92 protein-coding genes and 6 pseudogenes (1 of these 98 running past the window's edge) are annotated in these 115,343 nt (G+C 68.9%); 30 read left to right on the top strand and 68 right to left on the bottom strand.

Annotated features, from left to right (window positions below):
* The 8 genes from ACH4S7_RS33560 to ACH4S7_RS33525 form a co-directional block, all read right to left on the bottom strand.
* Positions 1–78, bottom strand: partial view of an aldehyde dehydrogenase family protein gene (locus ACH4S7_RS33560; RefSeq protein WP_398525157.1) — the start only. It extends 1,323 nt beyond the left edge of the window; 78 of the gene's 1,401 nt are visible here — the first part of the coding sequence; it begins with the start codon at positions 76–78; the stop codon falls past the left edge of the window.
* On the bottom strand, positions 75–1,076 hold the full coding sequence (locus tag ACH4S7_RS33555) for a proline racemase family protein (RefSeq protein WP_398525156.1): 1,002 nt from the start codon (positions 1,074–1,076) through the stop codon (positions 75–77). The genes ACH4S7_RS33560 and ACH4S7_RS33555 overlap by 4 nt, the downstream gene beginning before the upstream one ends.
* 16 nt (positions 1,077–1,092) lie before the next feature.
* Positions 1,093–1,998 (bottom strand): dihydrodipicolinate synthase family protein, encoded by a 906-nt coding sequence (locus ACH4S7_RS33550; protein ID WP_398525155.1) that lies wholly within the window; start codon positions 1,996–1,998, stop codon positions 1,093–1,095.
* A gap of 307 nt (positions 1,999–2,305) precedes the next feature.
* Positions 2,306–3,796, bottom strand: coding sequence for an FAD-dependent oxidoreductase (locus ACH4S7_RS33545; protein ID WP_398525173.1), 1,491 nt, complete (start codon positions 3,794–3,796; stop codon positions 2,306–2,308).
* Positions 3,797–3,842: 46 nt separating this feature from the next.
* A complete protein-coding gene (locus tag ACH4S7_RS33540) occupies positions 3,843–4,163 on the bottom strand; it encodes a (2Fe-2S)-binding protein (protein ID WP_398525154.1) in 321 nt (106 codons plus the stop codon).
* On the bottom strand, positions 4,160–5,314 hold the full coding sequence (locus ACH4S7_RS33535) for an NAD(P)/FAD-dependent oxidoreductase (protein WP_398525153.1): 1,155 nt from the start codon (positions 5,312–5,314) through the stop codon (positions 4,160–4,162). Before ACH4S7_RS33535 ends, ACH4S7_RS33540 begins: the two co-directional genes overlap by 4 nt.
* A gap of 322 nt (positions 5,315–5,636) precedes the next feature.
* The gene (locus ACH4S7_RS33530) at positions 5,637–6,623 is read right to left on the bottom strand and encodes a hypothetical protein (protein ID WP_398525152.1); all 987 of its coding nucleotides are present in this window, start codon (positions 6,621–6,623) and stop codon (positions 5,637–5,639) included.
* A gap of 211 nt (positions 6,624–6,834) precedes the next feature.
* Positions 6,835–8,247: an aminopeptidase P family protein gene (locus ACH4S7_RS33525; protein WP_398525151.1), complete on the bottom strand. Its 1,413-nt coding sequence runs from the start codon at positions 8,245–8,247 to the stop codon at positions 6,835–6,837.
* Positions 8,248–8,461: 214 nt separating this feature from the next.
* Between ACH4S7_RS33525 and ACH4S7_RS33520 the strand changes: the two genes are divergently transcribed.
* From ACH4S7_RS33520 to ACH4S7_RS33510, 3 genes are all read left to right on the top strand, one after another.
* Complete coding sequence (locus tag ACH4S7_RS33520) at positions 8,462–9,445, top strand: helix-turn-helix domain-containing protein (RefSeq protein ID WP_398525150.1); 984 nt, start codon at positions 8,462–8,464, stop codon at positions 9,443–9,445.
* An 81-nt stretch (positions 9,446–9,526) separates the two neighbouring features.
* Entirely contained in the window at positions 9,527–9,793 is a 267-nt protein-coding gene (locus ACH4S7_RS33515; RefSeq protein ID WP_398525149.1) for a hypothetical protein, read from the top strand.
* Between the two features lie 689 nt (positions 9,794–10,482).
* The gene (locus ACH4S7_RS33510) at positions 10,483–11,481 is read left to right on the top strand and encodes a YncE family protein (RefSeq protein WP_398525148.1); all 999 of its coding nucleotides are present in this window, start codon (positions 10,483–10,485) and stop codon (positions 11,479–11,481) included.
* A gap of 140 nt (positions 11,482–11,621) precedes the next feature.
* Here the strand turns inward: ACH4S7_RS33510 and ACH4S7_RS33505 are convergent, their stop codons facing one another.
* From ACH4S7_RS33505 to ACH4S7_RS33475, 7 genes are all read right to left on the bottom strand, one after another.
* A complete protein-coding gene (locus tag ACH4S7_RS33505) occupies positions 11,622–12,401 on the bottom strand; it encodes an ABC transporter ATP-binding protein (RefSeq protein ID WP_398525147.1) in 780 nt (259 codons plus the stop codon).
* Entirely contained in the window at positions 12,398–13,198 is an 801-nt protein-coding gene (locus tag ACH4S7_RS33500; protein WP_398525146.1) for an ATP-binding cassette domain-containing protein, read from the bottom strand. The genes ACH4S7_RS33505 and ACH4S7_RS33500 overlap by 4 nt, the downstream gene beginning before the upstream one ends.
* The gene (locus ACH4S7_RS33495) at positions 13,195–14,103 is read right to left on the bottom strand and encodes an ABC transporter permease (RefSeq protein WP_398525145.1); all 909 of its coding nucleotides are present in this window, start codon (positions 14,101–14,103) and stop codon (positions 13,195–13,197) included. Before ACH4S7_RS33495 ends, ACH4S7_RS33500 begins: the two co-directional genes overlap by 4 nt.
* Positions 14,100–15,065: an ABC transporter permease gene (locus ACH4S7_RS33490; protein WP_398525144.1), complete on the bottom strand. Its 966-nt coding sequence runs from the start codon at positions 15,063–15,065 to the stop codon at positions 14,100–14,102. The genes ACH4S7_RS33495 and ACH4S7_RS33490 overlap by 4 nt, the downstream gene beginning before the upstream one ends.
* Entirely contained in the window at positions 15,065–16,579 is a 1,515-nt protein-coding gene (locus ACH4S7_RS33485) for an ABC transporter substrate-binding protein (RefSeq protein WP_398525143.1), read from the bottom strand. The genes ACH4S7_RS33490 and ACH4S7_RS33485 overlap by 1 nt, the downstream gene beginning before the upstream one ends.
* A 60-nt stretch (positions 16,580–16,639) precedes the next feature.
* Entirely contained in the window at positions 16,640–17,380 is a 741-nt protein-coding gene (locus tag ACH4S7_RS33480) for a DUF1684 domain-containing protein (RefSeq protein WP_398525142.1), read from the bottom strand.
* Positions 17,381–18,005: 625 nt separating this feature from the next.
* A complete protein-coding gene (locus tag ACH4S7_RS33475; protein WP_398525141.1) occupies positions 18,006–20,576 on the bottom strand; it encodes a fibronectin type III domain-containing protein in 2,571 nt (856 codons plus the stop codon).
* Between the two features lie 315 nt (positions 20,577–20,891).
* Between ACH4S7_RS33475 and ACH4S7_RS33470 the strand changes: the two are divergent.
* Together ACH4S7_RS33470 and ACH4S7_RS33465 are read left to right on the top strand one after the other, a co-directional pair.
* Positions 20,892–21,050, top strand: a pseudogene (locus ACH4S7_RS33470) (IS5/IS1182 family transposase); the annotation flags it as partial.
* A 363-nt stretch (positions 21,051–21,413) separates the two neighbouring features.
* Positions 21,414–22,736 (top strand): glycoside hydrolase family 18 protein, encoded by a 1,323-nt coding sequence (locus ACH4S7_RS33465; protein ID WP_398525140.1) that lies wholly within the window; start codon positions 21,414–21,416, stop codon positions 22,734–22,736.
* Between the two features lie 525 nt (positions 22,737–23,261).
* Here the strand turns inward: ACH4S7_RS33465 and ACH4S7_RS33460 are convergent.
* From ACH4S7_RS33460 to ACH4S7_RS33450, 3 genes are all read right to left on the bottom strand, one after another.
* Positions 23,262–24,257 carry a hypothetical protein gene (locus tag ACH4S7_RS33460; RefSeq protein WP_398525139.1) on the bottom strand — a complete coding sequence of 332 codons (996 nt, stop codon included), beginning with the start codon at positions 24,255–24,257 and terminating at the stop codon, positions 23,262–23,264.
* A 904-nt stretch (positions 24,258–25,161) separates the two neighbouring features.
* A complete protein-coding gene (locus ACH4S7_RS33455) occupies positions 25,162–25,479 on the bottom strand; it encodes a hypothetical protein (RefSeq protein ID WP_398525138.1) in 318 nt (105 codons plus the stop codon).
* Positions 25,480–25,556: 77 nt separating this feature from the next.
* Entirely contained in the window at positions 25,557–26,027 is a 471-nt protein-coding gene (locus tag ACH4S7_RS33450) for an ATP-binding protein (RefSeq protein ID WP_398525172.1), read from the bottom strand.
* Between the two features lie 951 nt (positions 26,028–26,978).
* Between ACH4S7_RS33450 and ACH4S7_RS33445 the strand changes: the two genes are divergently transcribed.
* Entirely contained in the window at positions 26,979–27,407 is a 429-nt protein-coding gene (locus ACH4S7_RS33445) for a transposase (protein WP_398525137.1), read from the top strand.
* Between the two features lie 34 nt (positions 27,408–27,441).
* On the opposite strand, the gene ACH4S7_RS33440 is transcribed toward ACH4S7_RS33445, so the two are convergent.
* The 4 genes from ACH4S7_RS33440 to ACH4S7_RS33425 all read right to left on the bottom strand — a co-directional run bounded on the left by ACH4S7_RS33440 (position 27,442) and on the right by ACH4S7_RS33425 (position 35,566).
* Entirely contained in the window at positions 27,442–28,254 is an 813-nt protein-coding gene (locus ACH4S7_RS33440) for a hypothetical protein (RefSeq protein WP_398525136.1), read from the bottom strand.
* 1 nt (position 28,255) lies between these two features.
* Positions 28,256–32,659 (bottom strand): AAA domain-containing protein, encoded by a 4,404-nt coding sequence (locus tag ACH4S7_RS33435; protein ID WP_398525135.1) that lies wholly within the window; start codon positions 32,657–32,659, stop codon positions 28,256–28,258.
* A gap of 385 nt (positions 32,660–33,044) precedes the next feature.
* Positions 33,045–33,716: a PIN domain-containing protein gene (locus tag ACH4S7_RS33430; protein WP_398525134.1), complete on the bottom strand. Its 672-nt coding sequence runs from the start codon at positions 33,714–33,716 to the stop codon at positions 33,045–33,047.
* 413 nt (positions 33,717–34,129) lie between these two features.
* Positions 34,130–35,566, bottom strand: a complete 1,437-nt coding sequence (locus ACH4S7_RS33425) for a dihydrolipoyl dehydrogenase family protein (protein ID WP_398525133.1) — start codon at positions 35,564–35,566, stop codon at positions 34,130–34,132.
* Between the two features lie 118 nt (positions 35,567–35,684).
* On the opposite strand from ACH4S7_RS33425, the gene trxA reads away from it, so the two are divergent.
* Positions 35,685–36,080: a thioredoxin gene (trxA, locus tag ACH4S7_RS33420; protein ID WP_398525132.1), complete on the top strand. Its 396-nt coding sequence runs from the start codon at positions 35,685–35,687 to the stop codon at positions 36,078–36,080.
* 2 nt (positions 36,081–36,082) lie between these two features.
* Here the strand turns inward: trxA and ACH4S7_RS33415 are convergent, their stop codons facing one another.
* Both ACH4S7_RS33415 and ACH4S7_RS33410 read right to left on the bottom strand, forming a co-directional pair.
* Positions 36,083–36,406, bottom strand: a complete 324-nt coding sequence (locus ACH4S7_RS33415; RefSeq protein WP_398525131.1) for a hypothetical protein — start codon at positions 36,404–36,406, stop codon at positions 36,083–36,085.
* Positions 36,407–36,631: 225 nt separating this feature from the next.
* Positions 36,632–37,654 (bottom strand): LacI family DNA-binding transcriptional regulator, encoded by a 1,023-nt coding sequence (locus ACH4S7_RS33410; protein ID WP_398525130.1) that lies wholly within the window; start codon positions 37,652–37,654, stop codon positions 36,632–36,634.
* A gap of 130 nt (positions 37,655–37,784) precedes the next feature.
* On the opposite strand from ACH4S7_RS33410, the gene ACH4S7_RS33405 reads away from it, so the two are divergent.
* The 6 genes and pseudogenes from ACH4S7_RS33405 (at position 37,785) to egtD (ending at position 44,018) form a co-directional block, all read left to right on the top strand.
* Positions 37,785–38,483, top strand: a complete 699-nt coding sequence (locus ACH4S7_RS33405; RefSeq protein ID WP_398525129.1) for an alpha/beta fold hydrolase — start codon at positions 37,785–37,787, stop codon at positions 38,481–38,483.
* A 42-nt stretch (positions 38,484–38,525) separates the two neighbouring features.
* Positions 38,526–38,993, top strand: coding sequence for a type II toxin-antitoxin system PemK/MazF family toxin (locus ACH4S7_RS33400; protein WP_398525128.1), 468 nt, complete (start codon positions 38,526–38,528; stop codon positions 38,991–38,993).
* Between the two features lie 429 nt (positions 38,994–39,422).
* Positions 39,423–40,685 (top strand): annotated as a pseudogene (egtA, locus tag ACH4S7_RS33395) (ergothioneine biosynthesis glutamate--cysteine ligase EgtA); the annotation flags it as partial.
* A gap of 287 nt (positions 40,686–40,972) precedes the next feature.
* Positions 40,973–42,301 (top strand): ergothioneine biosynthesis protein EgtB, encoded by a 1,329-nt coding sequence (gene egtB / locus ACH4S7_RS33390; RefSeq protein ID WP_398525127.1) that lies wholly within the window; start codon positions 40,973–40,975, stop codon positions 42,299–42,301.
* Complete coding sequence (gene egtC, locus ACH4S7_RS33385) at positions 42,301–43,056, top strand: ergothioneine biosynthesis protein EgtC (protein WP_398525126.1); 756 nt, start codon at positions 42,301–42,303, stop codon at positions 43,054–43,056. The genes egtB and egtC overlap by 1 nt, the downstream gene beginning before the upstream one ends.
* On the top strand, positions 43,053–44,018 hold the full coding sequence (gene egtD / locus ACH4S7_RS33380; RefSeq protein WP_398525125.1) for an L-histidine N(alpha)-methyltransferase: 966 nt from the start codon (positions 43,053–43,055) through the stop codon (positions 44,016–44,018). Before egtC ends, egtD begins: the two co-directional genes overlap by 4 nt.
* A 221-nt stretch (positions 44,019–44,239) precedes the next feature.
* On the opposite strand, the gene ACH4S7_RS33375 is transcribed toward egtD, so the two are convergent.
* A complete protein-coding gene (locus ACH4S7_RS33375) occupies positions 44,240–45,499 on the bottom strand; it encodes an extracellular solute-binding protein (RefSeq protein ID WP_398525124.1) in 1,260 nt (419 codons plus the stop codon).
* 194 nt (positions 45,500–45,693) lie between these two features.
* Here ACH4S7_RS33375 and ACH4S7_RS33370 point away from each other — a divergent pair, with 194 nt between their 5' ends.
* On the top strand, positions 45,694–45,909 hold the full coding sequence (locus tag ACH4S7_RS33370; RefSeq protein WP_398525123.1) for a dodecin: 216 nt from the start codon (positions 45,694–45,696) through the stop codon (positions 45,907–45,909).
* Positions 45,910–46,051: 142 nt separating this feature from the next.
* Here ACH4S7_RS33370 and ACH4S7_RS33365 read toward each other — a convergent pair whose 3' ends face one another.
* A complete protein-coding gene (locus ACH4S7_RS33365) occupies positions 46,052–46,546 on the bottom strand; it encodes a hypothetical protein (RefSeq protein ID WP_398525122.1) in 495 nt (164 codons plus the stop codon).
* 59 nt (positions 46,547–46,605) lie between these two features.
* Here ACH4S7_RS33365 and ACH4S7_RS33360 point away from each other — a divergent pair, with 59 nt between their 5' ends.
* Both ACH4S7_RS33360 and ACH4S7_RS33355 read left to right on the top strand, forming a co-directional pair.
* Positions 46,606–47,646 (top strand): MsnO8 family LLM class oxidoreductase, encoded by a 1,041-nt coding sequence (locus ACH4S7_RS33360; RefSeq protein WP_398525171.1) that lies wholly within the window; start codon positions 46,606–46,608, stop codon positions 47,644–47,646.
* Between the two features lie 304 nt (positions 47,647–47,950).
* Positions 47,951–50,290, top strand: coding sequence for an ATP-binding cassette domain-containing protein (locus ACH4S7_RS33355; protein WP_398525121.1), 2,340 nt, complete (start codon positions 47,951–47,953; stop codon positions 50,288–50,290).
* A gap of 66 nt (positions 50,291–50,356) precedes the next feature.
* Here ACH4S7_RS33355 and ACH4S7_RS33350 read toward each other — a convergent pair whose 3' ends face one another.
* Genes ACH4S7_RS33350 through ACH4S7_RS33340 form a run of 3 tightly spaced genes read right to left on the bottom strand, consistent with a single transcriptional unit; the run spans position 50,357 to position 53,767 of the window.
* Positions 50,357–51,103 (bottom strand): succinate dehydrogenase/fumarate reductase iron-sulfur subunit, encoded by a 747-nt coding sequence (locus ACH4S7_RS33350; RefSeq protein WP_398525120.1) that lies wholly within the window; start codon positions 51,101–51,103, stop codon positions 50,357–50,359.
* Positions 51,100–53,046: a fumarate reductase/succinate dehydrogenase flavoprotein subunit gene (locus ACH4S7_RS33345; protein ID WP_398525119.1), complete on the bottom strand. Its 1,947-nt coding sequence runs from the start codon at positions 53,044–53,046 to the stop codon at positions 51,100–51,102. Before ACH4S7_RS33345 ends, ACH4S7_RS33350 begins: the two co-directional genes overlap by 4 nt.
* Position 53,047: 1 nt before the next feature.
* Positions 53,048–53,767, bottom strand: a complete 720-nt coding sequence (locus ACH4S7_RS33340; RefSeq protein WP_398525118.1) for a succinate dehydrogenase cytochrome b subunit — start codon at positions 53,765–53,767, stop codon at positions 53,048–53,050.
* A 94-nt stretch (positions 53,768–53,861) separates the two neighbouring features.
* Here ACH4S7_RS33340 and ACH4S7_RS33335 point away from each other — a divergent pair, with 94 nt between their 5' ends.
* On the top strand, positions 53,862–54,752 hold the full coding sequence (locus ACH4S7_RS33335) for a LysR family transcriptional regulator (protein WP_398525117.1): 891 nt from the start codon (positions 53,862–53,864) through the stop codon (positions 54,750–54,752).
* A 386-nt stretch (positions 54,753–55,138) separates the two neighbouring features.
* Here the strand turns inward: ACH4S7_RS33335 and ACH4S7_RS33330 are convergent, their stop codons facing one another.
* The 3 genes from ACH4S7_RS33330 to ACH4S7_RS33320 all read right to left on the bottom strand — a co-directional run bounded on the left by ACH4S7_RS33330 (position 55,139) and on the right by ACH4S7_RS33320 (position 59,310).
* Positions 55,139–57,310 carry a putative bifunctional diguanylate cyclase/phosphodiesterase gene (locus tag ACH4S7_RS33330; RefSeq protein WP_398525170.1) on the bottom strand — a complete coding sequence of 724 codons (2,172 nt, stop codon included), beginning with the start codon at positions 57,308–57,310 and terminating at the stop codon, positions 55,139–55,141.
* Positions 57,310–58,122, bottom strand: coding sequence for an SAM-dependent methyltransferase (locus ACH4S7_RS33325; protein ID WP_398525116.1), 813 nt, complete (start codon positions 58,120–58,122; stop codon positions 57,310–57,312). Before ACH4S7_RS33325 ends, ACH4S7_RS33330 begins: the two co-directional genes overlap by 1 nt.
* 219 nt (positions 58,123–58,341) lie before the next feature.
* Complete coding sequence (locus ACH4S7_RS33320) at positions 58,342–59,310, bottom strand: SCO0930 family lipoprotein (protein ID WP_398525115.1); 969 nt, start codon at positions 59,308–59,310, stop codon at positions 58,342–58,344.
* A 304-nt stretch (positions 59,311–59,614) separates the two neighbouring features.
* Between ACH4S7_RS33320 and ACH4S7_RS33315 the strand changes: the two genes are divergently transcribed.
* Positions 59,615–60,256, top strand: a complete 642-nt coding sequence (locus tag ACH4S7_RS33315) for a hypothetical protein (RefSeq protein ID WP_398525114.1) — start codon at positions 59,615–59,617, stop codon at positions 60,254–60,256.
* 101 nt (positions 60,257–60,357) lie between these two features.
* Here the strand turns inward: ACH4S7_RS33315 and ACH4S7_RS33310 are convergent, their stop codons facing one another.
* Positions 60,358–60,987: a hypothetical protein gene (locus ACH4S7_RS33310; protein WP_398525113.1), complete on the bottom strand. Its 630-nt coding sequence runs from the start codon at positions 60,985–60,987 to the stop codon at positions 60,358–60,360.
* 330 nt (positions 60,988–61,317) lie between these two features.
* Here ACH4S7_RS33310 and ACH4S7_RS33305 point away from each other — a divergent pair, with 330 nt between their 5' ends.
* Positions 61,318–61,971 carry a class F sortase gene (locus ACH4S7_RS33305; RefSeq protein WP_398525112.1) on the top strand — a complete coding sequence of 218 codons (654 nt, stop codon included), beginning with the start codon at positions 61,318–61,320 and terminating at the stop codon, positions 61,969–61,971.
* 52 nt (positions 61,972–62,023) lie between these two features.
* On the opposite strand, the gene ACH4S7_RS33300 is transcribed toward ACH4S7_RS33305, so the two are convergent.
* The gene (locus tag ACH4S7_RS33300; RefSeq protein WP_398525111.1) at positions 62,024–62,917 is read right to left on the bottom strand and encodes a polysaccharide deacetylase family protein; all 894 of its coding nucleotides are present in this window, start codon (positions 62,915–62,917) and stop codon (positions 62,024–62,026) included.
* A gap of 304 nt (positions 62,918–63,221) precedes the next feature.
* Entirely contained in the window at positions 63,222–64,403 is a 1,182-nt protein-coding gene (locus tag ACH4S7_RS33295) for a CapA family protein (RefSeq protein WP_398525110.1), read from the bottom strand.
* Positions 64,404–64,727: 324 nt separating this feature from the next.
* Here ACH4S7_RS33295 and ACH4S7_RS33290 point away from each other — a divergent pair, with 324 nt between their 5' ends.
* Positions 64,728–65,258 (top strand): sigma-70 family RNA polymerase sigma factor, encoded by a 531-nt coding sequence (locus ACH4S7_RS33290; RefSeq protein ID WP_398525109.1) that lies wholly within the window; start codon positions 64,728–64,730, stop codon positions 65,256–65,258.
* Positions 65,259–65,457: 199 nt separating this feature from the next.
* Complete coding sequence (locus ACH4S7_RS33285; protein ID WP_398525108.1) at positions 65,458–65,976, top strand: hypothetical protein; 519 nt, start codon at positions 65,458–65,460, stop codon at positions 65,974–65,976.
* A 111-nt stretch (positions 65,977–66,087) separates the two neighbouring features.
* On the opposite strand, the gene ACH4S7_RS33280 is transcribed toward ACH4S7_RS33285, so the two are convergent.
* From ACH4S7_RS33280 to ACH4S7_RS33245, 8 genes are all read right to left on the bottom strand, one after another.
* On the bottom strand, positions 66,088–67,317 hold the full coding sequence (locus ACH4S7_RS33280; protein ID WP_398525107.1) for a sensor histidine kinase: 1,230 nt from the start codon (positions 67,315–67,317) through the stop codon (positions 66,088–66,090).
* Positions 67,314–69,047 carry a cation acetate symporter gene (locus ACH4S7_RS33275; protein ID WP_398525106.1) on the bottom strand — a complete coding sequence of 578 codons (1,734 nt, stop codon included), beginning with the start codon at positions 69,045–69,047 and terminating at the stop codon, positions 67,314–67,316. The genes ACH4S7_RS33280 and ACH4S7_RS33275 overlap by 4 nt, the downstream gene beginning before the upstream one ends.
* A gap of 50 nt (positions 69,048–69,097) precedes the next feature.
* Positions 69,098–69,475 carry a hypothetical protein gene (locus ACH4S7_RS33270; protein ID WP_398525105.1) on the bottom strand — a complete coding sequence of 126 codons (378 nt, stop codon included), beginning with the start codon at positions 69,473–69,475 and terminating at the stop codon, positions 69,098–69,100.
* Positions 69,476–69,600: 125 nt separating this feature from the next.
* Positions 69,601–70,377 carry a LytR/AlgR family response regulator transcription factor gene (locus ACH4S7_RS33265; RefSeq protein WP_398525104.1) on the bottom strand — a complete coding sequence of 259 codons (777 nt, stop codon included), beginning with the start codon at positions 70,375–70,377 and terminating at the stop codon, positions 69,601–69,603.
* 66 nt (positions 70,378–70,443) lie between these two features.
* Positions 70,444–71,376, bottom strand: a complete 933-nt coding sequence (locus tag ACH4S7_RS33260; protein WP_398525103.1) for an Fpg/Nei family DNA glycosylase — start codon at positions 71,374–71,376, stop codon at positions 70,444–70,446.
* 210 nt (positions 71,377–71,586) lie between these two features.
* Complete coding sequence (locus tag ACH4S7_RS33255; RefSeq protein WP_398525102.1) at positions 71,587–72,984, bottom strand: wax ester/triacylglycerol synthase family O-acyltransferase; 1,398 nt, start codon at positions 72,982–72,984, stop codon at positions 71,587–71,589.
* Between the two features lie 58 nt (positions 72,985–73,042).
* Positions 73,043–75,124 carry a SpoIIE family protein phosphatase gene (locus tag ACH4S7_RS33250; RefSeq protein WP_398525101.1) on the bottom strand — a complete coding sequence of 694 codons (2,082 nt, stop codon included), beginning with the start codon at positions 75,122–75,124 and terminating at the stop codon, positions 73,043–73,045.
* 54 nt (positions 75,125–75,178) lie between these two features.
* Positions 75,179–76,228: a DUF6777 domain-containing protein gene (locus ACH4S7_RS33245; RefSeq protein ID WP_398525100.1), complete on the bottom strand. Its 1,050-nt coding sequence runs from the start codon at positions 76,226–76,228 to the stop codon at positions 75,179–75,181.
* Between the two features lie 291 nt (positions 76,229–76,519).
* Here ACH4S7_RS33245 and ACH4S7_RS33240 point away from each other — a divergent pair, with 291 nt between their 5' ends.
* Positions 76,520–77,158: a DUF1990 family protein gene (locus tag ACH4S7_RS33240; RefSeq protein ID WP_398525099.1), complete on the top strand. Its 639-nt coding sequence runs from the start codon at positions 76,520–76,522 to the stop codon at positions 77,156–77,158.
* Complete coding sequence (locus ACH4S7_RS33235) at positions 77,136–78,548, top strand: lipase maturation factor family protein (protein WP_398525098.1); 1,413 nt, start codon at positions 77,136–77,138, stop codon at positions 78,546–78,548. The genes ACH4S7_RS33240 and ACH4S7_RS33235 overlap by 23 nt, the downstream gene beginning before the upstream one ends.
* A 97-nt stretch (positions 78,549–78,645) precedes the next feature.
* Here ACH4S7_RS33235 and ACH4S7_RS33230 read toward each other — a convergent pair whose 3' ends face one another.
* The 3 genes from ACH4S7_RS33230 to ACH4S7_RS33220 form a co-directional block, all read right to left on the bottom strand.
* A complete protein-coding gene (locus ACH4S7_RS33230) occupies positions 78,646–78,819 on the bottom strand; it encodes a hypothetical protein (protein WP_398525097.1) in 174 nt (57 codons plus the stop codon).
* Between the two features lie 304 nt (positions 78,820–79,123).
* On the bottom strand, positions 79,124–80,587 hold the full coding sequence (locus ACH4S7_RS33225) for an SDR family NAD(P)-dependent oxidoreductase (RefSeq protein ID WP_398525096.1): 1,464 nt from the start codon (positions 80,585–80,587) through the stop codon (positions 79,124–79,126).
* Between the two features lie 231 nt (positions 80,588–80,818).
* The gene (locus tag ACH4S7_RS33220; protein ID WP_398525095.1) at positions 80,819–81,517 is read right to left on the bottom strand and encodes a (2Fe-2S)-binding protein; all 699 of its coding nucleotides are present in this window, start codon (positions 81,515–81,517) and stop codon (positions 80,819–80,821) included.
* 209 nt (positions 81,518–81,726) lie between these two features.
* Here ACH4S7_RS33220 and ACH4S7_RS33215 point away from each other — a divergent pair, with 209 nt between their 5' ends.
* Positions 81,727–82,872 carry a DMT family transporter gene (locus ACH4S7_RS33215; RefSeq protein ID WP_398525094.1) on the top strand — a complete coding sequence of 382 codons (1,146 nt, stop codon included), beginning with the start codon at positions 81,727–81,729 and terminating at the stop codon, positions 82,870–82,872.
* Here the strand turns inward: ACH4S7_RS33215 and ACH4S7_RS33210 are convergent.
* Positions 82,774–84,066 (bottom strand): transglycosylase family protein, encoded by a 1,293-nt coding sequence (locus ACH4S7_RS33210; RefSeq protein WP_398525093.1) that lies wholly within the window; start codon positions 84,064–84,066, stop codon positions 82,774–82,776. The two genes, ACH4S7_RS33215 and ACH4S7_RS33210, sit on opposite strands and share 99 nt — an antisense overlap.
* Positions 84,067–84,416: 350 nt before the next feature.
* On the opposite strand from ACH4S7_RS33210, the gene ACH4S7_RS33205 reads away from it, so the two are divergent.
* Both ACH4S7_RS33205 and gndA read left to right on the top strand, forming a co-directional pair.
* Positions 84,417–85,640 (top strand): GDSL-type esterase/lipase family protein, encoded by a 1,224-nt coding sequence (locus tag ACH4S7_RS33205; protein ID WP_398525092.1) that lies wholly within the window; start codon positions 84,417–84,419, stop codon positions 85,638–85,640.
* A 261-nt stretch (positions 85,641–85,901) separates the two neighbouring features.
* On the top strand, positions 85,902–87,344 hold the full coding sequence (gene gndA, locus ACH4S7_RS33200; RefSeq protein ID WP_398525091.1) for an NADP-dependent phosphogluconate dehydrogenase: 1,443 nt from the start codon (positions 85,902–85,904) through the stop codon (positions 87,342–87,344).
* 407 nt (positions 87,345–87,751) lie between these two features.
* On the opposite strand, the gene ACH4S7_RS33195 is transcribed toward gndA, so the two are convergent.
* The 7 genes and pseudogenes from ACH4S7_RS33195 to ACH4S7_RS33165 form a co-directional block, all read right to left on the bottom strand.
* Positions 87,752–88,396, bottom strand: a complete 645-nt coding sequence (locus tag ACH4S7_RS33195; protein ID WP_398525090.1) for an aspartate/glutamate racemase family protein — start codon at positions 88,394–88,396, stop codon at positions 87,752–87,754.
* Positions 88,397–88,436: 40 nt separating this feature from the next.
* Positions 88,437–88,790: a GNAT family N-acetyltransferase gene (locus ACH4S7_RS33190; protein WP_398525089.1), complete on the bottom strand. Its 354-nt coding sequence runs from the start codon at positions 88,788–88,790 to the stop codon at positions 88,437–88,439.
* Positions 88,791–88,853: 63 nt separating this feature from the next.
* Positions 88,854–89,270, bottom strand: a complete 417-nt coding sequence (panD, locus tag ACH4S7_RS33185; protein ID WP_398525088.1) for an aspartate 1-decarboxylase — start codon at positions 89,268–89,270, stop codon at positions 88,854–88,856.
* Positions 89,271–89,597: 327 nt separating this feature from the next.
* Positions 89,598–90,078, bottom strand: a pseudogene (locus tag ACH4S7_RS33180) (transposase); the annotation flags it as partial.
* A gap of 177 nt (positions 90,079–90,255) precedes the next feature.
* Positions 90,256–91,122: an ABC transporter permease gene (locus ACH4S7_RS33175; protein ID WP_398525087.1), complete on the bottom strand. Its 867-nt coding sequence runs from the start codon at positions 91,120–91,122 to the stop codon at positions 90,256–90,258.
* A gap of 2 nt (positions 91,123–91,124) precedes the next feature.
* Positions 91,125–91,904 (bottom strand): ABC transporter permease, encoded by a 780-nt coding sequence (locus ACH4S7_RS33170; RefSeq protein ID WP_398525086.1) that lies wholly within the window; start codon positions 91,902–91,904, stop codon positions 91,125–91,127.
* A gap of 41 nt (positions 91,905–91,945) precedes the next feature.
* Positions 91,946–92,965 (bottom strand): ATP-binding cassette domain-containing protein, encoded by a 1,020-nt coding sequence (locus ACH4S7_RS33165; protein WP_398525085.1) that lies wholly within the window; start codon positions 92,963–92,965, stop codon positions 91,946–91,948.
* 100 nt (positions 92,966–93,065) lie between these two features.
* Between ACH4S7_RS33165 and ACH4S7_RS33160 the strand changes: the two are divergent.
* A pseudogene (locus ACH4S7_RS33160) lies at positions 93,066–93,546 on the top strand (IS5 family transposase); the annotation flags it as partial.
* A gap of 264 nt (positions 93,547–93,810) precedes the next feature.
* The gene (locus ACH4S7_RS33155) at positions 93,811–94,725 is read left to right on the top strand and encodes an aldo/keto reductase (protein WP_398525084.1); all 915 of its coding nucleotides are present in this window, start codon (positions 93,811–93,813) and stop codon (positions 94,723–94,725) included.
* Positions 94,726–95,254: 529 nt separating this feature from the next.
* Here the strand turns inward: ACH4S7_RS33155 and ACH4S7_RS33150 are convergent.
* Positions 95,255–95,443: pseudogene (locus tag ACH4S7_RS33150) on the bottom strand (IS5/IS1182 family transposase); the annotation flags it as partial.
* Between the two features lie 325 nt (positions 95,444–95,768).
* Here ACH4S7_RS33150 and ACH4S7_RS33145 point away from each other — a divergent pair.
* Both ACH4S7_RS33145 and ACH4S7_RS33140 read left to right on the top strand, forming a co-directional pair.
* Entirely contained in the window at positions 95,769–96,851 is a 1,083-nt protein-coding gene (locus ACH4S7_RS33145) for a LacI family DNA-binding transcriptional regulator (protein WP_398525083.1), read from the top strand.
* Positions 96,852–96,910: 59 nt separating this feature from the next.
* A complete protein-coding gene (locus ACH4S7_RS33140; protein WP_398525082.1) occupies positions 96,911–98,275 on the top strand; it encodes a glucoamylase family protein in 1,365 nt (454 codons plus the stop codon).
* 616 nt (positions 98,276–98,891) lie between these two features.
* Here the strand turns inward: ACH4S7_RS33140 and ACH4S7_RS33135 are convergent.
* From ACH4S7_RS33135 to ACH4S7_RS33075, 13 genes and pseudogenes are all read right to left on the bottom strand, one after another.
* Entirely contained in the window at positions 98,892–99,206 is a 315-nt protein-coding gene (locus ACH4S7_RS33135; protein WP_398525081.1) for a hypothetical protein, read from the bottom strand.
* Between the two features lie 177 nt (positions 99,207–99,383).
* Positions 99,384–100,985 carry a hypothetical protein gene (locus ACH4S7_RS33130; RefSeq protein WP_398525080.1) on the bottom strand — a complete coding sequence of 534 codons (1,602 nt, stop codon included), beginning with the start codon at positions 100,983–100,985 and terminating at the stop codon, positions 99,384–99,386.
* A gap of 350 nt (positions 100,986–101,335) precedes the next feature.
* Entirely contained in the window at positions 101,336–102,034 is a 699-nt protein-coding gene (locus ACH4S7_RS33125) for an LmbU family transcriptional regulator (RefSeq protein ID WP_398525079.1), read from the bottom strand.
* Positions 102,035–103,453: 1,419 nt separating this feature from the next.
* Positions 103,454–105,247: a glycosyltransferase gene (locus tag ACH4S7_RS33120; protein ID WP_398525078.1), complete on the bottom strand. Its 1,794-nt coding sequence runs from the start codon at positions 105,245–105,247 to the stop codon at positions 103,454–103,456.
* 146 nt (positions 105,248–105,393) lie between these two features.
* Positions 105,394–105,897 carry an AAA family ATPase gene (locus ACH4S7_RS33115; RefSeq protein ID WP_398525077.1) on the bottom strand — a complete coding sequence of 168 codons (504 nt, stop codon included), beginning with the start codon at positions 105,895–105,897 and terminating at the stop codon, positions 105,394–105,396.
* 598 nt (positions 105,898–106,495) lie between these two features.
* A complete protein-coding gene (locus ACH4S7_RS33110) occupies positions 106,496–108,010 on the bottom strand; it encodes a carbamoyltransferase C-terminal domain-containing protein (protein WP_398525076.1) in 1,515 nt (504 codons plus the stop codon).
* Between the two features lie 52 nt (positions 108,011–108,062).
* Positions 108,063–109,610, bottom strand: coding sequence for a glycosyltransferase (locus ACH4S7_RS33105; RefSeq protein ID WP_398525075.1), 1,548 nt, complete (start codon positions 109,608–109,610; stop codon positions 108,063–108,065).
* Positions 109,580–109,915, bottom strand: coding sequence for a hypothetical protein (locus ACH4S7_RS33100; protein WP_398525074.1), 336 nt, complete (start codon positions 109,913–109,915; stop codon positions 109,580–109,582). The genes ACH4S7_RS33105 and ACH4S7_RS33100 overlap by 31 nt, the downstream gene beginning before the upstream one ends.
* Before the next feature lie 258 nt (positions 109,916–110,173).
* On the bottom strand, positions 110,174–111,121 hold the full coding sequence (locus ACH4S7_RS33095) for an ornithine carbamoyltransferase (RefSeq protein WP_398525073.1): 948 nt from the start codon (positions 111,119–111,121) through the stop codon (positions 110,174–110,176).
* Between the two features lie 35 nt (positions 111,122–111,156).
* A complete protein-coding gene (locus tag ACH4S7_RS33090; RefSeq protein WP_398525072.1) occupies positions 111,157–112,293 on the bottom strand; it encodes an inosamine-phosphate amidinotransferase 1 in 1,137 nt (378 codons plus the stop codon).
* Positions 112,294–112,409: 116 nt separating this feature from the next.
* Complete coding sequence (locus tag ACH4S7_RS33085) at positions 112,410–113,378, bottom strand: TauD/TfdA family dioxygenase (RefSeq protein ID WP_398525169.1); 969 nt, start codon at positions 113,376–113,378, stop codon at positions 112,410–112,412.
* A 1,173-nt stretch (positions 113,379–114,551) separates the two neighbouring features.
* The gene (locus ACH4S7_RS33080) at positions 114,552–114,728 is read right to left on the bottom strand and encodes a hypothetical protein (RefSeq protein WP_398525168.1); all 177 of its coding nucleotides are present in this window, start codon (positions 114,726–114,728) and stop codon (positions 114,552–114,554) included.
* A gap of 200 nt (positions 114,729–114,928) precedes the next feature.
* Positions 114,929–115,186: pseudogene (locus ACH4S7_RS33075) on the bottom strand (transposase); the annotation flags it as partial.
* Between the last annotated feature and the right edge of the window lie 157 nt (positions 115,187–115,343).

Here is a 115,343-nt window from a genome sequence, read left to right as displayed (position 1 = left end):
GACGACGACATCGCCGGGGTCGGTCGGGTTGCGGGAGACGACGGAACGGGACTCGGTGGTGGTCTTCGCACTGGTCACAGCAGGAATCCTCCGGGGAACGGGTCGGTCGGGTCGAGGAAGTACTGAGCGGTGCCGGTGATCCAGGCACGTCCGGTGACGGCCGGGATCACCGCCGTACGGCCGCCGACCGTCGTCTCCCCGATCAGACGGCCGGTGAACTCCGTACCGATGAAGGACTCATTGACCAGGTCCTGGCCGATGGGCAGTTGGCCACGGGCGTGCAGCTGCGCCATCCGGGCGGAGGTCCCGGTTCCACACGGGGAGCGGTCGAACCAGCCGGGGTGGATGGCCATCGCGTGCCGGGAGCGGCGGGCGTCCGAACCGGGCGCGGCGAAGTAGACGTGTTTGAGGCCGCCGATTGCGGCGTCCTCGGGGTGGACCGGCCGGTCGGTGGCGTTGACCGCGTCCATCAGGGCGAGGCCGACGGCGAGGATGTCGTCCTTGCGGGCCCGGTCGAAGGGCAGATCGACGGCGTCGAGCGACAGGATCGCGTAGAAGTTGCCGCCGTAGGCGAGGTCGTAGACGAGGGTCCCGTGGCCGGGAACCTCGATCTCGCGGTCGAGTCCGGCCGCGAAGGACGGCACATTGGTCAGGGTGACGGCCACGGCGGCTCCGTCCTCGACCCGGACGTCGGCGGTGACCAGGCCGGCCGGGGTGTCGAGCCGGATGGTCGTCACGGGCTCGCGCACCTCGACCATGCCGGTCTCGACGAGGACGGTGGCGACGCCCATCGTGCCGTGGCCACACATCGGAAGGTGGCCGGAGACCTCTATATAGAGCACACCGAAGTCGGCGTCGGGCCGGGTCGGCGGCTGGAGTATCGCGCCGCTCATGGCGGCGTGGCCACGCGGCTCGTACATCAGCAGGGTGCGGATGTCGTCCCGGTGCTCGGCGAAGTGCAGCCGGCGTTCGGCCATCGTGGCGCCGGGGATGGTGCCGACGCCTCCGGTGATGACCCGGGTGGGCATTCCCTCGGTGTGGGAATCGACGGCGTGGAAGACATGGCGGGTGCGCATGGGCCTGTTCCCCCGTTCAGTGGTGGCCGTCGGCGAGCAGCTTCTCGGTGAGCGAGCGGATGGCGTCCGCCTGGTCGGCGGGCAGCGGGAAACGCGGCGGCCGGGTGGGGCCGCCGTGGAGTCCGGCGACGTCCATGGAGACTTTGATGGCCTGGACGAACTCGGGCCTGGAGTCCCAGCGCAGCAGGGGGTGCAGTTCGCGGTAGAGGGGCAGTGCGGTGTTGAGGTCGTGGTCGACGGCGGCCCGGTAGAGGGCGACGGACGCCTCCGGGACGGTGTTCGGGAAGCCCGCGATCCAGCCGACGGCCCCGGCGAGAGCGAGTTCCAGGAGGACGTCGTCCGCGCCGATCAACAGGTCCAGCTCCGGGACGAGTTCGGCGATCTCGTAGGCGCGGCGGACGTCGCCGGTGAACTCCTTGACCGCGACGACGCTGCCGTCGTGGTACAGATCGGCGAGCAGCCGGGGCGTGAGGTCCACCTTGGTGTCGAAGGGGTTGTTGTAGGCCACGACGGGGACTCCGGTCCGGGCGACCTCGGCGTAGTGGGCACGGACCGACGCCGCGTCGGCGGGGTACGCGTTGGGCGGCAGCAGCAGCACGGAGCCGGCACCCAGCTCCGCGGCCCGGTCGGCCCAGCGACAGGACTCGGCGCTGCCGTAGGCGGAGACACCGGGCATGACCCGGTCGCCGCCGGCGACATCCACGGCGGTACGGACGACCTGTGCGCGCTCCGCGTCGGTGAGCGTCTGGTACTCGCCGAGCGACCCGTTGGGTACGACACCGTCGCAGCCCGCCTCGAGCAGACGCGCCACCTGGGCGGCGTAGGCGTCGTGGTCGACGGAGAGGTCGTCGCGGAACGGGAGGGTGGTCGCGACCATGATTCCGCGCCAGGGACGGGTTCGGGTGGTGACGGTGGTGGTCATGGGGACTCCTTCGGGTGGGTGGGGTGCTCCGTCGGGTGGGGTGTCTGCTCCGTGAGGTGGGAGGTGCGGTGCTCCGTCGTCGGGCGGGGGTCCGTCAGCCGTCAGGTGTGGTGGGGACGTTCCGTCGGACGGGGTCCGTCAGGTGGGGTGGTGCCGTTCCGGTAGGCGGGTCCGTCAACCGTGAGGTGCGGTGGCGGTGCTCGGTCAGGCGGTCAGGCGGTCAGGCGGTCAGGCGGTCAGGCGAGGCTGGTCGTCAGGCGGGGTTGGTCGTCAGGCGAGGCGGCGATGCTTCGTCAGGCCAGATCGGTCAGGTGCGGTGGCGGCGTTCCGGTGGGTCAGCCAGTGCGCCGAGGGTGAGGGGGCAGGCGACGGGACGCCGGTCGGCCGGGGGTTCTGGATCCCCCGCCAGACGGGCGACGGCCGGCCCGCACACCCGGCCCTGACACCAGCCCATACCGGCGCGGGTGAGGAGTTTGACGCTGCGCGTATCGCGGGCCCCGAGATCGGTGACAGCGTGCTGGATCCGCTCCGCGCTGACCTCCTCGCAGCGGCAGACCTCGGTGTCGGGCCGCAGCCAGCCGGTCCACCCGGGGCGGGGTGCGTGGGCGGCGGCCATGGTCTCGGCGAAGCGGCGCAACCGGTCGCGCCCGCGGCCTCCCGATCCTCGCCGGCCCGCCATGTCGTGGGCGGCCAACTCCCCCTCGATGAAGGCGAGTCGGGCGCCGCCCACTCCCCCGGTCTCGCCGGCCGACCAGACACCGGGGACCGAGGTCCGCTGTGCACCGTCGACCAGGAGGGCGTGGGTCCCATCGGGGGTGCGCCGGGTGGCACACCCCAGCGCGGTGGCCAGCTCCAGCTGAGGTAGGAGCCCGTGCCCGACGGCGAGCGCGTCGCAGGGGATACGGACCCCGGTGCCGGGCAGGGGCCGCCAGTCCCGGTCCAGCCGGGTCACGGTGACGGCCTCGACCCGATCGGTGCCGTGCGCTGCGGTGACCGCGCTGCGGGCGCGGACGCGGATACGGTGCCGGACGAGAGCGGCGGCGTGGGCGGCGCCCTCGACGAGTTTCGCGGGATTCAGGGCGAGGACGCCCGGGTCTCGGGCGTAGGCCGCGTACCCGCTCGCCTCGACGACGGTCGGCACAGTGGCTCCCGCGTCCGCCAGCGACGCGGCGACGGCGAGCAGCAGGGGCCCGCTTCCGGCGACGACCACGCGCCGGCCGGGCAGCACGAGACCGGCCTTGAGCATGGCCTGCGCGCCGCCGGCGCCCACGACTCCGGGAAGTGTCCACCCGGGGAAGGGGAGTTGACGTTCGTACGCTCCGGTCGCGAGGAGGATGCGCCGGGCGCGGAGGGTCACCCGGCCGAGCCCGCCGTCGGGGCCGGTGACTGCGTGGACGGCCCATAGGCACCCGCCGCCGCCCTCACCTCCACCCTCACCTCCACCTCCACCTCCGCCTTCGCCTTCGCGGGAGACGGTCCACACATGGTGTTCGGCGAGGTGGCACACCCGGCGGGCGGCGATGTGGGTGTCCAGCAGTGCCGCGCGCCGGGCGAAGGCGGGCCACGCGTGGTGGTGGGCGCCGGGGCGGGCGGCGCGGAGTTCCGGTACGGGATGTCGGTAGAACTGGCCACCCGGCCGGGCCCCGGAGTCCACCAGGGCGACGGTGAGTCCGAGTCCGGCCGCGGTGACCGTGGCAGCGAGCCCGGCAGGACCGGCGCCGATAACGGCCACGTCGTACGGGCCGTCCGGTACGTCCAGCACATCCGGTGCCTCCGGGTCCCTGGACGGACCCGGCAGGCCGGACGGGTCAGCCGGGCCGAACGGGTCGGGCAGGTCGGACTGTTCAGACGGCGAGTTCGGCACGGCCATGTCCTTCCTGGGTGGTGATCGCGTCACCGGGCCGGGCCGGTACGAGACAGGCACGACGGTTGGGCTCTCCATTGACCGTGACGACACAGTCGAAGCAGGATCCGATTCCGCAGAACGCGCCACGCGGCTTGCCCGAATGCCTGGTGGTCCGCCAGGAGAGCACACCGTCGGCCCACAGGGCGGCGGCGACGGACTGGCCCGGCATGGCGGACAACGGGCGCCCGTCGAACGTGATCTCGAACGCCGGGTGCGGCCGGGAGTGGACCGGGCCGGACGGCGAATGACGATGCGTCATGGGTGATTCCTTTCCGTGGGACCGAACCGCTCGGGCCGGAACGGCGTCGGGTCCAGCGGGGCCCGCGCCCCCGTCAGCGCCGCTGCGATCAGCCGCCCGGTGGCCGGTGCCAGCCCGATGCCGGCTCCCTCGTGCCCGACCGCGTGCAACAGTCCCGGCGCTCGCGGGTCGGGCCCGATCGCCGGCAGGTGGTCCGGCAGGTAGGGCCGGAACCCGTGGTAGGCGCGCAGGACGCGCACCTCACGCAGGACCGGGAACAGCTCCGCCGCCTGGACCGCCAGTTCGCGCAGCACATCGACCGACAGCGTGCGGTCGAACCCCACCCGCTCCCTGCTGGCGCCGATCAGTACCGGCCCGCCTGGAGTTCCCTCCACCACCGCCGAGGTCTGGAGGGCGGCCGAGCCGCTCGCCACGTCGGCGACGTAGTCGGCCGCGTACACCTTGCGCCGCACCACTCTCGGCAAAGCCTCCGTGACCAGCACGAATCCACGCCTGGGAAGAACCGGCAGGGTCACTCCGGCCAGCTCGGCGAGCGCACCGCCCCAGGTACCCGCCGCGTTGACGACCGCGGGGGCCAGCAGGTCACCGCGCGGGGTCCTGACGCCGCGTACCGATCCGTCAGGAGCGGTGAGGACTGCCGTGACCTCCTCCCCCAGCAGCAATGCGGCGCCTGAGGCGCGCAGCAAGTGAGCTGCGGCCAGGGCGGGTTGGACCTGAGCGTCCTGGGGGTAGTGAACGCCGCCCGCCAGGCCGGGGGCGAGATGGGGCTCGATGTCCTGGAGACGGGAGACGTCCTCGTGCAGGACGCCCGACGCCGACTGCCCGGCCGCGAAGGCCCGCAGCGCGGTCAGGCGCGCCTCGTCGGACGCGACGACAAGGCCGCCCTTCGCCTCGTACTCGATCTCCGGGGCGAGTTCGGCGGTGAGTTCGCGCCAGAGTCGGGTGGACAGGAGTGCCAGGTCGAGTTCGGGACCTGGTTCCTTGTCGGAGACGAGCAGGTTCCCCTCTCCGGCACCGGTGGTGCCACCCGCGACGGGGCCACGATCGACCACGGCGACGGAGAGCCCGGACCGGGAGGCGTAGTAGGCACAGGCGGCACCGACCACTCCGGCCCCGACGACGACAACATCCCAAGGGTGTCTCTTGAGCACCGCAGTAATATGTCACACGCCACAGAGGCTGCCAAGGGATCGCGCACACGGCATCCCGATCCCACGCCACGGTCGAACCGGGCGCCGCATCCACGCCCCGAGCACCCTGGATCGACCCGCTATCGTCATGTCATGACCCTGACAACAAGTGCGCGATTGCGGCACCACCTCGGCGCAGTACCGAAAGCCGTCGTCCGTGCGATCCATGACGCGAACAGCCGCGCCCCCTCAACGCTCCCGCGCGACATCGCGTGACGAACGCTCGACGGACAAGCGCTCGGGGAATCGTCGGGGGGACGTGGGGGGGGCGACGGACGAACTCTCAACTGAGAACGTGCGACCAGAAGCGGGCCTTGTAGAACTTCGCGCCGCTGCGCACCGAATCAGCACGCCCGGAGAAGCCAATCGTATCGCTCCACCACTCATTGGCGTCCGGGGCGTCCTGCCAGAATCCCGTCCCGTCGGGCAGTCTGCTGTAGGACTTGGTGAACAGCCAGTCGTGGATCCTGGTGGGCGGGGCGAAGCTCCATGTGCCGGTCGTGGTGTCGCGCAGGAGAGTGGTCTCCCATATTCCGCGACCGGGGTTACTGCTATCCCCGCCCACGGTGTAGAAGATCTTGTCGGACGCATAGTCGGGCTGGACATCGTGGCCCACGCCGGTCAATGCCAGCGATGCCGCCAGCGACAGGCCGACGATGATGCCACTGCCGTTCGTCACCAGGCGGTAGGCGCGGAGTTCGTCCTTCCCGGTCGCCACCAGCAGTTCGTTGGCATCGTCCCACCACACCCCGTGTGCGCCGGGGAAACCGACGCTGATGCTGTCGGCGAACGAGGTGGGCGGCGTGCCGCCGAGCGTGCTCGGCACGAAGACGTTGATGCCGCCGCCGTTCTGCCAGTCATTCTTGGTGGTGCCGAAGACCCGGGCCCTGGAAGACGCGGTGACAACCGCACCGTGCCCCTTGATCCGCTCTATCGAATGGGGATTTCCCGGAACGACCACGGACCAGACGATCGACTTATCGCTCTCCCGGATCATTGCCGCACGGCCGCCGAGGTCCGAAGTGCCCGACGAGGTGCAGGCCAACACATCGTCCCACTTGGCGGTGGTGCGGCGTTTGACGTCGGACAGGCGGTACCACGACGAGGTATTGGCATTCGAGGGAGCGGTCCAGTACCAGTCGGGTGTCCCGTTCCAATTCGTCGTGCCGTTGCTGAAGCGCTGAATCTGATTGGCGGCCTGCTCGACGGTCACGATCAGGTAGTTCGTGGCGGCGGCGGCCGGCCGGGCCGTGGCCGCGCCTCCCGCCACCACGACTCCTGAGGCCATCGCGCCCCGCAGCAGCGTCCTTCTCCGCACCGTCCTGACCTCCGGATCTTCGAAACTGGAGGACACACCGTGCCACGAGCCGCCCCGAAGCGACAGACCCACCCCTGAGTCCCGGGGCGGAGGGGTGCCGGCCGGCACCCCTCCGCCCCGGGGACCCCGGCACATCAGGCCCCTGGGCGACTCTCCGCCGCGCTCAGCCCGCGAACCGGGCCATCCACGCCTCGACCTCATCCGCCGACCTCGGCAGGCCCGCCGACAGGTTCTCGTGACCGTCGTCGGTGACGACCAGGTCGTCCTCGATCCTGACGCCGATGCCACGCCACTCCTCGGGCACGGTGACGTCGTCGGGCTGGAAGTACAGACCGGGCTCGACGGTGAGCACCATGCCCGGCTCCAGCACGCCGTCCACGTACTCCTCGTTCCGTGCCTGCGCGCAGTCATGGACGTCCAGACCGAGCATGTGCCCGGTGCCGGCCATGGTGAAGCGGCGCTGGAGGCCGAGTTCGTACGCGCGGTCGGCCGGGCCTTCGATGAAGCCCCACTCGACCAGGGTGGCCGCCAGATGGCGCTGGCACGCCTCGTGGAAGTCGCGGTACGCGGCGCCCGGCCTGACGGCGGCCATACCGGCCTCCTGGGACTCGTACACCGCGTCGTAGACCGTGCGCTGCAGGGGTGTGAAGGTGCCACTGATCGGCAGCGTCCGCGTGACGTCGGCGGTGTAGAGGGTGTTCGTCTCCACTCCGGCGTCGAGCAGGAGCAGATCGCCCGGGCGCACCGGTCCGTCGTTGTCCGTCCAGTGCATGATCGTGGCGTGCTCACCAGCGGCGCAGATCGAACCGTAGCCGACCGAGTTGCCCTCCAGCCGGGCGCGGCGGTAGAAGGTGCCCTCGATCCACCGCTCGGACGACGCGACCGCCCGGGACAGCTCACCGATCACATCGGTGAATCCGCGCACGGTAGAGTCCACGGCCTTGCGCAGCTCGGCGATCTCCCAGTCGTCCTTGACGAGGCGGAGATCGCTGAGCGCCTCTTCCAGTTCCTCGTCGCGCTCCTCCTCGGTGGTGACGGCGGCCTCCAGGGCCGGGTCGACACCGCGGACGATCCGGGTCGGGACACCGGAGGCGGCGGCGAGGTCGGTGGCCGCGGTGCGGACATCGCGACAGGGCAGACCGAGCACCAGCTCCGCCTCGGCGAGGGAGCGGCGGCGGCCCATCCACAGTTCCGCTGTGGGGCCGATCCAGAATTCGTTGTCGTCCCTGCTGTCCCGCGGCAGCTGGTAGCAGTAGGCGTCATGGCCGCCGTCCGCGCGGGGTTCGAGGACGAGGGCGCCGTCCCGGGCCTGGTCCCCGGTCATGTGCACATAGCCCGAATGCGGGCGGAACGGGTAGCAGTCGTCGTTCGAGCGGACTTTGAGGTTTCCCGAGGGGATCACGAGACGCTCGCCCGGGAAGCGGGCGGAGAGCCCGGCGCGGCGGCGGGCCGCGTACGGCGCCTGCTCGTCGAGTCCCAGGTCGTGCCGCTCGGTATCGGCCCAGCCCGTCCGCATCAGGGCGGACAGTTCGTCGGAGATCCCTGAGTAGAGACCGTTCTTTCGGCCTTTCGCCACGTCGTACACCTTCCCCTGGGTGGGTTCGTCACCGGCGGGGGGACGGTACGAGCCGCATGGACCGGCTTTCTCCCCGGACGGCTCGGACTCCCTCGCCGCCGCCGGTCATCCGGCGGCCTTCGGACGGTATAGGCCACCGCCGCCGCTCGGTGCCGGACAGCGCCACTGGCACAGATCTGCCACCGCTGGGCCGGAGCCGTCGATAATGAGGTCTATGACGAACGCGAAGCTCGGCGAGGCCCTCCGCCTTCTGGGGCTCGACCAGGCGGCGGCCCAGGTGTACCTGACCCTGCTCGAACTGGCGCCCACCTCGCTGAGCACGATCGCGGCCACGGCCGGCGTGGACGGCACGGATCTCAGCACGGCGTACGGCGCACTGGTCGACGCAGGTCTGGCCAGTGCCGCCGAGGAGGACGGTGACGTGGTGGCCCCGGTTCCCCCCACCGCCGGTCTGGAGATCCTCGCCCGGCACCGGGCGGCCGAGGTCGAGGAGTCGCGTATCGCCGTGGGGGGCGCGTTCGAGTCGTTCCGGCGACAGCGGCTCGCCGCGTACAACGACCATCTCGTCGAGGTCGTCACCGGGGACACCATCGGCCCGAGGATCCGCCAGGCGTGGGCGAGTGCCCGCGAGCAGATCCGACAGTTCGAGTCACCGCCGTACTTTCCCCTGTCCGGCGCCACGGACGACGCGCTGGCCACGCTCGCTCGCGGTGTGACGCAACGGGTCGTGTACTCACGGGAGTCGCTGGAGCATCCGGGCCATCTCAGGGACGTCATCGAACCGTGTGTCAGGGCCGGCGAACAGGCCAGGGTGTTGCCGTCGGTGCCGGTCAAGCTGGTGATCATCGACGAGGCGTACGCGCTCGTCTCGTTGTCGATCAAGGAGGCCGATGTGCACAACACCATGCTGGTCGTGCAGCCGTGCGGCCTGCTCTCCGCGCTCATGGCACTGTTCGAACAGTCCTGGCAGAACGCGCTGCCCTTCCAGGGCCGCACCACCCGTCCGGGCGGCCTGCCACCCGCCGACCGCCGCCTGCTGTGGCTCCTCGCGGGCGGCGCGAGCGACGACGTCATCGCCCGCGAGATGGGAATCAGTCGCCGCACGCTGTTCCGGCGGCTACAGGTCCTGATGGCCCGGCTGGGTGCCGCGAACCGCTTCCAGATGGCCTTGCAGGCGCAGCGCAACGGCTGGCTCTGACCGGCTCCCCACCGTACGGATCACCCGCTCGCGATCGGGCGGCGGGCGCCCCTGGAGGGCTCTGCCACGACGCTAGGCTGCGTGGCGACCAACAAGGGTCGTACGACAAGAGGTATGCCGATGCTCGGTGTGGTCATGCTGGTGGCGTTTGTCGTTGTCGTCATCGGAGCGGCCTATGCGCTGTCCAACTGGCGCCCCTCCCCCCGCTGGGCCAACCGGCGTGGCCGCAACTGCCCGAACTGCGGCGGCTTCCGGGTGCGGACGGTGGTCAGTGAGACCAGGCTGAACGGAATGCTGGAGTGCCGTGCGTGCAACCGGGTGTGGGAACCGACCGACCACCAGACCTAGGTCGTGTCTTCAAAGTCCCGTCTGTCTGCCGTGCCCTGGCACGCACCCTCGCCGCGTTGTCGTCAGTCGCCAACGCTCCGCGTTGACTCCCTCCTCCGCCTTGCGATCGCACGCACCAGACCCCGCCAGCCCCGCCCTCCGGGCGGACGACGCTACTTTGAAGACACTCCCTAGGGCGCCTCTGACGAATCCCGTCCGGTGCGCAACGCCCTTCGTCAGACACGGCCCCGGTGGAGCGGATGGCGGCCCGGTCCCGGTGGGTCAGCGGCGTCCCCTCCGAAAGCACGGCGGCCCCCTCGGCGGGCGCGACCATCCCGGCCCGCTGCCACGGGTCCCGCGGGGCCCACGGCAGGAAGGTGGGTACTGATGTTGACGATTCCGCCCCGGCGCGCCGCATGGCGGTGCCATGCTGAACGCGCTGATGCGGGGGCTTGTGCCGCGTCGGCTGTCGGGCATGTTCAGACCGTTGCGGAGCCGTCCCGGGGCGCTGATCAGGTCGGGGCCGTGTGGCCACATCCTGGTCGTCAGCCGTCGCGGTCCGGTCCGTGGCTGTTGGCCGCCCCGCCACGGTTTCCCGAGGGGCTGGCCGGTCCCCGCCGTCGCGGCGCGGATCAGGGAAGGGGAACACCATCATCATGTCTTTACGCTCCGCCATACGCCCGGTGCCGCGTGTCGGGTCGCACCGGCGGTTGACCGCGTTACTGGCCGCTGGTGCGCTGCTCGGCTCCGGGTTCGTCGCGGTGGCCGTTCCGGCCGCGACCGCCGCCCCGGTGCGCGCGGCGGCCCCGGTCGCCCCGGTGGCGTACATCGCCAACAGCGAGTCGGACAATGTCTCGGTCGTGGACACGGCCACCGACGCGGTGACCGCGACCGTCCCCGTCGGCGACGTGCCATCGGGAGTGGCGGTGACCCCCGACGGCGGCAGGGCCTATGTCACCAACCGCGGCGCCGGTTCGGTGTCGGTGATCGACACCGCCAGCAACACCGTCACCGCCACCGTCCCCGTCGGCGACGGCCCGTTCGGCGTGGCGGTGACCCCCACGGGCGGCAGTGTCTACGTCACCAACTTCCTGTCGGGCTCGGTTTCGGTGATCGACACCGCGACGAACACCGTCACCGCCACCGTCCCGGTCGGCTCACTGCCGAACAGCGCCACGGCCGCCCCCGGCGGGGACCGTGTCTACGTCAGCAGCGGCGCCGCGGTTTCGGTGATCGACACCGCCAGCAACACCGTCACCGCCACCGTCCCGGTCGGCAGTGGACCGTACGCCGTCGCGTTCGCCCCGGCCGCCGCGGCCTCCGCGGACATCGACGTCGATGTCACCGCCCGGCCGAGCGTGGGCATCCTGGTCCCCTATCTCACCTACACCTTGACCGCCCGTGACCTGGGCCCGAGCGCGGTCACCACGGCCACCGTCACCGCGACCCTGCCGCCGGGCGCCACCGCCACCGGCCTGTCGCCCGGATGCACCACCACGACCGGAACCGTCACCTGCGTCTACGGCGCCATCGCGACGGGAGCCAGCGCGAGCAAGACGTTCCGGGTACCCCTGCACCTGCTGTCCCTCGGCACCGTGAAGGTCATCGGCACCCGGACCGCCTCCTCACCCGCCGACCCCAACCCGGCCAACGACAGCGCCTCCGCCACCTGCACCGTCGTCTCCATCCTCCTGGCCACCTGCACCTGACCGTCCCGCCCCCCGGCCGGCAGCCCGAACCCCCGGCCGGGGGGTACCACCCGCAGATCTCACGGATCCCACGCCCGGTCAGGCGGCGAGCCCATGCGGCGCCACACCCACCGCGGCGGCATCGCGTCAGGGCACCACCCCTACGCCGGCAGGCGCGGGACGCTCGACATCAGGCGCTGCGTGTACGGGTGCTCCGGCGCGCCCAGTACCCGGTCGGTCGCCCCGTCCTCCACCACGCGCCCCTTCTCCAGCACCGCCGTACGGTCGCACAGCGACGCCACCACCGACAGGTCGTGAGAGACCATCACCAGCGTCAGGCCGCGTTCCTCCCGCAGTTCGTGGAGGAGGTCCACGACCCTGACCCGGGTGGTGACGTCCAGCGCGCTGACGGGCTCGTCGGCGAGGAGCACCCGCGGATCGCACACCGTCGCGCGGGCGATCGCGATCCGCTGCCGCTGACCGCCGGAGAACTCGTGCGGGTAGCGGTCGGCCGCGTCCGCCGGCAGGCCGACGGCGGCGAGCGCGGCGGCCACCTTGGACGCCGCCGTACGACGGTCGTCCAGGCCGAGGGAGCGCAGCGGCTCGGCCACGGTGTACCCGATGCGCCGGCGCGGGTCGAGCGAGGAGTACGGATCCTGGAAGACGCACTGCACGCCGCGCCGGAAGCGCCGCATCAGCTCGCGGTCACGCAGCCGCAGCTCGGCCCCGTCGAAGCGGATCGTGCCCGTGGTGGGCCGGGCGAGCCCGAGCAGCAGCCTGAGCAGCGTGGTCTTGCCCGTGCCCGACTCGCCCACCAGCGCGAGGCTCTCCCCGGCGGCGACGGCGAGGTGGATATCGCTCAGGACGGGCGCGGTGCCGCCCCGGTACGCGTAGGAGACGCCGTCCAGCTCCAGCACCGGCACGGTCCTGGTGGGTGTCATCGCGTCCTCCGTCGGTCCAGGGCGTGCTCCAGTCGGCGTGCGCTGTCCACCAGGGCCGCGGTGTACGGGTCGCGGGGTGCGTGCACCACGTCGCGCACGGGCCCTTCCTCGACCGCCCGGCCGTCCTTGAGGACGATGACCCGCTCCGAGGTCCGCGCCACCACCGCGAGGTCGTGGCTGATGAACAGCAGCGCCATCGCCCGCTCCCGTACCAGTGCGTCGAGCAGGTCGAGCAGGTCGGACTGGACGGTGACGTCGAGCGCGGTCGTCGGCTCGTCGGCGATCAGCAGCCGGGGCTCGCAGGCCAGGGCCATCGCGAGAGCGACCCGCTGCCGCTGACCGCCGGAGATCTCGTGCGGGAAGGAGCGGGCCAGCCGTTCGGGTTCGGGCAGCCGGACCTGTTGGAGGGCTTCGACGACGGCGTGGCGCAGCGCGGTGCCCTTCAGACCACGGTGGCGGGCGAGCGGCCCGGCGATCTGTCGGCCGACGCGCATCAGCGGGTCGAGCGCGGTCAGGGGTTCCTGGAAGACGATCGCGGCCTGTCGTCCCCGGACCGCGGTGAGCTGCTTCTCGGTGGCGCCCACGACCTGGGTGCCGGCCAGTTCGACGCTGCCGGTGGCGGTCATCCCCTCGGGCAGCAGTCCGAGGGCGGCGAGCGAGGTCAGTGACTTGCCCGACCCCGACTCGCCGATCAGGCCGAGGCGTTCGCCCGGGGCGACGCTCAGGGACAGGTGGTCCACGAGGGTGCGCCCGTCGGCGGTGCGGACGACCAGGTCGCGGATGGCGAGGATGCTCATGCGGGCCTCTCGCGGGTGGTCGGGTCGAGGGTGTCGCGCAGCCCGTCGGCGATCAGGTTGACGCCGATGACGAGGATCACCAGGAGGATCCCGGGGGCGAGCGCACCGATCGGGGCGGTGGTGAAGGTGGCCTGGGCCTCCAGCAGCAGTCGGCCCCAGGAGGCGTTGGGTGGCGGCGCGCCGAGCCCGAGGTAGGACAGGCCCGCTTCGGCGAGCACCGCCAGCCCGAACTGGAGCGCCAGGTTGACGGCGAGGGTGGGCCAGATGTTGGGCAGGACATGGCCGGCCACGATCCGCCCCCAGGAGGTGCCGGAGGTGCGGGCGGCGGTGATGTAGTCCTGCGCCAGGACCCTTTTGACCAGGATGCGCACGATCCGTGCGACGACCGCGCTCTGCGCCAGGCCGATGGCGAGGACCGCCGAGCCGAGGGTGCCGGAGCGGGCGGCCACGACGAGCATCGCGAGCAGCAGGGTCGGGAAGGCGATCAGGATGTCGAGGAAGACGGAGAGGGTGTCGTCCAGCCACCCTTGCGCGAAGGCGGCGAGCAGGCCGAGCGCCAGCCCGAGGGTGCCGGCGATCAGGACGGAGCCGAGTCCGGCCTGGAAGGCGATCGTGGCGCCGTTCATCACCTGGGTCAGCAGGTCCCGGCCGAGCTTGTCGGTCCCGAGGAGGTGGTCCCCGTCGGGCCCGGCGAGCCGGCCACCGGAGGTGTCGTCGGTGGCGTACGGGAGCCAGAAGAGGGCGACGAGGGCGAGCAGCGCGATCGAGCCGGCCAGTGCGCAGCCGACGATCAGGGTGTACGAGCGCCGGGCGGTGCGGCGCTCCGTCCCCGCCTCGGGGCGCCCCGGCCCGGTCGCGTTCTGCGGCTGGGCGGCGCTCGTGGCCACGGGTTCGATGAACGTCATCGGGGGCCTCCCGACAGTCCGGCGCGCAGGCGCGGGTCGACGATCCGTTGGACGAGGTCCGCGGCGAAGCCGATCAGCAGGACCGCGAGGGTGGACACGAACAGCACGCCCTGGATGACGGGGTAGTCGTGCTGGGTGATGCCGGTGGTGAGCAGGGAGCCGAGCCCCGGCAGGGCGAAGACGGACTCCACGACGACCGCGCCGAGCAGGGTGGAGGCCAGCTCGATGCCGAGGACGGAGATGACCGGTACGGAGCCGTTGCGCAGCCCGTGCCGCCACATCGCGCCGCGGAAGGAGGACCCCAGGGCGCGTGCGGTGCGCAGGTGGTCGCTGTCGAGGACGTCGAGGGTGGCGGAGCGCACGTACCGGATCAGGGAGGCGCTCATCACCAGGGCGATGGTGATCACCGGGAGGACGAGCGAGCGGACCGCTTCGCCGGGCTGGGCCCAGCCGTCGGGCGGGAAGCCGCCGGCGGGGAACCAGCGGGCGTTCACCGCGAGGACCACGATCAGGATCATGCCCAGCCAGAACACCGGGATGGCGATGCCGAGCTGGGAGACGCCGTTGAGCAGGGCGCCGTACCAGGTGCGGCGCTTGTGGGCGGCGAGGAAGCCGGCCGGTACGGCGATCAGCACGGCCAGCACGAACGCGGCGAGGGTGAGCGGCAGGGTGACCCTGAGCCGGGTGGTGACCTCGGGCCCCACCGGCAGCGAGCTGACGAAGGAGGTGCCGAGGTCACCGCGGACCAACTGGCCGATCCAGTGGACGAACTGCTCCGGCAGGGGACGGTCCGAGCCGATCGACGTGCGGGCGGCGGCGATCTGCTCGTCGGTGGCTCCGACGGCGGTCAGCGCGTTGGCCGGGTCGCCGGGGAGCATCCGCAGCAGGACGAAGAGCACCACGCTCGCCAGCGCCAGCGAGACCAGCAGGAAGACGAAGCGCCGCAGGACGTAGTGCGCCATCAGCCCTTCTTGATGTCGTAGGCGTAGAACTGCGAGTTCAGGCCGTTGAGGGGGTAGCCGGAGAGCCGGGTGCTGGCCACCACGATCTGCGGGTAGAGGTAGAGCCAGTCACTGGCCGCGTCTTCGGCGGTCTTGCGGTTGACCTTCTTCAGCAGCTCGGTCTGCTCGGCGGCGGTGGAGGACTGTTCGGCCTGCTCGACCCAGGCGGTGACCTGCCGGTTGTCGTAGCCCCAGTAGAAGTCCGGGTTTCCGTACCAGACCAGGTCACGGTCGTTGACGTGCTCCTGGAGCGTGGCCTGGAAGTTCCGGTTCTTGTAGACCTTGGTGTACCACTCGTCCGAGGTGATCGTGTTGATCTTGACGGTGATGCCGACCTTGGCGAGCTGGGAGGTGATGAAGGTGGCGGCCGTGGGGTGCGGGTCGTAGTTGGGGGTGTCCAGGGTGAGGCTGAAGCCCTTGGGGTATCCGGCTTCGGCCAGCAGCTTCTTGGCGCGCTCGGGGTCGTGGGCATCGATCGCGGTGAGGTCCTCGTACCACGGGTCGGTGGGCGGGACCATGGAGCCGATCAGCTTGCCGTGGCCGCCCCAGACGGACTCCAGCAGCTTCTTGTCGTCGATGGCGAAGGAGACCGCCTGGCGGACCCGGACGTCGTCGAAGGGCTTGGCCTTGTCGTTGAAGGCGAGCAGCAGCTTGGTGGTGGAGTTGCCCTCGGTGACCTTGTAGCCGGGGTTGTTCTTGAACTGGTCGAGGGCGTCGGGCGACTGCTCGCTGGTGACCACGTCGACGGCGTTGGTCAGCAGGGCGTTGTTGAGCGCGGTCGCGTCCTTGAAGTAGCGGAAGACGACCTTCTTGTTGGCCGCCGCATCGCTCCAGTAGTCGCCGAAGCGGTCCAGGCTCAGGGTGGAGCCGCGGCTCCACCGGTCGAGACGGTAGGGACCGGTACCGTCCTCGCGCTGCTTGAGGTCCTTCGCCTCGGAGTTGACGATCCACACATAGGTGAGGTTGTAGACGAAGGAGATCGACTTCTGGGAGAGCGTGACGGTGACGGTGCGCGGGTCGGGGGTGGCGATCGTCTTCACCACGGAGAGGTTCTTCTTCCGCGCCGACTGGGAGTCGGGGGCGAGCACCCGCTCCAGGCTGTGCTTGACGTCCTGGCTGGTGACCGCCTTGCCGCTGTGGAAGGAGACGCCGTCACGGAGGGTGAAGGTGTAGGTCAGGCCGTCGGAGCTGACCCGGTGGGACTCGGCGAGGAGCGGTTCGACCTTGCCGCCGTCGGTGAGCTTGAACAGCCCTTCGTAGACGTTGCCGTGGAGGGCTTCGGTGACGCCCTGCCCGCCGCCGCCGGTGTTGTCGAGGTTCTGCGGCTCGAAGAGGGAACCGATGTTGACGGTGGCGTTCGGGTCGTGCTTGCCGCCGGAGTTGGTGCCGGTGGAGCCGCCGGCGCAGGCGGTGAGGGTGAGGGCGAGGACCGCGGCGGTCACGACGGAGACGGCTGAGGACGTGCGAAGGCTCATGGCGTTCATGACAGAGAGTGGGCTTTCGTGCTGCGGCTACCGAGGGTGCCGGAGGTGGGATCAGGACTGTGCGGGGACGCCGCCGCGGAAGACGGGACGCTTCTCACCGGCCGCGACGGGCAGGTGGAAACGGTTCTGCCGCGGCGGCATCGGACAGTTGTACTGATCGGAGAAGCCGCACGGCGGCACGAAGGCCCGGTTGAAGTCGAGGCGGACGGTTTCCTGGCCGGTGCGGGTCACGAAGAGGAAGCGACCGGCGCCGTAGGTGGTCCGTCCGTTGGTGGGGTCGCCGAAGACCAGCAGCAGCACGCCGTCGTCGTCGAAGGCGCTGAGGGTGTAGTCGCGGCCGTCGACAGTCAGCCGGATGTCGCCGGGAACGACCAGGTCGCGGGTGCCGCCGTTGTCCCGGATGTGCTCGAAGGCGATCTTCCGGGCTCCGGTGACAGGGGTGTACGTGCCGTCCAGCACCCACGCCGGGTCATAGGGGAAGACCTCGGTGCGCTCGAAGGCGCGGATCGCGGGGGCGTCGGCGTCCCAGAAGCGCAGCCCGTGCTCCGGCTCGCCGGTGACGAGGTCGGTGCGCTCGACGGTGGTGACCGTGACGGTCGCCGGCTGCCCGGCCCGCTCGGCCACCGGGTCGGGGGACTGCCCCGCGGGGAGCCACCGGGTCTCGACCAGGGCGAGGTTCCCGGTCGCGGAGGTGACCGCGCGCCGCCGCTCGGCACACCACGCATCCCACTCCCCCACGGGATCGGGGGTCGGGAACACGGCAGCGGCAGGGTGGGACACGGCAGCACTCATTCACGTAGAAGTTCGATGGAATCACGCCCAAACGCCACACAGCGTGAGGTTCGACTCAAAGCTTGATCTTTATCTTCCATAAGTCGGACTAATGTCAAGGTGGTGACAGATGGCGAGACAGGACGTGAGACGGCGCACGGGCCGGTACGGGTCACCAGCGGCGCACCGGAACACACCGACCCGCCACCCAACGCCCGCTGGCCGGACGCTACTTAGGGTGAGGTCGGCTTCAGTGAAGCCGGCGATCACGACCCGTGCTCCCGCCTGTCTCTGAGACCGTCGCCACACTGTGCGCGGCTCCCGGCCGCCCCGGGTCCGCCACCTGCCGGTGCGATGCCGGCTCGCCCGTGGCGCACCGGCTCGCCCAGGGCCGGCAGGGGGGCCACGCCGCCGACCGGGGCCTCGGCCCAGTGGGGAGGACCCGCCCCTGCGGATACGGGCGCGGAGCCGGGGACGGACGGGGCCCAGGACCGTGCCGCCCGAGCGCGGGACCCGTCCGTCCCGGGCCACCGCGGCGGGCCGCATCCGCTGGGGCCTCATGGGCACCACGGGCGGTACCCCCCCGGGCGGACGGAGTCGTCTCCGTCCGCCCGGGGCCACCCGCGGTCGGTGGCTGTCCGGCCGGTCAGTAGTCTTCGGGCGGGGCGACGAGGTCGGGGCCGGGTGGGCCGGTGCCGACGTCGTTCTCGGCGATGACCCGGAAGCGTCCTCCGTCGGCCCGGAGACTCCGCTCCGCGCCGGGGAGCGTGGCAGTGGTGTCGTAGGAGTAGACGATCGAGTCGTCGGGGTCCACCCCGGGCACATCGGCGACGAGGCTGTAGACGACGCGGCCCGCGTTGCCGTCGTTCTCCGGTGGGTCCCAGGTGAACACGGCGTCGCCGTGGCGGTAGTCGAGGGTGAGGCCACGAGGGGCGGAGGGGACGGTGGAGCCCGTCTGGACGAACGCCTGGGCACTGGTCCCGGCGCAGTTCGAGGTGAGCGCCTGAGTGGCGATGATCTTGGCGAGGGCGGGGCCCGTGCCGGAGGCCGTGTATGTGTAGACGCCGTCCCCGGTGATGGTGCCGGGGCTGCCCTCGGCCAGGCTCCAGAACACCGGTCCTTCGCACCAGTTCCTGCGGCTCACCGCGAAGGCGGTGCTCCCGCTCGCGGGCAGCACGCGCGTCGGATTCTCGATGTAGATGCCGGCCAGGGGGCCTTCGGCGCTCCACACGGTGCGGGAGAAGTCGGCGACGGGCACGGCGTACTCCAGGTTGAGTTTCTTGATCCCGCCGGTGACCTCCACCCGGACGCCCGCGTCGAGATGTGCCCAGGGGTTCTCGGTCGGTGCGGTGACGAACCTCAGGTACGGGACGAACTGCAGACCGGGTCCGATCGCCCCGTACAGCTCGAAGCTGATCGCAGAGGGGAGGTCCAGCTGTGCCGTGACGCCGGGCGACAGACGGTCGGCGGTGAGGTCCGCCACCGGGTCGGTGGTGGTGCTCCGGCCGCTCCAGCCGTCCTGGAGGGTGAAGTCGGCGACGCCACCGATGTGCTGCTCGTAGGTGGCGGTGGCGACCAGCTCCAGGGATCCGGAGACGGACAGCTGGGCGCTGAGGGTGAGGGTGGGGACGATGACGACGGGGACCGGGCCGACCGGGACCGTGATGGCCGCGAGGGGCAACGAGGCGAGGGTGACAGCCTGACTGGTGCCGCCGACGGTGCCGGCGACCGTGGCGGTGACGGACGCCTTGACGTCCACGTCGGCGGCGAAGGTCACATCGGTGACTTCTCCGATGTCCTCCCCGGTGTCCGGGTCGGTCTCCCCGGTCGTCCTGACGACGAGGTCCCAGTGCGGATCGAGGGTGACGGTGCCGCTGATGTTGGTGGACAGACCGGCGAACTCCCGGGTGTTGTCCCCGGGTCTGATCGTCAGCCCGAAGGCCAGATCATTGCCGACGGTGACCGGCTCGGCCCGTACTCCCGGGTGCAGATAGCCCGGCTCCGCTCCCTCGTTGGTCAGCTCCCCGGCCGCCGACACCTGGGCGTCGGTCAGGACCCGCGACAGGTCGGCGTCGGCGGTCGCCACCACCAGGGCCGTGCCCTGACGCCGTACCCCGTTCACCGTGCGCAACAGGCCGTCGGGTGCCTGCGGGCTGGTGTCCGCGACCACGATCTGCCCCGCGCGCAGGCCGAGCAGTTGCCGGGTGGGGTTGGTGAACCGCAGCTCGCCGAGTTCCTTCCCGGTGAGGGTGGCCATCGAGGCGGCGGAGAGGACGACGGTACGGGCGGCGACGTCGACGCGGGGGGCGACGGCTTCCTCCGTCCGGGCGGCGGGCCCGGTGCCGACGGCGTTCGCGGCGGCCACGGACACGGTGTACTCCTCGTCCGGACTGAGTCCGTCGATCACCGCTTCGGTGATCGCGGCAGCCGTACGGACGGTGGTGCCCCCGGCCGTGACGCGGTAGCCGGTCACCGGGGAGCCGCCGTCGTCCGCGGGAGCGGTCCAGGTCACCCGCAAGGCGCTGTCCCGGCCGCCGTCCGGGCTCGCGGAGACGTCGATGGGCGCGGCGGGCACGGTGTCGGGCCGGGGACGGACCCTGCTCTGCTCGGCCGGAGTGCCTGGCCCTGCCTTGTTCACGGCCCGTACGGCGACGGTGTACGCGGTGCCGTTGGCCAGCCCTGCCAGCGCCGCCGAAGCCGTGTCCGGGCCGACGGTGACCCGATGGCCACCCGGGGTGGCCGTGACGGTGAACGCGGTGATCGGAGCGCCGCCGTCGTCGGGAGCGGTCCACTCGACCTCCACCGCCCGGTTCCGCGCGTGCACCGCGCCCAGCACCGGCTCCCCCGGCGCTCTGGCCGGCCGGGGCGTGGCCTGCTCGGACGGATCCGAGAGCAGGGCGCGGCCCCGGCTGACCTCCTGACGGACCGTGAAACGGTACGCCGTCCCGTTGGTCAGCCCTGTGACCCGGGCCGTCCGGGCGCCGGCGGGCACCCGGACGGACGTGCCGCCTGGCGAGGCGGCTACCAGGAAACCCGTGATGACCGGATCGGTGTCCGCCACAAAACTCACGTCGGCCGCGCTGTCCCGCGGGAAGACCTGGGTGACCAACGGCGGCTGGAGCGGAGCGGCGGCCAGGGCACCAGCGGGCCCCGGGGCGACGAGCGCCCCCAGCAGCAGCGCGAGAACGAGCAGAGGGCGGGGGAATCGGCAGCGCATGGCCACTCCTCGCGTCAAGCCGCCTGATGTCGGCTCATAGAGGACCACGGTAGGAAGCTGTCGGCGGGACAGCGGTCGGCTCGGCGGGCAAACCCCCCGAAAGTGCTCCCATCGGAACAGCCGTTTGGCCGGTGGTCACCAGGCGGCGCGGCCCCGCTGGGGAGAGTTGCCCGACGGGAGAGTCACGGAGCCGGCGCGGCGCGACGGCGCATGACGGGCAGGGTGGCGCCCGCGTCGCCGAGTTCGCGGCCCGGTTCCCCCCATGGCACCGATGACGGGGAGGAAACCCACCCCCACCGAGAGTGCGACGGCGATGGCGGCCTGACCAGCGGGATCCACCTGGCGTGCGACGGGCAGGGCCGCCCACTCGCCTCCGTCGTCACGGGCGGAAACACCAACGGCCGCACCCGGTTCACCGCCGCACTGGAAGCGATCCGGGCGCCCAGGATCGAACCGGGGCGACCCCGCACCCGGCTTTTTGACGTGGGCGCGACATTTGATGACAGAACCCAGGCCCGAGCCCCCGTACTTCGAGGGCATGGCCAAGGCCCCGAGTCCGGCGAACGACATCTCCGACGCCCGCGTGCCGGCCAAGCCAGGCGACTCGGTCACCACCGCCCAGCGACTGCGCCGCCAGGGACAACGCGCCGCCCGGCGTGAAGGCCGCCATCGCCGGCATTCCGCAGTATGCGCTACGTCGCTGACACCTCATCAGTTCTCAAGATAGTCGGGCCACTTCGTGTGGTCCGGCCTCTTGTGTGCACCCCCCGGCATGGACTAGACCTCTTCTCGCGATTGGTACAGACCATCTGACCCCGCTCAGACAAGGCCACCAGTATGTTGAGACGCACCTCCGCGTTCCTGGCGACGGTTCTGCTCGCCTCGCTCGTCGCGGTCCCCGCGACCGCTCACGCCGATGAAGACGACAGCCGCCGGCTGCCCGGCCACCGTGTGGCCTACTTCACCGCATGGAGCGTCTACGGCGGCTTCTCCGCCAAGAAGGTCCAGGACTCGGGCCAGGCGGCGAAGCTGACCGTGATCAACTATGCCTTCGGCAACATCTCCCCCGAGGGCACCTGCTTCGAGGACAACCTGGCCGACCAGGCCGATGCCTGGGCCGACTACCAGCGCCCGATCGGCGCGGCCGACTCGGTGGACGGCGTCGCCGACACCTGGGACCAGCCACTGAAAGGCAGCTTCAACCAGCTACGGAAGCTGAAGGCGAAGAACCCCCACCTGAAGGCCGTCATCTCAATCGGCGGCTGGGGCTGGTCCAAGTACTTCTCGGACGTGGCCGCCACTGACGCCGCGCGCAAGAAGTTCGTGGCCTCCTGCGTCGACCTCTACATCAAGGGCAACCTGCCGCAGCTGGGTTCGTTGGAAGGCGGCCCGGGCAGCGGCGCGGGCGTCTTCGACGGCATCGACCTTGACTGGGAGCACCCGGGCGGCGACGGTCTGCCGGACAACTCGGTGCGCCCCGAGGACGGCCGCAACTTCACCCTGCTGCTGGCCGAGTTCCGGCGGCAGCTGGACGCGCTGGGCGACAGCAAGCGAAAGCGCCACCTGCTGACGGCGGCCGTCGCCGCCAACACCGACGTCGCGGACCGGCTGGAGCTGCGGAAGGTCGCCCGCCAGGTGGACTTCCTGAACCTGATGACCTACACCATGCACGGCTCCTGGGAGCCGCAGGGCCCGACCAACCACCAGGCGAACCTCTACACCGACCCGGCCGACCCCTCCGGAATCGGCTACAGCTACAGCGCGGACCGGGTGGTGCGGCACTACCTGGCCGGCGGTCTGCCGGCCCGTAAGGCGGTGCTCGGGGTGCCGTCCTGGGGCTACGGCTGGACGGGAGTGCCCGCCGGGACGAAGAACGGTCTCTACCAGCCCGCCACCGGCATGTCCCCGCGCGGCGGCGGCCAGCTGCCGTACAAGGCCATCAAGGACCTGCCGGGCGCTGTGCACACCGACCGCAAGCACGGCGCGGCCTGGAAGTACGACGGCACCGAGTTCTGGACGTACGACACCCCGGCCACCGCCGCCCAGAAGGCCCGCTACACCCAGCGGAACGGTCTCGGCGGCGTGATGGTCTGGTCCCTGGACGGGGATGACGCCCAGGGCTCGCTGATCGCTGCGCTGGATCGCGGTCTGCGACGCTGACCCGGGGCTGCGACCCGGTGGCGGACGGGGCGACCCAGGCCGCCACCGGGTGCGGCGGCCGAACACGCGGACTCCCCGCACATCGCACCTGCCGCACCACCAGCAACGCTCTGATTCTCACCGACCCGCGGCGACCGTGTACCGGCGAACGGGACGACGTTGAGGGGTCGGTGACCTACCTGACTCGGTATCGCTTCAACGGGGGTTCCTAACCCCGATACGACTCCAGCAGCCGCCGTAAAGGGCATACCGTAGCTGCCCTCAGCTCCCGTATTGCTGTCCGATCTTCGGGCCGCCAGGCGGCAACCACCAGAACCCAATGTTGAGGTTGCCGACGTTGGTATCCGCCAACCTCCGCAAGGGCGACCCCAGGCGCTGGGCCGCTCCGGGATGGCAAAGCACGCCAGTCCAGCCGTGGCCGTCACCTTGCGGGGTGACCACCACGGCTGAACTATCCGCTCGGCATGTGATGGCGGGCCTCTCCAGCTCATCACGCCGACATCACGGCTTCTTTGCCGACCCGGATCACGAGTCATAGCGTTCAGTCACCACCATCGCTGTCCCTGCGAGTACCACTCCCGCAGGCGCCTCAGCCCACTCGGCGAGCAGCAACGGCTTCCGGTCCACGGACTTCAGCAAGTGAGCGATCTCCTCGGCGGTTGGCGCGACCGGAAGGGCGCAGCCGACCACGAGGTGGCCTGTCGCGCTGGTGTGGTCCCCGGGCTCCTCCTCGGGATCGTCCGGCACCCAACGGCCGACCTCGATCTCCCACGAAGCCTCGTTGTCGCCTGGTTCCGGCGCTTCGATCGTCAGGTAGAAGCCGTCGGAGTCGTACGGCTCCGCGAAGAGGCGACAGCTGGGGTCGTCGAGTGAAGCCCACACGCCGCCACCCTGGGAGTGCGCGGTGACCAGCACCCGGAGGGCGGCGACCGCCTTCTCCCGCTCCTCCGAGGTGAATCCCGACTCACGTCGGTCGAGCTGCTCACGCGTCTCGTCGCTCAGGGTGTCCAGCCCGTCGTCATACTTCACGAAGGGATGCCCGAAATCCCAGCAGCGCTCGGTCTCCGGCTCCTCCTTCGAGGAAGTTCCCGAGAAGTCCGCGAGTCCTGTCTGCAACCCGCCCTTCTCTTCCTCCAGTTCGGATTGGATCGCCCTACTGACCGTTTCAGGAAGAGCCACCACGGCACTTTCCAGGTCGGCGAGTGCCTGGTGAAGCCGTAGGCAGACGTACTCGTACCACAGACTGTGGGCACCGCCGAGAAGAGCGGTGCGGGCGGCAGGGTCGGTCAGCGCGGGCAGGTGCGTGCGCGGGTAGTAGCCCACACGCCGTTCCCGGCGGTCGTGGATGCTGACAGGGACGGTGGCGAAGGCGGAGATCCGATTGAGGGCGTCGACGACCGGAACTGCGAGGCGAGGCTCGGCAAGACTCGTGACGGTCTTGGACACGACGCCGTCCGGACCCTGGTAGGTCGCCAGGATCTGGGTCTTTCCACGAGTGGCGTGCTGAGAGTAGATGGTCAAGGAAACGCCTTTCGGCTGCCCGGCACACGACGGCCGGACAGAACAGGTGCACAGGAAGCGGGAGGGAGGTGGTGGCGAGGGCGCTTTCCGACGCTCCGTACCTCAAGACGACCGGAGGTGGCCCAGGTACCGTCCCGGGCTCCATTCCTGCCCGCAGGTTAGACGCATCCCCTGCACGCCGCAAGCAGGTGTTCTCCCTCCTCGGGTACAAGTACGGATAGCTGAAAAAAACGTGCCACAAGCGGACTTAAGGATACTGGCTGCGGATTGAGACGGGTGTGTCGGCAGAGACTCGCGGCGGACGGCTCGGCGGCGGCACTACCAACCTCATCAGCAGCCGAATCGAGTTGCGTGGGCAGATCTGCCAGCCGAACAAACCTGTCAAGGGTTGCGTTGGCCTGAAGCCAAAACGATTCACCCGGGCCTGCGAACATGGTCCCGGCTTGAGCAGGCAGGTGACTGCACCGCTACGCCTAGCTCCTCCGCACTCCGTTCAAGGTCATCACGACCGCCGCCAACGTCAACGACGTCACCCAGATCCTTGCCTCAGTCGACGGCATCCCGCCCGTGCGGTCGGCCCCGCCGCAGGCCCGACGCCCTGCTCGGCGACGAGGGCTACGACTCCAACGCCTACTGCGCCGAGCGGCGTCAACGGCGGATCCTGGCCGTCATCCCGCGCAAGGGATCACCGAACATCAAAGGCATGGGCAAGCTCCGCTACATGGTGGAGCAGACCTTCGCCGTTCAAACGCCTCGCCGTCCGCTGGGAACGCCGCACCGAACTCCACGACGCCTTCGTCGACCTCGCCCGCAGCCTCATCCGCTGGAGACGCCTCAAGAAGGCCCCCTCCTGACCGCGCCCCAAACAATCACGCGCAGCGCAGCACCTCAGGAAGCCCTAAGGCTACTGGTGCGGCACGTGCCTGGTTCCAGTCGGCTCTGCAGTATTCGCCCGGGCTGCTGTGAGGCAGAGCCGTTCCTCGACTCCTCCTTCGACGACCTTGACCAGCAGCGTGCTCGCGTCATAGAAGCGCAGGGTGAAGTACGGATCGAGTTGCATCAGGAAGTCGAAGCTCTCCCTGTCCTCCGCAGCTTCGAGGGTCGCCTCGCACGTCCAGTCGTCTCCGGCTGTACGGACCACGATCCGCACACGAAGTCTTCCAAGACACGCCGCCCGGTTGGCCCACCACTCAAGCGTCGCGGCGTCCTGGTAGCTGTCCACAGTTCAAGTATCGCAATCGAGCAGGCAGTCGTGTCAGCGACGCAGAACCTCAGGTCACAAAATCGCGTTACGAGCTCTCAGATGACATCTGCGGTGACCCTGTAGCAACCAGAGACACGGCGGATGACGACTCGACGGGCAAGTTTACTGACCAGGTAAACTCCCCGCCCATTCTCGGACTCCCTGTCTAAGGGTTTCAGCTCTGGAACACCAACCGATCCGCCTTGGTCCGTGACAGACAGAGTGACGCCCCAGCGCGACACCGTCAGCGCTAGATGGAAAACGCCGGAGCCCTTACCGCTGGCGGTGTGACGGAGTGCGTTCGCGCATAGCTCCGCCACAATCGACACAGCGTCATCCAGGAACGGTGCATCTCCTAGCGCTTCCCCCGTCCAATGGCGAGCTCGGACGACCTGCTCGAGGGTGCCTGGAAAGGTGCAGCACCAGGCCCGAGCAGCAAGCACCTCCCCGTAAGCCCCTCTGAATCTAATCTTCTGGCCACCTGAAACGATTCCTTCCCCAGCACATCGGAACGCATCTCCCGACATTCGAATGGACAAGAGATGCAACAAAAATCTCAGAGCTCTCACATTTCCCCTCAGGAAAGCGAAATACACTGCCGGGATGACGGATTCATTTCATTCGGACTCAACTCAACCTCTACCCAGAGCGGGCTTCATTTGCTAGCGTGCCGTCCACTGCCGAAGGGCAGCGATCCCCGCCCGAGCGGGGTTGGCCCTCGATCCAGGTGTGCCGACCGTACCGAGCCGTCATCCTTCCCCGCACAAGCGGGGCTCCAATCCATGGAGCCATCCACCACATGCACTTAGCCCCTGCGACACCTCCAGTAAGTGGCCTGAACCCAACCAGAAGACACTGGCCAGGAAGGCTCGGCACGATCGTGCCCAGCTGTATCGCGAGAAGTAGTGCATTTCTCGCGATACAGCTGGGCACGACCTACAACCGCACTCACCTGTATCGGTTCCAAACCTCGCTTCCGCTTCCGTTCAAGCTGCGGAGCCATAGCTCGCCAAAGACAAGCAGGGGACACGGGCCCATCGATGTGTCTAACCGCATTCACGAGGCCGTCAACCACTGGGCCATCCAAGACGATCTCCCGCCTGGATGCTCTCCGCCTGCGCCATGCCGGACACGGGAACCGGGGTGTCCCCGGCCCGGATCGACACGCGCGGATTCTCAAGCGCTCTTTCGAAAACCGGAAGCCCAACCGTCCAGCCCTACGGCCGCCGCCTTCGACAGGCTCCAGGCCATGACCACCCGGGCGAAGAACGCCCGGACGGCTACTCCGGCGGCTGGCCGCGCGTAAGCGGGCAGCAGGGACGAACAGGGCCACGCAAGCCCGATCGGACGCGGGCCCTGCTGCACCCACGAGCTACGACTGCCTCGCCGAGAACGACCGGACGTCCCACCCGGGGCAGGTCAGCCAGGGCTGGCACGGCCCCTACCCGACCTCCTCGCCCACCGCGGCCCCGCTGATCGTGGCACGGTTCACCAAGAGCCAGTGCCACCCCTGCCCGGCCCACGCACAGTGCACCACCTCCCGCGCAAACCACCGCACCATGGGCTTTCCCCTACGCGAACTACGCGACCTGCAACTCCGCATCCGTGCCGAGCAACAGACACCCGAGTGGAAGACCCGCTACACGGTCCGCTCCGGAGTCGAGGGCACCGTCAACGGATTCGCCCACGGAATCGGCATGCGCTACTGCCGCTACCGAGTCCAGGAAAAGGTCCACATCCAGCACGTCCTGGCCGAGCCATCGCCATCGTCATCAACATCGAGCGCCTCAGCGGTCTCTCACCGACCGAAGAAGTGCGCTCTCCCCGCCGACCGACCGCCTTCCAGACCTACCTTGATCAGCACGAGATCCCCCCGGCTGAAGTCCTGGCGAACCCTGGGCACCTGACCTCGGCAACTCCAAGATCCCCCACAGAGTCAAGCTAGAGGCGACTGGCCGCCAGGTCATTGAGGACGGCGTTCACGGTGGACCAACACAGGTCGGCTGTGTCGAAGTCCGCGCTGTGCTTGGCTCGCTTCTCGGCGAGCGGGTGAACCAGATTGCGGTAGGTTCGCAAAAGTTCCGAAGCCATTTTTGCGTCTTGGTCGATCCACCCATTCACGTGGGCGTGCTGAACAAGATCCTGCATGCCAGCCGCGCGCAACGGCTTGGAAAGCGGCGTGCCAGCATGCCTGACTTCGGCTGCGTGTACAAGTACGCCCTCGAGGAGGCTGCCGAGCATAATGACCGCAGAGGTGTAAGCGCCGTTTTCCTGACATGTGTGCGCCTCGTCCAGACGTAGCTGGACGGCACGGGCCAAGTCGGGATCAGCGACGATATCGGTGATCGTGACCTTGAGTTCGACGCGCTGTGGCCGGGGTAGGTTGTCAGGGTCGTATTCAACGAGGTTGGGTCGCCCGTTGCGGTAGTCGACGCGTAGGCATTCGAGGGCCAGGACTTCCTGGAGTCGTTCGATGACAGGTGTGTATTCACTGGGTTGTTGTTGGTACTCGCGCCGGTCGGCCAGACGCAGTACGACACGTTCGATGTCTCCGGCGTCGTCTTCCTTACGTTCGCGTAGGAGGTCCAGAAGCCATGGGTGTCGTGGGCTGCCGTCGTGATCGGGAACGTCGTCCCAGCCGGCCCGGCGGAGGAAGGGCGCCAGCTCCCAGCCACCGCGGCGTTTCATGCCTGCCTCATCACCGCTGATCATGGCGGCCAGTTCTTCGAGAGTGCTGTCGTCGAAATCTTCCATGTCAGGCTGCCTCGCTGTCGTCGTCCAGTTCACCGTCATAGGGATCCGCGTCTTCCTCTACAGGCTCGGCTTCAGCCAGTCCGACCGGTGCCCATGCCGCTCGAGGTTCTGCGCCATCCGTGAATGTGTCTGATGTGGTACGCGGGTGGATGCCCAGGTCTGTCAAGCGTTTCCACAGAGGGGCCAGGGCATCTTCCGGCGAGAGAGCAAAGGCGCTGCTGCGTACGCGCCAAAAGGTCCAGCCGGCGCGGCGCAGTTCTCGTTCCCGCTCCGCATCGTCGTGGATCTGTTGCCTCGTGGAGTGGTGGGGACTTCCGTCACACTCCACGGCGAGACGTCCGTGGCCCCCGGTGACGACAAGGTCGATGCGCTTGCCGTTGACTTCCCATTGCGGCACTACGTCGTAGCCACGTTCCTTGATGCGTAGGTAGACGCGTTGCTCAAAGAGCGAGTCGAAGGGGGCGCATAGCTGGTCTGGGGTGACGTTGGCCGGCTGACGGGCGTGAGTATAGGGCGGGGGCGGGTTTTGCATGTAGGTGAGCAGGGAACGACGCAGGTCTTTGCTGCTCAGTTGGTCGACGGTCATCGAGTGGAAGAGCCACATCTGGTCGCGAGCTCGGCTGGCTGCGACATTGAAGCGCCGTTCATGGCTGCGACCAGTTGCCGCGATGACGTTGGCGCCGTCCACGACCATGGAGAGCAGGATGACGTCGCGTTGATCGCCTTGGAATTCCTCAGGAGTACCGACCAGGATGTTGTGGCGCTCGCGAGCGGGCATGTCGATGCGCAGGTCGACGAGGTCTTGTACGAGCCGGGTCTGGGCACCTTGGCGCAAAATGATGACGCCTATGCTGCGGTCGGCATAGGTCGGGTCTTGCGTGAGGCGGCAGAGCTGGTAAACGACTGCTTCTGCTTCGGGGCGGTTGATCAGCTTGTCTCTGCGTCCTTCACAGTGGCCTTCTGGTACGTGGACGACTTTAAGCGGGGGGAGCCGGTCCGAGCCGTGCTGACGCAGCAGGATGAGCTCGTTGTCGGGGTAGAATTGCATGGAGGACCACTTGATAATCTCGGGCATGCAGCGAAAGTGTTCGGTGAGACGGACCACTTCGGTGAAGCGCGAGGAAAGCAGCTCGTACAGGTTGGATTTTGGGTCGAAGCCCTCGCGCTGCCAGGGTTCAAGTGCAACCATGCGTTCATCGAAAATTTGAGTGATCCGGTCGTGCTTGCTGCCTGTGTAGTAGGGCGCGCACTGGCGGTCGTCCCCGACGACAATGATCCGCGGGGCGAGCCACAGCAGCAGAAGGCCGTTCAGACCAACCTGGCTAGCTTCGTCGACGATCACAACATCGAAGGAGTCTGGTTCCGGACTGATCGTCTCGGCTACCTGCCTGAGTGGCATGATCCATGCGGGGACCGCGCCCTGAGCTGTCTGCATGGCTGAGCGCGCGTGTCGTTGGTGGCGTTTTCCGTAGTCCGTTGTCCCTTGGCCGGCATTGGCTATGGCGCTGGCGTAAGCGGCCAGGGCTTGTTTGTGTTTCGTGGTCATGCGGCTCACGCAGTGCAGGGCCGCTCGGTCGCACACGAGGCTTGCTACCAGGTCGTGGAGCCTGCCTTCGATCTGCGCCAGCTCCCCTTCAAGCTGCTCTTCACGGCCGGGGAGGAGAACGGTGTCGAGGAAGTCCTGTGCTTGCCGCCAAGCCCACGCGTGGGGGAAAGCAGCGAATCGGTCACGCCAGTGCCCTGGGAGGGGGTCGGAGGCGAAGACCTGTGCCAACTCAGTGTGGGCTTCGCTCAGGCGCTGGAACAGTTTCCCTGTCTCTCGACGGTCCGCTTCACGCTGGTACGCCAGCGTCAGTGCTTGCAGTGCGTTGGCATAGGCCTGGGCGTCGCGGGCAGCTACGGCATCAGCTGCCTGGCGAAGCTCCTGAACGCCTTGAGATTGTGGCTGAGGAAGGCTGGTGAGAAGCTCATTGAGCTGGCGGCCTGCTGCTTTGACCCGTAGCAAATTCCGCGCCTGTGCGGTGGCTCGTCGGACGTTCTGCCACTGATCAATTGTGGTGACAGGTACTGGGATACCGTTGGTGAGCAGCCTCGTGTGGACTTGGCGGATTGCCGCGACGCAGCAGTCGATGGCCTGCAGCAAGGAGGCCCTGTCCAGGAGTTCGGAGAACTGTAACTCTGGTGTATTCTTCTCGACTTCCCATCCGACTCCTGCCCAGCGGCTGCGCAAAGTACGGATATGGGAGCGCATCTCCAGATGGCTCACCACCGCGGTGACTTGCTCTCGGTTGGCGGGTGCCATGCCTTCGACTCTGCATTGTTCGAGTAGGATCCGGGCTTGTTTGAGAACAGCTGGCCGGGGCCATCGTTTTTTCAGTTGACCGTTTTCCAGGAGGTACTTCTCAACGTCTCGGCTGCTTACCAGTAGTTCTCGTTCTTCGCCTTCGGGTAGCTGGGGCACTTCCACATTTAGGAAGGAGGCGTTCGCGATCTCTTGTTGGGTCTTTTGGGCTCGCTGTGAGGCGTTGCGGATGCTGTCCCACATCTGTTGCGAGCGTCGTGCGATGCCGTCCTCAAGCGCGCGAGTGGGCCAGGTCTTCCCTTGCCACGCTGCAGGGTCTGCGGACAGCCCCAGGCCCTGAAGGGCCTGCTGGGCTTGCTCCAGTAGGCCTTCCGTCACCGCAAGCTCCACGTCACCGTGTTCGGCCAGGGCTTGGGCTAGTGGCGTTACGGGCTCCGATCCGAGGGCTTTGTTAGCTGCCTCTATGTCCCTGATGCGGCCTGAGACGTCTTCGGGGTCGGGCAAGGTAGCTGGATCGGGGCAGTACTGAATTTGAGCATCGAGGATTTCTGGGCCGTGCTGGGTCACCAGCAGCCATAGCCGCTGAGCCTCTTCAGTATCCAAAGGTGGCAGCTGCCCTGGCTGTGCAGGCAGCGGCGGCAGCCACTGGTAGTCAGCATTGCCCCGCTCGGCTGCCTGCACAATCTCGTCGAGGCGGCCGCGGTATCCCAGTGCGATCTCGGGATGCTCATACCACTCGACTTCCCGTACCGCTCTCAGGCGTTCTCGCAGCTTGGCCCGTTCAGCCAAAAGTTGGTGCCGTTGAGCCTGCTGGGTCTCAATGCGCTGCTGAAGCCGCTCAGTGTTCGTGGTCGCGCTCAGGTGGGCCAGCGCTCCGAGCGACTGGCGCAGATCGGAGCTGCCGCCCTGCCACTGATCGCGCTGGAGCACGCACATGCTGCGCAGGTTGGGCGGCAGATGGTCGATCAGTACCTTGAGAGCCTGTCCCTTTTCGCTGGTGACCAAGACTCTCTTGCCATCCGCGAGGAGCGCCGCGATGAGATTGCTGATCGTGTGGGTCTTTCCGGTGCCTGGAGGGCCTTGGACTACCACGCTGGTGTCATGCTGCAGTCTGTCCAGCACGTCCATCTGGGCCGCATTGGTGAGCATGGGGAACAACGGTTCCGGGCCCAGTGCCGGAGGGACGGGACCCTTACTACTCCCCCAGGCGGTGCGTTGCTTGGGTTCGAGGTCGTACAGCAGCTGCGCCAGTCCCAAGGGTGCCTGCGCTCCGGGATGCTTCAAGACTCGCGCGATACTTTCGAAGAAGCCAAGTACCGAGCGCTGGCCATGTTCGCGCAGGATGATCGCCGGCGCATGATGCAGTGACCGTGTCTGCGGGTCGGCGGTGAGGTCAGGGTGCCCGCTGCCGGAGTCAAACGGAAGTGTTCGCTCGACACCGAAGGCACGCTGGGCCCATGAGCGCACGGCCTCTGACGCCCGGTCTGACAAAGGGTGGAAGGCGGCTTCCTCCACCTCAGAGCGTACGACTCCCAGCAGTTCCGAGGTGTAGCCATCGGACTCGCTGAGAAACTCGGCATCCTCCAGGCGACCTGACTGACCCGGCACCAAAGACACCGTGACGTTGACCGAGTTTGGATCAACCGTAAGGGTGACAGGAACCGTCACAATGTGCCTGCGCACCCGAGCCGAAGCTCGTTCGGCTCCTACTTGCAGGAGGCCTACGGCCAGGACGGTTTCGAAGGAGTCACCGTCCTGCTGGATCTTCTTGGCAATCCGATACAGCTGCTGGTGCAGACGGCGGTGCGATGCAGCAGCTAGCTCTTCCTGCGCCCACCGTTTCCATCGGCCGGCCCAGCCCTCGTATGCCTTACGCACATCTGAGCTGCCGACATCCAATGCCTTCGGATCCTCGGCCTCGTCAGCGAAGGCGTCTGTCTGTTCACTGAACATTGCCGTGTCGTCGAGCAGCTCGGGAGGCTCCGCGGCGGCGGCCGCGGCGGCCTCGACCGATACGCGTCCCTGCAGAACCGCCGGCAACCGGGGCGCGCCCAGGGGTGGACGGTGCTTCACCACCATGATGCGGGAGTCAGCGTCCTTCACGCGCCGGACGAGTCCCTCTGGAACATCTGCAAGCCACACTATTTCGGGGTACTTGCTGCAGTTCCTGACAGGCCGGTGGGCGCCTCGCACCAGCTCCTGAAGACAGTCGACCAACACGCGCGTGTCATGGACAGCCTTGGGATCGCTGCCATCGCGTACTGCCGGGCGTACCATCACATCCCCCAAACGCCCGCCACCGTGGCAAGCCTTCCAGAGTCCATGAGCGCTACGAGTTAGGCAATGTGGCAGACCTCAGCCACGACGTTTTCCAGACAGGCAGCGGATCACTGCCCGACGCGGTTGGCCACGCCTGATGTAGCAGGGCGGGCGGCTACCACAGGAGCACGCCGAGCACGAACGCGAGAATTCACCCTGGCCTCCAGGGTCACCCCTTCTCCGGCTCCGGGCCCGTACCCGCATCCGTCCGCAGCTTCATCACTGGCAAGTTCGCCCACTTCGCCCGCATCGACATTCCCGTGTCATACGTGACCAAATGCACCGACCCGGCCGCGATCGTGTGTACGGCAAGGGCCCGGTCCACGATCTCGTCGTCCTCGTCCGGCAGCCGCACATGTCCCGGGTTGTCGAAGAGCACCTCGACCTTCACCCGTCCCAAGCGCTCATTGCCATCCAGGAGCCGGTCCAGCACCGCAAGGCTGTACCCGGCCCGCCACCGGACCTGCTTGTCCCTCGACTCCTTCAGCCGGTCAAGCTCGTCGACAACCACCATCGGCACCGTCACCCGAACCGCTTCAGCTCCAGCGCCCGCAAGCATAAAGAAGTCAGTGTCCTCCAGCTTCGTCTCATGCTTGATGAACACACTGGTGTCGAGCACAAGCACGGAAGTCATAGCTGGCCAACGCTGCATCTGCCCCTGGAAAGCGTCCACCGCCGCGTCCAGAGCAACTACGCGCTCCCTAACCTCGTTGGCAAGGAACCCGTTCACCAACCGCTGCTGGTCACTGCCTGCTAGATGCCCCACACCATCCAACAGGGACTGGTACATCCGAGTCCTGATCAGACGATCGATGTCGCTCGCACTGATCTGGTCGCCCAATAGGCGCAGGGAATCGTTGGCCCACTCCAGGTAAGCCAGGAGACGGCCCTAGGCCGAGCTGTGGTGCTGCGAGTCCAGGTTTCCCATAGCAACAGAGACGGATCGCAGAGCGCTGAGCACGTTGTCCCGGTGGGTTCCGGGTATCGGGGTGACGATCATCAGCGGATGATGTCAGGCCGACCCCTGCGCTGCAGGACTTTACGGGTACCCCAACCCGACACCAGGAGCATAGAACCGCTTTCCGGCTGTACGTGTGCTCCCAGTTGTCTACGTTGCTGACCCTCGACTCAGCCAACATCGACAACTGCTGCGGCCGGTCTCCGCAACGTGAAGATCCTCTACTCCGAGCCCATGCCACTCTGGACACTCAAGAGCCCGACCCGACGACCGCAGTACGGCTTTAACGGCGGCTCCTACCCCCGATACTCCTCCAGCAGCCGCAGCCAGATCTCACTGATCGTCGGATACGCGGGCACCGCGTGCCAGAGGCGTTCGATCGGGACCTCGCCGACGACCGCGATGGTCGCCGAGTGGAGCATCTCGCCGACCCCCGGGCCGACGAAGGTGACGCCGAGGAGGATCTCGCGGTCCAGGTCCACGATCATCCGGGCGCGGCCCCGGTATCCGTCGGCGTAGAGGCCCGCGCCCGCCACCGAGGCGATGTCGTAGTCAACGGCCCGGACGCGGTGGCCCGCGGCCTCGGCCTCCGCGAGGGAGAGGCCGACGGCCGCGGCCTCCGGGTCGGTGAAGACGACCTGGGGGACGGCCGCGTGGTCGGCGGTCGCGGCGTGGGCGCCCCAGCGGTCGGTCTCCAACAGCGGGACGCCCTGGGCGCGTGCCGCAATGGCCGCTGCCGCGATCCGGGCCTGGTACTTGCCCTGGTGGGTGAGGAGGGCGCGGTGGTTCACATCGCCGACCCCGTAGAGCCAGCCGTGGCCCTCGACCCGGCAACTGTCGTCGACGGGCAGCCAGGAGCCGGGCTCCAGGCCCACCGTCTCCAGGCCGATGCCCTCGGTGCGGGGGGCCCGGCCAGTGGCGAAGAGGACCTCGTCGGCCTCGATCCGTTCGCCGTCGTCGAGCACCACGGTGACCGGTCCGGTGCCCCCGTCGCGCTCCACCGCGGCCACGGAAGTGTTCTGGCGGATCACGGCCCCGGCCTCGGTCAGGGCGTCGGCGACCTGTTCGCCGACGAACGGCTCCATCCGGGGGAGCAGTCCCGCGTTCCCGCGCACGAGCAGGGTGACCTGGGAGCCGAGCGCCCGCCAGGCGGTGGCCATCTCGACGCCGACCACTCCCCCGCCGACGACCACGAGCCGGCCCGGCACCCGCTGGGCGCTGGTGGCCTCCCGGCTGGTCCAGGGCTTCGCGTCGGCCAGCCCCGGCAGCTCGGGCAGGACCGCGCGGCTACCGGTGCACACGGCCACGGCGTGTCGTGCGGTGAGCACATGGCGTGTGCCGTCGGGGCCGTCGACCACGACCTTCCGCGGGCCGTCGAGTCTGCCCCGGCCCCGGTAGAGGTCGGCGCCGGTCGACTCCAGCCAGGAGACCTGGCCGTCGTCCTTCCAATGGGAGGTGTAGTCGTCCCGGTGGGCCAGTACGGCCTCGGCGTCGAGCGGTCCCTGGACCGACTGGCGCAGGCCGGGGGTTCGGCGGGCGTCCGCGCGGGCGATCACCGGGCGCAGTAGCGCCTTGCTGGGCATGCACGCCCAGTACGAGCATTCCCCACCGACCAGTTCACTTTCGACGACCGCGGTACTCAGGCCCAGGGACCGCAGGCGGTCCGCCACGTTCTCCCCGGTCGGGCCGGCGCCCAGCACCACGACGTCGTACTCCACAGCAGCTTCCGTCATAGGGACAGTCTGGTCCCGGGTGTGCCTCCTGGCCACACGGGCAGGGGGAGGAATAGCGACGCCCCGGACACGGTTGTGCGGGGCGAGTCCACCGGACATCAGGGAGAGGTAACACGTCATGAGCACTGTTGAGCTCACCAAGGAGAACTTCGATCAGGTCGTTTCCGACAACGACTTCGTACTGATCGATTTCTGGGCGTCGTGGTGCGGCCCCTGCAGGCAGTTCGCCCCCGTCTACGAGGGAGCCGCCGAGCGCCACCCCGACCTCGTCTTCGCGAAGGTCGACACGGAGGCCCAGCAGGAGCTCGCTTCGGCGTTCGAGATCCAGTCCATCCCCACGCTGATGATCGTCCGTGAGAACGTGGCGGTCTTCGCGCAGCCGGGCGCACTGCCCGAGGCCGCGCTGGAGGATGTGATCGGCCAGGCCCGTGCGCTGGACATGGACGAGGTACGCAACTCGATCAAGGCGGCCGAGGCCGCTGCGGCCCAGGGTGAGGGCCCAGCACAGCCCTGATCTCATACGACCGGCCCGGTGCCCCTGCCTCCGTGCGGGGGCACGGCCGTGTCGGCGATCCGTACGGTGAGGCCGTAGTCCAGTTCGGCACCGTCCACGAGCAGTGCCTCGACCGTGCGGGTCTCGGGGTCGATGTCGGCGACCATGCCCGCGCCCGCGTAACGCGGGTAGCCGGAGGCCCCGGTCTCACCCGTGGCCGCCACCACGGCGGAGCGGATCGCGGCCCGTGTCGGCGACGGCAGGGTGTCCTCGCCCTCGACGTGCTCGGGCACCAGCAGGATCTCGAAGCGCTCCGGGGCGGTGTCCGTGTGTCTGTTGCGGCTCATGTCAGCGACGCTAGGCAGGCTCCGCCCCGCCCGCATCCCAGGAGCGCGGTGACTCTTGATCATCGGAGCTGCTCTTGATCGTCGGAGCTGATGAGGTGCGCGGGGCCCGCGCGGCGGCAGTCGTCAATGCGGGAGGGGAGCGGGGGAAGCCGAGCGCCCCGTACGGGCCAGGAGGGGGCCGGCAGGACCCGTGGGCAGGCATCGCAGCCCCTGGCTCGCGCGGAATCAGCTTGATTCGCGGGGGATCGCCCTGACACCCATCAGCTCGTGCGTCTCCGGCGCACCGTCCGGATCCCGCACCGCGCGGTCCACAAGGTCGGCGAGGCGTCGTCCGGTCACCATATCGACACGCACCGTGCTCAGCCGGGGCCTGAGCAGTCTGCCCAGCAACAGGTCGTCCGCCCCGATCACCGCGGTCTCGCCCGGCACGTCGACGCCCCGGTCCTGCAGGGCGCGCATCAGCAGCATGGCGTAGTCGTCGTTGTAGGCGTAGACGGCGTCGAGGCCGAGCCCCCGCCAGCGCGCGGCGACGGCCGCCGCCGCCTCCTCGTCGTACGACAGCGGTAGGGGTTCGATCCGCGCACCGGTGCCGGCCGCGGCCCGTCGGGCGCCTTCGATGCGGGCCTCGGACAGCAGGTCCGGTCCGGCCTCGCGGGGCATGACGACCCCGATGGCGCGCCGGCCGCGCTCGATCAGGTGGGTGACGGCGCAGCTCCCGACCGCGCGCTGGTCCATGACCAGGGAGTGCGCGCCTTCCACCGGCCGGGGAGCGAGGGTGATGACGGCTCGGGCGCCGGAGCGTTTGAGTACGGCGACGCCGTGCGGGCTGAGCCCGGCGACGCCGAGCGAGACGACCGCCACGGGGCGCAGCTCGGCCCAGGCGCGGGCCGCGTCGTCGCCGCCGAGGCCGAGGCTGCCGTACTGCACGACGGTGTAGTCGAGTCCGCGCAGCGCCCGCTGGAGTTCGTTGAGGAACCGCTGGTGGAGTGGGCCGGCCGGGAAGGCGGCCGTGGGCAACAGGACCATCCGGGTGTGCCCGGCCCGCAGACTGCGGGCCGCGGCGTGGGGCACGTACCCCAGTTCCTCGGCTGCCTCCCGGACCCGGCGGCGGGTGGGCTCGCTGATCCGCACCGACGAGGTGTTGTTGAGGACGTACGAGACGGTGGCCCGGGAAACCCCCGCCAATCGGGCGACATCGGCACTCGTGGGAACGGAGCGCGCTGCGGACTGCTTGGGTGGCTGGCTCATCGCCCGGCGATCCTGCCAGAGCGCCCCCGGGCGCCGGCCGTCGAATGGCCGGATCCGCACACCCCCTGTCCGGGCGATCTTCACCGCGTCATGCTGGTGCGGACAGCCATCCGTACCGAAAGGCATCGACGTGCGGCTTCACACCACCACCTGGGGCGCGGGCGACCGCCTCGCACTCCTGGTCCACGGCATCATGGCCGACCACCGCACCTGGCGGCGAGTGGGCCCCGCGCTCGCCGAGCGGGGTTACCGGGTGCTCGCCGTCGACCTGCGCGGTCACGGCGCGAGCGGCCGGGCCGACTCCTATGCGACGCGCTCGTACGCCGACGATCTGGTGGAGACCCTGCCGGGCGGCGCCGAGGTGGCGATCGGTCACTCGCTCGGCGCGCTGACGCTCTCCCTGGCGGTACGGGAACTGGCACCCCGGCGCGCGGTGTACGCGGATCCGGTCTGGTACCTGCCGGACGGTGCCGCCGGCTATCGGCCCGAACTGTTCACCCGGGCGAAGAGGTTCACCCGGGAGCAGATCCGGACGGCCAATCCCGGCTGGGACGAAGTCGATGTGGACATCGAAGTGGAGTCCGTCGCGGCGTGGGACGAGGCGACGGCCCATGGGCTGATGGACATCACCGGGAAGGACCTGCTGCCGGCAGGTCCTGTGGTGCCGTCGCTGGTGCCGATCGCCGATCCGAGCTCCTTGGTCCCGCAGAAGCGGGCCGCGCTGCTCAGCGAGCGCGGATTCGAGGTCCGTAAGGTCACGGGCGCCGGGCACACCATCCACCGCGATGACTTCGACGGATTCATGGCGTCCCTGGAGGGCTGGATCTGAGCCGTAGCGGCGCTTCGGGCCGGTGCGTTCTACCGTGGAACGGTGACGACCTCCCCCGGCGCGTCAGGCGCCGCCGACGACTTCGAGCAGCCCGGCCGTACGGGACCGACGGCCACCACCGACGCCGATGCCTCGACCGTGGGGGCGGTCCGCACCTCGTACGCCCCCGACCGTGACGGCGCTCCCGATCCGGGCGAGATCGTCTGGACCTCGGTGCCGTTCGAGGAGAACGACGGGCGGAGCAAGGACCGGCCGGTGCTGATCGTCGCCCGGGAGGCGGCGGGCACCCTGCTGGCGGTGCGCCTCTCCAGCAAACGTCATGATCTGGACCGTGACTGGGTGCCGATCGGGGCCGGGGAGTGGGACCGGGAGGGACGGGCGTCCTGGGTCGACCTGGACCGGGTGCTGCGGGTGCACGAGGCGGGGATGCGGCGGGAGGCGTGCGCGCTGGACCGGGCCCGCTTCGACGTGGTCGTCGGGCGACTGCGGGAACGGTACGGCTGGAGCTGAGGCGGTACGGCAGGAACCGAGGCGGTACGGCTGGAGCTGAGGCGGTACGGCTCGCCGAGCCGTCGACCGCGACCGCACCGCACCGCACCGGCGCCGTACCGCCCACCGAGCAAAAGACCTCGTGGAAGACCCCGCGGGGGCCACGGACAGGCCCCCCCGGCGGGCGGCACCCGAACGGTCGACCGCTCCCCCGGTGACCTGTCCGTGGCCCCCCGCCGGCTGAGAAGAAACCTCCTGGGCGGCCGGGGAACACACCGCCCGCGTGCGCTCACGCACGCACAGCCGGTGACCTGCGGCGGGCGACCGGTGCGCCGGGGGACGCCCAGGCCGGGCCGGGGGTGCCGCGCCCCGGGGCACTCTTGTGCGAACCCGCGAGGGTGGCTTTAGGTTGGCAGAGTGCCTTCAACAGGCATGGGACAGGAGCCGATCATGTGTCCACCTGATGCCGGCGAGTACGACCGGCCCATCAAGGAAGCGGAGGCGGAGGACCTCCTGCGCTGTATCTGCTTCAAGAACGGCCCGCCCCGCACCCTGGGCGTGGAGTTGGAATGGCTCGTCCACGAACAGCGCGACCCGGAGCGCCCCGTCCCGGCCGACCGTCTCACGGCCGCCCACCACCAGGTGCGTTCCCTGCCTCTGAAGTCGGCTCTGACCTTCGAGCCCGGTGGCCAGTTGGAGCTCAGCTCGCTCCCCGCCACCTCTCTGATGGAGTGTGTGGACTCCGTCTCGGCCGATCTGGAAGCCGTGCGCACCGCGCTCCGGCCGACCGGTCTCACCCTCACCGGACTGGGGCTCGACCCCTGGCAGCCGCCCCGCAGGGTGCTCCACGAACCCCGCTACGACGCCATGGAGGCGTATCTGGACCGGACCGGGCCGTCCGGTCGGGCCATGATGTGCAGTTCCGCCTCGGTCCAGGTCTGTCTGGACGCCGGTGTCGAGGAGCCGGGGCCGTTGGGGTACGGCCGGCGCTGGCAGCTCGCCCATCTGCTGGGCGCGGTGCTGACCGCCGCCTTCGCCAACTCCCCCGCCCGGTCCGGCCGCTGGACCGGTTGGCGTTCGACCCGGCAGGCGGTCTGGGCCGATCTGGACGCCGTACGGCCGGTCTCACCACCCCTGGACCGGGAGCCCCGCGCGGCCTGGACGGCGCACGCCCTGGACGCGCCGGTGATGTGTGTGCGGATGGACGACGAGCCGTGGATACGGCCCGAGGCGCTCTCCTTCCGTGCCTGGCTGCGCTCCGGCGCCCCGCGCCCGCCGACCCGGCGGGATCTCGACTACCACCTGACCACCCTCTTCCCGCCCGTACGGCCACGCGGCCACCTCGAACTGCGCATGATCGACGCGCAGCCGGGCGAGCACGGCTGGGTGGTGCCGCTCGCGGTCACCGCCGCACTCTTCGACGATCCCGAGGCGGCGGAGACGGTCTACCGGACGGTCAAACCCCTAGCGGAGTACGCGGGTTCGCTGCCCGCGCCGACCAATCCGCTCTGGGTCGGCGCGGCCCGGTGGGGTCTGGCCGATCCGGAGCTGCACGCGGCGGCCGTGAGCTGTTTCTCCCTCGCCCTGGAGGCGCTGCCCCGCATAGGCGCGTCCGCCGAGGTGTGCGCGGCCGTGGCCGGCTTCACCGAACGCCATGTGCTGCCGGGGCGTTGCCCCGCCGACGATCTGCGCCTGCCGTCGCTGGGGCGGAATCCCGGCGCGCTCGGGCAGTCCCCGGGGATACGGGGGCCGGGGGTACGAGGGCCAGGTTCCGGCGTACGGAGGCGAGGACACGGCTCCGGCCCGCTGGAGTCCTTGACGGGCCCGTGGGACGGGCGGGCCGGCACGGGCACCCGGGATCCCGGCGTACGCGGACCGGATCCGGCCGCCCATGGACGGAGCCGGAGCCCGGACGGGCCGGCGCGTCGTACGAACACCTCCGACGAGGTCCGGGACCGATCCGGGAACGCGTCGGGTGACCTCGGGAAGGAGTCGGGCTCATGACCGAGGACCTCCGGCTGCGCGCCCTGGAAGCGCTGATCGCCGCACGGGCCCGTACCGAGACGCTCACTGACTGCGTCGACGACCACGAGCTGACCGCCCAGCACTCACCGCTGATGTCCCCGCTCGTCTGGGACCTGGCGCACATCGGCAATCAGGAGGAGCAGTGGCTACTGCGCACGGTCGGCGGGCGGGCGGCCCTGCGACCGGAGATCGACTCCGTCTACGACGCCTTCGAGCATCCACGCGCCGCGCGCCCCTCGCTGCCCCTGCTCGCCCCGGCCGAGGCACGGGGGTACGCGTCCGACGTGCGCGGCCGGGTCCTGGACATCCTCGACACCACCGCGCTGGAGGGCGACCCGCTGGTCGACGCGGCCTTCGCCTTCGGCATGATCGCCCAGCACGAGCAGCAGCACGACGAGACGATGCTCATCACCCACCAGCTCCGCGGCGGACCGGCCGCGCTGACCGCACCGGAGCCCCCGGGGGACGGCGACCGGGACCTGCCGGCCGATGTGCTCGTCCCCGGCGGCCCCTTCACCATGGGGACATCGGCCGAACCGTGGGCACTGGACAATGAACGGCCCGCGCACCAGCGGACCCTCGCGGCGTTCCGTATCGACACCACGCCGGTGACCTGCGGCGCCTATCTCGCCTTCATCGAGGACGGCGGCTACCGGGACCCCCGCTGGTGGGCGCCCGAAGGGTTCGAACAGCTCACCCAGCACGCCATCACCGCGCCGCTGTTCTGGCGGCGGGAGGGCGGGCAGTGGCTGCGCCGCCGCTTCGGGGTGACGGAGCCGGTGCCGGCCGACGAGCCGGTCCTCCATGTGAGCTGGTACGAGGCGGACGCCTACGCCCGGTGGGCGGGACGGCGGCTGCCCACGGAGGCCGAGTGGGAGAAGGCGGCCCGCCACGATCCGGCCGCGGACCGCTCCCGCCGCTTCCCCTGGGGCGACGCCGACCCCACCCCCGTACACGCCAATCTCGGACAGCGCCACCTACGGCCCGCCGCGGCCGGCAGCTATCCGGACGGCGAGTCCGCGTACGGGGTCCGGCAACTGATCGGCGATGTCTGGGAGTGGACGTCCAGCGACTTCCTGCCCTATCCGGGCTTCGTCGCCTTTCCGTACCGCGAATACTCGGAGGTGTTCTTCGGTCCCGCGCACAAGGTGCTGCGCGGCGGGTCGTTCGGCGTCGGTACGGTCGCCGTCCGGGGCACCTTCCGCAACTGGGACCTGCCGGTGCGGCGGCAGATCTTCGCCGGGTTCCGTACCGCGCGGGACGCCGCGCCACAGGAAGTCCCGCCACGGGGAGGTGCGGCCTGATGTGCCGGCACATCGCTTCCATCGGTGCGCCGATCCCGCTCGGTGAGCTGCTGGTGGCCCCGGCGCACGGGCTGTTCCGGCAGTCCTGGGCACCGCGCCGGCAGCGCAACGGGACGGTCAACGCGGACGGATTCGGAGTCGGCTGGTACGCCGACGGCGATCCGGTGCCCGCGCGCTACCGGCGCGCGGGCCCCATCTGGGCCGATCTCTCCTTCGCCGATCTCGCGCGGGTGGTGCGCGCCGGGGCGTTCCTGGCCGCGGTGCGCGACGCCACCGTGGCGGGCGCCGACGGCGAGGCGGCGGCGGCGCCGTTCGCCTCCGGCCCCTGGCTCTTCAGCCACAACGGCGCCGCGGGCGGCTGGCCCGGCTCGCTCGCGCCACTCGCCCGGACGCTGCCCACGGCGGAGCTCCTCTCCCTGGAGGCGCGCTGTGACTCGGCGTTGCTGTGGGCGCTGGTGCTGCGCCGGCTGCGCGACGGCGACGAACTGGGCCAGGCGCTCGGCGACACGGTCCGCGAGGCGGCGTCGGCGGCCCCGGACTCCCGGTTCAACTTCCTGCTCACCGACGGTCTGGCCATCGCGGCGACCGCCTGGGGCGACTCCCTGTGGTGGCTCGCCGACCCCGGCCGCCGGGTGGTCGTGGCCTCGGAGCCGTACGACGATGATCCCCGCTGGTGCGAGGTGCCGGACCGGACCCTGTTGATCGCCACCCGTACCGATGTTCTCCTCTCCCCGCTCAAGGAGTCCCCCGCGTGAGCCCGTTCCTGCTGACCCGCACCCTGCCCGAGGACACCGCCGGTGCCGACCTGCGCGCCGATGTGCTGGCCGGACTGACCCGTACGGCCAAGGAACTGCCGCCCAAATGGTTCTACGACGCCAGGGGCAGCGAGCTGTTCGAGGAGATCACCCGACTGCCGGACTACTACCCCACCCGCGCCGAGCGGGAAATCCTGATCGCCCGCGCGCCCGACATCGCCGCCGCGACCGGGGCGCGCACCCTGGTGGAGCTGGGTTCGGGCTCCTCCGAGAAGACCCGGCACCTATTGGACGCACTGCCCGCGCTGCACAGCTATGTGCCGGTCGATGTGAGTGAGAGCGCGCTGACGGGCGCGGCGGAGGCGCTGTTGGCGGAGCGTCCCGGGCTGCATGTGCACGCACTGATCGCCGATTTCACCCGGGGTCTCGCCCTGCCGGGGTCGCCGGGGCCGCGGCTGGTCGCGTTCCTCGGCGGCACCATCGGCAATCTGCTGCCCGCCGAGCGGGCGCTCTTCCTGCGCTCGGTCCGGGCCCTGCTGGAACCCGGCGACGCGCTGCTATTGGGGACGGATCTGGTGAAGAACGAGGAGGTGCTGGTGCGGGCGTACGACGATGCGACGGGGGTGACGGCCGCGTTCAACAAGAACGTGCTCAACGTCCTGGCCCGGGAGCTGGACGCGGATGTCGACCCCGCCGACTTCGACCATGTGGCGCTGTGGGATCCGGAGCGGGAGTGGATCGAGATGCGGTTGCGGGCCCGTTCCGCGCTGACCGTGAAGATCCCGGAGCTGGATCTGGTGGTGCCCTTCGAGGAGGGCGAGGAGTTGCGGACGGAGGTGTCGGCGAAGTTCCGTCGGGAGGGGGTGCGGGGGGAGCTGGCCGACGCCGGTCTTGACCTGACCGAATGGTGGACGGACGCGGCGGGCCGGTTCGCGCTCTCGCTGGCGACTGTCGGGCCCTGACCGCCGGAGCGGTGCGGCCCGGCCGCTGACGGCCGGACGTGCACATGAGGGCGGCCCGTCCCCGGGAGATCCGGGGACGGGCCGCCCGGTGCGCGGCTCGCTCAGAGGGGATGGGGCGCAGCGGATCGGATCGGGGCGGATCCGCTGCGGTCCGCCGGTCCCGTGCCACCCGATCTGATCTGATCTGATCTGACCCGTCGCCAGCAGGATCGGCCCGGGGCTCAGCCCGGGGCGAGGATCGAGGTGATGCTCTCCGACGCCTGCCGTGCGGCGCGCGCGGCCTCGCCGCCCTGGAGGACGATCGTCATGAAGGGCTTGATCGGGTTGTCGACCTCGACATTGGCCCACTTGGGAGAGTTCGGGGTCGCCCTGCTCCCCTTGGCCGCCGCGCCCTTCGCCATCGCCGAGGTGCCCTCGCGCCCCTGGATGACGCTGGTGAGGGTCTTCTTGTTGGGCACGTAGTCCATCGTCCGGGCCAGGTCCGTCTGCCAACGCTCGCTCGCGAGCGCCTTGACGACCTCGACGGCGGCACCGCGCTGGGCCGCCTTCGTCGGAATGATCAGGTCCGAGCCACCGGTGAAGACCGCGCCGGGCTTGTTCTCCGACTTGCCCGGTATCGGGAAGTAGCCGAGCTTGCCCTTGAGCTTCGGGTTGGCCTCCTCGATGACGCCCGCGGCGCCGGGCTTGTCGATGAGCTGGGCGACATTGCCCTTGGCGAAGACGTTCGCCTGCGGCGGCGTCCGCTCGTCGCCGTTCTTCGGGCCCTTGCCGAGCGCCTGGATCTCCTTGTAGAAGTCCAGGCCGCGCAGGGCGGCCTTGGTGTGCAGCGTGCCCTCCCAGGCACCGCCGCGCTCGACGGCGAGTTCGCCGCCCTCTTCCCATATGAAGCCCGCCAGCGTGTACCAGTCCTGACCGGCGAGGTAGATGCCCTGGTTACCGCCGTCGTTGAGCTTCTCAGTGGTCTCCAGCCACTCCTCCCGGGACTTGGGGGGCTTGACTCCGGCGGCCTCGAAGAGGTCCTTGTTGTAGATGACGACGCGGTTGGCGGCGTACCACGGAATGCCGTACTGCGAGCCGTTGATGTTGCCCGGCTGGGCGAGACCCTCCAGCCAGTCCTCGCTGCCGAGGTCCCGTACGGACTCCAGGGTGAGGTCCATCAGGGCGTCGCTCTCGGCGTACTGGGCGACCTGTGTGTTGCCGACCTCGATGATGTCGGGCGTCTCCTCCGTGCCCTCCAGGGCGGCGTTGACCTTCTTGCCGATGCCGGTCCACTCCTGGAAGGTCACCTCCAGCTTCACGGAGGGGTGGTCCTTCTCGTACTGCTGGGTGAAGCGCTTGAGGAAGTCGTCGGAGACGCTGTCCTTCATCAGCCAGATCCGGAGGGTCGTGGTGTCGGACCCAGAGCCCGGCATGAGGCCGCAGCCGGTGAGCGCGAAGGCGCACACCAGTGCGACGAACGGGGGGAGAGGGCGGATATTCACAGCGTTCACCTTCGAGGGCATGGAAACGTGTACCCGATGGGGGGAAGCGCGCTCCAGGCTCGCACGGGTTGGCTGGATTTTGGTATGTACCAAACTGCCGGTCAAGCCCTGGTAATCGCCGCCTCGCGCACCGCCTCCTGGTGGGGCACGGTGGAGAGCATGTGGAGAGAGTGTAGCGAGAGGAGTTCGACCACATGTCCAATCACACTTATCGGGTCACCGAGATCGTCGGCACCTCCACCGATGGAGTTGATCAAGCCATTCGAAATGGCATCAGCAGAGCGAGCCAGAAGCTGAGGGGTCTTGACTGGTTCGAGGTGACCCAGGTGCGTGGCCAGATCACCGATGGAGCGGTCGAGCACTACCAGGTGGGGCTGAAGGTCGGCTTCCGCCTGGAGGACGGCGACTGACCCCGCCGCGCGGCCCCCGGCCGGGGAAACCACCGGGCGGGGGCGGGGGGCCGCGCGGGCCGGTCGGCCTTACCGGGACCGGAATTCAGGGTTCCGGAGACGGCTCGGAACCCCCGCGGCCGGGGGGTCTGGTCAGCGGTTCTCAGGTACGGCCGTCCCGCTCCTGCGCCTCCTTCATCGCCTCGGTCGCGGCCTCCGCCGCCCAGGTCGCCCGGACGACCCGGAAGCCCGCCCGCCGCGCCTCCGCACAGACCAGTTCGTCGTCGTCCACCAGCATCCGGATCTCCCGGTCCCGGTTCAGCCGGCGCAGAACCTCCAGTTTCGTGATGCGGGCGGGCCGGCGATCGGCGTTCCGTCGCATGAACAACTTCCCCTCGGGAAGACCCTGCCCGGCGAGCCACTCGACGGTGTCCTGCCGACAGCGTTCGGGCCTTCCTGTGAGATAGACGACTTCGCACTCCCCCGCCGCCTCCCGGCAGAGCGCCACCCCCTTCGGCAGCGGCGGGTCGTGGGGCGCGGCGTCGAAGAACGCCTCCCAGTCACGCGGCCGGCGCTCCAAGAAACCCTGGCGGTGCGCGGAGTCGGCGAGCGTTCCATCGAGGTCGAAGACGGCCATCGGCCTGCTGTTCGAAGTCACATGCTCAGCCTAGGGAGTGTGTTCGGGAATCGTGGCGCGGCGTGCGTGTTGATCCAGGTGTGACCTCCGTACTCGCGGCGACGCCGCTGTCCGTGCTCGACCGCTCCCGCATCCGCGAGGGGCAGGACGCGGCGACCAGCCTGCGCGACACGGTTCGGTTCGCCCAGCAGGTGGAGGCGCTGGGGTACCACCGCTTCTGGGTCGCCGAGCACCACGGGGTGCCGGGGGTGGCGGGCTCGGCGCCGACCGTGCTGGCGGCAGCCGTAGCCGCCGCGACCTCGGTGATCAGGGTGGGCACGGGCGGGGTGATGCTCCCCAACCACCGGCCGCTGGTGGTGGCCGAGCAGTTCGGGGTGCTCGAATCGCTCCACCCCGGCCGGATCGACATGGGCATCGGGCGTTCGGTGGGCTTCACGGACGGGGTGCGCCGGGCGCTGGGCCGGGAGGAGAACGGCGCGGAGGACTTCGCGGGGCTGCTGGCGGAGCTGCTGGAGTGGTTCTCGGGCGGCGGGACCGCGTACCCGGGAGTACGGGCCCGACCCGCCGATGGGCTACGGGTCCCCCCGTACGTCCTGGCCACCGGCGAGGGCGCGGCTGTCGCGGCGGCGGCCGGTGTGCCGCTGGTCATCGGCGCCTTCCGGGGCCACGACCGGATGCTGGCGGCCATCGACGGCTACCGGAGCGCGTTCCGGCCCTCACGGTGGTCCGACCGGCCGTATGTGATCTTCTCGGGCACCGTCGCGGTCGCGGCCACGGAGGAGGCGGCGCACCGGCTGCTGATACCCGAGGCATGGTCGATGGCGTACTCCCGGACGCACGGCGACTTTCCCCCGCTGGCGTCGCCCGAGCGGATCGAGGGGCTGACGATGACGGCCCGGGAGCGGGAGTTCTACGAGGCGGGGCTGCGCGGCCACATCGCGGGGACGGAAGAGGGGGTGGCGCGGGCCCTGGCGGCGGTGATCGCGGACACCGGGGCGGATGAGGTGCTGGTCACGACCAGCACCTACGACCGAGCGGCGCTGCTGGACTCGTACGGGAGGCTCGCGGGGCTCGCCGGGCTCGGACCGACGGCGGGGCCCGGGGCGGGCCGGCGCGGCTGAGGGTGGCGAGCCCCCGGGCACCGGGATTCCGGTCGTCCGACGCCTTGCACCAGCCCGACCGAGGCTGTCGCGGCCCGGTCGTCCGGCGCCCTGACCACCGGGTCCGAGCGCCGCCACGCCCGGTCGTCCGACGGCTTGGACCACCGGGTCCGAGCCGTCACCACCTGGTCGTCCGACAGCCTGAAGCACCGGGTCCGAGCCGTCACCGCCCGGTCGTCCGACAGCCTGAAGCAGCGGGTCCGGGACGGCGCCAAGAGACCTCCGCCGCGCCCCTGACCAGGGTCGACACCTAGAATCAGGCAATATGCACAGCCCTCACGACCGCTTCGTCCGCGTACGGGACGCCCGGGAGCACAATCTCCGCGGTGTCGATGTCGACATCCCGCGCGACGCCCTGGTCGTCTTCACCGGTGTCTCGGGATCGGGCAAGTCCTCGCTCGCCTTCGGCACCATCTACGCCGAGGCCCAGCGGCGCTACTTCGAATCGGTCGCCCCCTACGCCCGGCGGCTGATCCACCAGGTGGGCGCGCCGAAGGTCGGGGAGATCTCCGGGCTGCCGCCCGCGGTCTCGCTGGAGCAGCGCCGGTCGTCCCCCACCTCGCGCTCCTCGGTCGGCACCGTCACCACGCTCTCCAACTCCCTGCGGATGCTGTACTCCCGGGCCGGCGACTACCCCGCGGGCGCTGACCGGCTGGACTCGGACGCCTTCTCGCCGAACACGGCGGCCGGTGCCTGCCCCGAGTGCCACGGTCTGGGCCGCGTCCACCACACCACCGAGGAGCTGCTCGTCCCCGACCCCTCGCTGTCGATCCGGGAGGGCGCCGTCGCCGCCTGGCCGGGCGCGTGGCAGGGCAAGAATCTGCGCGATGTGCTGGACGCGCTGGGACACGACGTCGACCGGCCGTGGCGCGAGCTGGCGCCCGAGGACCGGGAGTGGATCCTCTTCACCGACGAACAGCCGGTGGTGACCGTCCATCCGGTACGGGACGCGGGCCGCATCCAGCGCCCGTACCAGGGCACCTACATGAGCGCCCGGCGCTATGTGCTGCACACCTTCGCCGACTCCCGGAGCACCGCGCTCCGGGCCCGTGCGGAGCGCTTCCTGACGAGCGCGCCCTGCCCGCTCTGTGCGGGCGGCAGGCTGCGGCCGGAGTCGCTGGCGGTGACCTTCGCGGGCCGGACGATCGCGGAGCTGGCCGCGCTGCCGCTCACCGCGCTCGCCGAGGTGCTCCGCTCCGCCGACGGCGATGGGACCACCCGGGTGCTGACGGCCGATCTGCTGGCCCGGATCGCCACCGTCACCGAACTCGGACTCGGCTATCTCGCCCTGGACCGTGCCGCGCCCACGCTCTCCAACGGCGAGTTGCAACGGTTGCGACTGGCGACCCAGCTCAGGTCCGGGCTCTTCGGTGTGGTGTACGTCCTGGACGAGCCGTCGGCGGGGCTGCACCCCGCCGATACCGAGGCGCTGCTGGTGGTCCTGGAGCGGCTGAAGGCGGCCGGCAATTCGGTGTTCGTGGTGGAGCACATGCTGGATGTGGTGCGGGACGCGGACTGGATCGTCGATGTGGGACCCCTGGCGGGTGAGCACGGCGGCCGGGTGCTGCACAGCGGTCCGGTCGCGGAGCTGGCCGGGGTGGTGGAGTCGGCGACCCGCCGTTTCCTCTTCGACCGCGCGCCGGTACGGGCCGGGGCGGTGCGGGAACCCGCCGGCTGGCTGGGGGTCGGTCCGGTCACCCGGCACAATCTGCGGGAGGTGACGGCCCGGTTGCCGCTCGGGGTGCTGACCGCCGTCACCGGCGTCTCGGGGTCCGGCAAGTCGACCCTGATCGGGGAGATCACGGCCGGGCTGCCGGGGGTGGGACGGCTGGTGACCGTGGACCAGAAGCCCATCGGCCGGACGCCCCGGTCCAATCTCGCGACGTACACGGGTCTCTTCGACGTGGTACGGAAGCTCTTCACCGCCACCGATGAGGCGCGGGCCCGTGGCTACCGGGCGGGCAGGTTCTCCTTCAATGTGGCGGGCGGACGGTGCGAGACCTGTCAGGGCGAGGGTTTCGTCTCGGTGGAGCTGCTCTTCCTGCCCAGTACGTACGCGCCCTGCCCGGACTGTCACGGCGCCCGCTACAACCCCGAGACGCTGGGCGTACGGTACGCGGGGCGGCACATCGCCGAGGTGTTGGATCTGACGGTCGAGGCGGCGGCGGAGTTCTTCGCGGATGTGCCGGCCGCGTCCCGGAGCCTGGGCGCACTGCTCGACGTGGGGCTCGAGTATCTGCGGCTGGGACAGCCGGCGACCGAGCTGTCGGGCGGTGAGGCGCAGCGGATCAAGCTGGCGACCGAGTTGCAGCGGCTGCGCCGCGACCACACCCTCTACGTCCTGGACGAGCCGACGACCGGTCTGCACCCCGCCGATGTGGAGGTGTTGGTCCGCCAGTTGCACGGGCTGGTCGACGCGGGGCATTCGGTGGTGGTCGTGGAGCACGACATGGATGTGGTCGCGGGCGCGGACTGGGTGATCGACCTCGGCCCTGGCGGGGGCGACGAGGGCGGTCGGATCGTGGCGGCCGGCCCCCCGGCCGAGGTGGCGTCGGCGGCCGGGAGCCGTACTTCGCCCTATCTGGCGCGGCGGCTGGGCGGCTGAGGCGTTTCTCAGGGCAGGTCTGACGGTGGCCCCCGGCTCGGTGGCCACCGTCAGGGCGTCCGCGGGTCAGCGCCTGGACTTGCGGTTCGCCCGCAGCCACTCCTTGTTCATGGCCGCGATCGACGGCAGCGGAATGCCCTTGGGGCAGGCCGTGGCGCACTCGCCGGTCAGGGTGCAGCCGCCGAACCCCTCGTCGTCCATCGTCGCCACCATGTCGAGCACCCGGGTCTCCCGCTCGGGCGCGCCCTGCGGCAGCACATTGAGGTGGTTGATCTTCGCCGAGGTGAAGAGCATCGCCGAGCCGTTGGGGCAGGCCGCGACACAGGCCCCGCAGCCGATGCACTCGGCGTGCTCGAACGCGAAGTCGGCGTCCGGCTTCGGGACGGGGGTGGCGTGGGCCTCGGGCGCGGCGCCGGTGGGGACGCTGACGTAACCGCCGGCCTGGATGATCCGGTCGAAGGCGGAGCGGTCGACCACCAAGTCCTTGATCACTGGGAAGGCGGCGGCCCGCCAGGGCTCGACGTCGATGGTGTCGCCGTCCTGGAAGGAGCGCATGTGGAGCTGGCAGGTGGTGGTGCGCTCGGGTCCGTGCGCGTCGCCGTTGATGACCAGACTGCACGCGCCACAGATGCCCTCGCGGCAGTCGTGGTCGAAGGCGACCGGGTCCTCACCGCGGAGGGTGAGTTCCTCGTTGAGGGTGTCGAGCATCTCCAGGAACGACATGTCCCCGGAGATGTCGTCGACCTCGTAGATCGCCATCGCGCCGGGCGCGTCGGCGTCGCGCTGACGCCAGACGCGGAGGTTGAGCTTCATGCGTAGCTCCGCTGGGTGGGGTGGACGTACTCGAAGACCAGGTCTTCCTTGTGCAGGACGGGCGCCTCGCCGGTCCCGGTGAACTGCCAGGCGGCGGCGTAGCCGAATTCCTCGTCCCGGCGGGCGGCCTCGCCATCGGGGGTCTGCGACTCCTCACGGAAGTGGCCGCCGCAGGACTCGGCGCGGTGCAGTGCGTCCAGGCACATCAGCTCGGCGAGTTCCAGATAGTCCACGATCCGGTTGGCCCGCTCCAGCGACTGGTTGAACTCCTCGCCGGTGCCGGGGACCTTGATCCGCCGCCAGAACTCCTCCCGGATCTGCGGAATCCGGTCGAGGGCCTTGCGCAGGCCCGCCTCGGTGCGGGCCATACCGCAGTACTCCCACATCAGCTCGCCCAGCTCCCGGTGGAAGGAGTCCGGGGTGCGGTCGCCGTCGACGGCGAGCAGCAGCCTGAGCCGGTCCTCGGTCTCGGCGAGCACCTCGGCGACCTCCGGGTGGGAGGCGTCGGGGCGGTCGGCCAGCGGGGCGCGGGCCAGATAGTCGTTGATCGTGGACGGCAGGACGAAGTAGCCGTCGCCGAGGCCCTGCATCAGGGCCGATGCGCCGAGCCGGTTGGCCCCGTGGTCGGAGAAGTTGGCCTCGCCGATGGCGAAGAGGCCGGGGATGCTGGTCTGGAGGTCGTAGTCGACCCAGAGTCCACCCATCGTGTAGTGCACGGCGGGGTAGATCCGCATCGGGACCTCGTACGGGTTCTCCGCGGTGATCCGCTCGTACATGTCGAAGAGGTTGCCGTACTTCTCCTCGACCTTCGCCCGGCCCATCCGCCCGATCGCGTCGGCGAAGTCGAGGTAGACGCCCTGGCCGCCGGGGCCGACGCCGCGGCCCTCGTCGCAGACGTTCTTCGCCGCGCGGGAGGCGATGTCACGCGGGACGAGATTGCCGAAGGCCGGGTAGATCCGCTCCAGGTAGTAGTCGCGCTCGTCCTCGGGGATCTCGTTCGCGGGTCGCTGGTCGCCCTGGGCCTTCGGCACCCAGATCCGGCCGTCGTTGCGCAGCGACTCGCTCATCAGCGTCAGCTTGGACTGATGGTCACCGGTGCGCGGGATGCAGGTGGGGTGGATCTGGGTGAAGCAGGGGTTGGCGAAGTGGGCGCCCCGGCGGTGGGCGCGCCAGACGGCGGTGGCGTTGGAGTTCATGGCGTTGGTCGACAGGTAGAAGACATTGCCGTAGCCGCCGCTCGCCAGGACGACCGCGTCGGCGAAGTGACTGGAGATCTCGCCGGTGATCAGGTCCCGGGCGACGATGCCGCGGGCCCGGCCGTCGACGACGATCAGGTCGAGCATCTCGGTGCGGGCGTGCAGGGTGACCGTGCCCGCGGCGATCTGCCGGGAGAGCGCCTGGTAGGCGCCGAGGAGGAGTTGCTGACCGGTCTGGCCCCGGGCGTAGAAGGTGCGGGAGACCTGGACGCCGCCGAAGGAGCGGGTGTCCAGGAGTCCGCCGTACTCGCGGGCGAACGGGACGCCCTGGGCCACGCACTGGTCGATGATCTCGACGGAGATCTGTGCCAGTCGGTGCACATTGGACTCGCGGGCGCGGAAGTCGCCGCCCTTGACGGTGTCGTAGAAGAGGCGGTGCACGGAGTCGCCGTCGTTGCGGTAGTTCTTGGCGGCGTTGATGCCGCCCTGGGCGGCGATGGAGTGGGCGCGGCGGGGCGAGTCCTGGTAGCAGAACTGCTCGACGTGGTACCCCTGTTCACCGAGGGTGGCACCGGCCGCGCCACCGGCGAGACCGGTGCCGACGACGATGACGGTGTGCTTGCGGCGGTTGGCGGGGTTGACCAGCTTCGCCTCGAAGCGGCGGCGGTCCCAGCGTTCGGCGATCGGCCCGTCGGGGGCCTTGGTGTCGGAGATCGGCGCACCGGTCTCGTAGTCGGAGAAACTCATCTCAGCTCACCACTCCGATCATGACGGCGACGGGTACCGCGATGAAGCCCGCGGTCAGCACCAGCGCGAGCCCGTTGGCGACGGCCTTGAGGGCGCGGTCGCGGCCGGCGTTGCCGACGCCGAGCGTCTGGGCTGCGCTCCAGAAGCCGTGCCGGATGTGGAGGCCGACGGCGAGCATCGCGGTGATGTAGATGACGTTGCCGTACCAGGTGGAGAAGGTGGCGACGACGTTCTCGTACGGGCGTCCCGGCTGTGCGTTCTCGTTCACGGTCAGCGTCGTCAGGTCGAGGATGTGCCAGACGATGAAGAGGGCGACGATGATGCCGCCCCAGCGCATGGTGCGGGTCGCGTAGCTCGACCGCTTCCGCTTGTGCGCGTACGGGGTCGGGCGCGCCTTGATGTCGCGCCGGCTGAGCTGGTACGCGGCGACGGCGTGCAGGATGACGGCGGCGAGCAGCACGAACCGGACGATCCACAGGGCCCACTCCTGGTGCAGGACGGGGGCGCCCATGGTGCGCAGCCAGTGGCCGTACTCGTTGAACTCCGCCGGGCCGAAGAAGACCTTGAGGTTGCCCATCACATGGGCGACGAGGTAGCCGAGCATGAGCAGCCCGCTGACGGCCATCACCGTCTTCTTGCCGACCGTCGATCCCCAGAAGGTGCGCTTGGGCGACGATTTTCGATCCGCCGGTCGGTGCCGCGTCCGTGTTGCCAGAGCCATGTCAGGAACCGTAGGCGTGGAGGGCTCCAGAGGTCCAAGACATGATCTGGCTGATCTCCATAGGCTCTGCCTATCGTGGACCTATGCTGGAGGGATGCAGTTCCAGCAACTCCTCTACTTCGTGGCCGTCGCCGAGACCCGACACTTCACCCACGCCGCCGAGCGGGTCCATGTCTCACAGCCGTCGCTCTCCCAGCAGATCAAGAGCCTGGAGAGCGAGCTGGGGGCGGAGCTCTTCAGCCGGGCCCGCGGCAATATCGCCCTCACCGAGGCGGGCGAGGCGCTGCTGCCGCTGGCCCGGCGCATCCTCGCCGACGCCGACACCGCACGGCACGAGGTGCAGGAGCTGGCTCAGCTCCGGCGCGGCCGGGTGCGGCTGGGCGCGACACCGAGTGTCTGCACCGGGCTGCTGCCTGAGGTGCTGCGGGTCTTCCACGACCGGCACCCCGGCATCCAGCTCCTGATCGAGGAGGGCGGCTCGCACGATCTCGTACGGGGTCTGGCGCGCGGCGCGCTGGATCTGGCCCTGGTCGTGCTGCCACTACCGCCCGCGTCGCCGGCGCTCACCACGGTGGAGCTGCTGCGGGAGGACCTCGTGGTGGTCTCCGCGACCTCGGCGAAGGCGCCGCGCCGGCCGATGCGGATCGCCGACCTTCGCGATCAGCCGCTGGTGATGTTCCGGCACGGGTACGACCTGCGGGAGCTGACCGTCGCGGCCTGCCGGGCGGAGGGCTTCGAACCGGGCTTCACCGTGGAGGGCGGCGAGATGGACGCGGTGCTCGGCTTCGTCCGGGCGGGCCTGGGGGTGGCCGTCGTACCGAGCATGGTGGCCGGCCGGGCGGGTCCGGGCTTCCGGGTCACCCCGCTGGCCCGGCCGGGGCTGCGGCGCACGATCGCCCTGGCCCACCGGAGCGATGTGGCTCCGCCGAGGGCGGCGCGTGAGTTGCAGCGGGTGCTGTTGGGGGCGGGGGCGGGGGCGGGGTGACGGCCCGGCTCCACGGGGTGGAGGGTCCGTCCTCAATCGCCGGACGGGCTGAATTGCAGCTCCCCCGGCCACCTCCAGACAAGCTGAATCAGCCCCGCTGGGGGTCCCCCCCCCCGGAGGGGCTGAACTTCAGCTACCCCCGGCTACCTCCGGGAGGTCGCCCGGACGGGAGAACTTCAGCCCCTCCGGCGATTGAGGAGCGGGGTACGGGGCGGAGCCCCGCGAGGGGCCGGGACACACCGGTGACCAGGCGACGAGCAAGCCGCTCCGACCGAGGGACCCGCCCAATCCAGCCCCCTGAGCACAAGGGTCCGTCCTCAAACTCCCCCAGCTACCGCTGGGAGGTGCCCCCAGACGGGCTGAATGCCAGCACCCCCGGCCGGAGGTCAGATCGCGTCCGCCAGGGAGAGGGCGTGGAGCTGTTCCGGAGGGCCGGGGCGGGCGTAGTACCAGCCCTGGGCCGTGTCGCAGCCCAGCTCACGGAGGCGCTCCGCCTGGGCGCCCGTCTCGACGCCCTCCACCGTGACCGCCAACTCCAGGCTGTGGGCCAGCGAGACGATGCCCTCCACGATCTTCAGGTCCACCGGGTCCACGGGCAGCTGCTGCATCCCCTGGGTGAAGGAGCGGTCCAGTTTGAGGACGCTCACCGGCAGCCGGCGCAGGTTCGCCAGGTTGGAGTAGCCCGTACCGAAGTCGTCCAGCGCGATGTCCACGCCCATCTCCGCGAGCTGCCGCAGCGGCTTCAGCAGCCCCTCGTCCGCTCCGATCAGCGCCGACTCGGTGACCTCCAGGCAGAGCGCGCCCGGTTCGAGCCCGGAGCGCTCCAGGACGGCGATCGTGTCGGTGACCAGGCCCGGGTGGTGGAGCTGGGTCGGCGAGAGGTTCACATTGATCCGCAGCGGCCCGCCGTCGGCGTGGCGCTCCTGCCAGTACCTGGCCTGGCGCACGGCCTCCTGGAGCACCCAGCGGCCCAGCGGCACGATCAGGCCGGTGTGCTCGGCGAGCGGGATGAACTGGTCCGGCCCGAGCACGCCGTGCTGCGGATGGCACCAGCGCACGAGTGCCTCCGCGCCGTGCACGCTGCCGTCACCCATGTGCACCAGCGGCTGGTACTCGATGAAGAACTCGCCGCGCTCCAGCGCCGCCGGCAGCGCGGTCGTCAGTCCGTGGCGGGTGATGGCACGGGCGTCCAGCTCGGGGTCGGCGAGTTCGTAGCGGTTACCGCCCGCCGACTTGGCCCGGTACATGGTGATGTCGGCGCTGCGCAGCACCTCCGCGGTGGTGCGTTCGCCCGACGGACCCTCGACGATCCCGATCGAGCCGCGGACGGTGAACTCCCGTCCGTCCACCCGGATCGGCACGGCGAGCGCCGCGAGGACCCGGGCGGCGAGTTCGTCGACCTCGTGCTGGGTGTCGGGTCCGGTGGTCAGCGCCACGAACTCGTCGCCGCCGAGCCGGGCCACCATCTCGCCGGGCGCGGTGGCGCAGCTCTGCAGCCGGTCCGCGACCTCGACCAGCAGCCGGTCGCCGGTGGCGTGCCCGAGGCTGTCGTTGATGGCCTTGAATCCGTCGAGGTCGAGGTAGCAGAGCCCGAAACGGGAGCCCTCACTGCCCGCGAGCGCCTTCTCCAGCCGCTCGAAGAACAGCGTCCGGTTCGGCAGTCCGGTGAGGGCGTCGTGGGTGGCCTCGTACCGCAGCCGCAGATTGAGCAGCCGGCGTTCCGTGGTGTCCTCCAGCAGGGCGAGCTGGTACTGCGGCCGGCCCTCCGGGTCCCGCAGCAGGGAGACCGTCAGATTGGTCCACAGCACGGTGCCGTCATGCCGGAAGAACGGCTTCTCCACCCGGAAGTGCTCGCGTTCGCCCCGGATCAGCTCCCGGTAGAGCTGCCAGATGTGCGGCCGGTCCTCCGGATGGGACCATTCGCTGACCTTCTTGCTCCGGACGTGCTGTTCCAGGCCGCCGAACATCCGGGTGAGGGTCTCGTTGACCTCCAGCACATTGCCGTCGAGGTCGGCGATCCAGATGCCGATCGCGGCTCCCTCGAACACCGCCCGCAGCCGGGTCTCGGTGGCGTGCAGGGCGCTGACGGCGTCGCTGCGGGCCTCCAGCGAGGAGCGCGCGATGGCCTCCTGCTCGGTGAGGGTGCGTTCCCGCAGCCCCTGGGCGTACCCCGCGGCTATCGCGTGCTGGAGCCGGGCGCAGCGGGCGCGACTCTCCTCGGCGCTCTGCTCCCCCGGCTCACCGGGATCGCCGCAGTAGAGCACCAGGTAGGCGTCGATGACACCGAGGGTGCGGCTGAGGGCCTCGGGGTCGGTGCAGTGCGCGTCGACGAGGGCGGCGCCGATGCGCTGGACCGTCGGTGGGTCGAAGGACCGCGCGTGCAGCGAGTCGCTCAACCGCCGTGCCAGCGGCAGCAGGCGTTCCTCGACCTCGGGGCGGGTGAGCGAGGTGGCCGTCACGGGAAAGACGGCACGGCTCCAGATGGTCGCGAACCGGCGGAGCCGGTCCTCAAGGCCATCGGGGTTCGCCGTGGAGTCCACCGACTGAGAGGGCGCCATCACGCCGTGCGCCCCACCCCGGCGAGGCCCGCGAAGGCATACGGGTCCACCTGCTCGGCTGGGGTGTCGGGCCGCCAGAGCGGCATGGACACCAGACCGGGCTCGACCATCTCGTACCCCTCGAAGAACTTAGCTATGTGCTCATGTGAACGTATGGACACAGGAACGCGGATGCCCCGGTAGACGTCGGCTGCGGCGTCCACCCGCTCCTGCGGCACCGGCACTCCCTCGTACGCGGCGTGGGTGATGACCACGAGGCTGCCGGGCGCCAGGGCGTCCCGAAGCTGGGCCAACGCACCGTACGGATCGTCGGTGTCGTCGACGAAGTGGAGCACAGCAAGCAGGAGAAGCGCCACCGGCCGCTGGAGGTCGAGCAGTTCGCCGACCTCGGGGCTGTCCAGGATCTGCCGGGGTTTACGCAGGTCGGCGGCGACGACGGCGGCCCGGGGGTCATTCTCGACCGCGGTGCGGCCGTGGGCGACAGCGACCGGATCGTGGTCGGCGTGGACGACGGTGGCCTCCGCGCACGCCGTGCGCGCCACCTCGCGGACGCTGCCGTGGCCGGGGATTCCGGCGCCGATGTCGAGGAACTGGGTGATTCCTTCGCCCACGGCGTAGGTCACGGCGCGGCGCATGAACGCCCGATGGGTCTGTGCGATCTTCGGCAGGCCCGGCAGGAACTCCATCGCCGCGCGGGCGGCCTCTCGGTCGGCGTGGAAGTTATACGAACCGCCCAGGTAGTAATCGTGCATACGGGACACACTCGGCATCGATATATCGATGCCGGGCGGGGCCCAGGCGGGACGCTCCATCGATGTCTCCAACCAAGTCGCCGCGGTAAGCCCGGCCAGGGGTCGGCCAGTGTTCGAGCCGAGGCTACTGATCGCCCGCCAATTGGGCGAGCCCAAACGGAAATTCGCGGTCCGTTCTTGGTCACACGACGGCCGTACGAAGAGCGGTCCGCCCGCACGCGGGGGGCGTGCGGGCGGACCGGGCGAGCCGGAGGCTCGCGGCCTGCGGCCGGGAGCGCCCTACTGCGCGGCCGCGGGCGCTCCGACCGCCTTTCCGTTCGGGGTCACGGCGAACCAAGTGCCACCGACACCTTGTCCATTGGTGTCACCGGCCTTGGTGTCGCCCCCGAAGGTATAGAGCGGCCAGCAGTCGATGGTCTGCTGCTTGATTCCGTCGGGGCGGCTGAAGGTGACGAAGCCCTTCTTCAGGATTCCCTTGGTGTCGTTCTTGGCGACAGGGGCGACAACCGGCCACTTTGTCAGGCATTCGCCGACACAGGCCGTCTTCATCGGCCAAGCGGAGTCCTTGAGGAAGCGATAGACCGTCATTCCGTTCTTGTCGACGACGATCTCGCCGAGTTCGGCGTCCCGGCGGGTGGAGAGACCCGCGGGCGCCGCGGCCACGGCACCGGCACCGCTGCCGTAGACGTCCGTTCCCGGGTCCGCGCCGCCGGGGGCACCGCCCTGGGCCTTCTTGCCGTCGGGGGCGGCGGCGAACCAGGTCCCGCCGACGCCCTGCCCCTTGGTGTCGCCGGGCCTGGTGTCCTTGGCGAAGCGGTACATCGGCCAGCCCGCGATGGTGAGCTGCTTGGTGCCGTCGGCCCGGGTGACCTCGCCGAGCAGCGCGGCGTCGATGCCGGGCGCGACCGTGGCACCACGGGCGGCGACGATCGGCCATGCCTTCGCGCAGTCGCCTATGCAATTCGATTTCGAGGGTGCGGCGGTGTCGTTGTCGAAGCGGTAGAGCGTGAAGCCCGCGCCGTCGGTGACGACCTCGCCGAGTCCCCCGGCATCGCGGACGGTGAGCCGGCCGGCCGGGGTGGCCGCCGCTCCCTGTGCGTCGGCGCCGCCGGACTGTGCGGTGGCGGCGACGCCGGCCGCCCTGCTGTCGGCGGTCGTCTCCTCGCCCTTCTCCTGACCGCACGCCGTCGTCAGCACGAGTACGGCCGCCGCGGTCACCGCGAGCGAGGCGTTCCGCCTGGTGTTCATGTCCACTCCAGTTGTCCAGTGAGCCCGTCACGGCGTCCGGGTGCGCCGTTCATGGCCTAGGTACGGAGCAGAGGTGGCGATCCGTTCAACGCCGGGCGGAAAATTCTTGGGACGCCCTCCGGAACCCCGCGGGTGGCGACACGCGGGAGGTGTCCACCGCCCGGAGTACATCGCTGACCCATTCGCCCGACACGGTTCGCGGGCGAGGAGGGTCCCTCATAGCGTTTCGGACACCGAGGGGCTTTCTCCGCCTTCTGTGGAAAATGGTTCCGCTGCGGCTCCTCGGGGACCCGGAGGAATCACCATGCGCGCGATACGTGCCGCATCGGCCGCCCTGCTGGGAGTGGCCGCTCTCGCCCTGGCCGCCGCCACCGCCCCCACCGCGGGCGCCGCCGACACCAGGGCGACGCCCCTCTTCACCGCCACCCCGTCGACCGTCGCTCCCGGCGGCCGGGTCACCCTCGCCGCCAACGGCTGCCCCGGCACGGCGACCGCGTCGTCGGCGGTCTTCGACGCGGTGACCATCCGGCCTGGCACCTCCATGGTGGCCACGGTGGCCTCCGACGCGCGCGCGGGGGCCGAGTACTCGGTCCAGTTCACCTGTGGCAGCACCCGTGGGACGTTCAACCTCGCCATCGCGGGCGGCGGTACGACGCCCACGGTCAGTTCCACCGCGGCCGCCCGTCCCAGCGCCACCACCACACCGCGCTCGACCACCACTCCCCGGGCCACCCTGACCCCCACGGCCACCGCCACCACCCCCCGGGCGAGTACCAACGCCTCCGCCAGTACCAGCGCGACACCCCAGGGAGTCCGGGGCGGACTCGGCGGCAGCGTCGGCGAACTGAACGGCACGGAGACCGCGATCGGCGCGGCGATGGTGCTGACGGCGACGACCGCGACCGTCCTCCTCGTACGCCGGCGGGTGGACAGCCGTCGACACTGATCCACCCCACCTGCGCCGCCGCCCCGAACCGCCCGTCGCCCCGAGTCCCGGCCTGGACTCGGGGCGACGGGCGTTCCCGGTCGCCCGGGAGTTCCGTACCGTCAGACGCGCCCGACCGTACGGCGGCGGCGGGCGACGAAGAAGGTGCCGCCGATCGCCGCGACCGCGACCAGGCCGGCGCCGACGCTCATCTCGGCCGAGCTGGGACCGATCGAACCGCCGAGACCGCCGAGCGCGCCCCGACCGGAGAGGACCGTGAAGCCCGCGGTCGCCACCGACGGGTTGGCGAGGCAGCGGACGGCCAGGTTGTAGTGACCGGGCGAGACGTGGTCGTGGATCCGGGCGGTGGCGGTGGAGGTCTCCCCCCGGTTGTCGCCCCGCCCGTCGCCCCGCCCATCGCCCCGTCCGTCGCCCCGTCCGTCGCCGGCGTTGTCACCGCGGTTGTTCCCCCGTCCGTCGACGCGGTTGTCGCCCCGGTTGTCCCCCCGCCCGTCACCGCGGGTCTCGGGGAGCCTGATGTGCGGGAAGGCGTTGGACGTGACCGTGCCACCGCGGTCGCAGCCATGGACGGTGATCGTCAGGATGCCGCCCTGATGGACGGCGTGTGGGTGGACGGATACATGGATGGGGCCGTTGTCCTGGCTGTCGCCGCCCGCGGCGGCCAGCGGGGCCGAGACCCCAACGGCCACGCACGCGGCCGCGGCCACTGCGAGAGCGCGTGAAGCACGCATCGTGAACCTCCAGCGGAAGACGCACCGAAGCGGCGCTCCGGGAGTTCGACGAGTACGCCTTCCATGACGAACCCTCACCGTGGCGGACATGGCGCGCATTTCGGAACCGGGTCGCTGATCCGGCGACACACCGACGACACGCCGGGATCTCCTGACGGAGCCGCAGGTCACGGAGTGTCAGAGGTCCGTTCGGCCCGATGACACGGATGGGTCACCCCGACTGGCCGCCGCCACCCGTTCGCCCTTCCCTCCTCGCCGCCGTCGCCACGGTCACCTAGCGTGCCCATAGGCGCCTGAAAAATATGACGAAATCATGAAACAAGGAGAATCATGGGCGACGAGTACAACGGCTCGGAGTCGCGGAGATACTCGCCCTGGGGCGTACTGGCCCTGGTCATGCTCACCGGGATCGCGCTGATGAAGAACGGCGTCGATGTCGCCCTCGGCCCGCCACAGCCGGCCGCCGCCGCCGCGATCAGCCGGCCGGAAGGGGAGACCTTCGCCCCCCTCGTACCCCCGAAGTCCCTGCCGTTCGCCCCCGCCGAACGCGTACGCATTCCCTCCCTCGGGGTCAACGCCCCGGTCATGAACGTCGATCTCGACCCCGCCGGCTGGATCGAGGCTCCGCCGGCCCAGGACCCCAATGTCGCCGGCTGGTACCAGAACGGTGTCGCCCCCGGTCAGCGCGGCACCGCGATCATCGTCGGCCATGTCGACAATCGCTCCGGGCCGGCCGTCTTCTACCGGCTGGGCACCGTCCGCAAGGGACAGCGGGTCGAGGTGCCCCGGCTGGACGGGAAGACGGCGGTCTTCGAGGTGTACGGGGTCGAGGTGTACGCCAAGGAGAACATCCCCGCCGCCCAGGTGTACGGGGACACGGGCCATGCCGAGCTACGCGTGATCACCTGCGGCGGCGGATACTCGAAGGCCCACGGCTACGACGCCAATGTGGTGGTCTTCGCCCGGATGGTCGCCTCCCGCTGACGATCCGTCCGGCCAGCCGGGCGCTGAGGGGCCCTCCGGCACGGAGGGCCCCTCAGCGGCGCGGGACGGTGATGCGGTACTCGTCCTCCAGCAGCCTGGGCAGATAGTGGCGGAGCGCGGCGACGCTCTGCGAACGGTCGCCGCCCGCGTCGTGCGAGAGCACCACGACCCCGGGTCCGGCACCGTCCAGCACCCGGCTGACGATCGTCCCCGTGCCCGGCTCGGTCCAGTCGAGGGTGTCGACCGTCCAGGCCAGCGGCTCCATGCCCAGCTCCGCGCCGATCTCGAACGAGTGCCTGTTCCAGGCGCCGAACGGCGCCCGGTACCAGAGCGGCGGCAGCCCCAGGACCTCTTCGATCACCTCGCTCGTCCGCCCGAGTTCGGCACGGATGCCGGACGGCGGAAGTTTGGTGATCAGCGGATGGGACCAGGAGTGGTTGCCGATCACATGGCCGTCGTCGGCCATCTCCCGGAGCAGATCGCGGTTGGTGGCGACCATCTCCCCGCAGACGAAGAACATGGCGCGCACGTCGTACCGCCGCAGGGTGCGCAGAATGCCCGGGGTGTACCGGGGGTCGGGACCGTCGTCGAAGGTCAGCACCATGGTGCGACCGGCCTCCGGCAGCCGGAGAAAGGGATGGCTGCGCACCGGTGGCAGCGACCGCGGCCGGGTGGGCGCGTACTCCGTCATCGGCCGCAGCCGGTAGGCGGACGCCTGCATGGGTGCGGCCCGCACGAGCTGGGGCGCGCCACCGGGGCCCAGCGCGCCGCCGGGAGGGCCACCGGGCCCGGCGGCGGTCGGAGGGGCGGAACCGGCACCGGACGGCGCGGCGGCCTCGGGCCCCGCCCCCTCCGCGACGAGCAGGCCCGCCGTGGCCGCCGCACCGAGACAGGCGACGACCCGGAACACCGACCGCCGACTGGGCGGCGTTTGATCCTTCTGCATGACCAACTGCTCGCACGGCGCCGCCACCGACTACTTGATCAACACGCCGATCACCCCGCCGCACCGGGGGAAAGCACCCGATGGGAGCAGTCGCACACGCCATCGAACAGTTGGGGACGACCCGTGACGGCTGCGGACGAACGGTACGGATGAGGACGATCAGGTATGACTGTAGACGGGTAGGGGCGGATGGGGATGAACTGGGTTCTCGCCTCCCGTGCCGTCGCCGAGCCGTCGCCGAGCCGTCCGCCGAGGGGCACCCGACGAAGCCGCCCGACACCGCCCGACGCCGGGGGGTGATGTCTCAGCGGCCCATGGTGAGCCCGTCCTTCGCCGCGCCCCGGCTGACGACGCTCGCGCTGATCGACTCCAGCGTCTCGCGGTAGTCGTCCCGGTCGCCCTCGGCGGCCAGCGCGGCGGGCAGATTGACGACCCGTCCGGTCCCGGTGTCCATCCACTGCGGAATGAACTCCGCCTTCGTCACCCGCCACCGCTGCCCGGGGGCGGCGGGCGGAGCGAAGGTGAAACGGCCGATGGAGCCCTGGTTGCCACGGGCGTCCCAGCGGCCCGAGTAGTCGAACATCGGCCCGGAGATCTGGTCACCCATGCCGTAGACGACCCAGGTGCCGTTGACCTTCTCGTACGGCTGCGGCACATGAGCGTGTGTACCGAGAATGAGATCGACGTCCGGACGGCCCCCGGTGGTGGATGCGGTGAGCGACGCGGCCAGGGCGAGCTGCTGCTCATCGGGCTCGGTCTGCCACTCCGTACCCCAGTGCAGGCTGAGGACCACCACGTCGGCGCCGGCCTTCCGGGCGGCGCGCGCGTCGGCGATGATCCTGCGCTCGTCCAGGGGACTGACCGCCCAGGGCCGCCCCTCGGGGAGCGGGTGGTCGTTGGTGCCGTAGGTGTAGGCGAGCTGGGCGACCTCGGCACCGCCCGATGTGAGCCGGGCGGGGGTGCTCGCCTCGGTGGCGGTACGGGCGGAGCCGGAGTGCCGGATGCCCGCCGTGTCCAGTGCGTCCAGGGTGCGCCGGATCCCTTCGGCGCCGTCGTCCAGGGAGTGGTTCGACGCGGTGGAACAGGCGTCGTAGCCCGTGGCGGCCAGCCCCTTCGCGATCTGCGGCGGCGACTTGAAGGCGGGGTACCCGCTGTAGTCGCCGTCCTCGCCGTACACGGTCTCCATATGGCAGATCGCCAGATCGGCGGAGGCGACGACCGACCGCACGCCCGCGAGCATCGGCCGGAAGTCATAGGTGCCGTCGGTGGCGTCCTGCCCGGCCTGCCGGATGACCGAATCGTGTGGCAGGACATCCCCGCTGGCGACGAGGGTGAAGCCACGCGGCCGGTCGGGGGCGGGTGCCGGTGGCCCGGACCGCTGACCGGCTGCCGGGCGGCCGTCCCCCGATGGCCCGGCGCAGGCGGCGCCGACGCCGAGCAGAACGGCGGCGGCCACCACCGCCGTGTGTCGCGTGCGCCGTCTCATGGGCGCCTCCCAACCCGTGCGAAACAGAATTAATATGACAATCTGAATGCACAGGTCGGACCCCGGCTCCGTCAAGCGCCCCGCCGCACGGGTCACTGAAACGGACCCCATCAGTCCATTTCCATCGCTCGCCGGCCCGACTTCCCGGCCCGACTTCCCGGCGTCCGAATCCGGCCACCCGCTCATCGCACCACTCGCCGCTCCGAGCGACCGCTCACCGCAGCGACCACCCACGCCGACTGTTCCTCCGCGCCCCGATGCGTTCGGATACGCCTCACATCAGTGAGGGACCGACAGCAACCACCATGCGAAGGGGTGCCGGCCATGGCGACGGCGACCGTGACCGCTTCCAACACCACCGCCGACGAACGGCTCATCATGGATCTGCAACGCGACCACGGCCCCGCGCTGCTCAGCTTTCTGCGCGGGCTCACCCACGGCGACCAACAGCGGGCCGAAGACCTGGTGCAGGAGACGCTGGTACGGGCCTGGCAGCACCCGGAGGCGTTCGACGGCCCCTACGAATCAATGCGGCCCTGGCTCTTCACGGTGGGCCGCCGCCTCGCGATCGACGCCCGCCGGTGCCGGCTCGCCCGGCCGGTCGAGATCGGCGACGGGGCGCTGGCCACCACCCCCGACCCGGCCGACCTCACCGAGGCCGCCGCAGCCAGCCTCGACATCCGCGCCGCCATCGGAGCACTGAACCCCGGGCACCGGGCCGTACTGGAACGGATCTACTTCCAAGGACTGAGCGTCAACGAGGCGGCCCACTCCCTGGGCATCCCCCCGGGGACCGTCAAATCCCGCTCGCACTACGCGCTACGCGCCCTCGCCCACTCCCTCCCCGGCTATTAGTTTCTGGGGCGCGACCGTTCGCTGAAACCAACCTCAACAACACCACCCATATGCCCTTCTCCCTCACGGCACACCACCCGGGCGAGAGTATGCGAAACGTCACAAAGCAGTTGCGTAAAGATGCGCACCCAGCCGCGTCCATCGGTGGAGGCTCAACTCGGGTTCGGCATTCGACGTCGTCCGGAAGAAGGTGGGAAGGGTGCACCCTGAGAGCACAAACGGCACCAGTGGAAGCGCGCGGGCGATCCCCATGGCGTGGCTCTGCGCCGAGTACATCGCGGACGAAATACTCCGTGGCGGCGCCCTCGTGGAGGCCGGTTCGCTGGAGTACCGGGCGGGCCGGGAGACGCTGGCCCTGACCGTCCACCTCTGTGACACCACCGACGACGTGGTGAGCGCGCGGGCGATGTGCCGGATGGAGGAGTGGCTGCGGCTCACGTCGTACGGCCATCCCTGGTACGAGTGGGTCGTGGAGCGGCTCGCCGCCCGTACCGAGTGCGAGCGGTCGCTCGGCCGCCCCGATCCGGATCTCGCGCTGGCGCGGGACGCCTGGCGGTGGCTGGGTCGGACGGAACTGCTCGCGACCGATCTCGCCGATATCGAACCCTGGCACCTGGCGGACCCGGCCGAACCGTATGTCGACGAGCGGGAACAGGTCTGGACACCGGCCTGGCAGCTGGGACTGCCGCTGAGCCATCTGGCCGTCCATCTCTTCTGACGGCGGGCCCCCGACCGGCCCCCGCTGCCGCTGCCGCTGCCGAGCGGTCGGTCCCGGAGCGCCCGTCGGACGCGACGGCACCTCCCCGGAGGGCTCGTCCCCATGCCCTCATCAGAGGCCGGGGGTGGGGGCGTGCCGACCGGTCGACGAGTGCACTCCCGGGCGGTACTTGGGAATCCGAATGGTGATCTTCATCCCGGCGCCGACGCCCGTCTCGATCACCAGCCCGTGGTCGTCCCCGTACACCTGACGCAGCCGGTCGTCCACATTCGACAGCCCGATGCCCATCGACCCGCTCCGCTCCCCCGCCAGGATCCGCCGCAGTACCGCCGGGTCCATGCCCACCCCGTCGTCCTCGATCGTCACCATGGCCTCGGCCCCGGCGTCCTGGGCCACGATGACGACCCGGCGTTCGTCCGGCGAGTCCTCCAGGCCGTGTTTGACGGCGTTCTCGACCAGCGGTTGCAGACAGAGGAACGGCAGTGCCACTGGTAGCACCTCCGGCGCTATCCGGAGGGTGACCTTGAGTCGGTCGCCGAAACGGGCTCCGGCGAGCGCCAGGTACTGCTCGATGGAGCGCAGTTCGTCGGCGAGCGTGGTGAAATCGCCGTGGCGGCGGAAGGAGTAGCGGGTGAAGTCGGCGAACTCCAGCAGCAGTTCCCGCGCCCGCTCCGGATCGGTGCGGACGAACGAGGCGATGGCCGCCAGGGAGTTGAAGATGAAATGCGGTGAGATCTGGGCGCGCAGGGCCCGGATCTCGGCCTCGATCAGCCGGGTGCGCGAGCGGTCGAGTTCGGCGAGTTCGAGCTGTACGGAGACCCAGCGGGCGACCTCCGTCGCCGCCCGGACCAGGACGGCCGACTCCCGCGAACCGTAGGCGACGAGCGCACCGAGCACCCCTTCCTCGCCGGTGAGCGGCGCGATCACGGCCCAGCGCAGCGGGCACTCCGGGTCGTCGCAGGTGGTCTCGACGCTCTGGCCGCGCCCGGTTTCCAGCATGTCGGCGACCCGGGCCATCACCCGCCGCTCATGGTGGCCCATGCCGGGTCCGTCCCAGGCGAGGACCGTCTCCCGGTCGGTGAGGCAGAGCGCCTCGGTGCCGAGCAGGGGGCGCAGCCGGCGCGCGGCCTTGCGCGCGGTGTCCGGGGTGAGGCCGGCCCGCAGCGGTGGGGCGGCGAGGGATGCGGTGTGCAGGGTGTGGAAGGTGGCGCGTTCGACGGGTGTGCCGAGGTCGAGATCGCGCCCCGCGCCGCGCCGCTCGATCGCCCGGCCGATGACGACGCCCGCGATGAGGAGAAGCGTCGCGGCCGCGGCCAGTGCGGCGATTGCGGTGCCCGTCATCGTTCCACCCCGGTCGGCCCGGTTCCGGCGGCGAGGTCCTCGGGCAGGTGTAGCCGGGCGAGGATCGCAGGGGTGCCGGGAGGCAGTCGGCGCTGGGTGGCCAGCGACACGAGCACCATGGTGAGGAAGCCGAGGGGGACCGACCAGACGGCCGGCCAGGCCATCAGGGTGTGCCCCCAGCCCTCGGGGGCCAGCCCCGCGCGGGTCGCCATGACGGCGGTGAGCGCGGCCCCGCCGCCGATGAGGAGTCCGGCCGCCGCGCCCGGGGGTGTGAGCCGTCGCCACCAGATGCCGAGGACGAGGAGGGGGCAGAAGGAGGACGCCGAGACGGCGAACGCGAGCCCGACCGCGTCGGCCACCGGCACGTCGGTGGCGACCACGCTGACCGCGAGCGGGACCGCCATGGCGAGCAGGGTGGCGAGCCGGAAGTGCCGTACGCCGCGCCGGGGCAGGACGTCCTGCGAGATCACTCCGGCGACGGAGAGGGTCAGCCCGGACGCCGTGGACAGGAAGGCGGCGAACGCCCCGCCGGCGAGCAGCGCGCCCAGCAGGTCCCCGGCCACCCCGCCGATCATCCGCTCCGGCAGTACCAGGACGGCGGCGTCCGCGGCGCCGGTCAGGGCGAGTTCGGGCGCGTATATCCGGCCGAGCGCGCCGTAGACGGGCGGTAGCAGATAGAACACGCCGACCATGCCGAGCACGATCAGGGTGGTGCGGCGGGCTGCCCGGCCGTCGGGGCTGGTGTAGAAGCGGACGGCGACGTGCGGCAGGCCCATGGTGCCGAGGAAGGTGGCGAGGACGAGTCCGTAGGTGGCGTAGAGGTGGTGACCGTCGTGACCGCCGGACAGGGGCTGCGACCAGCTCGTCGGATCGGCGCCGGAGCTGGCGCGCGCCGGGACGCCCGCCCCTTCGGGGAGACCGAGGCTGGTGCCCCGCTCGACGTGGTGGGCGCCCTCGTCGAGGGTGAGCGTGCGGTTCTCGTGGGCGGTGCCGTCGACGGTGCCGCTGACGGTGACGGTGAGCGGGCGGGCCAGTTCGATCCGTACGGTCTCGTCGATCCGGACGACGGTGTGTTCCCGCAGGAGCGCCGGGGCGTCGAAGCGTGCGCGGGGCGCGTCGTCGGCGTACCAGGCGGCGACCAGGAAGAACGCGGGCACCAGGAGGGCGGTCAGCTTGAGCCAGTACTGGAACGCCTGGACGAAGGTGATGCTGCGCATCCCGCCCGCCGCGACCGCACCGGCGACGACGAGGGCGACGACCAGTCCGCCGACCCAGTCGTCCGCGCCGGTGAGGATCTCCAGGGTCAGGCCCGCGCCCTGGAGCTGGGGCAGTAGGTAGAGCCAGCCGATGCCGACGACGAAGAGGCTGGCGATGCGGCGGACCGCCGCGGACTCCAGCCGGGCCTCGGCGAAGTCGGAGAGGGTGTACGCGCCCGAGCGGCGCAGCGGGGCGGCGACCAGGACCAGGAGGACGAGATAGCCGGCCGTGTAGCCGACGGGGTACCAGAGCATGTCCGGGCCCTGGAGGAGAACCAGACCCGCGATGCCGAGGAAGGAGGCGGCGGAGAGGTACTCACCGCTGATGGCGGCGGCGTTGAGGCCGGGGTCGACCGTGCGGGAGGCGACGTAGAAGTCGGAGGTGGTCCGGGATATGCGCAGTCCGAGGCCGCCGATGAGCACCGTGGCGAGCACGACGACGGTGACGGCGGTCACCGCGTACGTCTGGTTCACCGGCGGTCACCGGGGGGCCAGGCAGCCGGGAGGGGCGCGGGGAGCACCGTTCAGCGGCCTTCGACGAGTCGGATGAAGTCCCGTTCGTTGCGTTCGGCGCTGCGTACGTACCAGCGGGCGATCAGCCACAGCACGGGGTGGGCGGCGACGCCCAGGGTGGCCGCGACGACGAGGGGCGGTACGGGTGCGCCGCCGACGGCGCCGGGGAGCGCGAACAGCAGCGGCAGCGTGCCCACCAGCAGGGCGAGCGCTCCGAGCGCGCGGAGGGCGGAGCGCAGTTGGCTGCGCATCAGGGAGCGTACGTAGGTGGTGCCGAGGGTGGTCTGTTCGCTGATCTCGGACCGTGCGTGGGCGGGGCCGGGCCCCCGGCGGGCGGCGCGCGGCACCCCGGTGACCACCTCGCGGCGGGGGCGTTCCTCTGCGGGCATCGGTGTCCGCTCCAGCGTCTGTCGTACGAATCTCTTGAGCGGTGAGGAGTCTACGCAGCGACGATTACCGACGGTAGGTCCACAGCGGAATGCGAGACGCGGGGGGCGGCCGGCGTGGCAGGTGGTCAGCCCCTGGGGTGCCGCATCAGCAGTTCCCGTAGCTGCCGGGCGTGCCGGCGACTGACGGCCAGTTCCGCGGTCCCCACCCGGACGGTGGTCGCCCCCGCGTCCAGGCGCAGTTCGTCGATCCGGCCGAGGGCGACGAGATGGCTGCGGTGGATGCGGACGAACCCGCGCGCGGCCCAGCGCTCCTCCAAAGTAGAGAGCGGGATGCGGACCAGATGGCTGCCGCTCTCGGTGTGCAGTCGGGCGTAGTCGCCCTGGGCCTCGACATAGGCGATGTCGTCGATCGGTACGAAGCGGGTGACGCCGCCGAGTTCCACGGAAACCTGCTCGGAACCGGCCGCGGGGTGCGCGCCGGTCACCGCGGGTGACTCCGGCGTTCGGGGGGCGCCGGCCAGGTCGCGGACCCGGCGGACGGCCTCCGCGAGCCGTTCCCGGCGTACCGGTTTGAGCACGTAGTCCACGGCCTTGAGGTCGAACGCCTGGACGGCGAAGCCCTCGTGGGCGGTGACGAAGACGATCAGCGGCGGCTGGGCGAACCGGGCGAGCAGCCGGGCGACGTCGAGTCCGGTGAGCCCGGCCATGTGGATGTCGAGGAAGACGACGTCGATCCCGCCGTCGCCGCCGGGGGGCGCGTCCAGGGCGCGGCTGATGCGGCGCAGTGCGTCGGCGGCGTCGGTGGCCCCTTCGGCGCTGGTGATCCGGGAGTCCGAGCGCAGCAGATAGAGCAGTTCCTCAAGCGCCGGTTTCTCGTCGTCGACGGCCAGTACGCGCACCATGCGGGGGAGTCTAGGGCGTGTCCGGCGTCATGACAGCGCTCCGTCCCCGGGAGGCCGACCGGGCGATCACTTCAGCAGTCGGGAGAGCCGTCGGTCGGCGAGCGGTTTGCCACCGGTCTGGCAGGTGGGGCAGTACTGGAGGGAGGAGTCGCTGAACGAGACCTCGCGGATGGTGTCACCACAGACCGGGCAGGGTTCGCCGGTGCGGCCGTGGACCCGTAGACCGCTCTTCTTCTCCGCCTTCAGCCGGCCGGCCGCGACACCGCGCGAACGCTCGACCGCGTCTTCGAGGGTGGTGCGCAGGGCGTCGTAGAGACCGCCGATCTCCGCGTCGTCGAGATTCTGTACGGGTTTGAACGGGGACATCTTCGCGGCGTGCAGGATCTCGTCGCTGTAGGCGTTGCCGATGCCCGCGATCAGGCCCTGGTCGCGCAGGGCGCCCTTGATCTGCCGTCGTTCACCGGCGAGCAGTGCGGCGAAGGCGGCGCGGTCGAACTCCTCGGCCAGCGGGTCGGCGCCGAGGCGGGCGATGCCGGGGACCTCGGCGACGTCCCGGACGAGATGGACGGCGAGGCGTTTGGTGGTACCCGCTTCGGTGAGGTCGAAGCCGCCGCCCGGGGCGAGCACGGTCCGTAGGGCGAGCGGGCCCTTGCCGGGACGCGGGGGTGTCGCCGGGAACTCGTCCTGCCAGCGGAGCCAGCCCGCGCGGGCGAGATGGACGGCGAGGTGGAGGCGGCCGGGGCCGGCCGCCCGGCCGGTCTGCGCCGCGTCGGCCGGTACCAGGCCCGATACCGGTGCCGAAGCCGGGGCCAGCTCGATGTCCAGCCATTTGCCGTACCGGTTCACCGCGGTGACCCCGGCGCCCTCGACGGCAGTGAGAGGAGGGTCGTACGTCTTGAGGACATTGATGGTCAGGGGCAGGACACGGGCGATCTCCTGTCCCACCAGATGGCCGACGAGAAACTCTCTCAGCGATTCCACTTCGGGCAGTTCCGGCATGTCTCCAGGGTGCCGCAGCGCCGACCCCGCCGCAGGTCCACGGCGTACGTCCCCGGGTGGATCCGGCCCGTCCGGGGGCGCCTCCCAGCGGTAGCCGGCCGAGTTCGCGGACGGCCCCCGGCCCCCGGGCGGTGTCGTGGGGAGCGGCTTCACTCCAGGGCCCGTCCAGGGCACCGGCCCTCGTGCCCGGGGGCCGCGCCGGCCGGCGGCTCAGCCGGTCACGGTCAGCAGCTCCGCCAGCTCCTCCCCCAGGCTCCAGGCCAGCCGGTCCAGGTCGGGTAGTGCCTTGCCGTCCGCGACCAGGCCGATGTGCACCCGGCCACCGTGGCTCGTCAGCGCGATCGACAGCGACTGTCCCCGGGCCAGGGGTGCCATCGGGTAGATCGCCCGCAGCGGACGGCCGCCCAGCGAGAGGGCGGCGCGCGGCAGCGGGACGCTGGTCACCAGGACGTCGAAGAGCAGCCGCGCCGCGCCCCCGGCCAGTGGTGCGCCGAAGCGGTGTGCCAGGGAGGGGAGTTGGTCGGCCAGTACGGCGACGGCCCCCGCACCGCGCAACGGGCCGGCCGCCTTGTTGCGCTCCATCGCCGTACGGACGGCGTCGAGCCGGGCGCGCGGGTCCGGTTCGGCGACGGGGAGTTCGAGCAGATAGGCGGAGAGCCGGTTGCCGGGTCCCGGCGGGGAACCGGGCCGGTGGCGGGAGACCGGGACGAGGGCGCGCGGTCCGGTGGCGGGCAGCCGTTCGCCGCGTTCCGCCGCCCATCGGCGCAGCGCGCCCGCGACGACCGCGAGCAGGACGTCGTTGGCGGTGCCGCCCACCACCGCCCGGACGCGGCGCACTTCCGCCAGGTCGAGCACGGCGGTACCGAGGCGCCGGGTGCCGCTGGGCCCGGCCGCGAGGGCGGGCAGCCCCCGGGCGTCGAGGCGGCTGGCCCGTACGACGGAGGCTCCGACGCCGACCGCACGCCCCAGATCATCGATACGGTCCCGGGCGAAGCCGAGCACACCGCGCGGATCGGCGGGCCGGGCGGGCGCGCGCCGGGCGCGGGCCCCGAGGGGGTCGGCGATCTCGTCGAAGATCCCGGCGCCGATGGCGACGGCGCGCATACCGTCGGCGAGTGCGTGGTGGAGCTTGACGAGTACCGCGAAGGAGCCGTCGGCCCCACCGGTCAGCAGATACATCTCCCACGGCGGACGCCCGCGTTCGATGGGCCGTTCCATGAGTTCACCGGCGATCCCGGTAGCCCCGGTGGTGAACTCGCCCGCGGGAAGGCAGATGTGGTGGAGGTGCCGGTGCACGTCGAAGCCCTTGTCGACGGTCCAGGCGGCCCCGCCGACCGGCAGCCAGACGTCCCGGACGCGCATCCGCAGTCGCGAGATCGCGGCGGCGCGGGTGGCGAGCAGGCCCAGGATGTCGTCGGTGGTGGCGCTCTCGGCACAGGTACCTTCGGCGCGGGTGTCTCCGGCATGAGGATCTCCGACGCGGGTGCCGTCGCCGCGGATGCCGTCGCCGGGCGCGAAGAGCGCGAGGGCGCCGAGGTGCATCGGGTGCCCGGTGGAGTCGAGGTGCCAGAACGCCAGATCCAGGGGGGCGAGAAGCTCGCTGCTCACTGTGTCCTCATGTCCGTGCGGGAGGGGGCGGGAGGCCCGTGCGGGAGGGAACATCGCGTCATCCGTGCCCGCCCGACCTGTCGGGCACCTGGAACTCGCACCACACGCATTTACCGGTACCGCGCGACTCCACACCCCACGCGTCCGCCAATTGGTCCACCAGCAGCAAGCCCCGCCCCGATACGCCCGACTCGCCCGCCTCCCTGCGCCGGGGCAGCGCGCTGGAACGGTCCTCGACCTCCACCCGCAGCCGCCGACGCGCCCCGGCCAGCACCCGGACCGTCGCGATCGCGCCGCCGTCCGTGTGCAGCAACGCGTTGGTCATCAGCTCGTCGGCGACGAGTTCGATCTCGTCCGCCCGGTCCCCCGCCCCCCAGGCAGCCACCGCCCAGCGGACCATATGGCGGGCCGAGCGCAGCGCCTCGGGGTCGTTCGGCGCCACGTGCTGCCGCAGCCTGCCGCCCGCCCGGGTGGTCACCACTCCCCTGCGGCGGAGCAGCAGCAGCGCCACGTCGTCGTCGCCGCTCCGCTCGTCCACCACCTCGCACAGCCGGTCCGCCAGCAACTGGATATCGCGCGGCCCGTTCCGCACCAGCGCCGTCAGGAGCTGCATTCCGTCGTCGAGATCGGAGCCGGGCTGCTCGACCAGGCCGTCCGTGTAGAGGAGAAGGGTCTGACCGGGGTCGAGTTCCACGGTGCTGACGGGGTACTCCAGCCGGCCGAACTCCGCCGAGAGGCCCAGCGGCATCCCGCCCTCCACCGGCAGCCGGCGGCAGCTCCCGTCGGTGTCCCGCAGGAGGGGGTCGACATGGCCGGCGCGGACGATCTGGACCACCCCGGTGGACAGGTCGGCCTCGGCGTAGAGACAGGTCGCGAACCGGTCGGTGTCCAGCTCGTGCAGGAACACCGAGGCACGTGCCATGACGGTGGCCGGGGTGTGCCCCTCGGCGGCGTACGCCCGCAGCACGATCCGGAGCTGTCCCATGACCGCCGCCGCGTCGGTGTCATGGCCCTGGACGTCGCCGATGACCGCGCCCACCCGGCCCCCGGGCAGGGGGATGACGTCGTACCAGTCGCCGCCGATGTCCCGGCCCATCCGCGCCGAACGGTAGCGGACCGCGATCTGCGCCCCGGGCACCTCGGGAATCCGCCGCGGCAGCATCGCCTGCTGGAGCCCCTCGGCGAGATCGTGCTCCTGGTCGTAGAGCACGGCGCGCTGGACGCTCTGCGCGATGCTGCTACCGAGGGCGACCAGCACCGTGCGCTCCTCGGCGTTGAAGCCGGTCCGGTCGCTGTAGAGGAGTCCGAGCGCCCCGATCGGCTGGGCCTGGGCGATCAGCGGCAGATAGACGGCGGCCTCGATGCCGAGCCCCCTGATATGCGGCCAGAGCACGGGGTAGGACGCGGCGAAGTCCTCCGGCGACTCGATGAAGCGGGGCCGCAGGGTCCGGACCACCTCGCTCATGGGGTACTCGTCGTCCACCCGGGTGTAGCGGGTGCCGGGCACGAATGCCTCCTGCGGCCCCTCCGCGACCAGATGGATCCGGCCACCGGCCTCCACCAGCCCCAGCACCAGGCTGGCCGCGCCGAAGTGCTCCAGGCCGTGGGCGTCCTTGAGGACGTCGATGACGTCCTGGACGGTCCGGGCGTGGGCGAGGGCGGCAGTGGTGGACTCGACGACGCCGGTCCGCCGCACCCGCCCGGCGTCCGCCTCCACACGAGCGGTGGAGTCGGCGAGTTCGTCGTCGGCCGCCCGGACGATCCCGATGATCCGTCGCGGCCGTCCGGTGTCGTCCCGGCGGACCCGGCCCTGACTGTGCGCCCAGCACAGCCCGCCGTCACCGCGGCGGATGCGGAAGTACGCGCCGTAGTGGTCGCTGCCGTTCTTGAGCGCCTGGGCCACCTGCGAGTCCAGCCGGGCGGCGTCGTCCGGCGGCATTCGGGAGGTGAGGCTCTCCCGCCGGCCGTCGTAGTCCTCCGGTCGCACACCGAGCACCTGGAGGGCGGTCTCGTCCAGATGCATCAGCCCGCTGGGCAGGTCCCAGTCGAAGCTGCCCATGCCGTTCAGGGCGAGACTCTCCCGCGGACCGACCGGCCAGTCGTCGGGAAGTGACAGGCCCCCCGTCGCCCGATCAACCATGGAGCCACTCTGTCATCATTTGTCGGATTCTTCGACTGTCGGGGCGGGCTTTTCTCAGCCCGCGAAGGCGTCCGGTCCGGCCGGCGGGTCGACGAGGTCGAGCGGGTCCGGGTCGAACGGCACGGCCCCTTCGTCGTCGGAGAGTACGCCCGGGTCGGCGGGCGACGGAACGACCTCGCCCGCCAGGTCCCCGGGAGTCGGATCCGCGGGGACCGGCGAGGACGGCTCCGGAGGGGCAGGGGACCGGCCGGGAGCGGGCGGCGGTGCGCCCTGCTCGTCGGAGGCCGCCGCGTCCCCGACGCCGGCCGGCTCGGACGTCGTGGGCGGGTAGGTGTAGATGTCGTCCGGCGCGATGGGCGGCAGTACGTCGGGCCTGATGTCCTCCTCACCGTCGCTGCCGGTCCGCCGGTCGATCCAGCCACTGTCGGCCACGTCGGCGATCACCAGACTGTCGACGGCCCGTGCGGCGGGCCTGACGACGACGGTCCGCTCGGACTGGTAGCCGGACCAGGGGCGGCCCTGGTGGAGCACGGAGCCCTTGGCGGCGACCGGGGGCGTCAGCGGATTGCCCCCGGCGCAGCGGACCCGTGGCGTCCCGTGCGGGTCGACCAGCACAGCGGTGCCCGCCTGGAGCACCGCCTGGCGGGCGACTGCCGCGTCGGCACGGTAGCCGTGGCTGGTGATCCGGGTGTCCGCGCGGAGTACGACGGGAGTCAGACCGCGGACGAAGCCCGGGAGCCCGGCCCGGGAGATCCCGGCGCCCCCGGCGAAGGCCCGCGCCCTGGCCGGGTCGGCGTCCAGGAGGGAGATCTGCCGCTCGGGGTCGCAGCTCCCGACGGAGTCGACACCGCCGTACAGACCGGGGGTCGCGCCGGAGACGGTGCGCAGGATCTGCCCCCGGAGCGGGCCGGCCCCGGATCCGCCGGTGGGCGCGGGCGGCTGGGGCGCGGGCGTGGCGAGGTCCCGTACCGACGAGGCGGTGTACGGATCCGGGCCCCGTACGGCGGCCGACTGGAGCAGCACCTTCGCCTCGGGCGGTGGGGCGACGTCCGCGCCGCAGCCGGCGAGCATCGGGCCGAAGGAGAGCGCCGCCGCCAGCCCCACGGCAGTGGTCCAGCGCCGGGGTCGGCGGCGGGACCAGCTCCGGACCGGCCGGGGGCCGGAGCCCGCGCGACCGCACGGCCGGTGGGCGCGGGACGGGCGGCCGGACGACCGACGGGTGGACCACCGACCACGAATGGGACGCACCGACATCTCCCGCCTCTTCAACTCGATAGGTCCCTCAAGTTCTGCCGGACTCCTGGCGCCCCCGCTACTTGAACGCGTTCAACAGACTGCGTACGCTCGACGCGGCAGCACATCGGACGGGGCCGGAAACGGGGGTGCGGGGCGGCGATGTCCGTACTGGTCAACCTGATCACCAGGCTCAGAACAGCGGCGCGGGTGCCCCCCGGCGGCACCGGCGCGAGGGCCCCCGTAAGGCCCGCGCCCGTTCGGCCCACGCTCACCTATCCGGAGGTGGGGGCCACTCGGCTCGGCCCACTGCCCGACGGCTATCACCATCTGCACCACACCGCCCGGATCGGCCGTGGCCGCGAGGTCTTCGAGGCGGCGGGCACGGCCGTGCTGACCTGGCAGGTCCACCGCGGGTCGGGCGTCCGGCTGCGCACCACCGCCCCGGGCGCGGCGCCCGGCGCCCGGGTGGAGGTCTCGGCGGGTCTTGGACCCGTGCGGATCGGTGCGCCGTGCGAGGTGGTGTGGACGACGGACGAGAGCCATCGCGCCGGCTTCGCGTACGGGACGCTCGCCGGGCACCCCGAGCGCGGCGAGGAGTCCTTCGTCGTGGACTTCCGCGACGACGGCTCGGTCTGGTTCACCGTCATGGCCTTCAGCCGTCCGGCCCGCTGGTACACCCGGCTCGCCGGCCCGCTCGTACCCCTGGCGCAGCGCGCGTACGCCCGTCGGCTCGGTCATACCGCGGGACGGATCGCGGGCAGCAATACTGGACGTGATGGAGTGGTTCGGCGACGGTGACTATTGGCTGAGCCGGCTGGTCTTCCAGCGGGCCCTGGCCGGTGTGTACGTGGTGGCCTTCCTCACCGCGGCGCTGCAGTTCCGGGCGCTGATCGGCGAGCGGGGGATGCTCCCGGTGCCCGCGTATGTCCGCCGGACGCCGTTCCGGCAGGCGCCCGGCCTCTTCCAGCTCCGCTACTCGGACCGACTGTTCGCGCTCTGCGCCTGGGCGGGGGTGGTGCTCTCGGCGGCGCTGGTGGCGGGGGCGGCGGACCGACTGCCACTGGCGGTGGCGATGGCCTGGTGGGCGGTGCTCTGGGTGCTGTACCTGTCCATCGTCAACGTGGGGCAGACGTGGTACGGCTTCGGCTGGGAGTCGCTGCTGTTGGAGGTGGGCTTCCTCGCGGTGTTCCTCGGCAACGAGCGGACCGCTCCGCCCGTGCTGGTGCTCTTCCTGCTGCGCTGGGTGCTCTTCCGGGTGGAGTTCGGCGCCGGACTGATCAAACTGCGCGGGGACCGCTGCTGGCGCGATCTGACCTGTCTCTACTACCACCACGAGACCCAGCCGATGCCCTCCCCGCTGAGCTGGTTCTTCCACCGACTGCCCCGGCCGCTGCACCGGATCGAGGTGCTGGCCAACCATGTGGCGCAACTGCTGCTGCCCGTGCTGCTGTTCACCCCGCAGCCCGTCGCGACGGTCGCCGCGGCGGCGATCGCGCTCACCCAGCTGTGGCTGGTGCTCTCCGGCAACTTCTCCTGGCTCAACTGGCTGACGATCGCGCTCGCGCTCTCCGCGATGGACGGCTCGCTGGTCGCCAGGCCGCCCGCGTCGCCCGCCGCCCCGCTCTGGTACGAGGTCGTGGTGCTCGCCGTCACCGCGGGACTGCTGTTCCTGAGTCACCGGCCCGCGCGCAATCTGTTCTCCCGCCACCAGCGGATGAACCGCTCGTACGATTCACTGCACCTGGTCAACGCCTACGGCGCGTTCGGCTCGGTGGGGCGGGTGCGCCATGAGCTGGTGGTGGAGGGTACGGACGACACGGCGACGCCGCACGTGGGCACGGTCTGGCGGGAGTACGGGTTCCGGGGCAAACCGACGGATGTGCGCCGGCTGCCGCGCCAGTTCGCCCCGTACCATCTGCGGCTCGACTGGATGATGTGGTTCGCCGCGCTCTCCCCCGCCTACGCCCGCCCCTGGTTCGGGCCGTTCGTGGAGCGGCTGTTGGCCGGCGACCGGGACACGCTGCGGCTGCTGGGCCACAACCCGTTCCCCGACGCTCCGCCCGCATATGTCCGCGCCCGGCTGTACCGCTACCGCTTCACGACCTGGCGGGAGCTGCGGACGACCGGCGCCTGGTGGCACCGCACCTTGGTACGGGAGTTCCTCGGGCCGACGCGGCTCTCCCGCTGAGAAGCGCCTCTTCCGCGGCAAAGGGGCGCTACTCGATGCGCCCAACGGCTGCGTGCCCCCCGCCTGAGGGCGGGGGGCACGGGATCAAGCGATCCGCTCAGTCAACACTGGGGAGGATGTGCGGCTCGGCGAGATCTTCCTCGTATCCCGCGAGCCGGATGGGGGCGGACCGGGCCCAGACTTCCAGGCTGCCGAGCTGACCGGGCCGGGAGGTCCGCTCAGCCGTGCGTTCCGGCGGTCGCTCGTCGTGCTTCTTCACCTCTGGTGTCACCGCGCACTCCTCTGTGTCGCGTAACTGGGACAACGGTGTTCGGTCGCGGTGGCGCCGGTTTTCGGGCGGGACCGCGGCCTGGTTGCAGACGTGTCCCTGGACGTCCAAGGGGCTTTTGTGAACCCCTCGGTGGCGTCCGTGGCCCCCAGATTAACCAAATGAGCGGTCACCCGCTCTATGGGGCCAGTAAATCGACGCACTTCTGGCCAACACCCCAGAGATTCACGGCATTTGTGATCGGATTGTCCGTCCGGAGCTGACCCGGATGGAGTAACGACCGGGGGAGCACGCTCCCCCGGTCGGCCTACCAGTTCGCCGGCGCGTAGTCCTTGAGGAAGCATCCATAGACGTCCTCGCCCGACTCGCCGCGCACGATGGGGTCGTACACCCGGGCCGCGCCGTCGACCAGGTCGAGCGGGGCGTGGAAGCCCTCCTCGGCCAGGCGCATCTTGTCCGGGTGCGGGCGCTCGTCCGTGATCCAACCGGTGTCCACGGCGGTCATCAGGATGCCGTCGGTCTCAAACATCTCCTGGGCACTGGTGCGGGTGAGCATGTTCAGCGCCGCCTTGGCCATATTGGTGTGCGGGTGCCCCGGGCCCTTGTAGCCCCGGCTGAAGACGCCCTCCATCGCGGAGACGTTCACCACGTACGCGCGGCCCGCGGCGGCGGCCATCGCCGGGCGCAGCCGGCTGATCAGGATGAACGGCGCGGTGGAGTTGCAGAGCTGGACCTCCAGCAGCTCCACCGGGTCCACCTCGGAGACCGTCTGGATCCAGCTATTGGTGTCGTGCAGATCGGGCACCAGCCCACCGGCGTCGATCGCGGTGCCCGCCGCGATGCGCTCCAGGCTGGCGGAGCCGGGGAGCAGGGCCAGGTCGGCGACGTCCTGGGCGCTCAGCCCCTCACCGCCGACGGCGGCGGGCAGCGCGGCGACCGATTCCACGGCGCCGCTGCCGAAGGTGCCGATGACCCGGGCGGGCGGCAGCTCGCCGGCGGGCAGCGGCGCGGACTCGGCGGCGACCAGTTCGCTGTATGCCTGCGGGGAGCGGCGCACGGTCTGCGCGGCGTTGTTGATCAGGATGTCCAGCGGGCCGTCGGCCGCCACCTCGTCCGCGAGGGCGACGACCTGCGCCGGGTCACGGAGGTCGATACCGACGATCTTGAGCCGGCCGATCCAGTCGTCACTGTCCGGCATGGCCTTGAAGCGGCGGATCGCGTCGCTCGGGAAGCGCGTGGTGATGGTGGTCTGGGCGCCGTCCCGCAGCAGCCGCAGGGCGATGTACATGCCGATCTTGGCACGGCCGCCGGTGAGGAGGGCGCGCTTGCCGGTGAGATCGGTGCGGGCGTCCCGGCGGGCCCGGTTCTCGGCGGCGCACTCCTGGCAGAGCTGGTGGTAGAAGGCGTCGACCTCGACATAGCGGGTCTTGCAGATGTAGCAGGACCGGGGGCGCTTGAGTATGCCCGCGATCTCCCCGGAGACGGACGAGCTGGGGAGCAGTCCCTCGGTCTCGTCGTCGATCCGCTCGGCGGAGCCGGTGGCGGTGGCCTCGGTGACCGTCTTGTCGTGGGCGGTCTTGGCGGCCCGGCGCTCCTGACGGCGGCGCTGCTTCACGGTGCGGTAGATACCGGCGGTGGCGCGGCGGACGGTGATCGCGTCGGGGTGGTCGACGTCCAGCTTGTCCAGTTCATCGAGCACACCTAGGCAGACGGCGAGCCGCTCCGGGTCGATACCTGGGCCGAATGCGGGGCTGTCGTCTGTCACCGTCATGGCCGTTGCCGTTCCTCGATCGCTCATACGCTGGGGGTTTCAAAAGCGCAACTTTACTCAGTGAAAGAGTGACGGCCAAATGAGTGCCCGCCCTGACCGGGATCCGCCTACCGACGGACGTGTCGCGCGGCGGACCCCGGAGGCGTCGGGGGCTGCCCCGCGCCGCCCGGATCGCCGCCTGGCAGCCGCCCGGCGGGGGGCTCCGACGGGCCTCCGGGGTCCCCGGACCGGTCAGCCCGCGGGCCGTCGCGGCGGGTGGTCGAAGACACAGTCGCCGCAGAGTCCGCCGCGCGGCGCGCGGTAGTAGAGACAGCAACTGTTGCGGCGCATCGCGGGGCCGTGCACCGTGCCGGCGAGAGCGGGGTGCGCGAAGAGTTCGGCGGCGAGCGCGCCGGCCCGGTCCACGACCTCGCTCCGCCCCTCGGCCCGGCCCCACTCGCCGATCTGGCGGACGGCGCCGGCGAGCGCCGATCCCTCGTTGCCCCGGAGGAGTTGCCGAGAGATCCGGGTGTCCCGGCGCAGCACTTCGGCGAGGGGGAGCAGATGGGTCTCCCGCACGGCCTCCCGGATGCCCGCCGCGGTGCCGGGCAGGGTGTGCGAGCCGGTGAAGACCAGATCGTCGGGTGAGGTGCGGTCCGGGGACCAGTACAGCCGCGCGGGGTCGAGGTCCGGTACCTCTCCGTACAGGGCGGCGGCGCCGAGCGCGATGGACCACAGCCGGGCGGCGAGGCCGAGCTGGGCGATGGAGGCGGCGACCCGGCGCTCCGGGGGCGTGTGGCGGGCGGCGACGATGTCGACGCGGTGGGTGAGCGGCGCGAGGTCTCCCCCGTACACCCGGGCCAGTGGCACGCCCTCGCCACCGGTGCCGGCCGGGGCCTCCGTCCGGAGGGCGAAGAAACCGCCCAGTGCGCTGAGCTCCCGCAGATCCACGCGTCCCCCGACCCTCTGTCACCCGTTCGTGGCCCGACCCCGCCAGAGTATCGATGTGCGGCGCGGGGAAGAATTCTCTCCACCCGCTCTGACCTGCTCGACAATCGGCCGTGCGACTTTTGGCTTACGCTCGTACTCCGTCGGCAGTACGTCCAAATGCCTGCTCAAGGACGACGACGTGACGGTGGAAAACGGAGATTGTGGTCTCTATGAGTTCCCTTGTGCTCGCCGTGCTCCTCTCTCTGGTCTCCGCGGTCGCCTACGCGGCCGGGGCGATCATGCAGGAGCACGTGGCGGCGACCACCCCCGCCCAGCCGTACGCACCGCTGCACCACGCCGGCTGGTGGTGCGCCGTGGCGCTGAACGGCGTCGGCGCGGTGCTGCATGTGATCGCCCTGGCGTACGGTCCGCTGAGCCTGGTCCAGCCGCTCGGCGCGCTGACGATCGTGTTCGCGCTGCCGCTGGCCGCCCTCTTCGTGGGGCGCAGAGCCGGCCGGGCCGCCTGGCGCGGCGCGCTGCTGGCGACGGTCGGTCTCGCCGGGCTGCTGGAGCTGAGCGGTGACGCCGGCTCGCGGTCGCTGGGCACGGGGCAGCGCGGGGTGCTCGCGGCGGTCACCCTCGGCACGGTGGCCCTGATCTTCCTGGTCGCGCAGACCATTCACCGTCCGGTGCTCCGCAGTGTGCTGCTGGCCTCGGCGGCGGGGGTGGCCTTCGGTATCGCCTCGGTGTTCACGAAGACCGTGGCGGTCGACTGGCAGTGGGCCCAGCCGCTGCTCCAGTGGCCGAGCCTGCTGGTGATAGCCGTGCTGGCCTCCGGTGGTCTGCTGCTCTCCCAGGCGTCCTACCGGGGCGCGGGCCTGGCGGCACCGCTGGCCACGGTCACGGTCGTCAACCCGGTGGTGGCGGCGGCCGTGGGCATCACGATGTTCGGCGAGAGCTTCCGTTACGGCGCCGTGGGCACGGTGCTGGCGCTGGGCTTCGCGACCGTGGCCGCCAGCGGTCTGATCATGCTGACGACGGAGCGGCTGGCCGCTTCGGTACCCCACCCCGCTCCGGTGGACACGGATCGGCCGGACGGCGCGGCGCGTCCCGCGGCGGCGGAGGCCGCGTCGTCGGACCCACTCCCGCCGCGGAGCCGGACAGCGGGTCCGCGGTCCACCGGGTCCGACCGCTCCGAAGGCACGCGCGCACCGGGACCGGGCCCGGGGCCCGGTCCCGCGCTGCGGGCGACGATCCCCGCCGTCCCGGAGCGCGAATCAGATCGAGACGCCGCCCGCCCTGAGGTAGGCCAGGGGGTCGATGTCGGACCCGTACCCCGGGCCCGTCCGAACCTCGAAATGAAGATGCGGTCCTGAGCTGTTGCCGGTGGAGCCCGAGCGGGCGATCCGCTGACCGCTGCCGACCTCCTGGCCCGCGCGGACGGTGAGCGCCGAGAGGTGCGCGTACTGGCTGTACCGGCCGTCGTGGTGCCGGATGACGACCTGGTAGCCGTACGAGCCGGCCCAGCCGGCCGAGAGGACCCGGCCGGAGGCGACGGCCTTGACCGAGGTACCGGTGGAGACGGGGAAGTCGACGCCGGTGTGGTAGCCGCTGGACCAGGAGGAACCGGTCTGGCGGTACGGGGTGCCGAGGGAGCCGTCGACGGGGGCGCTCAACCGTGAAGTGCGGGTGGGCCTGGTGTCGTTGACGGGCTTGGTCGCCGGCTTCTTCGCCTTCGGCGCCTGCTGCTTCGGCGCCTGCTGCTTGGGGGCCTGCTGCTTGGGGACCACCTGGCGGGGCCTGGTCTCCTGCCGCCGCTCGGTCTTCTCCGTCTCCCTGACCTTCTCCTGGACCCGGTCCTGGGTGCGGGGCTTGGGAGCCGTCATCCGCAGGACCAGCTTCTGGCCCGGATGGATCAGATCGGGGTCGGGGCCGACCGTCGCGCGGTTCTGCTCGTACAGCCGCGACCAGCCGCCCTTGACGTCCTGGTTGTCGGCTATTCGGGAGAGCGAGTCGCCGTGGGCCACGGTGTAGCCCTCGCGGCTGGTGGGCACGCTCGTCGGCGACATCTTCTGTTGAACGGTCTGCTGCGGCGCGGCGCGGCGGGTGGTCTCGCGCTCGCCCTGGCCGTTCTTGCCCTTCGCCTGGTCGGCGGTGGCCCGCCGCTCGGTCGTCAGGTCGGGCTTCTCCCCGCCGCGGTCGAGACCGGCACGGACCGAGCAGTTGGGCCAGGCTCCCGGGCCCTGTCCCTTCAGCACCCGCTCAGCGATGGCTATCTGCTGGTCCTTGCTGGCGAGATCGGCGCGCGGGGCGTACTCCCGGCCGCCGAACGCCTCCCAGGTGGACTGGGTGAACTGGAGCCCGCCGTAATAGCCGTTGCCGGTGTTGATCGTCCATTGGTTGGTGGACTCACAGGCGGCGACCTTCTCCCAGACGTCCACCGACGCTGCGTGGGTGGTGCCCGCGCCGATGAGCGGCAGGGCCATACCGGCGCCGCCCGCGGTGACCGTGAGCGAGGCACGGTTGATACGGCTCGGCTGGTATCGGCGGTGCCGACCGGTTGCGGCCATGGTGAGACTCCCCCACTGACATAGGTCGGATAACAGAAAGGTCACGTCAAGCGGTCAACTTAGGTGTTCGACGTGGATTATGACAAGGGCTCGCCCCGGGGCGCACCGTGGCAGAGGGGGCGGGTGGGCCGCCGCCCCCGGTCGGTCGCGGGCCCCCGCCTACGTGATCATAGGCGGACGACAGGCGGCGCCTGTGGCGGATACCACGCTCGGGGTCGGGGTCGACTGACACCTGACCCGTGGTGCCCCCGGGGACCCCCCGGCCGTCGACCATGAACGGGGCGGTCCAGAATTCAGGTGGGCGGACCACGCATCGGACCGACCACGCATCGGACCGGGAGAATGTGACCATGAACGATCGGCTCGACGACGTCCCCGGGGCCCGTACGGCCGCGCGGGCGACGGACTGGATCACCACGCCCATCACCGCGGACGTGCTGCGCGGCGCCCTGGAACTGGAGCGCACCGCACACGGGGTACTGCCACACCGGCTGCCCGCCCGCGCCCGCGCGCAGTGCCCCGACGGGCAGTTGGCGATGGCGGAGGCCCAGCCGTCCGGCGTACGGCTGGTGTTCCGCACCCGGGCGACCAGCATCGAACTGGACGCACTCCGCACCAAGAACGCCTACCAGGGTGCCCCGCCCCGTCCCGACGGGGTCTACGACCTGCTCGTCGACGGCCGACCGGCCGGACAGGCCAGGGTGACCGGCGGCAACCTCCTGCTGATGGACATGGCCACCGGCTCCGTGGAACACCGGCCGGGACCGGTCGGTACCGTCCGGTTCTCCGGCCTCCCCGACCATGTCAAGGACATCGGGATCTGGCTGCCGCACAACGAGATCACCGAGCTGGTGGCGCTGCGCACCGACGCCCCCGTCGAGCCCGTACCTGACGGGGGCCACAGGAAGTGGCTGCACCACGGCAGTTCGATCAGCCACGGCTCCGACGCAGCGAGCCCCAGCACCACCTGGCCCGCGCTGGCCGGCTCCCTCGGTGGTGTGGAACTGACCAATCTGGGGCTGAGTGGCAGCGCCCTGCTCGACCCGTTCACGGCCCGGGTCCTGCGTGACACCCCCGCGGACCTGATCAGCGTCAAAATCGGCATCAACCTCGTCAACACCGATCTGATGCGCCTGCGCGCCTTCGGCCCCGCGGTGCACGGATTCCTCGACACCGTCCGCGAGGGCCACCCCACCACTCCCCTCCTGGTCGTCTCGCCCATCCTCTGCCCGATCCACGAGGACACCCCCGGGCCCAGCACCCCCGACTTCAGCGACCTCGGCGCGGGACGGCTCCGATTCCTCGCCGCGGGCGACCCGGCCGAAGTGGCTACCGGGAAACTGACCCTCAACACCGTCCGGGACGAACTGGCCCGCATCGTGACCCAGCGGGCGGCCGACGACCCGAACCTGCACCACCTCGACGGCCGCGAGCTCTACGGCGCGGCGGACTTCGCCGAACTGCCGCTGCCCGACCAGCTCCATCCGGACGCCGCCACGCACCGCCGCATCGGCGAACGCTTCGCCGCCCTCGTCTTCGGCTCCGGCGGCGCCTTCGCCCGCCGGCCCGCCTGAACGGCCCACGGCGCGGCGGGCTCGGGCACCGGGGCGCGTCGGCCCCGGCGTGCGCGGGTGCGCATGCGCGGGTGCGCGCGCCGAACGGTCCGCCGGGGCCGCGCCCGGGGTTCCTCCGGGGGCTCCCGCCGCTCTCCCGCCGGGGGGCGACCGGAATGCGCGGAACGGACACCGGCTTGAAGATCGGTGCAGGACCGGGTCCGCCCGTACACGGAGATCACCACGGACCCGGATCGCCGACGGACAGCCAGGAGCACAGATATGAGTGGAACAACCCGGATCGGTGTCACGGGACTCGCGGTGATGGGCCGCAACCTCGCCCGTAACTTCGCCCGCAACGGCTACCCGGTCGCCGTGCACAACCGGACGGCGGCGAGGACCCGGGAGCTGGTCGAGGAGTTCGGCGACGAGGGCACGTTCGTGGCGGCCGAATCGGCGGAGGAGTTCGTCGCGGCGCTGGAGCGACCGCGCCGGTTGGTCATCATGGTCAAGGCGGGCGAGCCGACGGACGCCGTCATCCAGGAGTTCGCTCCGCTGCTGGAGAAGGGCGATGTCATCATCGACGGCGGCAATGCGCACTTCGCCGACACCCGCCGCCGCGAGAGGGAGCTGCGGGAGCGCGGTATCCACTTCGTCGGGGTGGGCATCTCGGGCGGCGAGGAGGGTGCGCTGCACGGGCCGAGCATCATGCCCGGGGGCTCGATCGAGTCGTACGCCTCGCTCGGCCCCCTGCTGGAGAAGATCGCGGCGAAGGCCCCCGACGGCGCGCCCACGGTGGCGCACATCGGTCCGGACGGCGCGGGCCACTTCGTCAAAATGGTGCACAACGGCATCGAGTACGCCGATATGCAGCTCATCGCGGAGGCGTACCACCTGCTGCGGGCGGTGGCGGGCTACTCCCCCGCCCGCATCGCGGAGACCTTCCGCACCTGGAACACCGGCCGGTTGGACTCGTATCTGATCGAGATCACGGCCGAGGTGCTCGCCCATACGGACGCGGCGACCGGAAAGCCCTTCGTCGACATCGTCACGGACCAGGCGGAGCAGAAGGGCACCGGCCGCTGGACCGTGCAGATCGCGCTCGACCTGGGGGTGCCGGTCTCCGGTATCGCGGAGGCCGTCTTCGCCCGCTCCGTCTCGGGCCACGCGGAGCTACGGGCCGCGTCGCGCGACCTGCCGGGGCCGGAGCCGGAGGCGCTGGACGAGACGGCGGCGGACGCGTTCGCCGCGCGGGTGGAGCAGGCGCTCTACGCGTCCAAGATCGTGTCGTACACCCAGGGCTTCCACCAGATCCGGGCGGGCAGTGAGACCTACGGCTGGGATATCGACCTCGGCTCGGTGGCGGCGATCTGGCGGGCGGGGTGCATCATCCGGGCGGCCTTCCTGGACCGGATCCGGGCGGCGTACGACGCCCGTCCCGAACTGCCGAGCCTCCTCTCCGACCAGCAGTTCGCGGCGGAGATCGGCGCGGCCCAGGACGACTGGCGCGAGGTGGTCGCTACAGCGGCCCGGCAAGGCGTCCCCACGCCGGGCTTCTCAGCCGCCCTCGCCTACTACGACGCCCTGCGGGCGGAGCGGCTGCCCGCGGCGCTCACCCAGGGTCAGCGGGACTTCTTCGGAGCCCACACCTACCGGCGTACCGACCGGGAGGGGGCGTTCCACACCCGCTGGGGCGGAGACCGGTCCGAGGTGCCCGCGGGCTGACCGGCCGCAGCCCTCCCGGGGACGGCGTCCACCGTCCCCGGGAGGGTCCGGGTCCTGTCCCACGCCGGGCGCGGGCGGGGTCCGGTCAGCGCCGGATCGGACCCGATCAGACCGGGCCGGGCGCGGGTTCGGGCTCGGGCGGCGGCGGTCCGGGCGTCGGGGGCCGCGGAACGGGGTCGGGAGACGGCCCCGGCGGCGGTCCTGGTACGGGTCCCGGGCCGGGCAGCGGGCCCGGTTCGGGTCCCGGTGGTCCCGGGGTGGGGACGGGTGAGGGCGGTACGGGTGGCTGGGTCATGCCGGACCTCCAGGGTTCGGAGTCATGCGTTCCCACTCTCTCTCGCTCCGCGTTCCCCCGCGCGGGCGATCCACTCACGTCCGGCCCCGTGGCCTCCGCCGGGGGGCCCGGGTCAGCGACCCGGCGCCCGCGCCACGACGGCGGCCCGGAGCCCGGTGCGCGGACTGGAGAGGACCGGTACGGCGGTGGACGTCCGATCCGCGGCGTCCGCCATCGATGCCTGGGCCAGCACGATCACGCCCGCGTCCGACACCGTGTCCACGGCAGCCGCCACCAGGTCGAGATAGCCGTCCCGGTCGCCCGCCCGGAAACGGTCCCAGGCCCCGGCGACCAGGAGGGTCCGCGGCGCGGGACCACTCCGGTTCCGGGCCGCCGCCTCCGCGCGGATCAGCGCCACCGTCGGCTCCAGCGTGTCGCGCAGCGCCGCCACCACCACGATCGGTCCCCCGGCCGCGACGGCCGCCGCGGCCATGGGACGGTCGACCCGCAGCACCGGGATCCCATGGTCACCGGCGCCCGCCTCGGCGACCGCGCCGATCGTGGAACACGTACACAGGACGGCACCCGCCCCATCGGCGACGGCCCCCGCGATCAGCCGCGCCACCTCGGGCGCGACCGCGTCCGGACCTTCCGCGACGGCGCGCGCCAACAGGTCCTCGCGGACCAGATGGCGCAGTGTCACGCCGGGGTGGTCCCGGTCGCGGAGGGCGTCGAAGACCGGGACATGGACGGGCGAGGTGTGCAGCAGTGCGAGCATGATCGGAAGGCTAGGGCCCTTCGGAGCGGGCCAGCGACCGTCACCAGACGCGCCGCTCCGCCCTGAGCTGCTCCTCGGCCGCCGCGACCAGCTCGGCGGGGGCCGCCGGGGCCTCCTCCGGGTGGCGTCCGGCCCATTTCGCGGCGTACGGGCAGAGCGGTACGACGGGCACTCCCTCGCGGGCGGCCATGGCGTAGAACTCCCGCACCAACGCGCCGGCGATGCCCTTGCCCTCGTGCTCCCGCTCGACCACGGTGTGCACGGCCACCAGGGCGGCCGGAGCACCGTCGAGCGTGAAGTAGGCGATACGCCCGGTGACCCGGCCGTCGTCGTACGCCTCCAAGAGGCCGTTCGCCCGGTTGTCACGGATGTCGAACTCCGCTGTGTCGGCCATGGCGGTGCGCTCCCTCGATCGGGTCAGTGGTCGGACGGTCGCTGGAACGGGGTCGGCGTGCGGTCAGCCCACGGCGTGCGGGCTGCGCAGGGTGTCGCCTCCCGGTACCGGGGCGGCGGCGTCCGAACCCAGCTCCACGATCCTGTTACCAGCATCGACGTGGACCACCCGGGGCACCAGCGAGCGCGCCTCGGCGTCGTCGACCTGGGCGTAACTGATCAGGATGACCAGATCGCCGGGGTGGACGAGATGGGCGGCGGCGCCGTTGACGCCGATGACGCCGGACCCGCGCTCGCCCTCGATGACGTAGGTCTCCAGCCGGGCACCATTGGTGATGTCGACGATGTGCACGAGTTCGCCCGGCAGCAGGTCCGCCGCCGCCATCAGCTCCGCGTCGATCGTGACGGATCCGACGTAGTGCAGATCCGCATGGGTCACGGTGGCACGGTGGATCTTGGACTTGAACATGGTACGCATCATCGAGGTACTCCCGGAACTAGGCTCCCTGCCTGCATATGTGCAGGTCAAGGGCGGTTTCTCCACCTTACAACGAGTCGCGTGTCCGGGCACCACTCCCCAGGTGTTTCAGTGGGAGCTAGCGAGGAGCCCCGGGGCTTCAGGCCCGGGGGGAATCGCTTCTTTGGACTGCGCTGACCGGTAGGTCACATCGGACGTCTCTGTTGCTGGATGTACTCCTTTTGACGACTCATGCTGACCACTTGCCGACTTCCCTGACGGTCAATCAGGAAGACTTGAGACGGCCAGCCGGCCCCAACCTCCGTCGACCAAGACGCGAGAGCCAGCCTACGCAGCCTGCTTCTCGGAGTGCGCGAGCACGAGCACCCCGTAATGTCCACGATCACCTGCACGTCGACGTTCGGAGCCGCATCACCGGCCAACTCCCATACCTGTGCACGGGCTTGAGCCCGTGTAGTGCGGATCGCAGCCAGCGCCTTCGGGCCGGCAGTAGCGAGGGCATCGATCAGGCGGGAGCCGGTGGGATCCGAGGCGACCGCACCAAACACAGCCGGACCGGCCCGCAGCATGCCCACGTCCGCAAGACAGTCCCCTCCGAGCGCGACCGCGAGCGCCACGTCCAGCTGGATCTTGCCCGGATCATGCACCACCCGCGGGCTTGTGCCACGGTGTCAGGGGCCGTCGATATCGTCCGTACCAGACCGGAATTGCGGACCGTCTCCACCAGCAGGAACCCACCCGCTTGCGAGACCACCGTGCGGCCACCGCGCCCGACGCGGACACGAGGGTACGAACCGATACGCATCCTCACCTGGGAAGTGCCTCCGACAGAGGCAGGAACAAGGGCCTCGAGAATCCTCATTCTTGCTGATCAGAGGCACTTTCCGTGTACCCGACCACCCATCGGACACCACGCTCCACGAAAACGCGAGGCTAGTGCCGAGACGTAATCGGCCCCAGGCCGGGGGCTCACGCGACTCCGGCGGAGTCAGGTTCCACTGCTGGAGTAGTGCCGCATCTGACTGCGCCACAAAAGGTAAGCAAGGCTTAGAAGGACCGGCCCCATCAGGGGGGCTGCGTAGGCGAGGATCGGGCTGACAGGGAGCCCGTCGGTTCCGTTCAGCAACACCGATGCCGGCAGGTAGGCAACGAAGGCCATCGGAATGACAAAAGTGAGGGCAAACTGGGCCGCTTTCGGAAAGATGGTCAATGGATAGCCACCAAAATTATTGAAGATGTTGTCGATAAGTATCCGCAGAGATTGGGTCGATAGAGCACGGAAGGACACCGCGGCGGCGGCCAGCAGCAGTGCACCCTCGACCATCGCGCCCCCCACCAAGGCGGACACCAGATACAGCGCGAACAATAGCGACCAGTCCAGCTGAAGACGTGATGCCGCCGCGCACAGAATCACCACACCAGTTAATAAATCTCCCACTTGGGCCAAGTGGACTCGGCGAGTGAACAGCTGCGTCAGCGAGCCGGCTGGTCGGATCAGATAGCGGTCGAACTCACCAGTGCGCAGGATCTTGTCGATCCCGAACAGTTGACCGCAGGGCAGTAGCCACAGCGCGTGTGCGACGAGTCTCATCCCATAGAGGAATGCGATGTCGGCCATGGACCAACCACCGATCGCACCGAAGCGCTCGACGATCAGCCACACGAAGGCCAGTCCGACCCCCTGAAAGGCGACCCCCCCGGCGACCGTAATCAACAGGTCCCCGCGGTATTGGAGTTGGGAGCGAAATGCGGCACTCATCAGCAGGAGATATGCGCGCCACCAGGGGACAGGTCCTCCGGCTGAGGCTCGGACACTTGTGGTCAAGGCGGAAGTCTGCTCATCAATGACAGCCACGCTCAGCCTCCTTGAACGACGACGCGCCGCAAAGCACGAGACCAGACGATGCGCAACGCAATCCACAAAATGACCACCCAGAGGACCTGGACACCTATTGCAGCGGCCATCTCCCCCGCGCCACCAGCCTGCCCCAAGTAGAGGGAGATCGGTGTAAATGTGGTCGCGTGAAAGGGCAAGAACCTAACGCTTTCGGCCAGCCAGTCAGGCATGAACCACAGCGGCACCAAGGCTCCTGAGAGGAGTTGGGACACCATGCGGAAGATTAAGTAGATGCCCCCGATTTCTATCACCCAGAAGGCGCCCATGACGACAATCACGGACAGGAGGGTGTTCACCAAGTAAGCGAGTGCCAGGCTCACGGCGTAGACGCAAGCCACGCCAGTGGACTCGGGCGACTGCATACCGCCGACCAGCACAGCGAACGGCAGCGCGCAGACCGCAAACGGAGCCATGGCGAGTGTGGTGCCGAACTGGGCGAAGAGGGCCTGTGCCGTGAACCGCACGGGCCGGACCAGGTCAACGATCACGCTTCCCTCGCGGATGCGGTCGGGGATGAGGGACGACATCGCTGGATTGAATAACCAGTACTGGACCCCGGCGAGGGTGGCGTAAGCGATCTGCGTCGCCAGGGTGATGGAGCGACCACCCTCGCCGGCCACCGCGCCGGACGAAGGGAAGACCGCCGTCCAGACCATCTTGAGCAGGTAGATCTGAAGCAGCAGGCCGCCCAGGCCGAAGAGGAAGTCGCTGCGGTACACGAGTTGTGCGCGCGCCTGCATGCGAGCGATTCCAGCGTAAGCGGCCCACCTCTGGCGTTGCGTCAAGGGTGGCACACAGGCTCCCGGGCCGAGTAGATCTGGTGAACTACGCCCTCCAGGGCGGGCTCTACGATCGACAGGTCGGCTACCTGATATCGGGCCAGTACCGCGCTGATGAGCTCGGAGACCGCAGTGTGCGCGCCGTCGAAGCGCAGGGCGACAGTTCCGGATACGCCGCCTGTTGCATCCGTCTCGACTTCACAAACCACCCCTGGCAGGGAGACCCCTTGCCACAGCTGCCCGTCCGTGAGCCGCACCACCAGCCGCCGATGCGGCGCGTAGCGGGACTTGAGGTTCTCGACATCGCCGTCGTAGAGGACCTTGCCGCCGTCGATCAGCACGATGCGTCGGCACATCCGCTCCACATCGTCCAGGTCGTGAGTAGTCAAGATCGCGGTCGTGCCTTCGTCACGATTGAGGGTGCCGATGAACTCCCGCATACGTTCCTTGGCAACGACGTCCAAGCCGATTGTCGGTTCATCGAGGTAGAGGATTCGTGGCTCGGGCAACATGGCGGCGGCCAGGTCGCCACGCATCCGTTGGCCGAGGGACAGCTGCCGCACGGGGGTATCCAGGAACGGGGCGAGGTCCAGTAGTTCGGTGAAGCGCGCGGTATTCGCCCGGTGACGGCTACTTTCGACGCCGTAGAGCTTTCCGATGATTTCCAAGGAGTCCCGCAGGGGCAGATCCCACCAGAGCTGACTGCGCTGCCCAAAAACCACGCCGATACTGCGCGCGTTGCGCTCCCGTTCCTGCCATGGCACGACGCCTGCGACCTTCACTCGCCCCGCCGTAGGGTGCAGGACACCCGTAAGGATCTTGATGGTGGTGGACTTGCCCGCTCCGTTGGGCCCCAGGTAGCCGACCACCTCACCTTCGCCCACGGTGAAGTTGACGTCATCAACAGCCAGCTTGCTCGTGTACTCCCGAGTGAATAATGTCCGAATTCCCCCGAAAGGGCCGGAGATTTTCTTCGGCTTCCTGAACTCTTTAACAAGCCCGGACACTTCGATGAGCGACATAGCTTCAAGATGTTGCCATCAGTTCGATCTCCCATCAAGAGGAGATTTCGAGTGTGGGGTTAGGTTGTTTCCTTCGGATCCTCTGATCGTTGGTTGATGTGTGTCGTTGACTGACACCCAATGGGCGAGGATCGAGCCGTGGCTGCCGGACCGGACACCTCGGCGGGGTGGGCGGTGGCGTGATCACCGGCAGGTGATCGACGCGATCGCGTTCAAGTACCGCACCGGAGCGCCGAGGACGGACCTTCCCGGGCGCTTCGGTTCGCGGAAGGGCGCCCACAACCGCCTGGGGAAATGGGCCGCTGACGGCACCTGCGAGAAGGTCTTCACCGCCCTCCTCGCCCAGGCCGACACCGAAGGCGACCTCGACTGGGTCGTCGCGGTCGACTCCACCGTTGTCCGAGCCCACCAGCACGTCGCCGGGGGCCCGTCAGAAGGGGCCCCCGGCCAGCGAGCCGGATGACCATGCTCGCGGACGCTCCCGCGGCGGACTGACCACGAAGATCCACCTCGCTGCGGACAGTCATTGCCGACCGCTGGCGTTCGTCATCACGCCCGGTCAGGCAGGCGACGCACCCGCGTTAGGACGCGGCCGATCGGAGGAGTGGGCCACTCGATGGGCGGACCGCCCTCTGTGCCATGTGCCTGTCACGGTGTCGGCGCTGGACGTTGACTGGGAGCACCGGGCCGCTCGGGACCTTGCTGCCAGAACACCAGTCCCCCATGCGGTAGTTACTCATGTGCAGATCATCAACAGCGTCCGTAAAGTGGTCCAGAGCCACTTTCCGAAGGTCACCAGCACTGGGTAGAGAGCTCGTTGGGGCAGTAGCCGAAGGGGCCGTTGAATGAAGACACGCAAGCTCGGCAACACCGAGATCAAGGTCAGTGAGATCGGCGTCGGTACCCATCAGTTTGGCGCGGCGGACTGGGGTGGCCCAAAGGAGGAAGAGTGCGCCGCGATCATCGACGAGGCGCTCCGGCTGGGCGCCACGTTCATCGACACCGCGCCGGACTATGCCGGTGGCCGTAGCGAAGAGATCCTGGGCGTCGCGCTCCAGGGACGCCGGGATCAGGCGGTGCTGTGTACGAAGTTCAGCGTGGGGCCCGATCAGATCGAGCAGTCGGTCGAGGCAAGCCTACGACGCCTCCGCACGGACTATCTGGATGTGTTACTCATCCACAGCCCTCCGGCCGATGTCACTGACGGCACCTCTGCGCCGCACTATCGGGTACTGCAACGGCTTAAGGACACTGGCGTCATCCGTGCGTACGGCGTGTCGGGACGCGCAGACACCGCGGCCGAAATCCGCATGATCGCCGAAACTACCGGCAGTCAGGCGATCGAGATACGATTCAACGCTCTCTACCAGGACCCCGCCGCCGCCTTCGAGCAAGCGGCCGAATCTGGCGTTGGCCTGATCGTCAAAGTGCCGTTGGAATCCGGTTGGCTGTCCGGGAAATACACCGCGACATCGGTCTTCGACGAAGCGCGCAGCCGGTGGTCGGCAGACGACATCGCCCACCGTGCGAAGTTGGTCGAGGAATTCCAGGAGCTGCTTCCAACAGGCGTTAGAACTGTACACGCCGCATTGAGTCATATCCTTGCGCAGCCACAGGTGTCGACGGTGGTGCCGGGCACGAAGTCACTGGCGCAGTTGCGTGAGAACATCGCGGCGGTGGATGTCGTTTTGCCCGCCGAGACGCTAGCCGCGATTCGTAATCTCCAAAATATCCACATAGACAATCGCCTGTCCTGGTAAAGAAACCCTCGACGCATTGAGGTCTATAGCTGCTGTGCGGACAGGGTCGTTGCCAGGATGACTCTGTTACACAATTCCGGGCAGTGTCTCTGGCACTCTGGCTGTAACGAGTCGTGTCAATTGCGGAGTTGAGCATGTCATTGCAGATGGCGACTCTCCGGAGATCCCGACAGAGACGGTGCGGGTGGCGTGAGCGGTGTTCCCGTAGACGATGGGGATTGCGGGAACGACTGGCGGAGGTGCTCGCCAACGAGCAGTACGCCGGGGAGCATGGGCTGCGTGGGCGGCCGGGACCGGTGATCGACAACTCGGCGATCTTCGCCAGCGGAATGCTCTGCGCGGACAGCAGCACCATCTCGGCCCGCCGCCAGGTGATCACCGCGTCCGGAGCCCCTCCGGACGATTCGCAGCGCCGACTGCCCTCGTCATCGTCGAGAGAAGCGCGTACACATACACGCCCTTCTCACGAGGACAGCATGGTTTGTCCGTGCCGTCCGGACCGAGGTCCTGTTTCCAAGACCGTGTCCTCTGTAGTGAGTCGGAGGAGTCGTTTGCAGCAGCGGATGGCTGCGGCGAGGCCGAGACGGGCCAGGTAGTTGCGGGGGTGGCGTTCGTAGCGGTGGTTGAGGCGGCGGTATCCGTTCAGCCAGGACATGGTCCGCTGGATGACCCATCTGCGGCGTCCGAGCCGTTCTGACGATTCGATGTCTTTGCGGGCACATCCTTACGGCCCCGGGCCCCCTTCAGCACGGCCACCGCGTGCAGCCTCAACGCCTTCTGCGTCAACGCCGACAAGTGCTCCGTATCCCACACCATTTCACCCACACACAACTCAACGACCCAGAATCACAAGCGTTTCGAAATCAACACCTGCCACGCTTTTTCACCCGGAAAGCGCCTCCAACGAGGCGGGATCAGCGACGTCAGCAATCCGCTTCATCGCATCAAAGCTCTTCTGCTGTCTTGTTTACCTATCAGGTGGCTCGCTCGGTGAAAACGCGAAGTTAAAGATCAATTGCGGACCAGGTATTAGGAATGGATACATGAAAGAGACCTCAACGGTTTACGACGTGGCCGAACGGGCTGGCGTCTCAACCGCCACGGTGTCCCGGGTGTTCAGTAACTCGGCCACCGTTCGCGCACAGACCCGCGAGCGAGTCCTCAATGCCGCGCGCGAAATGGGGTACATATCCAACAGTAACGCGCGCCGGCTCGCCAGCCGCCGCCATGGCAAAAGCTCGGCCTTCGGTGTGCTGGGGCTGTGCTTCCCGGACCACGGTGACCCGAATATGGAAGGCAATCTAATCGATGCCAAAACCGGCGAGATCGAGTTAGCGCTCTACTCCGACGAGGTTATCCGGGGCATGGTGCGGGCCTCGCGCGAGCACGGCTATGCGCTGCTGATCGCCTCCCCTCTCGCCGGTGGGCCAGAAGGCCTGGTGGCGAAGGTCGCCGGGCATGTGGACGGCTTCGCCGTGCTCGCCGGCACCGTGCCCACCGAGGACCTCAAGGTAATTTCCCGCCGCCTGCCCGTGGTCGTACTCGCTGGGCCGCGCGCCGAGACCGACCACCTTGACTATGTCCACGTGGCCATCACAGAGGGCGAGTTAGAACTAACCCGCCACCTGATCGTCGACCACGGCCACACCAGCCTCGCGTTCATCGGCGGCCCGGCCGAATTCCCCGACGGGGAGGCCCGCTTCCGCGGGTACCAGCAGGCACTGCGCGAGGCTAGCCTCCCCGTCCCCGTCCAGCCGGACCTAAGGGGAGATCTGACGAGGGCTGCGGGCCAAGCTGCCATCAGCCAGCTACTGGCGCGCGGGACTCCCCTGCCGCGAGCGTTGGTCTTCGCGAACGACGAGATGGCGATCGGCGCCTTGCAGACCCTCAATTCGACCGGTCGGCATGTCCCCCACGACGTTGCCGTCGTCGGCTTCGACGGGCTCCCACTCAGCCGGCTGGTGCAGCCGAGTCTGACCACCGTCCGGCAGCCCATCGGACGCCTGGGGCAGGAAGCGGTGGACCTCCTGACGAAGCGCCTTACCGACCGCGAGCGCAAGCCCGTCTCCGTGGTGCTCCCGGTCTCCGTTGCCCGTCGGGAGAGCTGCGGCTGTGTAGCCGGGTGAATCGCCGTAGCCGAATGACGGCGCTACCCTAGTCCGATTTACTTAACGATAGGTGTGAAATGGACAGTTTGCCCTTCTATTGGTTCACGGACACCTACCACTCGATCGAGGCCATGACCACCGAGTTCGGCCTCGCCACCGACAACATCGACGTCAGCGGCGCCGAACCGATCCTGACCGTCAACACATCGCCGACCAACATTGGCTGCGGGCTGTGGTCCACCGTCGCCGCCGCCGGCCTCGGCGTGATCACCGAGTCGCAGATGCACGAGCGCCTGAAACACACGGTCGGCGCCATCGAGCAGCTCGAGCGTCACGACGGATTCTGGCTCAACTGGTACAACGCGCACACCGGCGCCGTGCTGGAGAACTGGCCCGGCACCGGTGACCCGGTCCGCCCCTTCCTCTCCTCCGTCGACAACGCCTGGCTCGACACTGGCCTGCGCATCGCCGCCCATGCTGACCCGGCGCTGCGCCCGCGGATCGAACGGCTGCTCGCCTACTGCGACTGGTCGTTCTTCTACACGCCGTACCACGCCGACGACCAGGCCAACTTCCCCGGCCAGCTACGCGGTGGCTTCCACGTGGACGAGGGCGTCTTCACCTCGCACTGGTATGGATCCCTCAACACCGAGCCCAGAATGGCGAGTTATCTCGGCATAGCCGATGGCACCGTACCGGCCGAGCACTACTGGCACACCTTCCGCACCCTCGCCCCCGACGCCGGGCAGAAACAGGTTCCGCAGGGTGAGTGGGCCACCATCGACAACGTCGAGGTCTTCCAGGGCCACTACACCCATCGTGGCCGCAAGCTCGTCCCTACTTGGGGCGGGTCGATGTTCGAGGCTCTGATGGTGCCGCTTTTCGTGCCCGAGGCGGAGTGGTCGCCGAACTCGTGGGGCCTGAACCACCGACGATATGTGCTTAGCCACATCGAGCACGGCCTAGAGGAGGCGCAGTACGGCTACTGGGGCTTCTCACCAGCCAACGTGCCTGAGGGTGGTTACCTGGAGTACGGCGTAGACGCAATCGGCATGAACATCGACGGCTACGCCTCCAATACCGACCGCACGTACGTGATCGAAGGCGTGCCCCTGCCGCACCCGTCCGCGTACACCAACGGCGTGGTCACCCCGCATGCCTCGTTCCTCGCCCTGCCGTACGCGCGGGAGGAGGCCATCACCAACCTAAGGAACATCGCAAGTGACTTCGAAGTCTACGTTGACGGCCTCGGCTTCAAGGACTCGGTCAACGTGCAGACCGGGAAGGTCAGTGACCGAATGCTCGCCCTCGACCAGGGAATGACCATCGCGGCACTCACCCAACAACTGCGCCCAGGCCTGCTCCAGCGGCCCTTCCGTAGCGGAGGTTTCCTCTCACGGCTACGCCCACTGCTCGCCAAGGAACGCTTCACCATCTTCTAGTCTAATACGCCATAAATAGCGAGACTCAGTCTGTAGGTTGTTTCATGATGTTTCGGGGTCCTTGTGCCGTCGATGTCGTGCTGTCTGCCGAGGAGACGGCGGAGTTGGCACGTTGGACGGATGGTGCGGTGTCGGCCCGTGAGCTGGTCTCCACCCGCATCCGCAGAACGGCCGGCACGCTCGGCCTGCCCCCACCTGGCCGAAACCATCAGGGAGTACACCCGCCTGCCGACGAGGGGAAGATGGGCTGGGTCGGCGCGGTTGAACAGGTGCAGGGTGTCGTGGTCGTCGCGGGAGAAGGTGACGTGGGTGCCGTCGGTCCGCAGCTTGGCGGTGGCCAGGAATGCCTGCTCGGCATGTTTCCGGCGGGCGGCGTGGGTAGTGCATCGACATCGACGGGCTGGCCTGGCCGGCATAGCGCAACACATGGACGTGCAGGTCGAGTTCGGCAAGCCGGGGCCGTTTTCTGTGCTGGAAGCGGTGGGTGTGGCTCAGGCCGACCGGTTTACGCTTGCTGTCGGTGACCTTCACTGTCCAGCGGATGGCATAGAACCACCGCTGCAGGGCGCCGGCCGTCCCCCAGTCCATGGTGTGCATCGAAGTCGGGAAGGGGCGTTCATCGCGGATCGCCCGGCGCAGGATGTTCGCGAACTGGTTGGTGCCCAGCACCGCGGAGCGGGTCCCGTCCATCGCCTGCCAGCGCTACATCCAGGCCAGTTCGAACCGAAGTGGGTCGGGCGGTCCACGCAGGGTCGATCCGGCGGTCGCCGTTCTCGGTGATCCTGTCCCAGTCGTCGACGTCGTCGCCGATGACCACGCGCGTCCAAGGCTCGGGCAGATCGACCCACAGGCGCCAGAACGGATCGCCGATCCGCAGCCCCAGGGCCTCGCCCAGGCGCATCCCGCTCTCCGCCAGCAGCGCGAACTGCAACCAGTCGCGCAGGTTCCCCGTCCACTCGCCGACCGAGGCATGTCACGGTCGCCCGATGCCCGAAGGCAGCATGGACGCGCTGTACGCTCCGCACTACCCAAAACAACCAACAGGACCGCTGATTGATCGGCTAGACCATCACGCGGGACACGACTATTTCGGACGGCGCATCGGGATCTACGAGTGCAAGGAGCGGCGAAGCGGGAGATTATATACACGCACTAGATATGGCGAGATAAACCATATGAACAGGAAGGGAAGCCCAAATGGCATGGCCGCCGAATTTATCACATAGATCAAGACGCCAATGCACACGCTTAGCATAGGGCCAGCCCACATCCACCTCCACGGATTCGGCATTCGACCGTGGGAGATGGGCACTTTCGCATCCGGAAGCCACTCCAATGCCTTACGACCTGTAATCAGACGGAAGTTGGCCCGAACCCACGCGTCGGCTGTCATAATCGCTTGATCGGCCATCAAGGTGAGCCATGTCAACTGGGCAAGCACCTTCCATCCCACGTTGCCAAACATGCTGCGAAGAAAATCGCATAATTTGACTTCATTACGGTTGGGCGCCCGTAGATGACTGAGAGTCATACTTATCGGAACAAATCCTGCTGATTTGGCAAAATAGCATCCAAAGAGCACGCACATCGCGCCGCCTTGAAGCTCAACGGGAAGAGACAGCCACGCCAATATGATCAGACAACTGCCCACGAGTTGATAGATGGCACGGGAATAGGCGACGAGAAGTAGCCATCGAGAAAAGATTCCGATGCTTGCCCGACGCGGCCCAAAAAGCCAGGGAACCAGCTGAAAATCCCCCCGCGACCATCGGTGATTCCTACTGCGGAAGGCCAGGTAATTCCACGGGCCGGGATCGACAAGTTGAGAATCATGAACAACCGCAACTCCAGCAAGGGCACCCTCCAACGTATCGTGGCTTAAAACGCGGTTCTCTGGTATTTGTGGCTTGAGAATTGCCCATGCAGCTACTACATCTATGATCCCTTTTCCGTAAAATTGATCGTGGCCGGCAATCTTCTGCATGAGGGAAGGCGGCCTTTCAATTGCCCCCCTAGGCCCTCTGGATAGAAGTTCGAATATCGAACGAGGCGGGATCGAGACGTGAGCCGGCCGAAGAAAGGTAAATCCTGAGACGACCTTGAGGCTCTTCCTATCGATCACAGGGTGGTTAGCAGGGTGAGCCATTACCTCAATGAGTGCCATTGCTGATTCCCCACGAAACTCACCGCCAACATCCAACGTGATTGCAAACCTCGTTTTCAGCGCTATATAGCGAGCCTCGATAGCCAATTTTGTGTCGAGGTCAAATGTGGTGCTGGAATCACCCACGCAGAGCCCACAGAACTCAATTAGCTTTCCCCGCTTGCGTTCCCACCCCATCCACATACGATCAGCCGCGTTGTATTTGCGCCTACGGAAGAGAGCAGACACGCTCAGATCCGGATACTCGCCATGAAGTTCACGAATCCCTTCCTCTACCTTGGCACGGAGCTCCTGATCCCTCACTGCCACGCTCGCTGGACAATCCGCAAAGTCAATCAGCGCCATATGCGCGACAAGACGATAATGGGCGATATTGCGAATGTTGCAACGCATCGTCTCTAGAAGTAGATCTATATCCTCTCCATTTCGAATAATGACAGGGTAAAGCATTGTCGTAAAGTGTTGCTCAGAATTCAATCTCGACCTTGGAATCCGAGGCGGAGGCGCATCTTGCAGCGAAAGCTCTCCCCAAATAAGATCAGCCAAGGGGACCACTAGAGTAGTGATAACGAAGGGCACTCCTAGAATGCCGAACGCAACTGCACCCATACGTGATGGAATAACGGGTGCAACATATATGGCATAGCCACCAAGAAGGACAGCCAGACATGCTAAATTTGCCGCCACATATACATGACTACGCCTACTAAATCGCCCTACCGTCGAGTTTGATGGATGTTCTTCCGAGGGGAGATAACCCTGCACTTTTATCCATTCGAATACGACTGTCGCTCGAATCCTGAGCAGCCAAATAACCCAGCAAAAACAAGCGAACCTGAAACCCCGTCACTCACTGCTGACCAGCTGATCAACACCTCCCGCGCACCAGGGGAGCCTCACTGCTGCGCCGTGCCGCTTAATTCTGTGCGGGCTGTCTGGTCGAGTACACGCAGGGCCCAATCCTCGAAACTTACGCCTGCCCGATCAGCCGCCGACAAGCATGTTTCCATCTGTTGCTGACTTAAATTGAGCCGAACGGAGAGAATCTGCGTCGGCGAGTTCGAAACTCCGCCTTTTCGGACAGGAGCCCCTTCAGAAGACGGGCCGGAGCGCTCACTTTCGCGCTCACTCAGGCTTGCGCGGATCTGTCGCCTCAGCTGGTTCCTGGACCATCTCAAATCCTCTGCCTTCTGGAGCCAAAAGTCTTGCTCTGGTTCAGGCAGCGCTGCTACTTCCGCGTGATGACCAAAACTGAGGTTTTCGCGCCGCCGATGCAACGCGAACTTTCGGGTAACCCAGGCATAGTTCCGCAGCGTCTGATAGTCCAATGAACTATGCTCTATTGCCTCGCGGTAGCGGCCCACGTAGGAAGCCTCCCCGTAGTTAAGCCAGTCACCTAGGCACCAAGCCGACGAAGTTGCCAAGGTAGACAATTGCGCGCCTATCTCGAGCCAACTATCGAACGGCATTTTCGGAGGAAATTCGAGGCCCGCCTTTGGTACCGTGAGGCGATCCCCTCCGGATCGCTTCAAAACCCCCACTGTTAGCAATCGACGTTGCTGCACCAACGTCGATGGAGGCGAAATATCGTTCATGTGACATTCCTCCTTGGGAACTCCTGCGACACACCCAAACCTCTGCTGCCCCTCCTAAGAACCGCCAAACCAACCGGGTGACGGGATTTACGCCTTACGACGACGGTGGAATCTATGCGCTTAGCTACCTCGACACGCTTAGGAATCTAAGTGCATAGAACCTGGCTGTAAAGTCCTCGGAACGGTGCCCTCCACTCCGACGCCAGGCGCCTGCTCGCGGACGTCTACCCGTCCGCCCTATGCAGACCTGCCGCCCGCGAGCTGTCCGGCATTGCGCCGGACCGGACGGTGGCCGGACCTCTCATCAGCGCCTCCGACGGCACCTCCCGGGCCCGGGGACACCCCCCCCAGGTCATGCCTTCGACAAGGGGGCAACAGTCATACCGGGCCCGGAGGCCAGCGGCCGTCTTGCAGGACCGCGAACAACACACCGGGGCAGCCAGCTCCGGCAGGTCGAACCGGTACGTGACAAGCTCAGGCGCCCGGCTGACCGCGGCTGGCTGCACCGTACTGAGCTAACCCCGGTTTCGTGGAGTCGCAGGCCCTGCGCCGAGTTACTGCGTGGAGTCGGGACAGCCGACTTCACGCTACGAGCTCGTAACAAGATCATGACCGTGCCTTCTTGAGGCGTCTGAAGCAGATCAGGCTGCAGGCGAGGGAGACGAAGGCGTCGTGGAGTTCGGCGCGGCGTTCCCAGCGCACGGCGAGACGCTTGAACTGGCGGAGCAGGGCGAAGGTCTGCTCAACGACGTAGGAGTGAGCATCTCCAGCGCGGAGTGTCTCCGCTGCCGGCCCCAGAAGATCTCCACGTACTCGAAGAGCGCGGTGGACAGCTCTAGGCGGGTGCGCCACCGTCACCGGTCGAGCAGCACAGCAGCGCCCGGCCACCGACGGGCGCATGTGGCGCCATCAGCCGCCAGCGCCGGGCCAAATCCCGTGCGTAATAACGAAGCGCGAGGCGCACCGAGCCCCTGCCCTGCGAGCCATCGCGTGATCCGAACGATCCCATCCCAACCCCGTCTTGTCGTGCGGCGGCCAGCAACCTGCTTCTTCGGTGAGAAGCCGTTACTTCAGTGGCCGCGCGGAGCTTCGGTTCGAGTGAGTGCCCTCGTCCGGGGTTGCCTTCCGATAGGCAGGGCACAACGACAGAGCCCCCACTCAGCTCGCGGCGGCGCAGCCGTGTGAGTACGAGAAGGCCAGGAACCGCAGTGTCCTGCCACGGCGCCCGTGGAGTCCATGCGTAGTCGTCGCAGGGCTCCGGGCGGCCAAGTTCTTTAAGCCATCCAACGGCGACAAGCTCACAGCCGTACCCAGAACCCCTGGGTCCGCCGATCCTACGAATGACCAGCTCGGACCCACGTTTGGAAGGTAGGACAAACTCACGGCCGAAGCTGCTGGGTCAGTGAGTGTCAGGTCGTGTCAGCCGTAGGGCTCGGTAGAGTCCGCCTCCATCAGGTGGTTGAAGAAACGGCCGGACCACCGCCTGCTGTTCTCCTTGAGGAAGTGCTCGCTCGTGGCAGTGTAGGTGTGCATTCCCGGCGCGCGTCTCCGATAGAGGTAATTGAGGCCATGCATGCGGTAGGCCCGACCGCCGGCAGCTCGGACCGCATTGCTCAGCTCGGTGTCCTCGAACCGCGCAACCGCTCTGAACCCGCCGACACCCTCCAGTGCCGTCCGGGAAATGACGAGAGTGCCACCGGGAAGAAGCCCCTCCGGGGTCAGGGCACACGGCGCCTCGGTCCTGCCACGCCGCCTGCGCACGGTCATGTCCAGCGACTCCAGATAGACGAACTCCGCTGGGCACCCGACCAAGTCAGCGCCCGAGTAGAGCTGCGCCAGCAGCGCATCGCCGAGGTGGTCGGGTCCGTACCAGTCGTCATCGTCCATCTTGGCTATGTACGAGCCGGAAGCCCTCGATGCCGCCGAATTGAGGGCCTCGCCCAGAAGGTAGTGCGAGGGGACCGTGACCGGCACGATCCGAAGACCGGAGTTCTCCAGCGCTCTTCTCGCCACTTTTTCGGGCTGTGGCATCCCGTGGAGGGCCAGTACGACTTCCACGTCCACGCCGCGTTGACGGGCGATCTGCCGAAGGGCGAAGTCCACGAGTTCTGGGCGCTTGGTACATAGCAGCACCGAAACCGACGGCTGTAGAGGCGCGGCCTGTATGTGCCCCCGCTCGCGCAACGTCTCCAGCCAGAATCGCCTCATCCCGTAGTGGCGCAGGGCATACCGCCGCTGGCGGATGCTGTGCTCCTCGCGGGTGAGCGGGTCGCAAAGCTCCTCGTCCTTCACGCCGGCGATCAATTGTGCCAGCGTCTCGCCCAGCAGGGCAGACCAGCGATGCGAGGAAGATGCGGTCAAGGGGATCCCCGCGGCAGCACACGAGACGACGAGGCGCGCAAGGGCTGCGCCGTCGTCGGGCGACGAGGGCGGCGGCGCAAGACGTATGCCACGTAACCATCGAAGCCTGAATATGTCGGCGTCCGTGAGGGCCGACCCGGAGTGCAGGCGTAGGAGTTCATGCCCGTCCGCGGTGAGAGCGGGGCCGCACTCGATCCAGGCGAGTATGGCGATGGGGCCGTTCGCACCGGGGTCGAAGCCGATGGGATTGACCGAACGCTCGTCGAGAGGCGCATCATGGTGCCGACCTGCTTGTCTGAACAGGTCCATCGCGACCAATTCGGTCCGCTTGACGAAGGGCTCGAGCAGGTCTGGCGTCGCGAACGAACTCTTCTTCTGCACAGCTCCCGGTCCCGCAGGCGCCGCGAGCAGCGCGCCGCCGTTGAGGCGGTGACCCTCGAGCATCCGGACGATCGCCGCCACCACGGTCCCCGCGTCGACGTCCAGGTCGAAGGCGGTACGGACGCACCAGCCGCGCTCTCCCTCCCTTGACGTCGCAGCCGAACGCAGATGGAACCAGATGGTCTCGTCGCCCGGTGAGGGCAACGGGGGCTGGCGCCAATCCGGCATTTCCTCAATGACCACGTGAACGACGGGAGCAGTTGGAAGGAGATGGTCGAGTACGGTGGCCCGGCGCAGATCGGCCGAAGTGCGGGCGCGCACCGTCACCTCATCGACGCGGGCGAGTGGCGGTTGATCGAGCGGGAGGAACTCCAGATCGGCATGTTGTTCGGCCTCGCGCGGGCCGCCGACGGAGATGCCTTCGACTCCATGAAACCCGATAAAAAAGACAGATCTCTTCTTCTGAGTCATTGCCATTTCCTTGGCCTCAAAACGACCTGAACCGCACCGAAGTCGCCGAGTCCGCGCCACCATCCCGGTGCGGTTCAACCCGCCGGTGACCCCGCATGCTGGACGAAGCGGGGTCGACCATCGTGGCGAGGGGCGGCGTGAGCTCCTTACTCCAGGGCTCTGGCACCGCTTTGACGGATAATCTCGTCGACGACGTGCGCGAGGGGCGCCGTGGCATCGATGGAAATGCCGTCCTTCGGGACGTCCTCCTTCGTTCGATGCAGCCGCAGTACGAGTTCCCGTTCCTCCGGCTTTGCACCCCACTCGTCGTCCGGTCGCTCGTCAAGCCGACGGATCAATGTGTCGAGGTCGATCTCGAGAACGAACACACCATCAAGGAGGTGCGTAAACTTTGAGAAATTCCTGGAACCGCCGCAGAGCAACGTGACCGGCGTCCTTTTGTCGGCGACGATGGCCTCTACTTTCTCGACATCCCAAATGTGGCTTTCGTGCCCATGGCCTTCTGTTTCCCTGCCAGTTTCCGGATCCCCTTGATAGGCTAGCTGCCGGTCGCCGTTGATGGCATCGTATCCCCGCCTCAGCAATTCGTTGCACACCGAGGTTTTACCAGTGCAGGAAACACCTTCGATAAGGTAGTTCTTCATACCCATGGCCACATGGTACAGATTCACGTGCGCGCTTTCAAGGCGGCCAGCACCCGTCATTCACACCCGCCTACGACGTGTACGCGGTCTGCTACAGAGAAAACAATGCGGCATACTTGGCAGACGTGGCCAAACAGTTCTTCGTGCGAGCCGACATTCAATAACCGTCCTTTTTCGAGGACGAGGATGAGGTCGTCACCAACGTCGCCCGGCCTTTCCCCAGGTCCAGCCTCTTGAGGACGTCCCGCTCGGAGTCGCCCCGAAGGACCGGGAGCCTGGAACGCCGCCCACGCCGCCGTGAGCACGGCGGTCTCCGTGGCGAGGCTGCTATGGCCGTGTTCGGTCTGTGCTCACACGGTCAGGAACGCGACCAGGATCGGCACGAAACGAGCACGGACTGGATCCGGCTCGAGCGGTTCGGTAATCGTCCTCCCAGATCGGCCGCATATGGGTCATGCCGTGGTTCTGAGCGGTGCCGGAGATCCGGTCGTCGATCCCGAAGACACGGATCTCCTTGGCCTCGGACGGGGCGAACGCGGGCAGGACGAGCAACGGCACGAGCCACCCGGACCAGGACAGATGCCTCAACCCGAGAGTCGACAGGTCACGGGCGGACGAGACGCTGATCGCCAAGGTAGAGCACGTCCACAGCCGTCTCAGCGAGGAACCCTGCCGCTTCTTCGGGCGTGTCGACCATGGGACTACCGGCCACATTCATCGACGTGTTCAGGAGCATCGGTGCCTCGCCGCGCTCCTCGAGAGCCGTAAGGACCGCATGGAGAAGAGGGTGCTGGTCAGGTGCGACCGTCTGTACCCGACTCGTCCCGTCCACGTGCACGATGGCCGGGGCCCGATCCATGGTCTCCGCCTTCGCGACGTACGCATACGTCATGTACGGAGAATCGAAGCTGCCGTCGAAGAAGCGCTTCAGGTCCTCGGCCCGGATCACGGGCGCGATCGGCCGATAGGACTCGCGGCGTTTGATCTGCTCACTCACCCGTATCCGCACCTCATCACTGCGCGGAACAGCCAAGATCGACCTGTTGCCCAGCGCTCTGGGTCCCGACTCCGAGGCGCCGGTGTAGAGCGCTATGACGGAACCCGCAGCCAGGTCATCGGCCATCGAGGTGACAGACGCCTTGGTCGCCGCGACTCCGTGGTGGCGACCAAGGTAGGGGCTGGAGGTCACCGTATCGGGATAGCGATTCCATACGGCACCCAATGATTGGCCGGCGTCGGACGGCATGGCGGGGATGAAGATGTCGCTGTACAGACCGCTATTTGCCAAACGACCGTTCGCCACGACGTTCATCGCACAGCCGCCGACCACGGCTAGACGGGACGAGAGAGGACGGAAGCGGGCCGCGATCTCCAGCAGTTCTTCCTCCCATTCCTTCTGAACGGTGGCCGCGAAGTGGCACCGCGGCTCATCAGGCGTTCGAGAGTAGACGTCACTGAGACCGTAACGCCGGCGGAGATGCTCGACACCTTCAGGGAACGCGTCGTTGAATTCGTCCAAATCAGCTCGTATCCGCGCGGCCAGTGCGGGATCGTGGCGACCGAACGCCGACAGCCCCAGCATCTTGCCGGTGTCGGAGGAGTGAGCGGCCATGAAATCGGGCTGCACCGTCATCTGCGTGGCGGTGCCGTACACCCGTCCGGTCAGGAAGGTCTTCTCGAGAATGGCGACCCGGTCAACCCTTCCATGATCCACCAGGTACATCGAGGTGGCTCCGTCCTCCGACCAGCCATCGGCGCACAGCACCAGGCAATGATCGAATCCGGACGGCAGGGCGGTGCCGATGTGGTTGGCATGGTGACCGGTGATCACCGGAGTGAACTCCCGACGGCCAATACGCATCGGACGGGTCAGATCGTACTTGGCGCTCCACTTGGCGACGAGCACCTCGTCGACGGCGTCCTCGTCGGCGCCGAGATAGCGAAGAGCAGCCCAGACCACTTCGTCCATCTGCTCCGCAGTGGCAGTGACATGCTTCGTCCCGAGTACGCGCTCGGCCTCGAGGTGAAGCAGCGTGCGAGTCTTGGTAGCGACGGTCACGTTCGAGTCGTGATCGCCGAAGAATACCGATACGATGAGCCGATCGCCCCGATATGTCATAGCGAAATCCTCATCACTCGATCCAAAATGGCTGGTTGAACGTCAAAACCGATCATTCTTTATAGCGCCCGCCTGATGCGTCTCCCGAGATCTCTACCACCTCCGCCGAGTGGGCCAGCGGAAGCGGAAAAGCGTACCCCTGAGCCACAATGTCCGAGACAAGACTCTCCGACAGGCGACAAACATCCGTGGGGGGACACATCGCGACCTCAATGGGCTCGGCCGGTCGCGCGTCGACATGAAAACTCTGACGGCCGCGATGTGGATCATCTATGCACAAGACGTTGTCGGAGTAGCTCACCCACGGAGCGAGGGTGTAGTCGGCGTGCTTGTCGAAGGAGATCTGTTCCTTCATGCCGTAGATCTCGAAGAACCCCTGCGCAATCGGATCCCCGTAGCTTGTATAAATCTTTCGGGTGCCACCGAAAAGGGACCTCCTCTCATCGATCTCATGTTGGATCGATGACTTCTTCAGCGGAGCGGAGTCGCCCGTGGGCCGATCGAGTATTTCATAGGAACGCCGAGCTACACCCCTCGCCGAGAACTCTGCACGTGCCCGACTGAGGATAGCGGCGTCCACGGTTGCCTCCCCCATCCTGTGCGTTGCCATCTGGATAGCGTAAGCCAGCGAGACGGGATTGACGACCGGACCCATGGTCGAGCGGTGAACAGGCACCAGTGCCAATTGTTGAGGAAACCATTCCTGGAAACCGAGGTGGCCACCCCATGCGGTCGTAACTACTTGATGGCCATTGACCAGCGACGCCAGTACGGATGAACCGAAATTCTCGTCCGAATGCAGCGTTGGCGACACAAGGATGTGTGGCTCCGAGTGCACATTGTCGAACAACCAGTCTCGCGGCTTGAGCCCGTGCCACGTCACCGTTCGGCCCAGTCCCAACAGCTCGGACAGACCCTGCAGGTACGTCGCATAGTTCGGGTACTTGAGGTCCATATTCGGACTGCCGAGGTTGTCCTCGCCTCCGTACACGTCCAGGGCGACGCTCGGCTCGCGCCCAGAAGCCGCCAATATCCACAGGGCGAACAGAAGAGTGTGCAGGTTCTTCTGCTCGGATACGCGTCCTACGTAGGCCAGCCGAGGCGTGTCGAGCCGCGCATGGTGATCGCTGTCGCTTACTTTGAACTGGTCCACGAGCGGGATCGGAATCACGCGGACTTGCGCATTCGGGAACGAGCAGCGGGTCGCCTCTGCTTCCGCCTCACAAGACACGACAAACGTGTCCCTCTCGGTAAGGACATCCGTAAGATCACCGAAGGCGTGAAACCCTTCCGTGGAGTCGCCGAAGACATAGACGACCATGGGCGCTGTCACGTGCAACTGGCGTCGCAGGAAAAGCGCCGTTCTCGCGATCCACGGCGTGACCGTGGTCATGACGATGCCCTTGAGTCGGGAAGCCGAGGCTTGAAGACCAAGATCAGCTTCTCGCGGTAAGGGGCCACATATGATGCGAACGTTCTGGCCTTCGGAACGGCCGATGTCGGTCCAGACCCGCTCGATGGCGGGAATAACTTCCTGCAGGCTCAACCACCAGCTCTTTTCGCGGGTGGTCAGTACCAGGACATCGTCGTTACCGGACAAGTATTCTTCCTCGCATTCGATATCGGTACCGTCGCCGCGAGCTGCTCATCGGGTGAGTCGGTCAGCCCGGCCCAGGCGAGCCGGGCAAGAGCCGACTTCACGGACGCATCGAGGATTTCGAGCGCTTGGTCGACCTCGCCGGTGGTGACGGACAGCGGCGGCAGGAGCTTCACGACCTTGCCCTGCGGGCCGCAGGTCTCGACGAGAAGGCCCCTTTCGAACACATCCGCGCTGATTTGGCCGGCCATCTCGCCGCCGACGGTGCGCAACCCCTGGGCGAGGCCGCGGCCAGTGCCCGCAGCCACTGGCCGCGGGCGACGTTGTCCCCCGCCTTCGCCCTGGACTCCACGATGACTGCAGCCGTTCCGGCGAGACCGCCCGGGCAGGCCGCCAGCGCCCCTTCAAGGTCCGCGACATCAGAGATACCGTCGTCGTAGGGCAGTTCCTTCGTGTGCGACAGTAAAATCACCACCGGCCACATTCTGCTGTAGCTGCGCATCTTCGACTCGCGCGGTGCGAGAACACTCGCGAGAGAATCCGTCATTCGCATACCGCAGGTCTTCTCAGAATCCGCCCATCGACCAGAGCAGCGCGGATGCCGCGGCAGATTCCTTGTAATGCGCCTGTCTCCGCACGAGCGAGGTCACGCTCGCCCCGTCCAGGACATCGGACGTCACTTCCTGACCCCGAACCGCAGGCAGATCGTGCATGAATACTGCCTCGGTTGATCCACTGAAACGCTTCACGGTTTCCGTGGTGACGGAAAACGGCGCATACCGGGAGAGCCAGTCACGGTCCTGCTGGGTCTCGCTCATTGAATTCCAGCGTGCGGTGTAGACGGCGTCGACAGGATTCGCCGAGGCCGGCACTTCATCGTGTTGACGGACCACACCTTCGCCACTCACGGCATTCAGCGATTTGATCTCCTCTGCTGAGAAGCCCAGGCCGACCGGACTGTACACATCGAGGCTCGCGAAGGGCAACTTGCAGACAAGTAGCGCCAGAGCACGAGCGGTGTTGTTCACCCCACCCAGATATGCGAGGCGAAGATTCTCAATATCACCGAAGTGCTCGCGCAACGCACATAAATCTGCGATCGCCTGCGTGGGGTGCTCCTCATAGGTCAACGCATTTATTGTCGCCGGAACGTGGGCAGCCAGCTCAGCAAGTTCACGTTGTGGACCATTAGTGCGGGCAACAACGACGTCGAGATAGTTCGCCAGCATCAGGCCGGTATCGCTCCACGTCTCACCGGTGGAGAGCTGGAGGTCAGCCGGGCCAAGGTGCAGCACATCGCAGCCGAGAGTCAGTGCGGCGCACCAGAACGAGATCCTGGTCCTGGTCGACGGCGCAGTGAACACCATGCCCACTCGCGTTCTGTCCAATGCTCCAGTAAATTCCTGCGGCGCCTGACCGAATCGATACGCGATGTCGCCGATTTCCGAGATGTCTTCCGCGCTGAGCTCCCTCAGGCTCAGCAACGGCCTTCGGTTCGAATCTCCAGCAACCATGGAAATCTCCTCAAGATACAGACCGTTTTTCCTGATCAATCCAGATAGCTCTCGGGCCCGCCGTCTCGCACTATGTCCAACGTCACGCAGTGGAACCCGCCACCGAGCACGCGTGAATGACGCAGTCTGCGCGGCACGACTGTGATGCCCTTAGCCTCCAGAAGGCGTATCAGGTCAGGCTGGTTACCATCGACTACGGCCATGTGCGGACTAATCATCAGGAGGTTCATCCCCACCCACGGCGTACTCAACGTACGAGAAAGGACGGGAGCAACAGGCTCGTTTATGGGCGGGCACCAGATCACGTCCCAGCCACGCAGCACTTCCGGCAGGGTGTCCGGCCGGACTCGCTCGGGATTGAGTAGAACGAGGCCGGGGCGCAGGAAGCAGATCGTGCTGTCTATGTGAGTCCCCTGGTAGAGGCCGCGCAAGGGGTGCACGCGGATGTCGCCGATCAGCTGCAAGGTCGACTGCAGCCAACGCAGTCCCAACTCGTTGCCGCTGCGGGACACCTGATAGAAGACGTCACGTCCGAGTCGCAGAACGTTGGCTGCCTCGAAGGCCGGCTCAGCCTCGCCCAGCGCAGGACCGCCCGCCGCGTCCTCAAGGTAGAGCTCATCCCGCAACTGGGGCCTGGGCGCGCTCAGCCAGGCAGCACCGCGCTCCAGATAGTCCTGGAACAAGTCCCTCATATTCGACAGCTCGAAGTAGCGGGCACGCGAGGGGCTGGGCGTCTCGATGACGGTTGAACCGATGACCAAGGCGACGTCACGCGGGCAGTACGAGTGACGGCCTTGGCTGCGCCAACCCAGTCCGCCGAATTCCTGTTGATGGTCGACCGCCGGGGGCTGATGAACGACGACGCCCAGGTCGCGGAGGGTCGTCACCAAGTCGGCCAAGTCCTCATTGGTCTCCTCGATCACCCGCTGCGGAAAGCATCCTCCGACCTGTTCACGTTCGGAGCGGGAGAGTTCGGGATAATCGTTCAGCCACGCGGAGACGTCGGTCTGCATCGGGATCCGTGCACCGGTAGCATCGCCGACGATGACCTCCCGAAGCGGGCTGAACTCGTCCCAGGAGTTCACCGCCTTTGTTCGATACTCCGGCAGGCGCGGCAGCACGGGCTCCGCGCCGGCGTCCGCCGTCAACCGCACTTCGGGCTGAGTCGTCATCAGATGTACTCCTATCGTCTGCGCGTCCCGGGCGAGCAACCTCATCATCGGAACGTCGGCAACGAGCTTCCTCTGCTCTAGCGACGGTTGATCAATGCTCTTGCCATGTGATCCGGCTAGTCCGGTATGCGCTGGCCCCAGCGGCGAAACGACAGGGCCGATCCGCACACCATGACGCGCATCAGCCATCGGTCGGTACCGTCGAAACGCGCATCAAAAGGTGTGCGCGCGTGCACAACCCGCTTGTTATCGAAGATCAACAGGTCACCTCTTTCCATCACATGTGAGACAGCGACCTTTGCCAAACAAGCACCAAGTTCGCGAAGCGCGTCGGCAGCCTCAAGATCGTCGTCATCGATGGGCGCGATATGATGCGTGTCGTAAGCGATCTCCGGTGCCGACTCCGACCCCGAGAGTATGGCGATTCGACGCATCTGTACCTTGCCGGGCAGGACATGCGCCGGGTCCGGGCGCACGTGGAACCGCGGCTCCCGAAGCGTCTCTATGGCATCAGCCGAAAGTGGAACGTCCTTCGCCTGGGCGTACATTGATGCCCCTGAGGGATCGCCTCTGAGACAGAGCAGGCCAGCGTAGTCACACCGATCATCGCGAAAGCTGTCCTCGCAATGCCAATCGAGCATTCCGGTGCTGCTCTGGCTGGTCTGAGTAAATTCCATGCTCGGCACCGGGACCAGGTTCTGCACGAGCCGACCGCCGTAGAGCGTAGAATAGTTGAAAGGCTCTCCGAACATGACCATCACGCTGGCGAGCAGCAGCGCGGCCCGCTGCGCCGGGCCAGCGTGTGGCTCCGACGGGGAGCTGGCGGTGGCGGGAAATGCCACGCTTTCCGGGAGCATCCCGCGCAGGAGCAGTACGTCCCCACCTGGCGCGTAACGTCGGTATTCAGTGATGCGCCGGCGCAAGCCGGCGGGCAACAACGGTGTGGTAGCGAGCGCCAGATCGACGAACTCTTCCGGCGTCAACGACTCGAGATCCTGATCGGCTACCAATCGGCCGATCGCGGCCCACACTTCCTCAGCTTCGTGCTGTTGCAGCGCAGTTTCGGTTGTAGGCAGCTTCGTCATCGGATTCACTTCGGATCCTTTCGTACAAGCAGCTTTGACCTACGCGTGGCTAAGCAATCTAAGCCCGAGATCCATCGGCCATCAAGGTGTACAACATCGATGACTCAGGTATTGCCACAACAGAGCATCAGGTGGCTCGAGCAGCGAGGGGGTCACTCCTGAGCTCGATCTGCAATTCGGTCCAAGCCCATTCACACGCCAGCCTTCGCCACCTGAAAGGCTCACCCCCTCAAAATCTGCATTTCCTCACGCCCACCGGCCACCCGGCAAACTTTGCCGGTCACACGTCCGAACGGGTCGGACCGGGCAGGGCGGCTGCGACGAGCTCAAAATCATTTTCCATGGTGACAGTCTTCAACCACAACTGTGGTGGAGGTCAAGGTCACGGGACTCAATATCGATCTCCCGTACCGTGCTGCCAGCCCGCAGGCAAGCATCAGGCTGGCACTGCCCGGGGTCTACCGCCCGAGCGGATGCTCGCTCCGGATGCGGGCGCGTTCGCATCATTGAGCGGCCAGGACGTCCGGGTGTCGCGCGTTCTGATTGCGCCAGCGCAGCTACCCAACTTGAATCCGTGATGTCGGGGTCTGCCGCGTGGTGCTGGGGGCCCGGCTCGCGGTTCCCCACGACACGGGAACACAAGGATGATCTCCGCGTGATTCGAGACCTGCCGCCGTTGCCGTTGCCCCAGTACGCCGTAGTCCGTATCGGCTGCTCACCAGAGCTGCCCACTGAGATTGCCGCCAAGCTGCGGCAGATCGGCGTCCCGGCGGGGGGCTGATCGGCCATGAGTACCACCCGCCCGCCGAGACGGCAGCCCTCAGCGGGATGGACAAGAGCGAGTTGATCGTCTTCAAGACCAGCAGCCTGTTCGGACACATCGCCATCGAAAGGCTGCGCGCCGCATCGTGCACATCCCCATAACCGAGTCTTCGACCACCCATCACATGAACAGGAACCTCGAATCCGTCCACCGGTGCGCCGCGGCCACCATCGCCCACTCCCCCTCCTACGAAGAAGGCGAGGAGGACAGATGCGACGAGGCGGCGGGCGACCCCCCGCGACCTCCTGGCCACCCTCGAAGACACCCCACTCACACATAACGGGCTATAGGAGACCCTGTGTGACGACGTCGCGACGGGCGACTACGCGAACTGCGAGGACTGAAGCACGTCAGCCCTCCAGCATCAGACCCGTGACCGTCAGGCAGCCGTCGGCCAGCTCCGGTCGGCACCGGATCCCTCTGAGGCGACGCTTCACGGCTCGGGTAATCCAGGACCATCCGTGCCGCCGAAGCCGCCGCCTCGTACCCTCCACCGTGTACGAGACGTGGAACAGGCAGCCGATCATCGTCTTCACCCGGGCCAGCGTCCACCGCTGATCGGCCCACCCATGCGCCAGCGGCCCGCGCTCCAACTCCCCCTCCAGTCCAGTTATCTGTGTGTCCGACAGTAGCGGCTCGGCCGGGAGATCCCTTCGATGCCACCCCCACCAGACCGTCCTCGTGCCACTGGCGCCGACCAGCGTTCCACCGACCGCTCCGATCAAGTTCAGTAGCGGTGCAACTTCCGCGTCTGGACGGTGGGGTTGCGGTGAATCGGGTTGGCGAGAGTGAACTGCCGCAGCGGCCTGAAGTGTGCCTCCATCGGGTTCACCCAGGACGCGTTCGTCGGGGTGAAGCACAGCTCGACCTTGATCCGGGCCGCCCAGCGGTGGAAGCGCCAGTGCTTATGCGCGGAGAGGTTGTCCAGGATCACGTACAGCTTCTCCCCCGGCCAGCGTTCTCGCAGCGTCTTGAGCAGGGCGAGGAACTCGCTGCGGATCCGGTAGGGGATCGTGCCGGTGGCCAGGTCGAGGCTCGCAGGCGGGGGGGGGGGGGGGGGGGGGGGGGGGGGGGGGGGGGGCGGGGGGGCGGGGGGGGGGGGGGGGGGGGGGGGGGGGGGGGGGGGGGGGGGGGGGGGTACG

The organism is Streptomyces sp. NPDC020965, from assembly GCF_044333555.1.
In the GTDB taxonomy this organism is placed as follows: Bacteria; Actinomycetota; Actinomycetes; order Streptomycetales; family Streptomycetaceae; genus Streptomyces.
The sequence above is the reverse complement of the archived record's forward strand: the minus strand, read 5'-3'. Positions and strand labels throughout refer to the sequence as shown.

Coding starts and splice junctions, on each gene's coding strand:
- ACH4S7_RS33555 (WP_398525156.1), bottom strand. CDS start 1,076: ATGCGCACCCGCCATGTCTTCCACGCCGTCGATTCCCACACCGAGGGA.
- ACH4S7_RS33550 (WP_398525155.1), bottom strand. CDS start 1,998: ATGACCACCACCGTCACCACCCGAACCCGTCCCTGGCGCGGAATCATG.
- ACH4S7_RS33540 (WP_398525154.1), bottom strand. CDS start 4,163: ATGACGCATCGTCATTCGCCGTCCGGCCCGGTCCACTCCCGGCCGCAC.
- ACH4S7_RS33520 (WP_398525150.1), top strand. CDS start 8,462: ATGACGAACGCGAAGCTCGGCGAGGCCCTCCGCCTTCTGGGGCTCGAC.
- ACH4S7_RS33505 (WP_398525147.1), bottom strand. CDS start 12,401: ATGACACCCACCAGGACCGTGCCGGTGCTGGAGCTGGACGGCGTCTCC.
- ACH4S7_RS33500 (WP_398525146.1), bottom strand. CDS start 13,198: ATGAGCATCCTCGCCATCCGCGACCTGGTCGTCCGCACCGCCGACGGG.
- ACH4S7_RS33495 (WP_398525145.1), bottom strand. CDS start 14,103: ATGACGTTCATCGAACCCGTGGCCACGAGCGCCGCCCAGCCGCAGAAC.
- ACH4S7_RS33490 (WP_398525144.1), bottom strand. CDS start 15,065: ATGGCGCACTACGTCCTGCGGCGCTTCGTCTTCCTGCTGGTCTCGCTG.
- ACH4S7_RS33485 (WP_398525143.1), bottom strand. CDS start 16,579: ATGAGCCTTCGCACGTCCTCAGCCGTCTCCGTCGTGACCGCCGCGGTC.
- ACH4S7_RS33480 (WP_398525142.1), bottom strand. CDS start 17,380: ATGAGTGCTGCCGTGTCCCACCCTGCCGCTGCCGTGTTCCCGACCCCC.
- ACH4S7_RS33475 (WP_398525141.1), bottom strand. CDS start 20,576: ATGCGCTGCCGATTCCCCCGCCCTCTGCTCGTTCTCGCGCTGCTGCTG.
- ACH4S7_RS33465 (WP_398525140.1), top strand. CDS start 21,414: ATGTTGAGACGCACCTCCGCGTTCCTGGCGACGGTTCTGCTCGCCTCG.
- ACH4S7_RS33450 (WP_398525172.1), bottom strand. CDS start 26,027: ATGTCGGGAGATGCGTTCCGATGTGCTGGGGAAGGAATCGTTTCAGGT.
- ACH4S7_RS33440 (WP_398525136.1), bottom strand. CDS start 28,254: ATGGAAGATTTCGACGACAGCACTCTCGAAGAACTGGCCGCCATGATC.
- ACH4S7_RS33425 (WP_398525133.1), bottom strand. CDS start 35,566: ATGACGGAAGCTGCTGTGGAGTACGACGTCGTGGTGCTGGGCGCCGGC.
- trxA (WP_398525132.1), top strand. CDS start 35,685: ATGAGCACTGTTGAGCTCACCAAGGAGAACTTCGATCAGGTCGTTTCC.
- ACH4S7_RS33415 (WP_398525131.1), bottom strand. CDS start 36,406: ATGAGCCGCAACAGACACACGGACACCGCCCCGGAGCGCTTCGAGATC.
- ACH4S7_RS33410 (WP_398525130.1), bottom strand. CDS start 37,654: ATGAGCCAGCCACCCAAGCAGTCCGCAGCGCGCTCCGTTCCCACGAGT.
- egtB (WP_398525127.1), top strand. CDS start 40,973: ATGACCGAGGACCTCCGGCTGCGCGCCCTGGAAGCGCTGATCGCCGCA.
- egtC (WP_398525126.1), top strand. CDS start 42,301: ATGTGCCGGCACATCGCTTCCATCGGTGCGCCGATCCCGCTCGGTGAG.
- ACH4S7_RS33370 (WP_398525123.1), top strand. CDS start 45,694: ATGTCCAATCACACTTATCGGGTCACCGAGATCGTCGGCACCTCCACC.
- ACH4S7_RS33355 (WP_398525121.1), top strand. CDS start 47,951: ATGCACAGCCCTCACGACCGCTTCGTCCGCGTACGGGACGCCCGGGAG.
- ACH4S7_RS33350 (WP_398525120.1), bottom strand. CDS start 51,103: ATGAAGCTCAACCTCCGCGTCTGGCGTCAGCGCGACGCCGACGCGCCC.
- ACH4S7_RS33345 (WP_398525119.1), bottom strand. CDS start 53,046: ATGAGTTTCTCCGACTACGAGACCGGTGCGCCGATCTCCGACACCAAG.
- ACH4S7_RS33340 (WP_398525118.1), bottom strand. CDS start 53,767: ATGGCTCTGGCAACACGGACGCGGCACCGACCGGCGGATCGAAAATCG.
- ACH4S7_RS33335 (WP_398525117.1), top strand. CDS start 53,862: ATGCAGTTCCAGCAACTCCTCTACTTCGTGGCCGTCGCCGAGACCCGA.
- ACH4S7_RS33330 (WP_398525170.1), bottom strand. CDS start 57,310: ATGGCGCCCTCTCAGTCGGTGGACTCCACGGCGAACCCCGATGGCCTT.
- ACH4S7_RS33325 (WP_398525116.1), bottom strand. CDS start 58,122: ATGGAGCGTCCCGCCTGGGCCCCGCCCGGCATCGATATATCGATGCCG.
- ACH4S7_RS33320 (WP_398525115.1), bottom strand. CDS start 59,310: ATGAACACCAGGCGGAACGCCTCGCTCGCGGTGACCGCGGCGGCCGTA.
- ACH4S7_RS33315 (WP_398525114.1), top strand. CDS start 59,615: ATGCGCGCGATACGTGCCGCATCGGCCGCCCTGCTGGGAGTGGCCGCT.
- ACH4S7_RS33310 (WP_398525113.1), bottom strand. CDS start 60,987: ATGCGTGCTTCACGCGCTCTCGCAGTGGCCGCGGCCGCGTGCGTGGCC.
- ACH4S7_RS33305 (WP_398525112.1), top strand. CDS start 61,318: ATGGGCGACGAGTACAACGGCTCGGAGTCGCGGAGATACTCGCCCTGG.
- ACH4S7_RS33300 (WP_398525111.1), bottom strand. CDS start 62,917: ATGCAGAAGGATCAAACGCCGCCCAGTCGGCGGTCGGTGTTCCGGGTC.
- ACH4S7_RS33295 (WP_398525110.1), bottom strand. CDS start 64,403: ATGAGACGGCGCACGCGACACACGGCGGTGGTGGCCGCCGCCGTTCTG.
- ACH4S7_RS33290 (WP_398525109.1), top strand. CDS start 64,728: ATGGCGACGGCGACCGTGACCGCTTCCAACACCACCGCCGACGAACGG.
- ACH4S7_RS33280 (WP_398525107.1), bottom strand. CDS start 67,317: ATGACGGGCACCGCAATCGCCGCACTGGCCGCGGCCGCGACGCTTCTC.
- ACH4S7_RS33270 (WP_398525105.1), bottom strand. CDS start 69,475: ATGCCCGCAGAGGAACGCCCCCGCCGCGAGGTGGTCACCGGGGTGCCG.
- ACH4S7_RS33265 (WP_398525104.1), bottom strand. CDS start 70,377: ATGGTGCGCGTACTGGCCGTCGACGACGAGAAACCGGCGCTTGAGGAA.
- ACH4S7_RS33260 (WP_398525103.1), bottom strand. CDS start 71,376: ATGCCGGAACTGCCCGAAGTGGAATCGCTGAGAGAGTTTCTCGTCGGC.
- ACH4S7_RS33250 (WP_398525101.1), bottom strand. CDS start 75,124: ATGGTTGATCGGGCGACGGGGGGCCTGTCACTTCCCGACGACTGGCCG.
- ACH4S7_RS33240 (WP_398525099.1), top strand. CDS start 76,520: ATGTCCGTACTGGTCAACCTGATCACCAGGCTCAGAACAGCGGCGCGG.
- ACH4S7_RS33235 (WP_398525098.1), top strand. CDS start 77,136: ATGGAGTGGTTCGGCGACGGTGACTATTGGCTGAGCCGGCTGGTCTTC.
- ACH4S7_RS33225 (WP_398525096.1), bottom strand. CDS start 80,587: ATGACGGTGACAGACGACAGCCCCGCATTCGGCCCAGGTATCGACCCG.
- ACH4S7_RS33215 (WP_398525094.1), top strand. CDS start 81,727: ATGAGTTCCCTTGTGCTCGCCGTGCTCCTCTCTCTGGTCTCCGCGGTC.
- ACH4S7_RS33210 (WP_398525093.1), bottom strand. CDS start 84,066: ATGGCCGCAACCGGTCGGCACCGCCGATACCAGCCGAGCCGTATCAAC.
- ACH4S7_RS33205 (WP_398525092.1), top strand. CDS start 84,417: ATGAACGATCGGCTCGACGACGTCCCCGGGGCCCGTACGGCCGCGCGG.
- gndA (WP_398525091.1), top strand. CDS start 85,902: ATGAGTGGAACAACCCGGATCGGTGTCACGGGACTCGCGGTGATGGGC.
- ACH4S7_RS33195 (WP_398525090.1), bottom strand. CDS start 88,396: ATGCTCGCACTGCTGCACACCTCGCCCGTCCATGTCCCGGTCTTCGAC.
- ACH4S7_RS33190 (WP_398525089.1), bottom strand. CDS start 88,790: ATGGCCGACACAGCGGAGTTCGACATCCGTGACAACCGGGCGAACGGC.
- panD (WP_398525088.1), bottom strand. CDS start 89,270: ATGATGCGTACCATGTTCAAGTCCAAGATCCACCGTGCCACCGTGACC.
- ACH4S7_RS33170 (WP_398525086.1), bottom strand. CDS start 91,904: ATGCAGGCGCGCGCACAACTCGTGTACCGCAGCGACTTCCTCTTCGGC.
- ACH4S7_RS33165 (WP_398525085.1), bottom strand. CDS start 92,965: ATGTCGCTCATCGAAGTGTCCGGGCTTGTTAAAGAGTTCAGGAAGCCG.
- ACH4S7_RS33155 (WP_398525084.1), top strand. CDS start 93,811: ATGAAGACACGCAAGCTCGGCAACACCGAGATCAAGGTCAGTGAGATC.
- ACH4S7_RS33145 (WP_398525083.1), top strand. CDS start 95,769: ATGAAAGAGACCTCAACGGTTTACGACGTGGCCGAACGGGCTGGCGTC.
- ACH4S7_RS33140 (WP_398525082.1), top strand. CDS start 96,911: ATGGACAGTTTGCCCTTCTATTGGTTCACGGACACCTACCACTCGATC.
- ACH4S7_RS33125 (WP_398525079.1), bottom strand. CDS start 102,034: ATGAACGATATTTCGCCTCCATCGACGTTGGTGCAGCAACGTCGATTG.
- ACH4S7_RS33120 (WP_398525078.1), bottom strand. CDS start 105,247: ATGACTCAGAAGAAGAGATCTGTCTTTTTTATCGGGTTTCATGGAGTC.
- ACH4S7_RS33115 (WP_398525077.1), bottom strand. CDS start 105,897: ATGGGTATGAAGAACTACCTTATCGAAGGTGTTTCCTGCACTGGTAAA.
- ACH4S7_RS33110 (WP_398525076.1), bottom strand. CDS start 108,010: ATGACATATCGGGGCGATCGGCTCATCGTATCGGTATTCTTCGGCGAT.
- ACH4S7_RS33095 (WP_398525073.1), bottom strand. CDS start 111,121: ATGGTTGCTGGAGATTCGAACCGAAGGCCGTTGCTGAGCCTGAGGGAG.
- ACH4S7_RS33090 (WP_398525072.1), bottom strand. CDS start 112,293: ATGACGACTCAGCCCGAAGTGCGGTTGACGGCGGACGCCGGCGCGGAG.
- ACH4S7_RS33085 (WP_398525169.1), bottom strand. CDS start 113,378: ATGACGAAGCTGCCTACAACCGAAACTGCGCTGCAACAGCACGAAGCT.
- ACH4S7_RS33080 (WP_398525168.1), bottom strand. CDS start 114,728: ATGATCGGCTGCCTGTTCCACGTCTCGTACACGGTGGAGGGTACGAGG.